We start from the raw sequence: 115343 nt of genomic DNA on the forward strand, positions 1-115343 counted from the left end.
CTCCTTGGGCGAGGTGGTAGCCGCGGCCGATCGCGGAGAAGGTGAGGTCGATGACGGGCTGCTCGAAGAGGAGGGCAACGTCTTCCCAGCTGACGACCTCCCGACCGCCCCGCCAAACCTCCTCAACCTCCCAAACCGCCTTCGCGAGCTCTGATCGCAAGCCGCCGGGGGCCATGGCGAGCGCGAAGTATCGGAACCTGTCGATGACGAAGCGTCCCTCTAGCGGGTCGTCCTCTTCATCGTCTTTCGCTGCTTCCGGGTTCGGGCCCGCGTGCTCGCAGGCGTCCTTCGCAAAGCGACTCAGGATCGGCGACACGAGGTCGACGATGCGCGCCAGGTCGGCGTGCCGCAGCGTCGCGACGATGTGCCGACAGTAGAGCGACGTCGGGACGGGCAGACCGCCGTAGGCGTCAGTCAGTGACTGCAGCGCCGCGGCGTCCCCGTCGGGGTGAGATTGTTCGTTCATGACTTGGACCTCCGCTCCTGGCGGTGGTCCCGAACCGGGTGTTCGTAACCCTGCATAGGCACAAGGCGCCGCCGCCTTTGGGCGGTGCCTTGGACATACGCGGCGGCCACCCGGTCACGAGTGGTGACCGGTGCCTATGACGGGAGGTTACGACGCCTCACGGTCGGGACGTACCGACTGCCCGTTCTGCGTACGTCGATCCGGTGGCGGGGACAACGCCGAATGGCGCCGCGCGCTTTCGCCGAACGAGGCATAGGGGGTTCTACCCAGTCGACGAGAGTGGCGGTTCGGAACAAACTCCGCCCCTAGGTGGACCGCATCGGCGTTAGCCGAGGAACGCGTAGGCCGTGCTGAGGACGAGGAGGAAGGCACCGACCTGCAGGATCGTCGCCTGAATCGCAGCCGTCATCTCGCTGAGCTCTTTTTGGAAGCTTCGCTCGAACTTCTCGAGCTCGTCGTTGACGAATGTCTTGGTTGCGTAATCTCGCACCTGCCTAAGATCGCACGATCCTCCCGGATATGCCATTGAGCGAGGCAGCCAACCAACCAACGGGACCGGTGCGTTGCGTTCTGTGAAGTCGGGAGCAACGGGGCTGTCCGGTCGCCGTTCATTCTCCAATCAGGACGGTAGGTGGACCCTGACGGGTGTCGCTATGGGGGACTGAGAGACCCTCTTTTGGCGGCGCTGCCGCGTCAATTCGCGACTTCTCGGGGGACCGCGCGGCGGCCCGTTCGAGTTGACGGCCGTGGCCTTTTAACCGCCAACAGCGCGAGGGCTGTCCACTGTCAGAAGGACGCCGTCGGCCCCCATGCGTGACGCGCAGCTGCCCTGCCGTGAGCCGCGCAGAGGCGCCGTGAAGCGCCCTGTAATTGGTAGTCTAGGGAAGCGAGAAAAGACGCCCTGGTCGCGCCGCCACCGTTTCTTCCTCCGCCTCTCGTAAGGCGCGAAAGGGGTCCTCGTGTCGAAGTTTCCCACTACCCCCGACCGTCCGAACCTGTCGGCTTTTGTGCGCTTCGAGACCGCCAATGGGTGACCGGTGAGCAGTTCACAAAGATGATATTTTGATCTGCCGATGTCGGCTGAGACGCGCCTACCAGAAGGTTCTAAAATGCGCCGGAGGGAAACTCGCGGGACCAAGTGAAGACGTTCGCTGAGTGAGCGTTCGGCCCGCCCTTAGGTGAAGACAGCTGTCCTGCCGGCGGGCGGAATGCAGCCCCCGGTGGTTCGAGAACGTCGTTGCATGCCCACCCCTGACAGGCGGCGCCGGCGGGGGTTCAGAAGGCAGTAAACCCGATCTCTTCGGACCCGGAAGAGCCTTTCATGTGCCAATAGAGGAACGGCCGTCGAGGTAGCTTCGGCCGTCCGTTCTGAGGCGCTTGTGGGGCCCCACCTTCCTTAAAAGGGCGTGTGATAGAGACGAAGGTTCGATGATCTCCGCGAACAGTCAGGTGTCGATCCTTCGCAAAAAGAGCGGACTGCAGCCGACACTCGCGGCCGAAAGTACGGCAGCTCGCTCGAGGCTCCTGCGATCGCCGATCAGGTGACAAGCGAGCGCATCGCCGACCTCGAAGACCGCTCAGAATTCGATCGAACGTCGCCCCTCAGCAACCAGCGAATGGGTCCGGACTGCGACGTCCCAGCAAGTTCAAACCGTCCTCAGCGAGCATGGAAACCGAGTCGGTTCGGTCCCTTTTCTGTCGAGGTCTTTCGTCGCGAATTGCGAATGGGCTCGGCTCTCTTCTGAACCCTTCTTGCGGTTTAGCTGCGCCCGCAAACCGATGGAGACGGACCGCTCGACCGAATTTCCGCCCTCCGTCGACGGGCCTCGGCGGGTCCATAATGTCTCTATGCCTAGCGACCCCAAAGTTCGGACCGATTAGCAGATTAAATTACGAAGGAGGAACGCACACTTGCACTGCCTGCGGCCGAGACTCAGGTTCAATGTAAACAGATACTTACTACTGCAGAAAATTCGCGAACCTGCTGATTCCCTGAAAAACGCAAAATTTGAGGCGGTCGGAATTTCCAGCAAGCTGTTGTTCTTTCTGTGTTAAACATTTTTGATAGGTTGTATAACATTTTCTCGTCTGAATGAGCGAACTCGCGCATACAAATTCTCGCTTAAGGCGACTGTATACACGTCCGCTCTATGGAAACTCAGAACAGAGTTCGCTGGTAGGAGAGCGGTATGGCCACGACGAAGATCCTGTCAGCGCGCATTCCAGCAAGCGACCGCGACGCGCTTGCGGCGCTCGCTAGGTCTGCGGGCATGACGCTGACGGCCTACCTTCTCGCTGTCATTCAGGAGGAGGTTCGACGATCCGACGCAGCCGCTCGGCGGCGCTATGAGGCCGACATTCTGACCCGCGAGGAACCTTCGGAAGCGATCGTCAAGCTCGCCGCTGCGCTCCTCGAGAAACTCTCGCCGCTAGAAATGAGGGCGGCACTTCATGACGTTCGGCGGACCAGTTCTCGCGTAACACCGACCGGGGCAGCCGCCCCTCCGAGCTAACCCGACGGTTCCGTCGTAAGGCGATCCACGGCTGTCATGTTGACCATTCTGCCGACTCATCCCGGCGATCGAGCGGGACGGCGTCCTTCCGATTTTCAGTACGAAATCGCCTTCGTGGAGACGGTTCGAACATTCAATATCGCTCTTATCGAGGCCCACCGTCTTGTCGAAGAAGAGTCAGTGCCATCCCTTCGATGGTGAGGGCGCCGCGACCGCCGTCGCGCATCAGTATGGGGGCTTCGTGTCCGCAAAGTTGGTCAGGTCGGCAACGCCGACGAGCGCTCTCGGCCTGCGTAGTTTCCGCCGAGCTAACGGTCTTGCACAGGTCGAACAATCGTCGCGTCGTTCTGCTACCAGTGCGTTTGTTTGTGACACGGTCCGCACGAGATCCGAGACCCGCTAGGGCGGCATCGGCCAGCCGATCCCGACGCGGAAACCGCGTGGATGGGGGCGAGCGTCAACCGCGTCTACGACGCCTTTCTCGCCCTCGTGCCGGACCAGCGTGGCCTTGACTGTATACCCTACGAGGACGGGGTCGAGGACCGCGTCAGGGGGGCGAAGAGCGCTATGGCGATCGGCTTCCTGTTGCTGAAGTCCAGCCGGAAGGCGGAGGCCGTTCTGCTGCCGGAGGCGCTGCAGGGCTCGAAGCTCTTTGCGTCGGAGCACGACATGGTGCGCAGGGACCCCACGTCTCCAGCCGCTTCGACGAGGTTCGGCTTCTCGGCGGCGAACTCACCATCATCGACACGAAGCGCCGGCAGGGACGCGGACGACGCGTCTACCCCTCAGACCAGATCCAGCTCGACAGCTACGCCTACCTCCTTCGCTCGCGCGCGAACGGCCAGGCGCATCGCGTCGCGAGCCATGCCTACATCCGCTTCGTCGGCAAAGAAGGCACGAGCTTCGAACGCGTGCTCCTCTAGCCTGACGAGAAGACCATCGCGCGGCACCATCAACTTCACGCAATCCGCTCGGGCAAGGTCGACGCGCCCGGCGCGCGCTCCCAAGCTGCCTGCCGGGGCAGTAGACACCGTGAGGTCTGCAACCTTCAACCGAGAATACGATCGAGGGGGAACATCATCATGATCATCGAAGCGAACCACGTCGCGATCGCCGGGGGGCTCCTCGCCGCGGTCGGCTTCGGGGGGCGCCATAGCGCTGAACCGCGCGCTCTGGCTCCGCAGGAACGGGGCGGGCGTCGTCGTCTGGCGGACGGCGGGGCATGCCTACGCTCACCAGGTGAAGCGCCTCCTCGCGCTCCTCGCCATCCTCGCTGGGGCGGGTGTCGGGATCGGCTTCGGCCTCGTGGTAGACGGAGACCTCTACGTGGAAGCGGACTGGGCCTGGCGCTGGCTCGGCACACCCCTCGTCGTCCTCTTCACGCTCTGGGTCGTGGTGCGGGTCCGCTGGTCCGTCACGAGCGGCAAGGGCTTAGGGGAGGGCCCGCTCCTGTGACATCCCCGCCCCGCATCCGCCGCGTTCTCCTCGTCTGCAACCAGGCCGAGAACCGCAGCCGCACGGCGGCGGACATCTTCGAGCGGGACTACGAGACGCGCTGCGCCGCGATCTGGCCCGGGCTGCCCAAGACGCCCACCCCGAGACATCCGATGGGCGGACCTCTTCATCTGCATGGAGGAGCGCTACGCCCGCGAGGCGGAGCGGCGCGGGGCAGAGGTGGACCAGATGATCCTTCTCGGGATCGAGGACGACTACCTCTACGGGGCGGACGCCCTGAAGGCGCTCCTGCGGGAACGCTTCGCCGCGGCGCTCGCCGATCCCGACGACTGGCGGGCGCAGAGCGTGTGATGCGAAGCCACCTGACGATCGGACCCCAAGCATGATGACGCTCCTCGACGTGACCGACCTCCCCGGCACCGGCGAGCGGACGTGCTCCGGCTACTGGAGGCGCGACGGCGAGCTCGTCGGCTTCGCGGCGCAGCTCACGACGGCAGGCGAGGGGCCGCGCGCCGTGCGGCTCTGGACCCACGGGAGTGGGGAAGACCGCTCGGCGCTCGAGGGAGAGTTCTGGTTCGTGCTGACGCGGGAGGTTCGGCGGGGGCTGTGGGCGCGGTATGCGGTCGAGGGGACCGCCGAAGACGTTAAAGAAGCAAGCTCGTGATCAAGGCTGCGCTCTTCCTCCTCGGCACGCTCGCGCTGGGCGTCGTGCTGCAGGTGGCCGGATCGATCGGCGTCACGACCGTCATGCCGGATACGGACGGCTCGCCCCGCGTCCTCGCTGCCGTCTCGGCCGAGCGGGACGGGCTTGAAGGGCTAGGCGCTCGCCTGCCGATCGCCGCGGAGACTCGCTACGAAGAACGACGCGTCGCGGCGGCAACCTACCTCGCGCTCAGCCCGCTCCTCAACGAACCATGGTCCAGGACCAAGGGCGCTGTGAGGCGCGCCGTATGGCTATCGGCCGCGGCGGGCATCGTCCTCGCGGCGCTCCGGTTGACGACGCTCGGGATCGCGCTTCCGACGCTCGTGGCTTGCGTCTTCGCCGGGTCGCTGATCGGCACGGTGATCGTAAGGGTGCGGGGCGGGTGGGGCGGCCCGTCACCGAGCCTCTGGCGGGTCTGGTTGCCGGCGTCCGGCCTGACGATCCTGTTCCTCGCTGCGCCGGTACCGGTCGATGCCGCGAGCGGCGTGCTTCTCATCGGCGCCGCCTCGTCGATCGCGGCCATGGTCACGGTCATTCGAAGGGCCGCCCTATGAACGAGATCGGGTTCGGAGGCGGCGAGGTCTTCCTCCTCTACGTCGTGACGATCGGCGTTATAGCGCTCGGCGTCTTCCTTCTGGACTGGTACGGCCGACCTGACGGGTCGGCGGCTTCGGTGAGAGCGGGGCGGCGCAGCGTGCCGACCTGGTCGGACGCCAAGGGCAGGGTGCTGATGACGGAGGTGGGACCGACGGTCTTCACCGCCGGGGACGAGGCGGCCGTGCGGCGCCGCTTCCGGCTCGTCTTCTCGAACGTCTCCGCGCGGCAGCGCGCCGCGATCGTCAGGCGGCACATGAAGGAGCTCGGTCTGTCCGAGGTCGAAGCGATGCGGTTCGCCTGCGAGCTGCTCCGGTACGAACGGCACTGAGGAGGAGGCGAATGGTCGGCATCGATGTTGGATCTGGGACGAACCGGGCCACCGCGCGGCAGTCGCCTTCCGGGCGAGGCTGGCTTCTGGCTGCAGTCGCGGTCGTGTCGATCCTGGCGTGGCAGACAGAGACCGGCCGCCTCGCCCTCTACCCCTTCACGATCCTCGCGACGTGGTTCCACGAGATGGGGCACGGCTTGGCAGGCATGCTCACCGGCAGAACCTTTGAACGCCTCGTCATCTTCCCCAACGGATCGGGCTACGCGCTGACCGTCCGCTTCGGCGGCGAGTGGCGGCTCGCGAGCGCCTTCGTGTCCGCCGCCGGTCCTCTCGGTCCGGCCGTCGCGGGCTCGCTCCTCATCCTCGCCTCGCGCCGGATCGGGGCGACGCGGGCTTGCCTCGCCTGGCTCGGGCTCGCGCTTCTGATCTCGACGCTGATCTGGGTCCGCTCGCCGATCGGATGGGTGGTCCTTCCTGCAATGGGCGTCGGGCTCGTCCTTCTTGCGACCTACGGCAGCGCGACGTGGCAGAGGCTCGGCGTCCAGGTCGTCGGGGTCCAGGCCGGGATCAGCGCGTGGCAGCAGTTCGGCTACCTCTTCAGCTCGTCGGCCGACATCGGGGGACGGCTCTCGCGGTCCGACACGGGCGCGATCGCCGAGGCCCTGTTCCTGCCCTACTGGGTCTGGGGCGCGGCCGTCAGCGCGCTGATCGTGACCCTCCTGACGCTCAGCGCTCGACACGCCCTCCGCCCCTGACGATGCGCGAGGACGAGTGATGCGGACAGCGACGAACGCAATGGTGGAGCCGAACGAAGAATGAAACCGAAGGGGATCCTCACGGCGAGCTTCCGCCGCAGACCGACGTGGGTGTCGGTCCTGACGCTCGGCTATGCGGGCATGTTCGAGCCTGAAGTCGACCTCGACAACCGCCCCGACTACGTGCCGACGCCTCTTCGTCGACCGGGGGAGACGGTGGAGCTTGCCTGCCTCGCACGGAGCGACGCCGCGATGTTCGGTCTGGCGATTGCTCTATTCCCGGCGGTGGGCGGCGTTCTGGCTTTGTGGCTGGCCGGCTACCAGGGGTATGGGACGCTCCACTTGTGGATTGCGCTGATCCTACTCACAAGCACCGGGGCGGCGATCTACCTCTGGAACCTGAGGCGGATCGGCGCTCTCGGGCGCGGGTACTGGGCCGAGCGCCGCGTGGGCGAGTACCTGAACCGCCTCGAGCGGGACGGCGCGCGTGTCCTTCACTACCTGCAGGGCGACGGCTTCAACGTCGATCACGTCGTCATCCACAGGGCCGGGGTCTTCGCGATCGAGACGAAAGCTGCGCGGCCGCGCCGCAAAGGACGCCCCGCCGCGATCCGCTACGAGAACGACACGCTGACGATGGGCGGCACGCCGATGAAGGGCGACGCTCTGCGGCAGGCCAAAGGATCGGCCGAGTTCGTCGGGCAGCTGCTCGTCGATGTCGGCGAGCGTCCTGAAGTCCAGCCGGTCCTTCTGTGCCCGGACCGCTTCATCGGCGGGACGCCGAGGAACCCGGGCGACGTTTGGGTGCTCAATCCAAAGGCCTTCCCAAAGTGGCTTCGGCGGAAGCCGGCGGCGATGACGGACGAAGACGTCAGCAGGACCTTCCGCCTCCTCATCGCAAGGCAATCCTAGTGTTGGGTTGCAGAAGTCGATGCGACTAACGGCCGAACGCCACGTAAACGTACTGCCTCACTCGCGGCGACTGCGTAAGAGGTTGAGGCGACCATCGGCTTCGGGATCCTGCTGATTAGAGAGATGGCGCTGAGGAAAGACCGTGCTCTTTGCGGCGTGGCAGCTCGACATAGAAGAAGGGGCTTTGCGAATGTCCAGACGCATGGTCTTGTGTTCAGTCACATCGACTTATGCAGTCCGACAATCGCTCACGGCACGATAACGAATAGCAGATTTATGGGGTCTTTTGATCGGTTCGGTGCAACCAAATCCGGACGCGGAATGACGACTGGTCATCGGACAAAGAGCGAAAGCCGAACACGACGAGCGACCCCTCCTCAACCCGGATCGAGTAAGACAGAAGGTCTAGTCGATATCAAGACCGTTTCCTCTTTACGCTCTCCAAGTTGCTGCGGACATTCCTTGTAGTCGGATGTTCGTCTCCGACGGTCCGCTGACAGATGTCGAGCGCGGTCCGAAGGAGCGGCTCGGCTTCCTCGTAGCGGCCTTGAGCGATCAGGTTGGTGGCGAGGTTGTCGAAGCTCGTCGCTGTGTTGGGATGCCCTTCGCCAAAGGCCCGCTCACAGATGTCAATCGTCGTCCGGTAGAGCGGTTCGGCTTCCTCGTAACGGCCTTGAGCGTCCAGGTTGGTGGCGAGGTTGTTGTAGGTGGCAGCGGTGACAGGATGTTCCTCGCTGAGAACCTGCTGGCGGATCTCGAGCGCCACTCGGTAGAGCGGTTCGGCCTCCTGGTAGCGGCCCTGAGCCTTCAGGTTCGTGGCAAGGTTGTCGTAGCTACTGGCCGTGTTGGGATGTTCCTTGCCGAGAACCCGCTGACAGATGGCAAGCGCCCTCTGGTGGAAGGGTTCGGCCTCCCGGTAGCGGCCCTGAGCGTTCAAGTTGTTGGCGAAGGTGTCGTAGCTACTGGCCGTAAGGGGATGTTCCTCGCCAAGGACTCGCTGATAGATACCGAGCGCCTTCTGGTGGAAGGGTTCGGCCTCTCGGTAGCGGCCCTGAGCGTCCAAGTTGACAGCGAGGTTATCGCAGCTCGTCGCCGTGTCTGGATGCCCGTCGCCGAGGACTCGCTGACAGATGCCCAGCGCCCTTTGATGGAGCGGTTCGGCCTCCCGGTAGCGGCCTTGAGCGTTCAAGTTGCCGGCGAGGTTGTCGTAGCTCGTCGCCGTTTTGAGATGCTCCTCGCCTAAGGCCCGCTGACGGATCTCGAGTGCGGTCCGGTAGAGCGGTTCGGCCTCCTGGTAGCGGCTTTGCGCCCTCAGGTTTGTGGCGAGGTTATCGTAGCCCGTCGCTGTGTTGGGATGCCCCTCGCCTAAGACCCGATGACATATATCGAGCGCCTTCCGGTGGAGCGGTTCGGCTTCCTGGTAGCGGCCTTGAGCGTTCAGATTGGAAGCGACGTTGTTGTAGCTGGCAGCGGTGATGGTATCTTCCTTGCCGTAAACCCGCTGACGGATCTCAAGCGCCGTCCGGAGGAGCGGTTCGGCCTCTTGGTAGCGGCCTTGAGCGGTCAGGTTGATGGCGAGGTTGTCGTAGCTTGTCGCCGTGTCCTTATGGTCCGATCCGAAGACATCGATGCAAAGTCCAAGCGCTCCTCGCCATAAAACTTCACCGACTTGCCGAAAAAGTGCATCCCGAGCTTCTTCTCCTACGACGGCATTCAGCCATTCGACGTAGCCGTCCGCTCCCCGGCGGATCCGGATCGCAGCTGCTTCCAAAACCAACTCGCTCTCGACAGGGTTGTACGCCCGTCTATTATCCTTGTCCCGTGCACCACCCCGTTCAAGCAGGTGGTCGATCAGTCGATCTTCTGCTGCGTTCCGGTCCATGCCGAGATTAGGCGCGGTGATCTCGTCGAAGACGGCCCGATGGACCTCGGCGATCTTGCCGTGGACGGACAGCGTACCGTCTGCTCCCTGATCAACGAAGGAGACGTTGGAAAAGAATACGTAGGGATCGCCAGCGAGACCAGTCTGGAAGGACCCTACGACGAACCGCACCGTCTCGACGTCGAAGCGGCCGAGCAGGCACAGCACGCCGAAGGTCAGCTTCACGGCCTGGTTGTCGCCGTGATCTCTCAAAACCCGTTCGACGACCTCCCGCAGCTTGCTCTCGATTCCCTCAGCGCGGACACAGACCATCTCCGGCGTGACCGGGTGCCCGCGACGCGCATACTGTCGGTGAAGCCCGATCAGCGTGTCGAGCAGCACCGGATAGACCCGCTCGCCTTCGGTTTCGAGTGCCGTCGCGCTGTCGATCATGGCGGCGCGTAGGGCTTCGTCTTCGATGCCGGCTTCGCGCAGCCAGTCCTCTGCGTAGTTCCGTTCAAGGCCCGTCACGTCGTAGTGGTCGGCTTTCGAGACGGCGAGGAAGCGGGAGTTGCTCCACGGCAGGGGACCCCGCATGAAGAAGACGGCGAGGCACCGCGTGGTCTCCTCCAGCAAGGATCGAAGCGCCCGGTCCACCGGCTGCTCCTGACCGCGCGCGCTGGAAATCCCGCCGGTGAAGATGCTCTCATACTCGTCGAGCAACAGCACGACGACGAGCCGCTCATCCTCTGCGCGAAGCCGCTTCAACTCGGCCGCGAAGACCAAGATCAACTCCTCAACGAGTTTGCTCTCGTCGGCGCCCGATGCACCCTTGAGAAAGGTAGCGACGTGTTCCTGCCTCTTGCAGATCCAAGCGAGCTTGGACTTGTCCACGGTCCACTTCGATAGTTTCGTCAGGACAATGCCCAGACCTGGTATCTTGCGGACTTCCTCCTGGATGGCTTCGCGCGCGAAATCGACCCCGTCCCGCACGCCCTCGGCGATCGTGTCGCTGCTGTTCGACAGCCATGCGCGCGATAGCTTCAACGGCTGCTCGATGCCCCGGAGTTCGTTCCACACGAACGCCAGGCAGAGGTCGAAACCGGGGAAGTCGAAGCCCTGATCGGCGAGTTCATTGCGGATTGCGGCTAGCAACCGCAACGGGTCGGTACGAACGGCACTCTCGACGTTTCGATCGAAGGCGAGGTAGGCGCAGGCGACACGCCGCCCCTGGCTGTCATAGGCCTTCGCCTTCGCCAGCGCGGCAAGTTCCCGACAGAGCGCCGATTTACCTGCACCGCCCTCGCCGTGGAACACGCGCAATGCCGTGCGATCATCCGGCACCGCGTTGATAGCGCTCCTAAAGAACTCTTTCGCCTCGGCGCGATTGACAAAGATCCGCTCTTGCATGGTGGCCCCCGAACCAAGCGTTGAACGACGTTAGCTGAAATCGCCGGTCCCGCGAACTACCGAGCGATCTTGTCAGGGCGCCACTTATGTCCGCCGCAGTTTGGTAGAAGCGCGAGGTAGGCGTGAGCCGAACTCACGATCCCTGACACAAACCGTCCGTTCGCGAGAACGGTACAAATCAACCGATCGGGCCCGTTCGCGACATCCAATGTTCGTTTCGATTAAGCGGCGACGTTAACAACGGGCACGAACTCATTCCGGGAAGGACGGCGCAAGCTCGCGCTCAGTGGATGGTCGCTAACTCCGCTTGATCGCGGAACGCCGAGGCTGTGGGGGCCGGATCGGGCTCAGCATACGCCATGACCTGGGCGAGGGTTGGAGCGGTTCGGTGACGAAGGACGATGGCGGGCTCAGCTTCCCCTCGCCGACACACCTCTACCCCGCCGGGGAGTAGCGGCAGAAAGGTCGGCGTTCGATCAGGAGTATCGAGCACCTGCAGGGTAAGAAGGTCGAGGACGGAGTTCTCGTGAGGATGAGACAACTTCAGGCGCAGGGAGCACACCGCGGACTCAAGGAGTTCAGGATGTATGACGGCCGGATCCATCCATAGGTGCTGCAGAACGACCGTCGTCCCCGCAGGAGCGGGAGCATGCCGCCCCGCCGGTTCAGCGTCGGTCAGGGCTAGGATGACGTGTTCCAGCGGCAGAGGCGACGCGTCGATCGTCCAAAGAAGATCTTCCAACGTCAAGTCGTTCGAAGCGAAGGCAGAAGCAAGACATGTCAGGACGATGCGCCCTTCGAGGCGAACACGAACGCGGCTCATCTTGTACCAGAACCAAGGACCGTCGTGGTTCCGGCCGCGGGGGTGGCCGCCGATGGATAGGTAGGTTCGGCGGGCGTGCTCGAGTTCGAGGACCGCGTCCTCGCAGGAGAACGGGTGCTTTCGCCAGGCGGCGGGAAGGGTTTCGGCATCGTACTCGTAGGGGGGGGATGCGAAGGGCAGCTCAGGCACTGGAAAGCTTCGATCGGTCATTTCGTCCTCCTCTGAAGCTCGATCAGGACACCAATGCACCGTCTTCGCAAGTGGACGGGGACTACTATATCAGGTCGGTGTTCGACGTTGAACGAGAATGTATGAATATGGACTGATGGTTTTTTGGGTCTGTTGCTCCGAATACGCGTTCACTTGCCGAGGTTCTGGCCACCACAGTCGACTCTCGCGATGGTTCAGTCCCGGTCCTGGTCGGCGAGGTCGAGAACGACGGGGCAGTGGTCCGATAGCGCTTCGTAGGCGGCCGGCGGAGACGCTTCGGGGAAGCGTTCTCCGTTCCGCGCCGCGCAGATTCCGCTGACCGAAGCGAGCCGCGCCTCGCGCTCCGCCATGTCGGACGCGACGACGATCTGATCGAGCGCCCCGCACTGGCCGCGGTAGTATTCCGTGCAGGGGATGTCGGTCGGCATCAGCACGAAGCCCGGGGCTTCGTTCGCGGCGACCTTGGCGAGCGCTTCGATCTCGCTTGGGCCTTCCATGATGCCATCAGCGCCCATGGTGTTGAAGTCGCCCATGACGATGAGGTCCCGGTCGCGCTCCGCAGCGAAGAGGCGGGAGAACAGCCCTTCGAGCCGATCGTAGGCTTCCTGCCGGGTCCGGAAGTCCTTCTCGTTCCTGCCGCTGTCGAGGTGGACGGAGACGAGAGAGAAGTCCGCGCCGCCTTCGGTCAAGGATCGCACGTAGGCCGCCCGGCCGGGGCGGAGGTTGCCGGCGCAAGGGTCGGTGGGGCCGAGCGAGGCGCCGTTCATCTCCCAAGCGTCGCTTGTCCGCTCGAGGCGGACGCGATCGGCGTTGTAGAGGAAGCCCGTATGCTGCTGACCTTCGCCGCCGCAGTCCTGAAGGTCGACCCGCCAGTCGCCGCCGGCGTAGTCCGCAAGCGCGTCGGTTACGACCGCCCAGGCGACGTCCGCCGCAGCGGTCGCCTTGATCTCCTGAAGCGCGACGACGTCGGCGTCGAGGTAAGCGAGCGTGCAGGCGAGCCAGTTCAGATCGGTGCCAGCGTCCTCCCTCGGCGTTCCGTCCGGGAACCAGCGGATGTTCCACGTCGCAACGCGCAGCTCGCCGTCGCGCGGGCCGCCTTCGAAGCGCGCGCCAGAGCGCACGGCATCGTCGCATGCGGCGGGCGACGCGAAGGCGACCGACGACTGGTCGTCGGCGTCATTCCCGCCGGCGGTTCCGGAATCCGCCGAGGGCAGGGCGCTCCGAGGCGCGTCGCTGCGTGCAGCGCCGTCTGGCGAAGGCTGCGTGCAGGCAGCGAGAGCCAGGCTCATGACCGAGAAGTAGAAGCGGAGGGGGAGGCGCTGGCGCATGGTCTTGGTTTGCCGTCGTTTGGGCGTGCCAGGCAACAAGTCCCGGCGGCGGTGAAGTTGCCAGCCTCCTCCGTACGATAGCAGCTTCGACAGGGCCCGCGGAACGAACCGCGCTCGAAGCTGGTCGCGACCGGTTGCGCGTTGCTGCTGAGCCGCGGCGCAGTAGGAGGAGAGGGGGCCCGTCGGGGCGTAGCCCGACAGGGAGAGGACGATGCCGATCTTGTTTCAGAAGCGGATCTACCGCGCGGACCTGCGCGCTAACCGTCACGTCTGGTACGTGTTCGGGGACAACGAGGCCCGGACCGGTAAGGGCGGTCAGGCCCGCGAGATGCGGGACGAGCCGAACGCGATCGGCATCGCGACGAAGCGGACACCGTCGAGCGCCGATGACGCCTACTGGTCGGACGAGGACTACAGCCGCAACGTGGCATGCCTCGAGCACGACTTCCGCCCAGTGGAGGCTGCGCTTCGCCGAGGCGAGCTCGTCGTCTGGCCCCTCGACGGCATCGGCACGGACCGCGCGGACCTTGCCAACCGCGCGCCGCGGACCTTCGAGAAGCTGCAGGCGCTCCAGCGGGGCCTCCGGTCGATCGACCCGTCTCGCTAAGCGATACGGACGGCGCGGCGTGATCCGTCCAGTCCGCTCAGCGTCTGTTCACTCGGATAGGCGAACAGGGCGGAATGTGGAAACATCGTCTCTCCATCCCTCTCATTGCGGCTGGCGGGTGGCTCTTCGCGCCGGTCGCGGCGGAGGAGGTCAATGGCAGCTCGCCGTGGTTGGTGAGTCACGAGGTACAAACGCTCCTTGGCCTAGAGCGCTTGTCAGATCCATCCATCGATCCCACCGACGGCTCATGTTGCCAGGGCGGACGTCTTCTACCGAACATCGATGCCCGCTTACGGCTCCACCGAACGACGCTACCGGATGTCGAAATCCCATCTGATGTCGCTAACGGGTCTCCGAGCCTCATCGGTCGCCGGGTAAAGATGACGGCTAGCTACGAATCTTGCCGAAGGCGGAGGTTCGTGTTCGCCGAACAAGCGGCAGGCATCGGCCGGGAAAGACCCGTTCGCCCTGTCCCGCCACTCACCCCCGGGCGGGCACGTCCAGCGTGAAGCAGGTCAGTGCCTCGTCCGAGGTGACGTCCAGACGACCGCCATGCGCCTCGGCTACCTGCGCGCAGATGTAGAGGCCGAGCCCGAGACCCTGCGGGCTGGTCCTCGCCTCGCCCTTGAAGAAGGGTTGGAACAGCGTCTCTCGCGCATGGTCCGAGATCGGCTCGCCGCGGTTGCAGACGGACAGGCTCAGCCGCCCGTCGGCGTCGCCGAGCGTCACCTCAATCGGGCTCCCGCGCGTCCCGTGCGTGACCGCGTTGCCCAAGAGGTTCGAGAAGACCTGCATCACCCGGTCGCCGTCGCAGACAGGCGCCCCGCCGAGGTCCATATCGAGTTCGATCCGCGCGTCCGGATAGGCCTGCTCGATCTCCTCGATCACGTGCCGGACGCGCGCATCGAGGTCGGCGCAAGGTTCCCTGTCCAGGCCGAGCCCGTCGCCTAAGCGGACGCGCGCGAAGTCCATCATGTTGCCGATCAGCTCCTCCATGCGGACCGTGCTGGCTCGCATCTGGCGCAGGACGTCGTGGGAACGTGGACCGTCCGCCTCCTTCGCGAGGAGCCGGATGCCCGCCACGACGGCGCCAAGGGGGTTGCGCAGGTCGTGGCCAAGCACGGCGAGGAGTTGCTCGCGCAGGTCCGCCTCCTCGCGCTGGTCGGTGATGGTCTGCTCGCGCACCTTGTCCTCGGTCACGTCGCGCGCCGATGCGTAGATGTGCTCGCCCTCGGGGACGGCGACCCAGGACAGCCAGCGGTGGCCGCCGTCCTTGGTCCGGTAGCGGTTCTCGAAGCGGCGCACCGGCTCACCGGACAGGGTCCGCGCGAAGGCGGCGTGCGTCGGCTCGACGTCGTCTGAGTGCAAGAAGGAGCTGAAGGGCTGACCGACGATCTCCTCTGGCGACCAGCCGAGCGTCGGCGTCCAGCTCGGGTTGACTGCAACGAAGCGGCGCTCCCGGTCGACGATGCACATGAGGTCCGGCGTCACCCGCCACGTGCGGGTCGCGACGTGCTCCTCGTCCAACACACGTGCCTCCCCTCGGCTCACCTTAGAGGCGACCACCGCCCTCGCGCCCCTGTGATGTTTAGCCTACCGCTTCCCCGGCGGCAAACGAACGCCCGGAGGACGGACAGCATCGGTCATCGGCTGCTCGGCTACGGGAAAGGAAGAAGCCCGTTCGGTAGAGCCGGCTGCGATGAGAGTTCCTCGCCGAAGTAGGATGTTACTTCGCGACGCCGCTTTGCACGGAATGGCCCATTAGCGACATTTGGTGTTCATTCGGATCGATCGGGGGGATCGACAGCCGGACCGGGATCTGCTGGCCGGCTGCGGTATCCGAGGAACGCGTTCATAGAGCTAGATAAAGAAGGAGAACCGGCATGGGGCCATTGTCATGGATCGCTGCTGGCGCGTTGTCGGCAGCATGTCTCTTCCAGTCCGCGGCGGCAGAGGCCGTCGACTGTCGCACGTTGAACGACGCCCCGGGCGGCCGGAACCAACTTCTCGAGCAGTACGGCCACTGTTCGCTAGCGGACGTGATGATCCTCGAAGTCGACGGTAACGAGGAGGACCGCGCCTTGGTGCTCCGCGCTCGAGAACTTGAGGTCGGGATGCGTTTGAGTCGCGCCGGCTATGGAATCTTACGGGAAGACGGATCTGTGCGCGACGAGGCGGTACGGGAGTGGCAAAAGGCGCACGGACGAGAAGCGACAGGCGAGCTCACGATCGCTGACATCGTGGCGATGGACGACCTCGACGATGCGTTTCCGCCTGAGGAGATCTACTTGCCGCTCAGCGGTGAGGGGCCCGACGTGTTCGCCGCGGATGGTTGGATTAGAGCGCAGGGCACATGGATCCTCGAGGGCGAGACGATTGCGTTCCCGCTCAATAGGCACATCTACGACTGCGACATCGCCAGCGGGTCCTGCACGCACGCCGAGACGGTCCTAGCAACGATCGGACAGGCCAACCATCTGCGGCTGTCGCTCGAGACGCTTCGCATCACGTCGTGGAATCCGCCGGTCCTGACCCTAGAACCCACCGGGCCGCAAGGGTGCCGGCGTCCCGTCATGACGATCAATACGGAAGCGAAGGAGGTCTTCGAGGTCACCACCCAGGCTGGCGACTGCGAAGGCGGCTTTGAGCGGCTCGAACGCCCGAGGGTCGCTCGTCTCGTCGGCTCACAAGAGGTGGGGTATGAGGTTATGGAGGAGAACCGACGTTCGACCTTCGAGCACATGCCAACGGCCGTTCGGTCGTTGCTAGAACGTGCCGGACAGGTTGTAGAGTAGGCAGTGATTCCGAATGGTCGATCGTGCTTACGCGGTCGATCGACGTCGTCCGCGCCCCCTGAGCTGACGGGTGCGCGCTGAGCGGTGTTGCCGTTCGGTCGTTGAGCTTCCGTCGCCAACGCCGGAACCGGTGGCCAGCTCAGTCCCGGTCCTCATCGGCGAGGTCGAGCACGACGGGGCAGTGGTCCGACAGCACTTCGTAGGCGGCCGGTGGTGACGCTTCGGGGAAGCGCTCTCCGTTTCGCGCCGCGCAGATCCCGCTGACCGAAACGAGCCGCGCCTCGCGCTCCGCTATGCCGGCCGCGACGACGATATGATCGAGCGCGCCGCACTGGCCGCGGTAGTATTCCGTGCAGGGGATGTCGGTCGGCATCAGCACGAAACCAGGCGCTTCGTTCGCGGCGATCTGGCTCAGCGCTTCGATCTCGCTTGGGCCTTCCATGATGCCGTCAGCGCCCATGGTGTTGAAGTCGCCCATGACGATGAGGTCCCGGTCGCGCTCAGAGGCGAAGAGGCGGGAGAACAGCCCGTCGAGCCGATCGTAGGCCTCTTGGCGGGTCCGGAAGTCCTTCTCGCCCCTGCCGCTGTCGAGGTGGACGGCAACGAGGGAGAAGTCCGCCCCGCCTTCGGTCAAGGATCGCACGTAGGCCGCCCGGCCGGGGCGGAGGTTGCCGGCGCAGGGATCGATGGGGCCGAGCGAGGCGCCGTTCATCTCCCACGCGTCGGACGCGCGCTCGAGTCGGACGCGGTCGGCGTCGTAGAGGAAGCCCGTATGCTGCTGTCCTTCGCCGCCGCAGTCCTGAAGGTCGACCTGCCACTCGCCGCCGGCGTAGTCCCGAAACGCGTCCGTCACGACCGCCCAGGCGACATCGCTGGCCGCGGTCGTCTTGATCTCTTGAAGCGCGATGACGTCCGCATCCAGGAAGGCAAGTGTGCAAGCGAGCCAGCCCAGGTCGGTGCCGGCGTCCTCCCTCGGCGTTCCGTCCGGGAACCAGCGGATGTTCCACGTCGCAAGGCGCAGCTCGCCGTCGTTCCGGCCGCCCTCGAAGCGCGCGCCAGAGCGCACGGCATCGTCGCAGGCGGCGGGCGAGGCGAAGGCGACCGACGACTGGTCGTCGGCGTCATCCCCGCCGGCGGTTCCTGGACCCGCTGAGGGCAGGGCGCTCCGAGGCGCGTCGCTGCGTGCAGCGCCGTCTGGCGCAGGCTGCGTGCAGCCCGCGAGAGCCAGGCTCATGACCGAGACGTAGAGGCGGAGGGGGAGGTGCTGGCGCATGGGCATGGTCTGCCGCCGTTGCGCGAGCCTAGCAAGAACTCCCCTCGATGAAGTCGAAGGCGTCGGTTTCCCCTAGAAGGGAAGCTGTTGAGTTGCAGAAGTCAATGCGACTGACGGCCGAACATCACGTGAACCAACTGCCTCACTCAAGGCGACTGCGTAAGAAGTCGAGGCGACCATTGGCCTTTAGATCTTGCCGATTAGAGAGACGGCGCTGGAGAAGGTCCGTGCTCTTTGCGGCGTAGCGGCTCGTGATAGAAGGAGGGGCCTTGCACATGTTCGGACGCATGGTCTTGTGTTCAGTCGCATCGACTTATGCAATCCGACAGCGGGCATGGCGGCGGAGAAGGAGCGGAGACCGACGACTACGGACGACTACGGCAGGGCGAACGGCGACGGTAGAGAGCCGCCGGAAGCACGCTTTCCGCAACGCTAATTTTGTGAGGCCGGAAGCGTTTGCCTCATGGCATCGATGACGCTCTTCTGGAACAAGCTCGCGTCGACACAGATGGAGAGGTTGTTCTGAAGGTCGGCAACGGCTTCATCCGGTGCCATCTCGAAGTTCGCGATGTACTGTGTGATACGGGTTTCGATCATACCCGTCGTCATAGGAGCAGGCGCGTCGTAGTGCAGGCTGCCGATGAAGAGCGAGACCATCTCCGCACCGTTCGCAAGGTTCCTTCGGAACTCCGCTGACGCCGGCTTATCAGGTTCGAACAACTCAGCTTCCACACGGTACGATGCCGCGCAGTTGGCAAACAGCTCGACGACGCCGTAAGCTTCTTCTGGTTTGTTGTATTTCTCGCTCAGTTCGACAAACATCGCCATCTGCGCGTCTGTCGGTTCCTCGACTTGTACAATCGCTGCGAACATCATTCCGCCCCCTAGAACGGCCAGGAGTGTGGGGGCGAGGTGATCAGCCTGTCAATTCGGCTCTCGAACTCGCACCGACAAGCTTCCCGGTCTGTTGCTCCCAGTTAGAACTGACAGCTTAACCGCAAAATAGAAGTGTCACCGCCATACGGGGAGGGCGAGGAAGCCCTCGATCGAATGGTAAACGAAAGCGTCGGACCGGCAAAGCACGAGGTTTCATTTTGGAAGCCGCTGACGCGGCTAGCAGACCGCGCGTCAGCGCGGCGCCTTCCTGGCACGAGTGCCGCGCAGCGGCCCTGACGATAGGACCCAAACCCTCAGCGTCGCGAAGCGACCCTGTTTGCCAGGCATTTTCACCAGGATAGGCTTCAGGTTCTGCAGAGAAATGAGGCAGTACGAGCCCCAGTCCGTTCGGTCGCCGCCTTGCGTCAGCCTAGCATAGAACTCACATCCGAGCCGTGCGTCGGGTAGGCGCTCTGCATGCGCCGAAGGTTCGCAGCTTTCAGTCCGGAACGCATGGCCAGCGCGAACAGGTTCGCGACCTCCGCTTGTCCGTAGCCGAACAGGTGAACGCCGAGCAGTTCGTCCGTCGTCTTGTCCACGATCACCTTCGTCGCGCCGACCTTCGCGCCGATCCTCTGGTTCGAGTACCAGGCGGACGTTTCGTTGAAGCGGACGTCCACGTCGCGGTCTGACTGGCGGGCGTCCTCCTCGGACATGCCGATCCGCACGATCTCGGGCAGGGTGAAGGCCACGCTCGGCACGCCCGCGTAGTCCGCCGTCCGGTGATCGCCCTTCAGGACGTTCGACGCGGCGACCGCACCCTCGTGCACGGCGACAGGGGTGAGCGGCAGCCCGTCCGTCGCGGCGCAGTCGCCTGCGGCGTAGACGTTCGGGTTCGTTGTCGAACGCAGGTGCTCGGTCACCGTGATGCGTCCATCCCCGTGCGCGACGTCAGCCGCTTCCAAGTTCAAGTGCCCGATCTCCGGCACGCGTCCCGCGCCGTTGACGACCAGGTCGGCCTCGATCTCGATGCTCCCTCGGTCCCGGTCCAAAGTCGCGACGAGACCGCCCCCACGCCGTTCGACCTTCGCGAGCGACGCGCCGAAGGCGAAGTCGATGCCTGCTTCCTTCGAGCTTTCGACGAGCCGGTCGACGAGGTCGGGATCGAATGCCTTCAATGGCCGCTTGCCCCGATCCGCGACGGTGACGGACGCCCCGGCCCGCGCGGCGATGTGCGCGAACTCCATCGAGACGTAGCCGCCGCCGACGAAGAGGATGCGGCGAGGCAGCTCTTCCAGCTCCAAGAACTCCGTCGAGTCCGTCAGGTGTTCGGCGCCGGGAACGTCGAGAGACCGAGGTCGCTGCCCGGTCGCGACCAGGACTTTCGCGGCTTCGACTTCTCGCTCGCCGATCTGCAACGCCGCCGGCCCCACGAACTGGACCGCTCCGTGCAGCGTGACGACGCCTGCCTCGTCCAGGCTGCCCTCCATCTTCTTGGGGACGGGATCGGTGAAGGAGCGCTTGTGCGCCATGAGATCGGCCCATTCGATGCGAGGGGTATCGCCGATGCCTTTCCCTGCCATCAGGCGCGCCGCCTCCACGACCTCCGCTCCCCGCCGCAACATCTTCTTCGGGTCGCACCCTCGCAACGCGCAGGTGCCGCCGTAGGGCCGCTCGTCGACGACGGCGACGGACAGGCCGGCGTTGACGCACTTCTTCGCGGCGTTCAGGCCCGCCATGCCGACGCCGATGACGACGAGGCCGAACTTGTCAGGCACAACAGCTTCCTTCCTGGATTGGGGGGCAGGGCGTGTCGCCGAACGAGCAGTAGACGCAGCAACCGCCCTTGTTCGGGCGCAGGACCACCCCGCAGCCCTTGCAGTCGTAGAAGAACTGGCAGGCGTCGATCGGCATCTCGTCCGTGCTCCGGTGCCCGCAGGACGGGCAGGTCAGCGTCGAGGTCAGTTTGATGTCGGTCATGGGGCCTCGGTCACAGGGTCTGGGCCCACCGCAGGAGGTCGCGCTCGAAGGCGGGGAGGATGAGGGCGGCGGCAAGGACGGCGGTGCCGAGCGTCAGAAGGACGATGACACGCATCCTGGGCCGCCCACCCCGGAATGCGCGGAACGCCGCCCAACCGAGAAGGCCGACCGCCGCGAGCAGGAACCAGGGGCGGAGCGGAGCGAGCACGGTCAGGCTTCCGGCGAGCGCCGCGCCGACGCCGAGCTGGATCAGCACCAGCGGCAGCACGCAGCACGACGCGCCGACAGCAGCCAGGACGCCAGCCACGATGCCGCTGGACGCTGCCGCGCCGCCGTCGCTTCGGCCGCTTCGTTCGGGATCTGTCGTTTCCATCCCATCGCCTGTACGACCTGTAGCCACTACAGGTTCAACCCCCATCTGACCGAGGCGGCGATGCAGGACGGCTTACCCATCGGACGCCTTGCCGAGCGGACAGGCGTGAAGGTGGAGACCATCCGCTACTACGAACGGATCGGGATCATGCCGATGCCCGACCGAACTCAGAGCGGGCATCGCCGCTACGGCTCGGCGCATATCGCTCGCTTGCGGTTCATCAAACGCGGGCGCGAGCTTGGCTTCCCCTTAGAGGACGTGCGTTCCCTTCTCGGGCTTGAGGATGGCCCGCCGTCATGCGCCGAGGTCCACGAGGTCGCTATCCGGCACCTAGACAGCGTTCGGCAGCGTATCGAGAACTTGCGGTCGCTGGAACGGACGCTTGCGAGCGCCGCCGACGCCTGCGCGCTTGGCGACGTACCGGACTGTCCTGTCATCGACGCGCTGAGTTCGAACCAGACCATAGGCACTTGGGACTAGCTGCGCGTCCAGGACGGTCAGGGTCAATTCGTGTCTGCGTTCGACCTCGCCGTTACAGCTTCAAGATTCGCCGCGCGCCGTTCGCGACGACGATGAAGATGAAGGCGCCCGCGAGCAGATCCGGCCAAGCCGCGCCCGTCGCCCAGACGATGAGCGCCGAGGCGATGACGAGGCCGTTCACCTTGATGTCATTGGAGGTGAAGATCCAGCTCGCCTCGACGTGCGCCTCGCCGCGACCGGCCTTCCTAAGCACGAGGAGAGTGACGACGTTGCCGATCAGCGCTAGGGTCGCGACGACGATCATCACGGTCACGCCCGGCAGCTCGTCCCCCGTGACGAAGCGGCGGACAACCTCGATCAGTCCGAACAGCGCCAGGCCGAGCTGCAGGTAGCCGCTGGACCGGGCGAGGCGCTTCTTGCGCAGCGCCGTGCCGCCGACGGCCGCGAGGCTGAGGGCGTAGACGAGCGCGTCGGCCAGCATGTCGAGCGAGTCCGCGACGAGGCCCATCGAGTCCGCGATCAGGCCCGCCGCCAGCTCGCCGACGAAGAAGGCGGCATTGATGGCGAGAGCGATGGCGAGGGGGCCGCGCTGGCGTGCGTCTTCAGCTTCTGGTAGCGGCGTGTCGGCCTCCGTCTCGCCCGCCTGCTTTGCACCCATGCCGAGCGTCCGCATCGCCTCGGCGACCGGCGCGACCTCGCCCTCGTGCCATACCTGTACCTGGCGCGCATCGAGATCGAAGCGAAGGTCCTGAACGCTTTGCACGTCCGCGAGCCGCATTCGGATCGCTTGCTCCTCGGACGGACAGTCCATGCCGGGAACGGTGAAGATGGTCCTGTTCGGCATGGTCATCTTAGCCCCAAAATGAGTGCGGCGACGAGGTAGACGAACAAGGCGCCTCCGAAGGCGTATAGCTGCCCCCGCCTGAACCCTGCCGTGCCAGTTGCGTCCTTCGTTCGCTTGATCGCGACCGCGTAGTAGGCCGGCATGAACGCAGCGAAGACGACGGAAAGGGCGGTCAGCGGTACGTCCTGCAAGCTGAGCCCGACGAGCGCCGGCGGGACGAGGGCGAGGGTCATCGTCACCGAGTTGTCGCCCAGCGTGCTGGTGATGCCTGCGTCCACCTCGCCGCGCCGCGTGACCTTCCACGTCGCGAACACCTCCGGCAGGGTCGCGACCGGCGCGGTGACGAGCAGCCCGCCGACGATGAGCGGGATGCCAAGCGCCTCGACGATGCGCTCGGTCGCCGTCACCGCGAGGTAGGTGCTGACCGCGATCGCGACGATGCCGGCGACGGCAAGCATGACCTCCTTGCGTTCCCAGGAGACGTCCTCGCGGTCGGGCCGGTTCCGGAACGCAGCGTTGGCGAGGTAGGCGAGGTAGGCCGGTCCGATGATGGCGGCGTCGATCGGCTGCAAGCCCTGCCAAGGCGGCGGCAGGACGAGGAGGCCGACCAGAAGCACGACGAGCGTGTTGGGTACGGCGTGAACGATGATCGCTTCTTCCGAGACGGCGATCATCTTCTGATCGCGGTGCCGGACGTGACCTTCGTGGCCGGGCAACTCCTTCTTCCGCGTCGCGACGTAACCGGTCGCGACCATCAGCGGGATAGCGATGACGTTGCTGCCGAAGGCCACACCGAGCCCGATGTCGCCGACACCTTGGATCGCGCTGACCAGGTTGATGCCGACCTCGGGGGATGCCGAGGCCAGGCCGACGAGCGCCCCGCCTGCGACGGCGGAGATGCGGAGCTGAGCGCGTGCCTTCTTCAGGACGGCTGCCGCCTGCTCCGCGCCCCAGTGCGCTGCCCAGAGTGAGACTCCGAGGAGGGCGAACCAGAGTACGATCATGGCTCGCCATTTCCGAGAGAGGTCAGGCCCTGTGCCTTCTCGCCGACGTAGCTGTAGGCAGCGCCCAAGAGGTGTTCACGGAACGAGCGCCTATCGAAATGCTGGTCGGCTGCGGTCCAAGGCCTGAAGTCCTCGTAGTCCCTGCTCACCCCGAACGGCTTCGTCGCGACAACGCCAGCCTCGACGAGCCAGTCCGGCCAGCCTTCCGGATGCTTCAGCCCGAGAAGGCCAACTCGACCGCCGACAGGTAGGCGCTCGGCCAACCCCTCGATCACCTCATCGTAGGCAGGCACCATCTCGAGACCGAAGGTGGAGAGCACCGCCGCAGCCTCGTCAGGGAGCTGATAGTCCCTCACGTCGGCCTGAACGAGTTGGACGTTGGCGAGACCGGCGGCGCGCACTCGCTCTCTCGCTTCAGAGAGCATCCCTTCGGAGAGGTCTACGCCGATGACGGCGCCTCGCGACCCGACGGCTGACGAGAGTTCCTCCAAGTTCACGCCTGTGCCGCAGCACAGGTCGACCACCGTCGCACCTTCGGACAGGCCCAGTTCCGCCACCAGCCGACTCTGATGGCGACCGAAGCCAAGCGCGCGGAACGCCAAGGTCAGGGCGTCGTAGTGACCCGCGCGACGATCGTAGAGGTGCTGGACCTGTCCAGCATCGAGGATTCCCATCAGGCCGGGCCGAGCCGGGCGCCGGCTCCCTGACCTTCCGTCACGTCGATCTCGGCGGTGACGTGATCGACGTCGAACCGCTCGTGCAGCAAGGCCTTCACCGCCTCGCGCATGGCGCGGTGCTCCGTGCCCGCCTCCGCGTCGATCTCAAGCGTCAGCATCGGCCGCTCTTCGGTGATGGACCAGGCGTGGATGTGCCGCACTTCCGTCACGCCGGGGACGCCCTCGAGGATCGCGGCCTTGATCTTCTCCGCCTCCAATCCTTCCGGAGCGCTCTCCAGAAGGATGCTCGCGCTCTCCTTCACCACTCGGTAGGCGGCTCTCAGGATCAACGCCGTGACGAAGACCGACAGGATCGGGTCGATCGGCATCCAGCCGGTCAGCATGATGACGATCGAGGCGACGATCGCGCCGACCGAGCCCAGGAGGTCGCCCAGCACGTGCAGCGCGGCGGCGCGGACGTTGAGGTTCGAGCCCTCGCCTCGGGTCAGCATCCAGAAGGCGACGATGTTCACCGCGAGCCCGGCGACGGCGACCCAGAACATGAGCCCGCCCAAGACCTCGACGGGCTCGCGGAACCGCTTGACCGCCTCGTAGAAGATCCACGCCGCGATCAGGAACAGTGACAGCCCGTTCACGAAGGCGGCGAGCACCGAGAAGCGGTCGTAGCCGTAGCTGCGCTTCCAGGTCGCCGGTCGCCGCGAGAGACGGATCGCCCCCCAGGCGAGCAGGAGGGAGGCGAAGTCGGTCAGCATGTGACCGGCATCAGCGATGAGGGCGAGCGAGCCGGATACTATGCCGCCGAAGACCTCGGCCAACATGAAGCTGCCGGTCAGCACGGCGGCGATGGCGATCTTCCTCTCGTTGCTCGCCGTGGCGCTGACGCCGTGATCGTGTCCTTGTCCCATGTCTGCCTCCTCAGGCGTTCGCCGTCCGCAGAGGCGCCGGGCCGAGCCGGGTTCGACTATTGTCCTCCGTCGGCTTCGGCGCGAACCATCGATGCAGTGCCGGCAGGACGAGCAGCGTCAGCACGGTGGAGGTGACGAGGCCGCCGACCACGACCGTCGCAAGCGGTCGCTGCACCTCCGCGCCGACCCCGCTCGCGAAGAGGAGGGGGCCAAGGCCGAGCGCGGTCGTCAGAGCTGTCATCAAGACGGGACGTGCCCGCAGCACCGCGCCGTCCACCGCGAGCGCGTCGAGCGGGCGGCCCTCTCTCGCGAAGCGGTCGAGATAGCTCACCAGCACCATGCCGTTGCCAAGGGCAATGCCGAACAGGGCGATGAAGCCGACCGTGGCAGGCACGGATACGGGCAAGCCGACGATCCACAGCGCGATCGCGCCGCCGACCAAGGCGAGCGGGATGTTCAGGAGGATCAGGAGTGCCGACTTCAGCCGCCCGAAGGTCACGAGCAGGATGAGGAGGACGATGCCGAGCGTGATCGGGATGACCACGGCGAAGCGCTTGTTGGCCTGTTGTTGCAACTCGAACTGCCCGCCCCAGACGACGCGGTAGCCGGGCGGTAGTTCCAGTCCATCCGCCGTCAGGCCTTGCGCCTCCTCGACGAAGGACCCGATGTCGCGTCCTCGCACGTTAGCCTGAACCGTGATGAAGCGCTGCCCGTCCTCGCGAGTGATCTGACGCGGACCGACGACCTGACGCACGTCCGCCACGGCCTCGAGCGGGACGAGCGCGCCCCCCGGTGCCTTGATTACCAGGCGCCCGACCGCCTCGGGCGTGTCGCGCGACGCCGCCTCGTAGCGGACCACGACGGGGAACTGCCGCACTCCCTCGAAGAGCGTGCCCGCCTCCTCGCCGCCGATCGCCGCGCGGACGGTCGACAGAGCCTGCTCGACCGTGATGCCGAAGCGGGAAAGCGCCTGGCGATCGAGATCGACCTGAAGCTGTGGGGCGCCCGTCACCTGGTCCATCTGGACGTCCGCCGCCCCCGGCACGTCCTGCAGGATGCCCTGCAGCGTGCCCGCCGCCGCGATCAGCTCGTCCGTGTCAGGGCCGAAGATCTTGACGGCGAGTTCCGCCTTCGTGCCGGTCAATAGCTCGTCGACCGACATGGCGATGGGCTGGCTGACGTTGACGAGGATACCGGGGAAGTCCGACAGCTCTTCGGACAGCGCCGCCCGGAGATCGTCCGGCGAGAAGCCGGGTCGCCATTCGTCCCTCGGCTTCAAGGCGAGGAAGCTCTCGCCGCTGTTGGTCGGGTCGGCATGCGCGCCGACTTCGCCCCTGCCGATCCTGGTGACGACGCGGTCGACTTCGGGGAAGGCATCCAGGATGCGCTTCTCGACCCGCGTCATCGTCGCCTCCGCCTCGGTCAGGGAGATCGACGGAGCCATGGTCGTTCGCAGGAGGATGTCTCCTTCCTCGAGCGTCGGCGTGAACTCCGACCCCAAGCGGGGAAAGACCAACGCGCCCGCGACGAGGATGATCCCTGCGAGGCCGAGCGCCGCCATGCGCCGCCGCACGAAGAAGGCAGCGTAAGGACGGATAGAGCGACCGATTCGTCCCTCGTCGTCCGTCGTGCCTCCGGTCTTCGGCTGCATGACCCAGCCCGCGATGGCGGGCGCGATCAGGCCGGCGTAGATCAGCGAGCCGGTCATTGCGAGCGCGGCCGAAGCGGCGAGGGGCCTGAACGTCTTCCCCTCGACGCCCTGCAGGGCGAAGAGCGGCAGGAAGACGACGATCACGACGGCCACGGCCGCGAGGAGCGGGCCGATCACTTCCGTTACGGCTTCGGCGACGGCCGTGCGACGGTCCTCGCCCTGGCTTTCCCGCAACACGCGGTCGACGTTCTCCGCGATGACAATCGCGCCGTCGACCATCATCCCGATGGCGATGGCGACGCCGCCGAGCGACATGAGGTTGGCCGAGACGCCGAGCAGCTTCATGCCGAGGAAGGCGAAGCCGACCGAGAACGGAATCGACAGGACGACGACGAGGCTCGGCCGCCAGCCGCCCAAGAACGCGAAGATGAGGACGGCGACGAGCAGGGCACCCTGCCACAAGGCCGTCGTCACCGTGGACGACGCCGCGTTCACGAGCGTCGCTTGGTCGTAGTAGGCGACCGCGCGTACGCCGTCGGGCAGCGTCTCGTTGATCTCGGCGAAGCGCTCGCTGGCTCGCGCGATCACGTCGGAGGTGTTCGTTCCGTAGAGCTTGAGGACGATGCCCGCGACGACCTCGCCCTCTCCGTCCGCCGTGGCGAGACCCTGGCGCACGCCGCCGCCGATCGCGATCTCGGCCACGTCGGAGACGCGAACAGGTGTGCCGTCCACGGTCTTCAGGATGGCGGCCCCGAGGTCGGGAATGTCCTCGGCCAGGCCGATGCCGCGCACGACGTACTGCTCCGAATCGACTTCCAAGTACTGGGCGCCAGCGGTGCGGTTGCCCGCCTCTAACGCCGTCACCACGTCGGAGACGGTGAGATCGTAGCGGAGAAGAGCGTCCGGCCGAATACGGACCTGGTACTGCTTCTCGTAGCCGCCGAGCGACAGGACCTCGGTCACGCCGGGCACGGACTGCAGCTGGTACTTGATCAGCCAGTCCTGGATCTCGCGCATCTCGATCAGGCTGCGGTCACCGGTTTCGTCGACCAGCTGGTAGTAGAGGATGATGCCGAGGCCCGTGCTGATCGGGCCCATCTGCGGCTCGCCAAACCCTTCGGGGATCGCGTTCCTCGCCTCGGCCAAGCGCTCGCCGACGACCTGCCGAGCGAAGTAGACGTCCGTTCCGTCCTCGAAGTAAATGTTGAGGACGGAGAGGCCGAAGTTCGAGACCGAGCGGATCTCCTCGACCTTCGGCAGTCCGGACATGGACGTTTCCAGCGGGTAGGTGACGTAGCGTTCGACCTCCTCCGGCGCGAGGCCTTCAGTCTCCGTGAAGACCTGAACGAGGGAGGGTGTGACGTCGGGAAAGGCGTCGACCGGCAGGGAGCGGAATGCCCAGATGCCGGCGATGGTGATCGCGACGGCGGCGAGCCCGGCAAGGAGCCGCCCGCCCGCGACGCGGTACATGAAGTTCTGCATGATCGTGTCCTGATGCGTTGAGAGAGCGGGGCTGCTGGCCTAGTGGCCGTGCCCGTCGCCGAAGCCGGCCTTCTCGAGTTCAGCCTTGAGGGTGAACGCCCCCTCGGCGACGAAGGCCTGGCCGCGTTCGAGCCCGGAGACGATCTCCACCTCGTCCCCGACCTGCCGCCCCGTCTCAACGCCGACGGCACCGAACCCGTGATCGGTCGGCACGAAGACGACCTCACCGCCTTCGAACGCCACGACCGCGCCCTTAGGCACGGTCAGCGCCTGCTCTGAACTGCCGGTCTCGAGGCTCGCTGTGACGAACTGACCGGGTCGCAACGCTCGTTGCTCATTCTCTAGGATGACGCGAGCCGTGGCGGTGCGAGAGCCCTCCGAGAGCTGCGGCATGACGAAAGCCACTTCGCCGATGGCGATCTGACGGCCATTCTCGCCGTTCAAGACGACGCCGGCACCCGGTTCGATCCGGCCGAGGTCGGCGGCATAGACCTGAACGTCCGCCCAGACGACGCTGTCGTCGGCGACGACGAAAGCGGGCGCGCCGCCCTCGGTGCCTCCCTGGACGGACTGGCCTAGGCTGAGCGTCCGTTCGATCACGCGGCCGGCAATCGGCGAAGTGATCCGGTAACGCCCTGCCGCCCCGTCGGAGCCGCTAACCAAGCTTTCGATCTGATCGTGATCGATGCCTGCCGCGTGAAGAGCCGTCTCGGCCGCCTCCCGGCGCGCGGTGGCCATGGCGGCCTCCTGCTCGGCCTCGGCGAACTCCGCCTGCGAGGTGATCGCTTGATCGAGCAGCTCGCGCTCACGGGCCAGCGTCGAGTCGGCGAAGCGCTCGGCAGCGCGGGCCCCGTGGTAGTCGGCCATGAGGGCCGCGAGGCGCCCGCTGTCGAGCACGGCGAGAACCTCGCCAGCCTCGACGAGGTCGCCCTCCGTCGCTTCGAGAGAGCGGACCACGCCGTCGACGCGCGGTGCGATGTAGGCGACCCGGTCGGCGGCGAACTTGATCTCGGCCGGCAGCTCGGTCCGCTGGCCGAGCGCGGAGAGGCTTGCTCGTTGGATCTCTATGCCAAGCGCCGCGGCGTCTGCCTGGTCGATCTCGACCTCGTCGCCGCCCTCTTCGTGCTCCTCGTCCGTGCCTTGGCCGATCGCTGTCTCGGCGTCAGCTTCCGGTTCCTGGGAATTGCTGTCGCCGCAGGCGGCCAGGGCGACGAGGAGGGCGATCATGGATGCGGTTCTGAGCACGGTCATCGATCCGTCTCCTGACAGAATGTAGGTGAGAATGGCGGTAGTCCGGCCAGGGCGCTGACGTCCGCTTCAGCGTCCCTGGCAGCGAAGCCAGCAGCGATGACGGCGCGCTGAACGCCGATGAAGGTCGCCTGCGCGTCGAGGGCCGTCGTCAGGTCGAACTTGCCGGCGCGGTAGCCGGTCCGGGCCGCGTCGGCTGCGGCCCGGGCGGCAGGCAATGCCTCATCGGCCAGCGCCGCGCGCCTCCTGTCCGTCGTGCGAGCGGTGACAAGCGCCCTCTGGGCCTGACCCATCAGCCGGGCAGCCGTAGTGCCCGCACGATAGTCCGCGCCGCGGGCGCGAGCCGCTGCGGCGCGCCGGTTGCCCTGGTTCCGGTCGAAGAGCGGCAGAGGAACACTCACTCCAGCGACAAGCGCTTCCGTCCCGTCACCTTCGAAGCGCCTGACGCCAAGGGTCGCCGTCAGGTCGGGATAAGCGTTCGCCCTCGCGGCCCGCCTCTCGGTGAAGCGAGCCTCACGGTCGGCCTCAGCGAAACGCAGCTCTGGATGGTCTCGCACCCGCTCGGCTACGAGACTGGGCGAGGGCAGAGTGATCGGCGCCAGGAGGTCGGCGGTCTGGATGGCGGCGGGCTCGCTGCCGCCCCAGAAGCTCGACAGCGCAAAGGCGAGCGCCTCGGCCTGAGCCCGTGCGGCCGCTGCAGCAGCGTCTGCGTCTGCCCGAGCGGCGACAGCGCGGTCGAGCGCGGTGCCAGGGCTTTTTCCGGCCTCGACACGAGCGCCGACCGCGTCGGCAAGTTGCCCAGACAAGACAGCGGCTTCTTCGGCGAGTGCGGCTGCCTGCTCGGCAGCGGCGAGCTCGTAGAAGACGGACGCCGCCTCGCGCTCCAGAGCCCGCAACGTCGCGTCGCGGTCAGCCTCGGCAAGGGCGGCGCGAGCGAGCGCGGCACGCCGCTCTGCACGCCGCTTCCCGCCCAGACGGAAAGTCTGGCCGATCGACACCGTCGTCTCGGCGAAGTCGTAGCCCGGTAGAGGACTTGCGCCGCCGAAAGCGTCACCGGCAAAGTTCTCAGCTTCGACGGAGAGGACAGGGTTGGTCCACAGACCGGCCTGCTGAGCCTCATGGCCCTGCGCGACAGCTTCCAGGGCTGCGCTTTGCACCTCCGGTGATGCGGCGCGGACGGCTTCCAAAACCGCTGGCAGGGAATATGGCTCGTTCGCCGGCAAGAGGTTGCCGATCTGTTCCGTCGCACCGGAGCAAACCTCCTGTGCGACCGCTGGCACGGCCGTCAGGTTGGCGAGAACCGCGATCGCGGCTCCGCCAAGATAGGGGGATGGCATAGAAGTTCCTTCGCGTGAATGACCATTGGACGCGCCAGATGGCGCAGCGTCAGGTCAGACGCGAGGGGGCCGGAAGAGGCCGTCGGGGCGAGACGGGAGCGGTCCGGCCCGATGCACGAGCACAAAGCCGGAGACGACCGGTGCGCCGATCCGATCGAGATCAGAGGAGATGCCGAGCGCATGTCCGTGACAAGGCCCACAAGGTGCGTGAGCTGGATGGTCTTGCTCACCCTTCTCGACCTGACCTTCCGACGAGTCGTCGTTAGGCTCGACATCGAGGAGGCTGTGCACCCCGGCGGGATCCTCGCCCGCATGCGCGAACGCCTCGGACGTCTCGTGCGCAGCGACGGCCGCGCTGCAGAGCTGCCACATGATGGCAGTCAGCAACGCGACGATCCTGAAGAGGCGTCCGTGAGGGCTCATAGAGGCTACCTAGGCACGAATCCGCTGAAGAGGAAGTTCACGCACCGCGATCAACCAAGTCACGAAAGGAAGAGCAGCTTGATCGGCATCCAAAGCCCCATCGCGATCATCACCAGGTTCTCGGTCAGACTGACAAACCCCAGCGGGACGTTGGACCCCCCGCCCACGCAGGCGCACTTCAGCTCCCGCTTCTTCACGTAGACGGCCTTGAACACGGAGTAGGCCCCGACGGTACCGATGAAGAGCGCGATGGGCGAGCCGATGAGGCCGAGGATCCCGCCCGCGATCATCAGAACGGCGGCGATCCCTTCCGCGAACGGGTAGACGTACCCGTAGGTGGGGCTGCGCTGTGCCAGCACGTCGTAGTTCAAGAACATCGTCGAGAATCTCTCGACGTCGCGGAGCTTTTGCACCGCTAGCATCGCCATCGAGAACGCAGCGAACCACTCGACGCCGCGCACGGAGAAGATCGTCCCAAAGGCGTAAAAGGAGGTCGCCAGGGCCATCAGCGCGGCGACGCCGAAAATAACCAGGACGGGGGTGTAGGTCGTCTCCTTGTCGGCCTGGGTCGTGATGCCGAACCGCTCGCGCAGGGCGTCGTAGCCGCCGATGCGCTCGCCGCCGATGAAGGTCTGGGGCGTGGTGTCCACGTCGTGCTCCGCCTTGAAGGCGTCGGTCTCCTCCCGCGTCGTCAGCCAGTGGTCCTCGACCTCGTAGCCGCGGCGCTCCAGCAGCCACTTGGACTTCCGCCCGTAGGGGCAGACGTGCTTCTCCATCACCATGCGGTGCAGGACGGCCTTCTTGGCGGCCTGGTCGTCCGTCTGGACGGAGGGCGCGCTTTGGTCGCTGGGCGTCGCAATCGCTGACATGATCTATCTCCACATTCTGATACCGTTAGGGGGTATATGTAATGGACGGTGCTTCGTGCGAGGAGAGGCGAGGTGCTACCCGTGACGACGCTGCGAACGTTCCCCCGTCATCCAGCGCCGATCCATCCGACCATGAGCCCGCCGGCAAGCCACAGGTATGCGAACATCGCGAGGTAGAAGAGGACGGTCTCGGCGATGCCGTCGCCGGTCGTCAGCTCGATGCCCTTCGTCGCGATCTTCCACGCGAAGAACCCGGCCGTCAGCGTAAGGAACGCCGCGTTCAGCCAGAACGTATAGTCGATCTTGAAGAACTCACGGTCCGTGACCGAGCGCACGTCTTCAGCGGACGGCAGGAGACCGAGCAGGTCGAAGCCGTAGTGCAGAATCAGCGCCGTTGCGACAAGCACAACGAGAAAGACGCTGAGGATATAGAGCGCCATCTTCCAGCCGTAGTATTTCGCGTTCACACGCAAAACCGGGATTACAACGAGGTCGGAGAAGATGAACGCCATGATGCCCGCGAAGGCGACGCCGTTGCCATAGAGGACGGCAGCGAGCGGGATGTTTCCCATCGAGCCGATGAAGGTAAAGAAAGCCGCTACCGGGCCGACGAGAGACTGCGCGACGAGTGCCCAAAAGCCGGGATCCTCTCCGCCAACGAACAGCCACTCGAAAAAGCTTCTCGGCACGAAGGCCGCGACGATGCCCGCCACGGTGAAGCCGATGGTCACGTCTTTCCAGACCATCGCCCACTCCATGTGGTAGCGGTTTGCGATCTGCCGCCAGCCAGCCTTGGAGCGAATCTTCTTCTTCCAGTTCGGGGTCTCGCCTTCCTCTCCGTCATCGCCTTGCTGCTCCTTGGCGTGCTCGCGCGCTTCCTCGATCGGCGCGAGCTTCCGGGTGACACTGACGACGAGCCACATGCCGAGGATCAGGAGAGCGCCGCCGATATACTCGCCGACCACGAACTGCCATCCGAGGAAGATACCGATGATGATGCCGAGCTCGACGACGAGGTTGGTGGATGCGAGCAGGAAAGCGAGCGAGGGTACGAGCCCGGCGCCCTTGGCGAAGAGCGCCCTCGTGCCTGATAGCGCCGCGAAGCTGCAAGACGAGGAGACGAAACCGAAGAAGGTGCCCAACGCAACCGACTTCGGCCCGTCTTCACCCATCGTCTTCTGCATGCGCTCGCGTGTAACGAGCACCTGGATCATGGACGAAATAAGATAGCCTAGGCCGAACGCCCAGAATGCCGTCCAGAATAGGCCAAGCGCCGTGATGGCGCTCTCGTTCCAGATCTGGAGAAAACCGTCGTCCATTGCATCGCCTCGATTCGTTAGTAGCGTGAGAGAGGGGCGGCAGGTCTGTTCTCCCGTCCTTGATCAGGTAGTGCCTCGTCTGGAACGATCGTTATCGCAGCGATTTTCTCGAGCTTGGCGATGCACCGGGAGACATTCTCCGTATGCATCCGGCACCAGTCGTACTTTCCCTCCCGGCGAAGACCTTCATCTCTACTCCAGGGTTCGTCGGCTCCTTCACGAGCTCGCGCGACGATCTAGTGAGGACAACCCCAGGGGGGTATAGGTTCCGAGCGCTTTCTTCCCGATGTGATACCGTTGAAGCACGAAGGCGCGAGGAAGCAGGGTGGCGAAAGAAACGATCGACAGGCTGCGACGGATCGAAGGCCAGGTGCGCGGCATCGCGGGCATGATCGAGGACGGGCGCTACTGCATCGACGTGCTGCACCAGCTCTCCGCCGTAAAAGCCGCCCTGCGCCGCGTCGAGAGCGAGGTGCTCAAGAACCACGCTGCGACCTGCGTCGAGGACGCGGTGCGCTCGGGCGACCCGGAGGCGCAGCGCGAGAAGGTCGCAGAACTGATCGACCTCTTCGAGAAGCAGCGGCGCTAGGCGCGCCTCCCGCGCCGCAGGCGTAGACGCCGTCGTAGCCGACGCGCAGCGGCGTGCCCGTGTCCAACTCGAAGACGAGGCTCGCCGCCTCGCCGTCCAAGCGATCGATCGCGAGCCGCGCACCGGACGCCTCGAGCGTGGCGCCGTCAGTGATCGAGGCGTCTCCGGCCGTCAGCGGCACGAGGTTGCCCATCGGCTTCATAACGCCCTGGCTGTTCCTGCGGCGAGCAACGAAGACGTCTGCCCCGCACCCGGCTGTCACTCGGCCGGCACGAGGTGCAGCAGCTGCCCGCCCTTGCCGTGCTTCTCGTCCTCGAGGATCCAGACGGTGCCGTCCGGGCCCTGCTCGATCTCGCGCAGGCGGTTGCTGAACACCCAGCGCTCGGACTCGCAGACCTTCCGGCCATCCCAGTGGCAGTCCATGGTCACGCGAACGAGTGCCCTGGAGTTGAGGCCGGTGACGAGCGGGCTGCCCTCCCAGCCAGGAAAAGCGCCGCCGGTGTACCAGATCATGGCCGAGGGGGTGATGACGGGGTTCCAGAACTCGTCGGGTCGCCTGAACTTTTCCCTCGTGTCGTGCTCGGGGATGTCCGACCCGTCGTAGTTGTCGCCGTTCGAGACGACCGGCCAGCCGTAGTTCTCGCCCCGCTCGATCAGCTGGAACTCGTCGCCGCCCTTGGGGCCCGTCTCGGTCTCATAGAGCTCCCCGTCCGGTGCGAAGGCAAGGCCAAGCAGATTCCTATGGCCGTAGGACCAGATTTGGTCGGTCGGGCTGCCCCGGTCCGCGAAGGGGTTCCCAGGCGCCGCCTCGCCGCCCGGGGTCAGACGCAAAACCGCGCCAAGGTTCGAAGAGAGATCCTGCGCGGGCTCTTTCTTCGCGCGCTCGCCCGAAGTCAGGTAGAGGTAGCTGCCGTCCGGACTGAACGCCATCTTGTAGCTGTACTGCTTGCAGCCCGTGACGAACTAGGACTGCCGCCAGATCGTCTCGAAACCGTCCAATCGCATCGTGTCCAGGTCCAAACGTCCCCGTCCCATTGCCCCGCCGCGCGTGTCGCCATCGCCTGCCTCCGCGTAGGTCAGGTAGACGATGCCGTTCCGATCGAAGTCCGGATGCAGCGCCACGTCGCCGAGCCCGCCCTGGCCGCAATCCTCGACCGCTGGCAGGCCCTCAATGGGAGCTGAGACCGCTCCGTCTTGCGTGACGAGATGCAACTCGCCCGGCTTCTCCGTCACAAGCATCCGACCGTCGGGCAGGAAGGTCATCGCCCAAGGCTGGTTCAACTGCGCCAGCGCGCGGACTTCGAAGGGGCGGGAGATGGGTTCGTCACGCGTTAGCTGCGTCGTACTTGCCGTCGCGGCGGCAGAGCTTCCTGCAGGAGTGACCGTGTCGTCTGCCGCCTCCGTCGCGGCGCAGGCCGTCAGCACCAATGCGGCGGTCGTCAGGGTGGCAGTCGTACGGATCATCATGGTCTTCCTCCTTGAAAGGTGGGATTTCGGCTGGACGTAGGCAGCCAAGCAGACGGCAGGTTAGCCCCTTTCAGGCCGCGCAGACGTAGACGCCGTCGTAGCCGACGCGGAGCGGCGTGCCCGCGTCCAGCTCGAAGACGAGGCTCGCAGCGTCACCGTCCAAGCGATCGATCGCGAGCCGCGCGCCGGGCGCCTCGAGCGTGGCGCCGTCAGTGATCGAGGCGTCCCGGGCCGTCAGCGGCACGAGGTTGCCCATCAGCTTCATTACGCCCTGACCGTCCGAGCCGATCGCGACGAGGGCCTGCTGGCCTTCGGAGAAGCGGAACTCGCAGGCGGGGCTCGGCACGACGCGTGCGACCTCCTCCGGCGTCATGCCGCCTACGTCGAGCGACGAGACGCCGGGCTGCGACAAGGCTGCCCGAACGGACCGAACCACCGGCGTCGACCCCTCCGCCTCGCCCAGCGGGTAGCCGTCAGTCGCTTCCCCGTCCTCGCGGATGGACCGGATCAGGTACTCCATCTCGGCGATCTCCTTCTCCTGCGCGGCGATGATCTCATCGGCGAGCTTGCGCGCTCGGGGGTCGGTGATGTCCGCGCGCTCGGACACCATGATCGCGATGGAGTGGTGCGGTATCATCGACTTCATCCAGCTCTGGTCCTCGACCGTGACCTGGCTGCGCATGAAGTACAGACCCACCAGCCACAGGACGCCCGACGCGACGAACAGCGCGATGTTGACGCGGCGGTCCTTGTACATGTGCAGCATGAAGGCGAGCATGATCGCCAGCATGGTCCCGAACATCAGCGTGGACATGAAGAAGCGCGTCTCGGAGAGGTGGAAGTCCCCCCAGCGGTAGATGTTCAGGTACATGAAGAAGTACATGAACACCGTCGAGGTCAGCACCATCGTGAGCAGACGGCCGTAGCTCTTCCAATCGATGCTCTTCTCGTCCGAGCCGTGATCGCCGTGGTCCATGGTTCCCTCGTTCTCTTCGTGCGAGCGCGTGACGTTGCCGCCCTTACCCCTACCAGGTAGGAGTGCCTTGTTGCGGGAACGGCTCCTAGCCCCTCCTGGTTCCCCCCTCCGCGAGGTTCGCGCACAGGGCGATGTCAGCCTACGAAGACCGGTGCGAAACCGCCGCCTTCGGTCAGCATGTTGGTCGCCTGCCCCTGGTAGATGCGCGCCGCCGCGAGAAGGACGGTGCCGGCATGCGTGTAGAGACGGACGTCGACCTTTCGTCTCACGGTCTCGCCATCTAGCTCGACGGAGCGTTCCGGCGCGGGGACGAAGGACTGGGCGACGTAATCGGCGTCGACGATGTCCCTGAAGACCGAGCGGGTCAGCTTCGCGCCGCGATAGACGCCCTTGCTGGCATGGCTGGCTACGGGTTTGAAGAACAGAGACTTCCGCGCTGTCCACAGACTTTCCGCGTCGCTCGCTGTGACGGCGACCGTCCGCGGGATGAGCCGTAGAGCGGAGAGGTCGGCATCGCTCGCCCCCAGGCCGCGCATACGATCGGGGTCCGAGAGAAGGGTCAGGTTCCGCTTGTGCGCGAGGAGGGCATGGTGCCGAGGCGAAGGCGAGACCAGAGCGGTTGCCTCATCATAAGCCCATCGCAGCGAAGCATGCCCTGGGTCGGACAGGCCGAAGTCGGTCGATCTGTTGTAGACGAGGTCGACTGCACCCTTCCCACCGACCAGTCGATCGCCAGCCGCCGAGAGGCGCGACGGATCAGCGACCTCGACAGCGATGCCGTGCCGTTCGAGCATGGCCTTCGCGAGCTCGAACTCCGGATGGAGGAACTGTGCCGAAGGCGCATCGTCGACGATCGCGACGCTTTTGAGGCTGCTTGTACGCCCGGCGAGCCACCATTCCCGACGGAAGGCTTGGGTCACGCCTTCCTCGAAGCGTTCAGCGGGCTCCTGGTCGTTCCAGCAATGGCAAGCGGCTTCCGCGGCCGCTGCGCACAAGAAAGCGCCGCCGGCGTTGGTGTTGATCTCGATGAGGCGTGGCCCTTCATCGGTCAGATGGAAGTCGTACCCCATGAAGAGACCTTCGCCGTGCGACTGGCTGTCGAGCGCAGAAGGTGCCCACTGGGAGACCGCTTCGCGGTAGGCCGGCAGGCGCGAGAGGGCTTCGACGACGCTGACGAGGTCGGTCATCGCCTCGAAGTCGGTTCGAGGGACGCGGACCGAGAAGCCCGCGAAGAGATGCGGTTTGTCGGCGAGATGGCGCCCGAAGAAGCCTTCCTCGCCCGCCAGGCGGTCGACCGCGTCGACCAGTTTCGGGCGTTCGATGCTCTCACAGCTGCAGACGCTGCGGAGGTCCGAGCGACAGTCCGGTGCCGCGAAGCGTTTCATGTCGGCGACGCGGCACAGAGCATTCGCCTGCTCAGCGGGATCAGGGCCAGCGGCACGAGGAGCCACTGAAGGACGGGGGACACACCGATCCCAAGGCCAGGCAGGATCGGCATCAGCTCGCCGTAGGACCAGCGATCCCAGACCTCCGTCGCCAGGTACTCCGCGATGAGGGTGATCCCCACGCCGACGATCAGGAACGTCGCTATCGTCTTCGTCGCCGGGGAAGCGATCCAGTGGCGACTTCGGCCCGCGACTGCAGCGCACCAGAACGCGACGAGCACGATCCCGACGTCGCCGAAGGTTGCGATCGTGCACGTCTTGACCGCCTCCCAATGCGGCGCATCAGGTATGTCGCCGTAGAGCGGCACCTGCCAGAACTCCCAAACGAAGTTCAGAAGGAACCCGAACAGCGCGACGGGCACTTCGGGGGTGTCGAAGACCGACCGCTTCGCCATCACGTCAGCGTCCTTCGATCGTCCGGTAGCCGCCGGCCTTCCACGCTTTCATCGACCCGAGATAGACGTCGACGTCGGTCCAACCTGTCTGCAGCAGGATCGAGGCGGCGATCGAGGCGCGTGCGCCGCTCCCGCACATGACCGTGACGGGGGCGTTCTTCGCGAGGCTCTCCGCCGCGCTCGGCAACTCGCCGACATAGGCATGCTGAGCGCCTTCCACATGGCCCGCTTCGAACTCGTCGACCGATCGGACGTCGAGGAGCGTCCACCGATCGGCGCGCTGATCGACGCGCTCGTTGACGGCCTGCGTATCTACGAGGGGGACCGACGCGAACGCCCTGTCCTTCGTCGCCACCGGCACGATGCCCGCGTGGTAGCCCACGACGCGGTCGTAGCCGATGCGCGCCAGCGTGCGGGTCGACCCCGCCGCTTGATCGGCGTCACGCGCGACCAGGACGATGTCGCGATCCGCGTCCAGGAACCAGCCCGCGAAGGCCGCGATCATGTCCGACGGGATGCAGTAGGCGCCGGGCACGTGCGCGCCGGCGAAGTCCGCGACGCCGCGCACGTCGACGAGTTGGGCGCCGCCGAGGTCGTAGAGCGCCTCGGGCCCCACGGGCGGCGGCAGCAAGTCGCGCGGGCTGCGCCCGCCGCCCTCGGCGTTGAGCTGCTCCATCAGCCGGAAGTAGGGGGGCTGGTAGTGATGCTCGGCGACCTTCGCGTCGATGAAGGCTTCCCGGTCCTCGATCCGAAGGCGGGGATTGTTCGCCCGCTCGTGCCCCAGCGTCGAGAACTCCCGGTCCGCCATGCCAGACCCGCAGACGGAGCCCGCCCCGTGGGCGGGATAGAGGATGGCCTGATCGCCGAGGCTCAGGATCTTCCGCAAACTGTCGAAGAGAAGTCCTGCCACCTCGCGCTTCCGGTCGGGGTAGAAGTCGGTCCGTCCGACGTCGCCGACGAACAGGGCGTCGCCGGTGAAGACGCCGACCGCGCCGTCGTCATAGGACGAATCGTGGAGGGCGTAGGACAAGCTGTCGTCCGTGTGGCCGGGCGTCTCCAGCACCTCGATCCGTGCGTCGCCGAATGCGAAGCCGTCACCCTGGCGGGCGGTGTCCGCATAAACGATCGGCTCCGCAGGGTTCGGGCCGTGCCAGATTTTGGCGCCCGTCACGCTTGCCAGAGCGGGCGCGCCGGAGACGAGGTCTTCGTTCCGGTGCGTCTCGAAGATGTGGACGATCCGCATGCCGTTGCGGCGGGCAAGGTCCAGATAGGCTTCGATGTCGCGCCGCGGGTCGATGACGGCCGCCTCGCTGCCCGAGCCGAGGAAGTAGGACAGATGGGCGAGGCCGTCGGACTTGATTTTCTCGAGGATCATAAGGGTTTCCTTTCCGGACTAGAGTTCGATGCCGACCATTGCGGCGACCTCGCGGGATAAGGCAGCCGGGCTTTCGTCGAAGGCGTTCTCCGTTCTGCCGAGAGACGGCTTTGCGCGTACCCAGTCATCGGTGACGACCGCATCGAGGAGGAAGTGAGCGAGGTCTGCGTTCCGTGTACGAAATACATCTGCAGGCAGGCGGCGATCCTGGACTTCGTAGCTTCCGCTGCGTGGCTTCTCGAGCAGCCAACCGGGCCGGACCGCTGTCCAGTCGAGGCGAGAGTTCTCTAGCTGGTCCTCCATCTCCCGCATCTCTTCCAAGATCGCCGACAGGGCAGGAATCACGCTGGCGCGAAACCACGCAGGCAAGCGCTCGTCCTTCTCGACGAAGGCGGCCGAGATCACGCAGAGCCGTGACGCACCCGTCTCGGTCATTGCGGCGACGATGTTCGCGGTTCCTTTCGAGTAGAGCGGCGGGGGATCGGTCATCGCCGCAGGCGAGAAGCCGAGACCGAGCGCAGACACGACCCGGGGGTGGCCCTTCAGATGCTCGGTCAGATCGTCTTCCAGGACGTCGACCTGGCGGTGAACGGCCCCATCATCCTCCGCCCGATCCGGGACTGTGTGATCGAGCCCAAGCACCGTCAGTCCCCGGTCGACCGCTTGGTTGAGGACGTGCGTGCCGGTCTCGCCGCTTGCGCCGAAGACAACGAGGTCGAAGTTTTGGCTGCTCATGGGCGCGTTCTCCAGCCGATACGACCACTTGCGTCGGATTTAAGTGTCAGGAAGGCGCCGACGGCGAGCGTCAAGTCCGCCCCGATACAGAGGCCGGCCCACCAACTAGGTGCCGGGGTTCCGAGCTGTGCGACCCCGACGTCAAAGCCAGCGTGGACGGCAAGAGCGACAGGCAGCACTAAGGGACGCCGGACGTAGCCGTAGAACGCCGCGCCGATGAAGAGCGCTGCGATACTCGTATTCACGGCCAGCGTCGCTGAGTCGGTGCCGATGGCGAAAACTGGGTAGAAGAAGGCGATCGCCATCAGGAGCGTTGCGTAAAAAGCTCTCTCCTTTCCGAGGCCTGTCCACCATGATACCGCGAGGAACGGGACGGCAAGACTGATTCCGATCAGGATGGGCTCCATGGTCAGACCTCCTTCTGGACCCATTGGAAGAACGCCGAGGCCGACATCGAGATGGAGAGGAAGCCCGTGAACGATTCCAGGCCTGCCAGAGAAGCAAGGTGGCCGGTGGGCATGACCTTGCCGAGTCCCAGCGTCGTGAAGGTCGCCATTGAGAAGTAGTAGATGTCCATGAAATCCGCCTCTGCAGGCTCCTTGAAGTCACCGAGTCCTAGGGCCCGGCCGAGTTCGTACGCTCCAGCGAAGGCACCCACTTCAGCTAAGTGTAGAGCGAGTAAGACCAGGCACAGGCCCGCAAAACCAGTCGGACCACGGTTCCTGAGTTTTGGAACCGAGGCGGCGAGCACCGCGTAGTGCGTCGTCAGGATACCGACGAAGAGGACGGACGCGATCAGCAGTGCGGCGATCACAGGGACTTCGTCCGCATGCGTAGCGCGTTTCCGATGACGGACACGGAGGACAGGCTCATGGCCGCTGCGGCGATCATCGGGTTGAGGAGGATGCCGGTGAACGGATACAGGACACCCGCCGCGACCGGTACGCCGAGGCCATTGTAAACGAAGGCGAAGAACAGGTTCTGCCGGATGTTCCGCATGGTCATTCGGCTCAGGCGCTGCGCGGCGGCGACGCCCCGCAGGTCACCACGGACAAGTGTGACACCTGCGCTCTCCATCGCCACGTCGGTCCCCGTACCCATGGCGATCCCGACATCGGCTCTGGCGAGGGCGGGCGCGTCGTTGATGCCGTCGCCCGCCATCGCGACCTTGCTGCCCGCTGCTTGAAGCTCGCCGACGATCCGGTGCTTGTCTTCGGGTGACACGTCGGCATGGACCGCGTCGATGCCGACCTCCGCCGCGACGGCCTCCGCCGTGCCCCTGGCATCACCGGTCAACATGACCACTTTGACGCCCGCCTCGTGGAGGAGGCGGATCGCTTCGGGTGTCGACGCCTTGATCGGATCGGCCACTGAAATGAGGCCCGCCGGTTGTCCGTCGACCGCGACGAACATGGCCGTCTCGCCGTTGCGCCTGCGCTCTTTCGCGCGCTTCTCGATATCCCGCGGGAGGCCGCCTTCACGCGCCATCATCTTAGCGTTGCCGATCGCGACGCGACGGCCGTCGACCCGGGCGTGGACGCCTTCACCGGTAACCGATTGAAAGTCCGAAGCTTCGCGCCTGGGGACGCCCCGTTCCTCCGCGCCACGAACGATCGCCTCGGCGAGGGGATGTTCGGATGCGCGTTCGACTGCCGTGGTGAGCGAGAGAAGCTCTGTATCGTCGAAGGCCTCGGTCGGCTCGACGCCGACCAAGGCCGGGCGTCCCTCAGTCAAGGTCCCGGTCTTGTCGACGACCACCGTGTCGACCTTCTCGAAGGCTTCGAGCGCTTCGGCGTTCTTGATGAGGACGCCGTTCTGGGCGCCTTTGCCGGTGCCGACCATGATCGACATCGGTGTGGCCAGACCGAGCGCGCACGGACAGGCGATGATCAAGACCGCCACGGCGTTGACGAGGGCGAAGCTCAGTGCGGGTTCCGGTCCGAAGATCGCCCAGACGATGAAGGAGAGGATGGCGACGACGATGACGGCCGGTACGAAGATGCCGGCAACCCTGTCCACCGAGCGTTGGATCGGCGCGCGGCTCCGTTGGGCTTCGGCGACCATGCGCACGATCTGGGAAAGCGTCGTGTCCTCGCCGACCCGGTCTGCCGTCATGACGAAGGCACCGGTGGCGTTGACGGTGCCGCCGGTGACCGTGTCGCCTTCGGCCTTTCGGATCGGGAGGGGCTCGCCCGTGATCATGCTCTCGTCGACGGACGAGCTGCCTTCCAGCACCTTGCCGTCGACTGGCACCTTCTCGCCCGGTCGTACGCGAAGGCGATCGCCCTCGCGCAGCGCGTCGAGCGGCACTTCGGTCTCCACACCGCCCGGGTCGATGCGCGTCGCGGTCGGCGGCGTAAGCTCGAGAAGCGCTCGGATCGCGCCGGAGGTGGCGCTGCGAGCACGCAGCTCGAGTACCTGCCCGAGCAAAACAAGCGTGACGATGACCGCGGCTGCCTCGTAGTAGACGCCGACATTTCCGTCCGGGTTCCTGAAGGCGGGCGGGAAGACCCCTGGGGTTCCAGTCGCGACGATCGAGAAGAGGTAGGCCACGCCGACGCCAAGCGCGATCAGCGAGAACATGTTGAGGTTCCAAGTGCGGAAGGACTGCCAACCCCGTACGAAGAACGGCCAGGCTCCCCAGAGAACGACCGGGGTGGCGAGCGCCAACTGGATCCACTGCGCCAAGTCGTCCGCGATGAACCGCTCGAACGGGCGATCCGGGATCATGTCGCCCATCGCGTAGATGAAGAGCGGGACGGTCAATACGGCCGACACCCAGAAACGGCGCGTCATGTCGCGAAGCTCGGTCCGGTCCTCTTTACCGACAGTGACGTCCTCGGGCTCCAGGGCCATGCCGCAGAGCGGGCAGGGACCTGGCTTGGGCGCTCGGACCTCCGGGTGCATCGGGCAGGTGTAGACCGACCCGTCGTAGCCCGGTGGGAGGGTGTCGTAGGCGCCAGCCGGCGCGGCCGGCGCAGCGGCGTCGCCGTGACAGCAGTCGTGCGTGACGTCGCCGACCTCATCGCCCTCGCGGACGAGATCCATGCCGCACTTACCACACACGGCAGGGTCGGTGCTTCGCACGTCCGGATGCATGGGACACGCGTAGACGTCGCCAGCGTAACCCTCGGTGACCTGGTCACCTCGGACGACGGGACGGTCGTCGCTCGCTTCGAGCCCTGACCCGGCGTACGAAGCGTTCACGATGCATCCCCTTCGCGAGCCGCTTGGCGGGTACCTTGGGTGCCCCGCCAATCGCCGAGCGCCTGGGTAGCCGGCTCGTACCCGTCGAGCGCGCTCCGTCGCAGGGTGAACCGCGCGAGGATCACGCCGTAGACGAGCTTCGAGAAGATGTCGGCGGTCGTGAACAAGAACTGCCGCATCACGATAACGACCTCCCCCTCTCCGAAGGCAGGCAGCAAGTAGGCGATCGGGTAGAGGCCCCAGAAGAACAGGAAGTAGAAGAACAGGTTCTTCAGCCAGGGATGGAGCGTATCGGGGGTGTGCTGGCGCCCCTCACGCAGGACGCGCCAGACCCCCCAGACCAGGACGAGGAAAGGCAAGGTGCTCACGAAGCCCCAGACGAGCATCGTGCCCACGCTCGCGTGCTCGTAGAACTGCCCGATCAGGCCGGTCCAGATCATGCCGATCGCTGCGACCGTGAGGATCCCGAACCAACGGTGAAGTCGTTGCCTGGGCAGGTTCAATGCGAGCAGCAGCTGCGCGATCAGCAGCGGGATGGTGATGGTCCAGTTCGCGTAGCGATAGGCGTTCGAGAACACCTCGTCCTGGCGCGGCATCCAGCCGCCGAGAGTGTACAGGTATGCGGACTGCCAATCGGCGTACTCACGGTACAGGCTGAGGCCCGCCGCGATCATCACCACCGCGCCGAGCCAGCTTCCCAGCCGGTACTTCGGCGCCAACTGCGTCGAAGACGCCAGGAAGAACACCGAGAAGGCGAGGTGCGCGCCGAAGCCCACCATCAGCAGGACGGCGACGAGCTGCCAGGCAGGATGCGGAAGCACCGCGAAGTTCTCGACGTTCAGATGAACGCTGCTCGAGTCGATCATGTCGTTCTCCGTTTAGTCGCCGGCCGGTCCCGTCTGCCAAAAAACACCCTACCCCCGTACCCATTCCATGGAATCCGACGTATGGGAGTCGTTGAGGTTCACCCGTGCTCCTCGGCATGGCTCTTGGCCTCCTCGTGCGGCTCAGATCGAGCTAGGAACCACCGTTCCAGCGCAAACGTCGCCGCGACGCCGCCGTAAGCGACGGCGACGACGACCCAGTCCGACTGCAGCTTCACCGTGGTGAACGCCGCCAGGACTAGGCCGTCCAGGACGAGTGCGCTCGTCACGATCCAGGCCTTCGCATCGACCTCCTCTCGCAGGTGGCGAAGCACCCCCCAATGGATCGCCATGTCCATGATGAGGTAGAAGATCGCGCCGAGCGAGGCGATCCGGGTCAGATCGAAGAACACGGCGAGCAGGCCCGCCGCGACGACGGTGTAGATCAGGAGGTGATGCTGAAGGTCGCCGGGCAGGTGGAAGTGCCGGTGGGGTATCAGCTTCATCTCCGTCAGCATGGTGAGCATGCGCGAGACCGCGAAGACGCTCGCGAGCAGTCCGGACGCCGTAGCGATGAGCGCGACAGCGACGGTGAACCACTCGCCCCACTGGCCGACCGCGGGGCGGGAGGCCTCTGCCAGCGCGTAGTTCTTCGCTTCGACGATCTCAGGGACCGTCAGCGACGCCGCCACGCCGAATGCCACGATCAGGTAAACCGCGAGGCAGGTCGCGAGCGACCAGACGATGGCCCGGCCGACGTTCTTAGTGGGGTCCTTCACCTCGCCGCCTGAGTTGGTGATGGTCGTGAAGCCCTTGTAGGCGAGGATGGCGAGCGCCGTGCCCGCGACGAAACCAAAGGCGTCCGTATCGTTCGCGATGCCATCGTCGTAGGGCACGAACTCGAAGCCGGCCGCCCACATCGCGACGAGGCCGAAGACGACGATGCCGCCGATCTTGATGATCGCCGCCACCTGGCTGACGCCGCCGATCCACTTGTTGCCGGCCGCGTTCACGACGTAGGCGAAACCGATCAGGCCGACGGCTAAGAGAGCGACGAACAGGCCGTTTTCCTCGGCGCCGAAGGGACGGAGCGCGTAAGTGCCGAAGGTCCGGGCGACCAGGCTCTCGTTGATGATCATCGAGAACGCCATGAGGAGCGCGCAGGCACCGGTCATCGTGCCCTCGCCATACGCCTTCTTGAGATAGGCGGCGATGCCGCCTGCCGACGGGAAGGCGTTCGACATCTTCACGTAGGAGTATGCCGAGAAGCCGCTGATCACTGCGGCAAGCAGGAAAGCGAGAGGGAAGAGGTCGCCCGCGAGCTCGGCAACCTGCCCCGTAAGGACGAATATGCCGGCTCCGATCATCACGCCGGTACCCATGGCGATTGTGCCCCAGAGGCTCAGGCTGCCTTCCTCGTAGTCGGTCTTCATGGTGTCCCCTCTGACCCGTGGATCGCGAAGACGGAACGGTTGCCCGCACCGTCGAACAGGATGGTGCGGTATGTGGGCCGAGGGCCGTCCGGCACCTCCATACCCGGGCTGTTCGGCACCATGCCGGGCAGGGCGAGCCCGATGCCGTCGGGCCGTTCGCTCAGCAGGCGTTCAATGTCCGGCGCGGGGACGTGGCCTTCGATCACGTAGCCGCCGACCTCGGCGGTGTGACAGCTGGCGAGGTCGTCCGGCACGCAGAGGCGGCGGCGCACGGGGGCCAGGTCGGCATGCTCTACCACGCGGACGTCGAACCCAGCCTCATCCGCGTAAGCTGCCCACTCGCCACAACACCCGCACCATGGCGTCTTGTGTACCAACATCGTCCTGTCGTGGGCGCCAACCTTCTCCGTGTCAGTTCCCCTGCGATCGCGTTCAACGAGGAAGACGACTGCCAGTACGACGAGGACCGAGAACGCTGTGAGGATGGTCAAAGGACCACGACTCGTCGCCGCACCGACCAAACCCTGATGTTCGGAGCGCGGCATCAGTGCGCGTGTCCCGGTTCGCCGTGTGGCGCTGGCTCGTCCGCCATTGATCCGGCTTCTTTGGATGAGGAGGGTGCGGGCGTTCCAAAGCTCCAGTGCAGATGCGTGACGAGCCAGCCGTCCGGCGTCTCTTCCATGATGGCCGTCTCAACCAGCGGTCGCGCTTCGTCTCGGGCGACGGTGGTCACCTCGAAGGTGGTCAGCACCAAAGCGGCCGCTTCACCGAGCGAGCGGACGGAACGGCCGGTTCGCTGCATCTTCCGCGCGGTCGAGGCGGCGAGGTCCGATCCCATGTGGTGAGACGCGTAGGCGGCCAGACCATCCTCGACGCCGCCGCCCTCCGCGACGAGGAGTCCTTCAGAAAGCACCGACCGCAACGCGACCTCGTCGCCGGCAGCGTAAGCTGCGGCGAGGCTCTCAGCGACCGCTTCGGGTGATGACTGGTCGACGTCGACCGTGGCCGGCTGCGTCGCCTCCGCGGTTCCCAACCCTTCGTCATCGTGCGAATGGCCGTCCACGCCGGACCCGGCTGCCCCCTCGTCGTCATGGTGACCTGGGTCGGCATCCTCACCGTGCGGGTGGCCGTCGCTCTCGACGGCGGAAGTGGTTCCCTCGCCATGGTCGTGGTCGTGGCCGTCGCCGCTCCCAGCTTCGGGAAGGCTCTCCACCCCGAGGCCGTAGGAGTAGACTAGTTGACCGCCCCACCAGGCCGTGACGCTGAGAAGCGCCGCCGATACGATCACGCCGGAAGAGAGGGCCGTCGACGGCCTCCGAGCCCGCCGCCACCACCGCCAAGCGGCGAGCAGGACGACGAGCGTCCCGGTCGGCACCGCCCAGTTCCGGTGGGTGGTCATCGCCTCGTGGCTGGGGCCGTCATGGGCGACGGAGTAATAGGCTTGGAACCCGGCTGCGATCGTGAGGACGACGGAGACCCCTGCGAGGAAGAGGCTCCAGTCCGCAGCGGCCGATAGACCCGGCCTTTGCCGGAACCGCGGCAGGAGAGCGAGGCCGTAGAGGCCTGCGGCGACGACCGTCAGCGCGTAGGCGAAGTGGACGAGGACTGGGTGGATGTTGGGTTCGATCAGGTCGAGCGTCATGCTGGCTCTCCTTCAGTACCAAGAGCGGATACCGAGGACGAGACGGGCGTCGTTCGGATCGCCGCCTGAGTCCTGGGCGATCTGGCTGGTCTCTCCGAGCGCGGACGACCAGGCGACACCGACATAGGGCGCGAACTCACGCCTGATCTCGTAGCGCAGGCGCGTCCCGACGCTGATACCCGTGAACCCGGCACCCAGGTCTTGATAGCCGACATCCTGGGCCGCTGCCTCGACTTCCAGCCGGGGCTGCAGGATCAGACGCTGCGTCAGCAGCACCTCGTACTCTGCCTCGAACCGGGCAGTCAGGTCGCCGTTCTCGGACAGGAACAACGCCCCATCCACCTCGAACCAGTAGGGCGCGAGGCCCTGGAGTCCGACCACTGCGTAGGTCTCGCCGGACGGCTCGAAGTCCTGCCGGATGCCCGCTTGCAAATCGAAGTACGCCGTGATCGCGCGAGAGTAGAGGAGTTGGACTTCGGCCTCCTCGAACGCGTTCTCGCCGAAGTCGTACTCGCCCTCGGACTTCACCCAGGCCTTGTTGATGTCGCCACCATAGTAGCCTTGCACGTCCCAAAGCCCGACGCCGTCCTCTCCAGTGTCCTGCCACTCCAACCGGTCGGTCATCAGGAGGCCGTAAGGCGTCTCTCCGTTCTCCTCTAGAACGCGGTCACGGGCTCGAGCCATGACTGCTGGACCGTACACGTCGTCGGCCGCGTTCCACGGCGGGTTCTCGGGTGCCTCCTGGGCATGGGCTGGCATGACGGCTGAGCCGAACGAGATGAGCGCTGTGGTGAAAGCAAGGGGGCGCTTCATCGGCCACCCCCCATGCCGGGCATGTCTGTCATCGTGCCTGCCGGTTCCGACGCCTTCGGTCGCCCTTCCATGCCCCCATGATCCATGCCGTTCACCGGATCGACCAACGTCTCATCTGGGTTCGTCGCGACCGGTGGTCCCATGCCGACCATCTCGAGCGGCGGCCTCTCCTCGATCGGCAACACGCTGACGACCTGCATCATGCCGGCATGCATGTGGTAGAGGAGGTGGCAGTGGAACGCCCAGTCGCCGAGCTCGGGCGGGGTGATGTCCACCGAGAGCTTCTCGCCGGGCTTGGTCAGGATCGTGTGCAGGCCGGGAAGGTAGCGCTCGCCGTCCGGATCCCGGTCGTAGCCGGGAATGACGAGGTCGAAGAACATCCCGTGCAGGTGGATCGGGTGGGGCATCATCGTGTCGTTGACGAGGGTCAGCCGCACGCGCTCGCCCTGGTAGAACTTGATGCTCTCCTTCACGTCCGAGAACTTCACCCCGTCGAACGCCCACATGTAGCGCTCCATGTTCGAGGTAAGGTGGATCTCGACCTCCCGCTCCGGAGGTCGGACGTCGGCGTTCGGACGCAGGCTGCGGAGTTGCGCGTAGGTGAGGGTCCGGTGCGGAACGTGCTCTAGCCCGATGCCAGGCTCGTCGAGCCGGTTGATGGGGTTCATCGCCGTCGTCGCCACGCCTGGGCCGTCGGGGTGACGGTGCGCCTCCATCTTCATCTCTCCGCCGCCCATGTTCATGCCAGCCATAGCGCCGCCCATCGCCGTGCCGTTCGAAGGCGGCTCCGGCTTCATCCCTTTCGTGGTCTCGGTCTCCGGGTAGGTCAGCGCATGTCCCTGACCTTCCATGCCAGGCTCGCTCGGGGTCGCGCCGGCCATCTCCATTCCGGCCATGCCGCCCATTCCAGACATGCCCATGTCCTTCATCGTCAGGAGGGGGCGGGGGCGCAGAGCAGGGGCCTCGGCGATCTGGCCGAGGCGGGGCGTCAACGTGGCGAGCGCCTGGTCCGACCCGTCGATCGACGCGGCGACGAAACGGTAGGCGCGATCCTTCGGCTCGACAATCACGTCGTACGTTTCGGCGGTGCCGATCTGGAACTCGTCCGTCTCGACGGGGCGCACGTCGAGGCCGTGGACGTTCACGACCGTCATCGGAAGGTCAGGAATGCGGACGTTGAAGATCGACATGGCCGAGGCGTTGATGATGCGCAGGCGCACGCGCTCGCCTGGCGCGAAGAGGCCCGTCCAGTCGTCAGTCGGGCCGTGGCCGTTGACGAGGTAGGTGTACTGGGCACCGGTCACGTCCGCGATGTCGGTCGGCGTCATGCGCATGCCGCCCCACATGGCGCGGTTCTCGATCGCGGCGCGGAAGCCGTCCTCCCGGGCGTCCGCGACGAGGTCGCCGACGGTCCGCTTTTGAAAGTTGAGCGTGTCGCCCATCTTCTTGAGTTCGGCGAAGAGGCGGTGCGGGTCTTCGAAGGTCCAGTCGGACAGGACCATGACGTACTCGCGGTCGTAGGGTGCGGCTTCCTCACCGGCGGCGTCGATGACCATCGGGCCGTACAGGCCAAGCTGCTCTTGGAAGGCGCTGTGCGAGTGGTACCAGTAGGTTCCCGACTGGATCAGCGGGAAGCGGTACTCGAAGGTCGAACGCGGCGCGATGCCAGGGAAGCTGACGCCTGGGACGCCGTCCATATCGAAGGGGACGAGCAGACCGTGCCAGTGAACGGACGACCACTCGTCGAGTGTGTTGTGGACCCTCAGGGTGACCGTCTCGCCTTCCTTCAAACGAACGAGCGGCGCGGGCAGACTGCTATCGATCGCTACGCCCATCGCAGCGCGTCCATCGATCCGGACGGGAGAGCGCGCGATGCGGAAGTCGTAGGTCGTCTGGGTGGTCGGGTTCAGTCCTGTGTTTCCGCCGCGTGCGTCGCGCGCCCAAGCGGGCAGAAGAGCGGAAGCAGCGAGACCGCTGGCAGCGGTCCCCATGAAAGTGCGTCGTGTTTGCATGATGTCCTCGAGGCTTGATATTCGTCCGGCGGAAGGCATGCGGCAAACGGCCGCCAGACGAGCGTCAAGCGATCAGGACATCGAACCTGCTGATGGGGGTCGGTGCAGCCGGCGGTGGACCCCGCGGAGCGTGAAGCACCCACCCCTCGCGGACAGCGACTATGGCTATAGAAAAAGCGGGAAGGATGGCATCGGAAGCTGCCGGACTATCGGACGCGCTGGCAGCCTCTGCGATGACCAGCGCCTTGGCAACCGTGCAGTGCTCACAATCATCGGGTGGACAATCCTCCGGGGGGCAGTCGCCAGTCGCCAACTGATTGTTCTTTAGGTGGTGACCGACCTGGTCGGCCTGATGGCCATCGCCGACATGTCGAGCCTTCTCAACGGTCGCTGACGCCCGCAACGCGATAGGCTCACCTTGCGCTGACAAACAGCCGCACAGTGCCTGCCCTAGCACCAGCAAAGCTGCTAGAGCTGGAAGCAACGGTCTGTCACTGCGGGGAAATCCCACGTCGGCAACCCTCCTCACAATAGAAGCAACATATACCGTGCCCGGGTAGCGTCAATGAACCAAGACACAATCAAGCGGCTTCGTCGCATCGAAGGCCAAGTCAGAGGTATCTCGGGCATGATCGAGGATGATCGCTATTGCATCGATATTCTCCACCAGATCACGGCCGTGAAAGCAGCTCTCCGTAAGGTCGAGAGCCAGATCTTGAAGGATCACGCAGCGACTTGTGTCGAGAGCGCGCTGTCTACGAAGGACTCCAAAGCGGGCCGCGAGAAGTTCGATGAGCTGATTGAGCTATTCGAGCGGCAGTCCCGTTAGGAAACCCTACCTGGGTATATGCGCTGGGTCGAGAAGGCCAAGGGAGCTTCGGCAGGTGCCGTATTTGCTGGCAGAGCGGATTGCCGCCGACCGCGAGCCCCGCATCGAGAGCATGGCAGATCATGGCCAACGCGGGCGGCTCGGCTGTCGCGTGGCGGCTCGATTGAGCGGAAGGTAGGTCCGAGGTGCCACACAGGCGTTTTCTGAATGACACCCCTTCGCGGATATCTTTCATGACAGGCACCAAGAGCGAGGTGTTGATACGTTACGAGTCCTAATACTCAAAGAGGCATAATGGATCCCGAAAGTCTGATGAAAGGATCAGTTTTCGGATCTTGTGCCCAGCGCAGAGTGCCTGGAAAGCATTTGTCAAACTCAGCAACACAAACTTAAGTTCGCGGCAAGGAGCGGGTCGACGGAAGATATCAACGCGGCGATGGGCTTTAAGATGTCCGGTGCTTGTAGCTCGTCTCGCCGTAACTTCTTTTGCTGACGCGTTCGGCCTTACCACATACCGGCCGAGACCTTCACGCCTCCAACCCGTAGAAGCGTCCCAACAATGTGGCGCCGTCGTCCAGCGCCAAACCGGGGACGACCGCAGAAGGATCGTACCCGTCGGTCTCGACGTCGTTTATGAAGGCGGTCAAGTCACTTCTGATTTGGTCGGCGACGTCGATCTTTCCGGTCGCGGGAAGTAGCTGGGTGAGCCGGAAAACATCGGCACGATGCTTCCTGATATCCTTTGAGGCGACCCGTTCACCCGCTGCGTGGCGTCGGGAGAGATCAAGGAAAGCCCGGGCCTTGAACGGGATGAGGGTCGCCGCGTCGATTAAGCTGAGCCCGTTCTTTGCGACGCGTCGTTCGAGCAGCAGGTTGTAGTAGTCGTCGTCGACGAGAATTGCAGACAGGCTTAGCGCTTCATCTTCGATTGGAATTGGCGATAGGGTCGCATCCTCCGGCAAGAGAGGAACGTCTGGCCTCCGGGCGAACAACTCGATCATCGCAGGGTAGTCCGCCCGCTCAGGCTTGTGAAAACGGTAGAACTCCTTGCGCCCACTAGATCGTTCTCTCGCGCTATAGCCCCCAGCGTCCAGGAACTCCTGAAACCGGGCTGCGAAGGCGCTGTCGACGACCTCGATGCAGAGGACCACGTCGAGATCTTTCGTTGCGCGGAAATCGATACCGGCTTCGCCGAACAGCACGTCGCACGCGGCGCCGCCAATCAGCGCATAGCTATCACCGAAGTCGGCGAAGTGCTCCGTGAAGCGAGCAAGCCCTTTCACCATTCTAAATTCTCCAGCATATCGTAGGCCGCGCCCGACACGCGTTCATCGGGGTCGTTCCAGAACTGCGCGTAAAGGGAGAGGGGGTCCACGATCCTGTCCCGGGAGAGCAATCGCGGATCGTAGCGCCAAACTTCAAGCCTGGCTTCAGCCTCAACATAGACATCAACTTCTTCGCATGTGCGATCGCCCTTCAGCCGCTTCGCTTCGTGTTGACTCACCGCGTAGCATCGCAATTCGTTAGCATCGATCATGGAGAGTTCTCCGAGTGCGGACAGCCCTCCAAGTTGTAGCGGTTCCGGATCACGCCGCCACCGCACGCGGTGCTCGCGAAGAACAGGGGTGGTGAGCAGCGTCTTCGCACTGTCGATCAGCGTTTTCGGATCGGACCGAAACCGCAGAAGCTTTACACGGCCAGATCGTTGGATCCGGCCCAAAGAGAAGCCGGCCAACTCGTCGAACGCGCGTCCGACAGTCATGGCTGAGTAGCCCAGGTGGCCCGCCAGTTCGCTGACGGGCATCGGCCAGTCCTCAGGGTTCAGAAGGTAATGGAAGAAGACGGCTTGCGTTGCGGGCGCCATCTGGTCGCGCTTCGGCGGTGCCGGCGATATGAAGTGCTCTCGAAGATCGATCGCTAATTCGGGAAAGTAGAGCTGGTTGCCAGGCACGATGAACGGCACGCCGGCCTCGATGAGGCGGTCACGGAAAGTCGAGGACATCGACGAAGAGGCGAACGCGACAGGCCCCTCGTAGACGTTTCGGACCTGTCGAACATGCTTCTCGATGTTCGACGGACGAGGTTCTGCGTCGCCGTGGAAGCTCATCACCAGGCAGGCTATGCGCTCGATAACGAGCTCAGCGAAGTCGTAGCCTCTCGCCAAGAAGACCGGTAGCCCGTCTGCGCCGCCCCATGCCCGAACTTTCACCCGGGTGTGAAGCACCTTCTCCAGGTAAGCCCGGAGAGGTGTCGCCAACCGGTCGTGTTCGATATGTCGTTCGCTATCTAACATTGGAACCGGACACTAACACGCTATATGTTATCATTCAACGGCGGTGTTAGTGTCCTGAGCCAACGTCAACTTCTGCATTGTCGGTAAAGGGGGGGAAGCCGGAACGTCCGGCGTTCAGCGATCATGCCCCATCCCGTTACGCATGCCCTCGGGCATCATCTCGTGCATCGACGCCATGCAACGCTCGTGTTCTTGGCCTTCGATGTCGCAGATCGCGCTGATCCGGTAGGTACTGTCTCGGCCCTTCTCGAGCATGAAGTGAACCTCGTCCCCGGCTTCTAGCGCGGCCAGATCTACACCGCGCTTCGCTTCGAAGAACATGGTCATTGCGGCCATGCCGACGCCCTCAATCGCGTCATGGTCGATACGGACGCGGTTACCATCCTCGTCGATCTCGACGACGCGGCCCTTGCCCATGCCCATCGACATATCACCACGCATCATGGCGTCATGATCCATGCGGTCCATGTTCTGCATGTCGGCTGCCTGCATCGGCATGGCAGCCGCTCTGTCGGTGGGTGCGGTCGTCGCCGGTTCGTCGACGCTCGCATCTTCAACGCCGCAGGCGGCGAGAAGCAGGGTCGCCGCGCTCATCGTCAAGATCGTTCTCATATCGTTTCTCCTATGGGTAGGGCAGGATCGCGCGGAAGATCGCGGTCCCGTCCGGCGCGCGCGGACAAAGACCGGCCGACCCAGAGACCGACGATCACGGGGATGACGATCAGAGTCAGGAGGGTGGTCGTCACCATGCCGCCCAGCATGGGCAGGGCGATCCGGCGCATGACGTCCGCGCCGAGGCCGTCGGTGACGAAGATCGGGGCGAGGCCGACGATGATCGTCGTCACCGTCATCAGCTTGGGCCGGACGCGGGCGACAGCGCCCGCCGTGACCGCTCGGGTGAGGCCGGCCTCGTCCGAAGGCTTCGCCTCGCGAAGCTGCTGGTCGATGTAGAGAAGCATGACGACGGCCGTCTCGACCGCGATGCCGCCGAGCGCGATGAAGCCGACGGCGACCGCGACCGACATCTCGTAGCCCGCGAGGTAGACGGCCCAGAGCCCACCGATCAGGCCGAAAGGCAGCGACAGGAGGACGATCAGCGTGCGGTCCAGCCTGCCGAAGTGCAAGAGGAGCAAGAGGAAGACGAGGAGCGCCGCCGCCGGGACCGCGATGGACAACCGCGCTCGCGCCTCCTGGAGCTGCTCGTACTGCCCGGACCACTGCAGCGCGTAGCCCGGCGGCAGGTCCACGGCCTCGGCAACGACGGCGCGGGCCTCCTCGACGTAGCCCCCGAGGTCGCGATCCGCGATGTCCACGAAGACCCAGCCGGTGAGCCGCGCGTTCTCCGAGCGGATCATGGGCGGCCCGTCCGCGTAGGACACGCTCGCCACTTCGCCCAAAGGGTAGTGCGCCCCCTCCGGTCCCGGCACCAAGACGCGCGCGATGTCCTCGGGCGTCTCGCGATAGGGGCGATCGTAGCGCAAGGTGACGCCGTAACGCTCGCGCCCCTCGACGGCTTCGGTCAGGACCGTCCCGCCGAGCGCAGTCTGCACGACCATCTGGAACGTGCCCATGTCGATGCCCCGGCGCGCGAGCTCCGAGCGGTCCGGCTCGACCTCGATGTAGCGCCCGCCGAGCACGCGGTCGGCGAAGGCGGAGCGGGTGCCAGGCACGTCCGCCACTACACGCTCGACTGCTTGGGCGACCTCCGCGATCACGGAGAGGTCGTCGCCGGTCACCTTGATCCCCACCGGCGTGCGCACGCCGGTCGAGACCATGTCCATGCGGATCTTGATGGGGTAGCCGAAGGAGTTGACGAGGCCCGGCATCTGGGTGGCGCGGTTCAGCTCGCCGATGATGTCCTCCACGTCCACGCCGTCGCGCCATTCGGACTTCGGGCGAAGCTCGATCCACGTCTCGATCATCGTCAGCGGCGCGGGGTCGGTCGCCGTGTCCGCCCGCCCAGCCTTGCCGAAGACGTTCTCGACCTCCGGCACGGTCAGCATGGCGCGGTTAGTCTGCTGCAGGATCTGACGGATCTTAGTCTGGCTGACCGAGGGCAGGGTGGTCGGCATGTAGAGCAGCTCGCCTTCGTAAAGCGGCGGCATGAACTCCGAGCCGATGCGCGTCGCGGGCCACAGCGCGCTGAGCATGAGGAGCCCGGTGACGACGAGCGTCGCCCAGCGCTTGCGCAGCGCGAGCGCCAGCGCGGGCCGGTAGGCCCGCACGAAGAGCCGATTGACCGGGTTCTCGTCCTCCCGCCTGATCCGGTCGCGCAGGAACAGGACCATCAGCACGGGGACGAGCGTGACCGACAGCGCCGCGGCGAACGCCATCGCGTAGGTCTTAGTGTAGGCCAGCGGGCTGAACAGGCGGAAGCTCTCGCCCGTCAGCGCGAAGACCGGCAGGAAGCTGACGACGATGACGAGCAGCGAGAAGAAGATGCCGGGCCCGACCTCGCGGGCCGCGTCCACGACGATCCGCTGGCGCTCACGCTCGCCGACCCGCCCCTCCTCGCTCCCTGATTGGGCCTCGGACAGCTTCCGCGCCGCGTTCTCGACCATGACGATGGAGGCGTCGACCATCGCACCGATGGCGATGGCGATGCCGCCGAGCGACATGATGTTCGCGGTCACGCCCTGCGCGTTCATCACGAGGAAGGCGGCGAGGACGCCCAAGGGCAGGGTGATGACGGCGACCAGCGCGGCGCGGGCGTGCAACAGGAAGATCAGCGTCACCAGCGCGACGGCGATGCCCTCCTCGATCAGCTTGTGCTCCAGGTAGCTGACGGCCCCTTCGATCAGCGGCCCCCGGTCGTAGACCGAGACGACCTCGACGCCCGCGGGCAGGCCGGGCGCGAGCTCGGCCAGGCGGGCGCGGACATCTCGCGTCACGGCCAGCGCGTTCTCGCCGTCGCGCATGACGACGATGCCCGCGACGACGTCGCCCTGGCCGTTGAGGTCCACGGCGCCCCGGCGCAGCGCCGGCCCCTCGACGATCCGTCCGAGGTCGGACAGCGTGACCGGCGTGCCGTCGCGCGCGCTGACGACGACCTGTTCGAGGTCCGCCACCTCGTTCACGTAGCCGGATGCGCGGACGACGTACTCGGTCTCGGCCTGCTCGATCGTCCGCCCGCCGACCTCGCCAGAGGCCGAGCGCACCGCCTCGGCGACGCGCGTGATCGGCACGTCGAAGGCGCGCAGGCGCAGGGGGTCGATCAGCACCTGGTACTCGCGCTCGTAGCCGCCGACCGAGGCGACCTCCGCGACCCCGTCCAGCGCGACGAGTTCCAGCTTCAGGTAGTAGTCCTGGATCGTGCGCAGGTCCGCGAGGCTCCGCTCGCCCGTCCGGTCCAAAAGCGCGTACTGGTAGACCCAGCCGACCCCCGTGGCGTCCGGCCCCATCTGCACGTCGGCCGCGTCCGGCAGGTCCGTACGGACCCGCGCCAGCGCGTTCGCCACCCGGTCGCGCGCCCAGTAGAGGTCCGTGCCGTCCTCGAAGACGATCGTCACGAAGCTCGTCCCGAACATGGACGCGGCGCGCACGTCCTCCGTGCGCGGCAGGCCGAGCAGCGCGGAGGAGAGGGGGTAGGTGACGAGGTCCTCGACCACCTGCGGGGACTGCCCGGGGAAGTCCGTGCGGACGATGACCTGCGTGTCGGTCAGGTCGGGGATCGCGTCGAGCGGCGTGCGGAGGACCGCGAGGGTGCCCGCGACCGCCAAGGCGAAGCTGAGCGCGAGCACGATCAGCCGGTTTCGCACGGACCAGCCGATGATGCGCGCCACCCAGGAGCGCGAAGGATCCTGCCCTGCGAGGTCGGCCATCAGTGCGCGTGCCTCAGGGGGGCTTCGGCGTCAGCGTCGCGCTCCAAGGGCGCGGCGCGGGGAGCTACGGGGTCGCGCGGCTCGGGGCTCGCCATCGGGTCGGGCCAGGGGACGACCGTGAAGGCCTCCTCGCCGTAAGGGTTCACGGGTGTACCGCCCTCCTGCAGCCACAGCCGCCCTTCCCCGGTACGGTAGAGCGTCAGCCCGGCCTCGTCGTAGCGGGCGGGCGCCCCCTGCAAGAGCCAAGGGCGCTGGGCGTCCGTCAGCGCGGCCAGCGCGGCCTGCACCCCGGCCGCGTCCGTCGCCGCTTGGGCCCGCCGCACGGCGGCCTGAGACGCGGCGATGATCGGCTCGAGCCGCGTGCCCGCGTAGCGGGCCCGCAGCGTGTCCCCGACCTCGACGGTCGCGGCCAGGAAGCTCGGCTGGACGTCGTAGCCGTCCACCAGCGCCTCGTGCAGGTAGAGCGCCGCGTCAGGGAAGTGCGTGACCGCCGCCAGCGCCTCTGCGTCGAGGGGCAGCTCCGAGAGCGGCGTGTCCGGCCCCGCCACCACGGCGGCGGGCGAGGCGTAGTCGGCGAGGCCCTCCGTCAGGCTCGCCTCGCTGTCGAGCAGGAACTGGCCGGACACGACGACCTGCTCGCCGGGGCTCAGGCCGGCCGTCACCTCGGTCAGGCCGAGCGCGCTGAGGCCGGTGACCACGCCGCGCGGCGCGAAGCGGCCCTCGCCGAGCGCCAGCACCACGTGCGCGCCGCGCCCGTCGCGCAGGACCGCCTCGGACGGCACGGCCAGACGCTGTGCGGCGTCCACCGCGAACGCGACGTCCGCGTAGGCGCCTGGCATCAGCCGCCCCGCCGCGTTGTCCAAGACCAGCCGCGCCTCGCCCGTGCGCGTCTCGGGGTCCACGGTCGGGTGCACGTAGTCCACCACGGTCTCGATCGGCCCGGCGAAGCCCTGGACGGTGACGACGGCGGGCGTGCCGACCTCGATCTCGGGCAGGTCGCCGGGCTCGATCGCCGCCGTCACCCAGACGGTCGCGTAGTCCTGGATCACCATGATCGGGTCGCCGGGACGCAGGTAGCTGCCCTCGCGGACGCTGAGTTCTGCGACGATGCCACCGGCCTCGGCGAAGACCGGCACGCCGTCGCCAGCGCCCGCGCCTGCCAACGTGCTGATGGCGCGCGATTGTACGCCCAGGGAGCGCAACCGCGCCTCGGCCGATGTACGACGCGCGCCCCGCGCCGCGCGGTAGTCGGCGAGCGCCGCAGTGATGTCGGGGCTGTAGAGCCGATAGAGGAGCTGGCCTGCCTCCACCGCGTCGCCCTCGGCGGCGACGGCGAGATCCTCGATCCAGCCCTCCACGCGGCTCGCGACCACCGTCTCGGTCCGCTCGTTCGCCGTCACCGTGCCGTAGGCGCGCACGATGCGCCCGAAGTCGCGGACGGCCGCGGGGGCGGTGACGACGCCCATGGTCTGGATCACCTCGGGGCTGACGCTGACGTAGCCCTCGCCGGTCCCGTCGGGTTCGACGTCAACCGGCACGAGGTCCATGCCGCAGATCGGGCAGGTCCCGAACTCGTCCGACACGTAGTGGGGGTGCATCGGGCAGGTCCACCGCTCCGTCTCCTGCGCGGCGGCAGCGCTCACCGAGAGGAAGGCGGCGAGGACGATCAGGAGCGTTCTCATCGGACGGTCTCCTCATCGATCGCGAGCAAGGCGTTCGCCCGGGCCGCCGCCGCCGTTCGCCGCGCGCGCTCGGTCGCGACCTCCGCTTCGAGCCCAAGCCGCGCGATCTCGCCGTCGAGCACGGCGGAGTAGTCGCCGTAGCCCGCCTCGTAGGCGCGCCGCTGCGCCGCGATGCGGTCTGCCAAAGCCTCGGCCTGCTGTTCTAGGGCGGTCACGCTCTCTTCTGCCGCACGCGCCTCTGCGATGAGCCCCTCGTACCGGGCGCGCGTCATCCTTGCCGCCGCTTGCAGCCGCGCCTCGGCGGCGGCCTTCTCCGAGCGCGCGGCGCGCAGGCGCGGGGCCTGAGACCGGCTCGCATAGAGCGGGACGGTCAGCGTCACCTGCGCGGACACCCAGTCGTCGCCAGGGAAGGGAACGGTCGCGCCGTCGGCGGACGCCTCGCGCTGCTGGTAGGTCAGCCCGACGCTCCAGTCCGGCCGGTAGGCCCCGCGCGCGAGATCGACGCCCGCCTCGGCCCGGTCGATGCCGCGCGCGGCGAGCGCCACGTCGTAGAAGGCCTGAGCCGCGCCGGACCAGGCGAGGATCGGCACGTCCGGCGCCTGCGTCCCTTGGGGAACCAAGCCGACGAGTTCGGCTAGCTGCGCTTCCACGCGCGCAGACTGGCCCGTTAATAACGCGCGTCGCTGCGCGACGCCTGCCCGCTCGGCGTCCACCGCGCCGAGCCGGAAGGCTACGGCCTGCCCCCCGGCAAGCTCTGCTTCGATCGCCTCGGCCAGCTCGGCATAGGTCGCGTCCTGCCGCGCTAGGACGTCGCCGCGTTCGACGAGCGCCGTCCGCTCCGCAAGCAAAGCGATCAACTCCGCGCGGAGCCGCGTCCGCTCGGCCGCCAGGCGGACCTCTGTCGCGGATGCCTCGGCGAGGCCCTGTGCGGTGCGGGCGCGGCGGGTGAGGGCGTCAGGGATCTGCTGGCTCGCGCCGAGCGCCTTGTTGGTGGGCAGGAACCGATCGAAGCCCGGATCGACGAGCGGCAGGTTGTTGACGCCCGCGCTGAGGACAGGGTCGGGCAGGGCGCCTGCGGCCCGTGCCCGGTCGCGCTGTGCCGACGCTTCCAACCGGATGGCGGAGAGCGTCGGGTAGTCGTCGAGCCGGGCCGCGACCTCAGCGAAGGGCTGCGCCAACGCGGGCGATGCGATCGCGACCAAGATCGCGATGAGGGGCAGGGCGAGCCTGCGAGCGTGTGAGAACATGGAACGGTCCAGCTGAACGAGCGAAGGCCCACACGCAGGGAGCGCGCGGGCGGGCTAAGCTCGGTCCGCTAGACCGTGATCTTGACGTGAAGCTCGACCGGGCTCGCGCGCGGCGGTGCCGTCGATAGGAGTCGAACGAAGCGACGGGGTGCCCGCGAGGTTGCACTGGAAGTGTAGGTCAGCTCGTCGCTGATGATCGCGACGAGGCTTCCATCCACGGTCTTCTGCGGTTGCAGGACGTCGCGTCCGCCCGGCGCGCAATCCTCGCATCCGTCGCAATCGGCGTGCTCGGTCGGCTCTGGCTCCGGCACCGGGCCGTGACCGCAATCATGGCTGGCGGATGTCGCGTCGAGCGGCGAGGACGCCGCCTCGGCCCCGCAGCACGCCAGGAGCGGCGCGAGTACGAACGCGATCAGAGCGATCGCGAGGAGGGCGGGACGGTTCTGCACGGTGACATACCTAGCGAGGGTATCTCAATAAACAACTACTGGCACGTTGCGGTGCGACCCTGACCGGGAGTGAGACGTTCGCACTCTTCGATTGAAAGACAGCTTCGGCCCGGGCCGGTGTATCTGGTCGAAGCCATGGTTGCTCACCCGGAGCAGGCTATTCAGAACACAGTCCGACTGGTTGATCGTCCAGCAGGCCTACCGCCACCCAACGATCTGAGACTTGTGATTAGACCATCGAGGAATTGCTGCGAAAGGGTGGAAGATGGTAGTCGCCCAACCGATTGAAGCGCCGGAAGCACCTCAGGCCCGGCAGGCTGTCGCTTCGCTCGGTGGCTATGCCTATCAGCTCTACGCATCGGCTCTGGCTTGGCTCAGGCTACCAACCGATGCGGTACTCTTCCTCGAGATCGCCGAAGACTACGCGACCGTTGCCGCGGACGCGATGACCGGAACTCAGGTCAAGCAAGAACAAGGCACAATCACGCTCAACAGCCCTGGCGTAATCCAGGCCATCGATGATTTCGTTCAACTGGTTCGCGATAACCCGGATCGGCTCGTTCAGTTCGAGTTTCTGACGACGGCAGAGCCTACCACAGAGCGGGCGTTGGGTGACCGGGTCGATGGGTTAGGGGGCATCGCGGCTTGGCGCTCGGTCGCTGAGGGAGGTCCCATAGGTCCGCTTCGTTCCCGGCTAGAAGCGATGGAACTTAAACCGGGGACAAAGGCTTACCTCGCAGGTTTGGACGATGGCGGCTTTCGAAGCGACCTAGTTCAGCGCATCACTTGGGCAACGGGTGCCCCGTCCAGTGAGGCCTTGTTCAAGCGGTTCCAGGACGGGCTTTTGGATCTGGGCAGACCACGCGGCATCCCCGCGAAGGTCGCTGATGGCGCCGCCTACCAAATCTGCGGATGGCTCCTGCGGTTCATCACGGAGGACGAGGAGCGGCGGCTCTCGGCCGCCGACCTTCTCCGCCTCTTCGACGAGGTCACGCGCGAGACCGTGCCGTCCGGTACGGTCTCTCGGGTAGCAACCGCGTTGGGACAAAGCCTTCCCGCTCAAGCGACAGGGTTACAGGTTGCGGGATCCGTGCTGGAACCGCTACCTGATCAGGGGAGCAGCGGCCTCGTCATTGCCCGCCCGACGTTGGAAGCGGACTGCAAGCGAGCGGTCAGAGGGTCCGCTGGCCTATGGCTCCATGGCGGTGTCGGATACGGCAAGACTACGACTGCTACTCGCGTTGCAGCTCCCTTGGAACGACCATGGTTCGTACTGCGCCTCCGGTCGCAGCCGCCTGAGATCGCGAGGGCATGGCTCGACCAAGCGCGCATCGAGACCTCTGTCGCGGTGCCAGGTGGCGTCCTGATCGACGATTTGCCGCCAGAACTCTTCGTGGTGGGAGACGCCCTTACAAGACTCGCAGATGGTCTTCGTACCGACGACGTGCCATTCATCGTCACATCAGGTCTGCCGCCGGAATTAGCGAACCGCGACCGACTTGGCCTGCCAGCAGATGCCGTCCATCGCGTTCCGGAATTGACGGAAGCCGAGGTCGCAAGCCTGGTCGAACTCGCCGGTGGCGACCCCGTCCTTTGGGCGAAGTACGTGTACCTCTCCAGCGGCGGAGGGCATCCGCAGCTCGCGCAGGCACTCACGATCGACCTGCGAGACAGAGGGTGGCCATTGGAAGAGGTGCAAAGCCTCGACGCGTTGCTCGGCGTCAACGCCGGGCTCGAAGCCACCAGAGAGGTTGCCCGTCGGCGGTTGATGACGTCGCTCTGCGACGAGCATCGGGCGATGCTGTACCGGTCCAGCATCGTCATCGGGACGGTCACAAACGACATCAGGTCGGCCATCGCCGGGGTCAGCCCCGCGGTGCGCTTTCCGGGCGATGCAGCGACCGCCCTATCAGGCTCCTGGTTAGAGCCAGCGTCGAACGGCTACCGGGTCTCTCCGCTCGTCAGCCGGGCCGGTCATCAAGGGCTCGGGCAGGGGGAGGTCGTCGCCACCCATGCGGCAGTTGCTAGAAGCCTCGTGGAGGGGCCACAGATCGAAGGTGGCGACATTCCGAGGATCATCGTTCACGGGTTGGCGGGGGACGCGGAAGACGTCCTGTCATTCATCAGCATGGGGCTGCTCACGCTCTATCACGACGAAGCTAAGCGGTTGGCCGTTATCGCGCCGATGGCGACTCTTCGTACCGATCAGCCGCTGCACCGCCGGTCGCCTTACGTAGCAGCGATGCTGCGGGCCGCACAGCTTTTCCTGGCCGCAGCCGACGAAGATCAGTCAGTGACAGGATTCCGCGAGATCGAAGCGGCCTTCAACGACGAAGTAGAGGCGATTGAGGCATCAGACCTCCGAGATATGCTACGCGCGCTCATCGGGTCAAAAGTTCTTCTGTGTGCTGGCTACGCCGCTAAGTCAGAGAACTTTGTCGACACTCTTGAGCGGATGGCGGAAACACCTAGCGAGTTGCCCAAAACTATAGAAGGACCCGACGGTGAGGCGCTCGAAATCACGCCCTTCCTGGCCTCGTTCCAAGTATCTGGAAGCCCATCGGTTGAAGCCGCAACGCAAGCTATCCATTCGCTCCTTGAAAGCGATAGCGAAACGGCTTCGGACGTTCTCACGCTCCTCCGCGAGCCGGTCTACGACTTCTACGTAAGCCTCCTGACCCCATGGAGCAGGGCGGTGAAATCGGGGGATCCGTTGAACGACGCCGCTACTGACGCTTACGTCGGTCTAGCAGAGGCATTGCAGGATGCAGGACATAAAAAACTAGCCACGCTGGGCTTTTGCGCAGCCGCAACCGCAGCTGACGAAACCAATGGCGATCAGGACCGCGCTCTGACCATCCTCGACAAGGCGAATGTCTACGCCGCCGACGACCCTGAAATCCTTCGCGTTCGATCCAGAGTTCTCCTTCACGCCGACCGGATCGACGAGCAGCTCGCCCTCGTCGAAGACGATCTTGACAAGCTCGCCAGCAACAATCCGATCGCGGCAGCGTTCTTCTTAAGGGAGGTCGCGATCGGACAGAGCCGAAACGACCGTCCCGCCGATGCTGCAGCGACGCTACTAAAGGCTGTTGAGAAGGGCGGAGGAAAGATCGGCTTACCACTGAAGGCGTGCCTTCTAGTCGATGCTGGTGTCGAGTTCTGGCGGGCTGGACAGGTAGCGAGTGCGATCGCTCCTCTCGGACGAGGCTACGAGGTGACATGTGAGATGTCGGCTGACGTGGGACCGCAGGAAGCCGCAGCGATCCGGCTATGCGGCGCGCAGATCTGTTTAATTTGGAGTCAAGCGAAGGGTGGTTCACGGCCTATCGATTCACAGGACGTTCCCGGTCCAGCATTCGCGAGTGCGAACTACGACAACGCGAAGATGGCAGACTTTCGGCCTGTCGCCGGGGCGGCGCCGGTTTACATGCTCGCTGACCTGGAGCGACGAGCTGGACAGGAAGCCGAGTACGCTCAACGCAGAGATACGCTGCCGATAGACGAGCGGCTGCCGCTCTATGACGTCTTATGCGCGACAGAAGAGATAATCGAGTCAGTCCGCGAGTTGGATGTCGAACGGTTTAAGCAATTCGTTCCGACTGCATCCCTTCTATCCTTACTGCCGAGAACCCCGGCAGACCAGGAGCTCGGTGACCCAGGTGAGTTCATGACCGGTGGAGGTCTCTTGTCGCGGGACCTTACCGATGTGGAGCAACACATCAGACAGGAAGCCGCAGCGACGTTCGCGATGCAGATCGCTCTGCGACTTCTCGCTCACAGATCCGGCGTCGGGATAGCCTCTCTTCTGACCGATCTGCGTGCGGCGACACCGCCGCTCGTATCCGATGTCCTTGATGTCGCGTTCCAAGGAAAGGTCGCAACGATCGACGACACGCTCGTCACGGCATCAGTTACTCAGGCAGCCTCCCTCGGAGTCCTGACAATGGCAGTGTCCGGGCACAAAATCCGAGTCGAGTTCATTGCCGAGGCGTTCCTGAGGCTCTTTGAAACGATGAGATCGTCGCCGAACGCCGACCTTCTGCTGAGCGATGTGTTCGAAGTGGCAAGAACAGTGCTACCTGGAGCGTTAGAGGAGCAGAGTTTCTTGCTGCGGAACCCAGTCCGAGCAATACCCGCAATCAACGAAGTGCTGAAACAGCAGGGCACGGACAAACTGCGGATAAGTGATTTGCTGTTGCTCCTTATCGACGCAACTGGGCTTAGAATTGCTGCTGAGTTTCGTGAGATGATCAGATCATATGCATGAACGGCACGGCATGGACGGTCAGATAGTATCCACCTGCTGGTCGACGTGAGATGATAAACGACTGGCCATCTCATCAACGCCATACGGGTAGGGCACGGACATGGATCCCATCGATAGCAAACCCAAACGCGACCATAACACTTCTAGACCGTTAGCATTCCCCGCCTCGTTGACGCTCAAAGTCGATGCCGATGGTCGCCTGCCGTTGCCGAAGGGCGTTCTCATGCTGACCAGTCTCCAGCCCGGCGGCGAGGTCGCGATCAGTAGCGGCCCAGCCGGCACGCTTTTCGTCCGGCCGCTCCCAACGGACCATCCGGCGGGTAGTGGGTCGCACTCGATCGCGCACAACCTGAGCGAAGCCAGCGCAGATCGGCTCCATGCCGTCCTTGCTGAATGCGGAGGCGTCGGCTCTCTGCGGACGCAGCAGGCCGCCGACATCCTTGGGACCCATCCGGAAGAGCTCGCGCAGACTGCCGGCCTGTTGGCGATCGAGAGCACCTCGACAGAGACAGGCGAGCAGAACCGCCTCGCCAGGCTTCTGCGGATCATCGTAGCAGTTGCGACGTGGTACGGCGACGAGACGTTGTTGCCTGCGTACGCGTGGTATCGGACCGAGCGGCTCGAGGGGTTTCGAAACAAAACTGCGGCTGAGTTGGTCCGCACGGGCTACGGCCATGCGGTCATCGACTATCTGGACGGCGTCGCGGACGGCGGACGCGGATGATGCGAGCAAACCGCTCGCAGCAGTAGCTTCGTCGCAAGTCAGATGCTCCGTAAGCGAACTGTTTGCGACAAGCTGCATTGTGCGACCGAGCTCAACGTCCTGGCCTACCGAAGCTTTTGTGCTTCGCTCGGCGCTCCGCCGACCGAGCCAGTCTAGCCTCTCGCGGCCGCTGTTTCGCCGTAGGCGGAGCTGGCTCGAGCGGTTCCAACAGCACGTTCTCGGACGCAGCGGCGTCTGGGGTCGTCTGAGCTGGCTTGCTGCGGGCGTTTAGGATTTGCCGAGCCTGCTCGACCGCCGAAAGCGAAGGCTCAGACGGCGCTGCTGTTGCCGCTGCCTCGGCTTCACGCTGCCGCTTCGCCTGTTTCAACTTGAGGATCGAGGTCCCGTTGGCGTGACCCTGCCTCCGACCGTTGCTCACGTAACCATTCTTCGCCGACGGGCGATAGGTCGCCGGTGCTGGCATGTTGTCCCGCTGCGCCTTGATCCGTTCGACGGCGGCGGTGAGATGCTTGTTCTCGGTGATGGACGTATGAAGCGTCCGCCCCTGGCGTTTATCGAACTGCTTGAAGGGCAACGACGCGCCCTTCCATCGGACCTCGATCCGCCCGTCTGCGTAGTCGTGGACGTCGACCCACTTACCAGGCAGACCATCGCTGACCTCGTTGCGCTCTAGGATCACCAGTGTGTTGTCGTGGCGGAGGGTAATGTCCTTGGTCACCCGCCGTTGGGACTTTACGCAGAGAACCTCGCGGAGCCGGTACGGGGGTTGGGCGAGCGGCCGATGCAGGTCGTCGGACTTCGCAGGCGGCTTCGCAAAGCGGTCGTTGTAGGCTGTGACGAACGTCTTCGCGTAAGCGTTGCCTGCCTGCATGTCGTCGATGCCTTCCAGGCGAAGCAGCTTGACGAGCCGGTCCTGCAAAGTCCGGTTCGCGCGTTCGACACGCCCCTTCGCCTGCGGGGTGTCCGCACAGATGATCTCGATCGACAGCTCCGACATGGCCCGCCCGAACTGCGTCATCCCATGACCCGACTTCTGGCTCTTCCGGCCCAGACGGAAGACCGTATGCTTGTCCGAGTAGAACGCGAGCGGGCGACCGTGCGTCGTCAGATACGCCTCGGTCGCGTCGAAGTAGGACGCCGTGCTCTCGGACTCGCAGAAGTGCAGGTGCAGCAGGCGGCTGGTCGCGTCGTCGACGAAGACGATCAGGCTGCAGGACGGTCCCCGATCCTCGAACCACCGATGGGGCGAACCGTCGATCTGGACGAGCTCGCCCACGCGCTCACGGCGCAAGCGGGGCTGGTGGATGCGACGCCGAGCCTTGCGCGTCGTCCACATGCCTTCTGCGATCATCCACTTGCGCAGCGTCTCCTTGCTGACCGTGACGCCGTCGCGATCGGCCAGCATCTCGGCCGCGAGCGTCGGACCGAAGTCATCGTACTGCCGGCGAACCAGGCCGAGGATGTACTCGCGCTTGTCATCGTCGAGCTTCCGGTTGGACGGCCGACCGCGAAGGCCGTGTCCGAAGCTGGCGGCGCCGTGTGTCTTCAGCTTCGCCGCTATGCGGAAGACCGTCCGCTCCGATACGCCGAGGATTGAAGCCGCGTCCGCTGGCTTCAATCGGCCGGCCTGCATCTGCCCGATGGTCTCTATGCGTTTCAGTTCTCGTTCGCTCATGATAACCAGGCCCATGTCGCTCTCCCGTGACTGGACAGGGGAGGCTGACATTTCTAAGTTGATACCTGATGACAATTCTACGTTGCTGCTACACCATCTCAGTCGTACAATGATAATTGTCGAAAACGCATTTTAGTAGGCCGATGGTCCGCCAAATCGCGGGGCGTGTATCCAGATTTCAAGTCCGCAGTGAAAAAACAACAGTGCCGTCAATCATAGGTAGTTGACGAGGCTCTCGAAATCGTAGCCTACTTCCCTGTAACGCAGGGAAGGGGAACGCCATGCGATTGCAATTTGTCGCCACTAGCGCTGTTGTGCTCTTTACGGCTTTGTCCGTTCTCGGACCAAACCAATCCACAGCACAGCCCGGGCAATGGGGTACTGAGACCAAGGAGGCGCCCGACTGGACCGAGCGGCACAAGCCCAACCTGGGGCTGACGCCGCACGACGAGACTCTTCTTGGCGATGCGATCGACCTTCAGTCGGGACGCCTCAGCTTCGAGCACGTTGATGTCTCTATCGCTGGCAACTCCGACCTGCCGGTCGAGATCCGACGTCGCCTCAACCCGAGCCAGATGCAGAGTGGCGACTTCGCCGACTGGCGGCTCGCGATCCCAACGATCTCAACGAAGATCCTCGCCGATGAGTGGATAGCGAACACCCGCTGGGGAAAGCAACGTTGCTCCGCTAGCCTCGCGTCTCAGCTTCCTGAGGCCAATTGGCCCAAGCGCGGGACCAACAGTGCACCGCCTGCGATCCTACCATCGCATTACAGCGATGGCGTGCTTCTCGATGTCCCGGGCCGAGCTTCAGGTCAGCTTCTCGATAAGTGGACACCTGGTCCCAACCCCACGGCCACGAAAGGGTGGCCAGCTGCTGCGAAGAAGGTAACGGCGGATGGTTGGTACTTCACCTGCCTGACGAACATTGATGGCGCCGGAACGGAAGGCTTCATCGGACACGCCCCGAACGGCGACACCTATCGCTTCGATGTCGTTGTGAAGAGCAACTCCCGTGCCTCTGAGTTCGATACTTGGACCGTTCAGTGGGAAGGCGGGTCACCTCAGGAAGTGATCTACCGAGAGGTTGGCGTCTACTACGATACACTCGCCGTGTCGCGGGTTGAGGACGTCAACGGCAACTGGGTCGAATACAAGTATGACAACAACGGCTGGTTGACACGCATTGAGTCGAACGACGGACGGATAATATCGATCAACCGTACAAGTCACTTCATAGACAGCGTGACTTCTAATCCAGGCAATGCCGGCGCGGCTCGCACCTGGTCTTATGACTACATGTCCAAGAGCGTGGCGATGTACGATACCTACGCCGCGACACCGGGATGGGGTACTCGGTATGAAACTTGGTCGACCCTAGGCGCGGTCACCCTTCCCGACGGTCGTAAGTGGTCGCTCGACCTTGCCAACCTACAAGCTCGCGCCGTTCCGGGCGGTAACAACTGCAAGCAGAAGACGAAGACCGTCAGCGTTACGCATCCGGATGGTGTCAAAGGCACGTTCACTATCGCGGAGGTCGCGCTTCACCTCGGAATGGGTGCTACGGGACAGACGGGCCCTTACTGCCCTAACTCCACCGGTGGTCAGTACCCTACTGCGCAGCTGACTGACGTCATGGCGGCGACGAAGAAGACGCTATCGGCGGCAGGCGTTCCGACGGCGACTTGGACGTACAGCTACGTTACAGACAACGATGAGACCGAAACGACTATCATCGCGCCTGACAACTCGAAGCGCGTCCTCTACTATCCGACGCCCTACTCCTTCTCGGTCGCGCGCAACCACGACAACCTGCGCCGCGAGGAGCTGTTCTCCTCGGCTAGCGCGGCGAGTCCGCTCGAGACGAAGGATTATACGTACATACTAGAGCCGGAGGCTGCGGGATCGACCTTCGTCTCCAACCCGGTGAAAGACGTCTTTCAATCCGTACGCAAGCGAGACACGGCCATTACGCGGGGCGCAGATTGGTACAAGACGCGAAACACATACGCGATGGACCGCAGTCTCGCGACCTACAGCTGGGGCTTCCCGACCAAGGTCGAGCAGTGGTCGAACACTGCGGGAGATACGGCGGGCAAGCGCTACACGGACACGACCTACATTCACAAGAAGGACAAGTGGGTTCTTGGGCTGTCGGACACGGTCGAGCGCAACGGAAAGCTCTTCGACGACTACGATTACGACAGCCTGGGTCGGGTCACAAAGCACAAGCGGTTCGGGGCCACGGACGCGTACACAGTTGCGACCTACGGCTACCATACTGGGGACTATCAGCTCGGTGCGCTCTACACGGTCACGGACGCGCTCGGCCGGACCACGAAGCTGCACAACTATTACCGTGGCACGCCGAAGGTCGTGGAGCGGGCGGACGGCACGACGCTGAGCCGTGTCATGGACGACAACGGCTGGCTGACGTCGTTCACGGACGCGATGAACGTGACGACTGGCTACGCCTACGATTCCATGGGCCGGCTGAAGAAGATCACTCGGCCGGGAAGCTGGGAGCCGACGGTGATCAGCTACTCAGGGCTCGGCTCCGGCATCGTGCAGACGGTGACGCGTGGCGCGCTCGAGACGCAGACGACTTACGACGCCATGCTGCGCCCAATCTTGGTACGGACTCGCTCGATCGACGGGGGTCGTGGGGGTGCTACCCTTTACACCAAGACCGCCTACGACGCGCTTGGGCGGGCGGCGTTCACGTCGCTGCCTTCAAATTCAGCCTCACCGACCAAAGGCGTCTACACGGACTACGACGCGCTCGGCCGGCCGACCTACGTCCGCGAGCGGGCGAGCGCGTCAGGCACGATCTACGCTCAGACGCACCATAGCTACCTCGACGGTAATCTGGCCATCGTGCAGGACCCCGAGGGCCACCTCACGTACACCTACAAGAAGGGGTGGGGCGGGCCGGATGATGGGGTGGTCAAGCTGATCGACGACGTGGAAGTTGAGGGCGGCGTCCATACGATCCTCCGTCGCACTTCAATGTCTTACGATCCGTGGGGCAACCTAAGGACCGCGAAGCAATCGGGCCCCGATGGTGGCGGCGGTCAGGTCGCACAGACGCAGAAGTACCGCTACGACGATAAGCTGCAGCTCTGCCGACACTGGACGAACGAGACCGGCTCGCGCCTCTACCGCTACTACCCCGATAGCAGCTTGCAGTATGAGGCACCTCTGCCGGGCGTCTGGGAAGACACTTGCGGCACGCTACCGGCCGATCGGATCACGCGCACCTACACCCTACTCGCCGAGCTGAAGAAGGTCGACTACTCCGACACCACGCCCGACACGAACTACACCTATTGGCCGGACGGCAGCCTGCGCTACGTCCTACGGGGCGGCATCGACTGGCACTACGACTACTGGTGGATCGGCGACGAGGCGCTTCTCAAGACCGAACTTCTCAACGTAGACGGGCGCACCTACACGACGCAGCGTGGCTTCGCGACGGACGGCGCAACGACGTCGACGGTCTTTCCGACGGGCTTGAAGGTTGGTTACGCCCCTGACGCTTACGGTCGCCCGAAGACTGCGCAGAAGTGGGCCAGTGACTACTACGCGCGCAACCTCTCCTACCGCGAGAACGGCCTGCTCGCGCACCTCGAGTACGCCAACGGCTACGTCCTCGACCAGCACCTGAACGAGCGGCAGCAGCTGTGGCGCAAGCACATCAAGAACGCGACGACTTACGCTCTGTCGATGGGCTGGGAGGGCTATGACAAGAACGGCCGCGTCACGAACATCGACGACTACACGAACCGGAGCAATGACCGAGACTTCGGTTACGACGGGCTTGGACGTCTGACCGACGCGCACGGCCCCTGGGGGCAGGGCTTCTACACCTACGACGCGCTCGGCAACCTTCGGCAGAAGAAGCTCGGGGCCAAGACGGTCGATCTTGAGTACACCGGGACGAACCGTCTGTGGCGCTACAAGGGCGCCTACCAGGGCAGCTCGACGAACGGGGCGTGGCGAGGCTTCGGCTATGACGGCCGCGGCAACGTTAAGAGCGACGGTCTCAACGCCTTCGAGTACGACCTGTCGGACCAGCCGTTCAAGTTCACAGGTCAAGGGAGGGGCTCGGTCTACCGCTACGACGGTCACAAGCGTCGAGTTAAGCAAACGCGCGACAATGGCGAGGTGATCTACTCAGTCTACACGATGGACGGCACGCTCGTGCATCGCGATCAGATCAAGCCGAACGGGACGCGCAATCGGACCGACTACGTCCGAGCGGGGGGCGAGCTGGTCACGAAGGTAACGAACGGCACCCCGACCTACATGCACAACGACCACCTCGGTACGCCGGTCGCTGCAACGGACGCGGCGGGCACAGTCCTATGGACGGAACTCTCTACGCCCTACGGCGAGGAGTGGTCGCGGTCCGGCGGCTGGAACGACGATGCGGGCTTTACGGGCCACGTCGACGACGAGGACACGGACCTCACCTACATGCAGGCCCGATACTACAACCCTATCGTCGGGCGGTTCTACGCGAACGACCCGCTACGCTTCTCGGTGTTGCGACCAGAAACCTTCACCCGATACGCCTACGTCGGGGGAGACCCGATCAATGTCACCGACCCCGATGGCGAATGTCCCTGGTGTGTGGTTGGCGCTTTCGTAGGCGGTGGCTTACAACTCATCGATGAGGTTAGGAGCGGCAAATTGGACCTAAGCGACGGTATTCAGCGATCAGACCTTCAAGCAGGCGCAAGAGTTGCGCTCGCATCTGGCGCTGGCGCTTTAGGCGTTGGCACGGGCGCGAAGATTCTCGGAAGCGCTACCACAGTTGCAGGCCGAGCCGTTACTGGGGCAATTGGAGGAGGTCTTGGTGGTGGTATTGCTGAAAGTGGAAATCAGATCGGCGACGTAAGTGCAGGACGTTCAACGGTCGGTGAGGCAGTTAATAGTGTGGCAAAAGCCGCTACGATCGGCACGGTAACTGGCGGTGTCGGTGGAAAGGTTTCGAGTTTAGGAAGTACCCAAGTTGACGAGATGGTCACGGGTATAAGTACGTATTCTGGCACTGTCGAAAGTATTTCAAGTTCAGCAGCAGACGCTAAAGAAGTGCCGGTCGATCCGGACAAGAACTAGTTATTTCAGCCTTCTTACCAGAGGATCTAGCCAAAGAGATGAAAGATTTTCTATTTGTTGCACTTTGGAACCTTCCGGTGCTGTTTGTTGTTCTATTCGTGTCATATTTCTGGTCGGGTGCTGGAATAGTAGAAGCCTTCTCGGCTGGTACACTAACATATTGCTTAGTCCTGATTCCGTTTGGCTATCTGCGGTGGAGGCACGCTTCAAGAAAATTGTAATTCTCGCTGGGTATGATTCGTTCTGTTCCTCTGCTATTCAATGAAACAATGATTAGCGTAATGTTGATGCTAAGTTGAATTGTTGGGTAGGCAAACAAGAGCAGCGTTAGCTTCCGGTTTCTACTCTGTAGTTCGGTTCTAGCGATGTTCTCCTAGTGCTGCGAAGCTAACGTGCCCAACCCGGTCATGGCAACGGTGCTGCAGCTACTTTGTACTTTCGGGAACGGTTTATGATCGGGGTTCTCAGAGTCTTCGTATAGCCGCGACAGGTTCCTGCGGCGGCAAACCTGATTTCTGCGCAGCTCGCTGTTACGGCAAATTTCTCGGATTTCGGCGTTCACAACACCTTCTGGCCCAGTCTGCAGAAGGGCCTTGTGCTCGTCTTCTCGTTCAGCTCACTGCTCCGCTTCCGCACGGTAGGACGGCTCGTTTGCCGCGCGAACGACTGCCGCGCCTCGCCTCCCTAAGAGATCGCCGCACGCGTCGAGTCTAGCGATCGGCGTCCTGGGAACAGATACCCTCTCGTGCGACCTGGTGCGACGACAAGGAATCTACTGGGCGTCTCAACGTCAAACGGGGTGTCGACGTGACGGTGGCGGTTCCTACACCCCACGTTTCGTTCGTAACCGGAGTCCAGGGTTGTTGCTACCGCTCGTCGGCCCAAGGAGCGCGCCTGCTTCTGCTAATGATCGGGGTAATGAGGACCGTGCTAACAGGGTACGTCGCCAGCAGCGCGAACGGCGTCCAACTTCGGCCGACTTCTTCGCGACGCCCTTCGCTTCGGGGTCCGAACTGCTAGCATGACGACTATCTTGCAACCACATCCGAATCCTCGACCTCCGCGAGGAGGTCGAGAGGTTAGAAGCGGAAGGCGACGCGTTCGACTGAACGCGAACGGACCGGATCAGGCCCCAACCGAGGGCGAGGTCGCTTGGCTACGGACCGAAGGCCTTGCAATCCTGGCGCTGGTCGAAGGGCCGATCGGTTCGACGTTCGACGCTCGTTTGACGGCGTTTGGTCGAGGGGCCCTCGCCTTGGTTCGCGGGAGAGGGTGCAGCGTGACCCCGCTTCCAAGGAGGACGAACGCTCGTTTGAGGTTGATTCGCAATTAGGCCGCGAACGGTGCTGCGGGTTCGCCACTTAGTGGCCGAGGCGCTCAAGTCGGACTCAGGGCCGTCGCTCGGTCCGTGATCGACGTCGAGAACGGCGCCTAGGCCTTCGCCTAACCCTCGAGTTAGGAGTTGGTTCTAGCTTCTGATCCGACCCGATGTCTGCCGCCGCTACCACCCTTCCCGACCTCCGCTGTCGGCGCTTGCACGAAGCAACAGGTCCGGCGAGCGCCTTGCTCAGCTTCCTCTTCGCCAGCCGCTGGAAGGGAAACGTGGTCCTGACCGGCGAGCGTAGAGACGTTGCCAGTTTCGATCCGAACGGCACCGCTGGTCTCATCGATCCGTCCCGCCTCCTGGTTGCCACCTCGGGCGACCGGAAGGACGCACTCTGGTCGATCGAGACCAGCCTTCGCTCCGGGGCGGCGAACGTTGTGATGGGGGTGCTCGATCGCGGGCCGGACCTCACGGAGAGCCGCCGACTGATGCTGGCGGCGGAAGCCGGCGGCACGACCTGCCTCCTTACCGTGCGTGAGCCCGTGAGCAATTGCGCCGCGGAGACACGCTGGCGCGCGCGCTTCGCCCCTGTGGAAAGCTTTGAGTCGTCCCGCCTCGTTTGCGAGCTCTATAAGAACAAACGTGGAACGAGTGGGATGGTCTTCGATGTCAGGGTCGAGCGGCAGACGGGTGATGGCGGTCTACCTGCCGCGCCTGCCCCTCGACCGTCTGAGGCGGGCGGGCCAACCGGGCGCTGACGGCCTCTTCGCGGTCACCCGCGAGGAGCGATCGGCCGTCCGACTCGCCGTCCTGTCTGACGAAGCGCTCGCCCTCGGCCTAACCCCCGGCATGACCTTCGCCGACGCGCGCGCCCTCGCCGCCGACCTCCTCACCGTCCCTGAGGATCAGGGGCGCGATGCGCAGCTCCTCGCCTCTATGCAGCGGTACTGCGGGCGGTACACGCCCGCCGCGGCGCGGGACGGGGCGGACGGCCTCGTCCTCGACGTCACCGGGTGCGCCCACCTCTTCGGCGGCGAGGCGGTGATGATCGTCCAGGTGGCGGAGGACCTCGCAGAGCTCGGCGTCAGCGCCCGGCTCGCCCTCGCCGACACGCGCGGGGCGGCGCGCGCGGTCGCGCGGTGGGGGATCAGCGCAGAGGCGCCGTCGCGCAGTGACGCAGATGCGCACCCGAGCGGTCGCGCAACCGCGCAAACGCGCATCGTACCGGTCGGCGGCGTCCGCGAGGCGGTCGGCAGCCTGCCCGTCGACGCGGTCGCGGTGCCGAAGGATGCCGTGACGATGCGGCGCCTCGGCCTGACCGTCATCGCCGACCTCTACCGGATCCCGTCCGCGCAGCTCGCCAAGCGCTTCGGGCTCGCCTTCGTCGAGCAGCTGGACGCGGTCCTCGGCCGGACGCCGGATCCGGTGACGCCGGAGAAGGCGCTGTCCTCCTTCTCCGCAAGGCTGTCCCTGCCCGATCCCATCGGCCTCGAGGCGGACGTCGCGGAGGGCGTCCGCCGCCTGACGGCGCAGGTCTGCAAGCGCCTCGAGGAGGCCTCGCACGGTGCGAGGGCTCTCCGGCTCGAGGTCAGCCGCGCGGACCACACCTCGGAAGCGCTGACGATCGGCCTCGCCTGGCCGTCGCGGGATCCCGATCTGATAGGTGGCCAGTTTCGGCCACGCCTCGCGAAGCTCGACGCGCGGACCGGGATCGACGTCCTCCGCCTCATCGCCACCGTCACCGAGCCCTACACCGGCAAGCAGCACGGCTTCGCTGCCGAGGCGCAGACCAAGGGCGACATGGCGAGCCTGGTCGCGTCCTTGGGCAACCGGATCGGCTTCGACCGGGTCCAGAGCTTCGTGCGCGGCGACAGCCACCTCCCCGAGCGAAGCTTCGCGATGGTCGCGCCGCACGAAGCGGAGGCTGCAACCTCAGCGAACGCCTTCGCCTTCGATCGCCCGCGGCCCCTGCAGGCGGTCCCCCTCGAACGCGCGGAGGTGACTGAGCCCGGCCGCCCTCCCCGCGCCTTCCGCTGGCGGGGCCGCAGCTTCCGCGCGCAGCGTGCCGAGGGGCCCGAGCGGATCGCGCCCGAGTGGTGGCGCGACGATCCCAACTGGGCGTCCGGCACGCGGGACTACTGGCGTGTGCAGACCGAGGAGGGCGAGCGGCTCTGGCTCGCGACGCTCGCGGCCTCGAAGACGCCGGACTGGTACGTCGCCGGCGTCTTCGCCTGAGGCGCCGTGGCCTACGCGGAGCTCGGCGCGACGAGCTGCTTCACCTTCCTGACGGGCGCGTCCCGGACCGAGGAGCTCGTGCTGCAGGCGGCCGAGCTCGGGCTGCCCGCGATCTCGATCCCCGACCGCAACACCTTCGCCGGCATCGTCCGCGGCTGGGACCAGGCGCGGCAGGTCGGCGTCGCTTACGTGGTCGGCGTCCGGCTCGTCTTCACGGACGGACCGGACGTCCTCGCCTGGCCGAAGGACCGCGCCGCCTACGGACGACTCTGCCGGCTCCTGACGATCGGCAAACGAAGGGCCATCAAGGGCGAGTGCGAGCTTCGCTTCTTGGACCTCTTGGGTTGGTGCGAAGGCTCGGTCCTCGGCGCGGTGACGGAGGACGAACAGATCCTGCGCTTGCTCCGGAAGGCGGTCGGCCGCGACGCCTTTGCCTTGCTCGCGCCGCGCTACGACGGCCTCGACGCGCAGCGTTGGGAACGGATCGCCCGGGCGGCCGAGGCCGCCCGGGTCCCCCTCCTCGCGATCGGCGATCCCCTCCTCCACCGGGGCGGGCGGAAGCCGCTCGCGGACGTCATGACCTGCATCCGCGAAGGGGTCAGGATCGATCAGCTCGGCACGCGCGCTCTTCTCAACGCCGAGCGGCGCCTGAAGAGCCCCTTCGCCATGCGCCGCCTCTACCGCGACTACCCCGAGGCCTGCGCGACAACGCTCGAGGTGGTCCGCCGCTGCACCTTCTGCCTCTCCGAGCTCCGCTACGAGTACCCCGACGAGGTGACGGACGGGCAGGACCCGCTCGAACGGTTGAGGGACCGCGTCGAGACCGGCGTCCGCGACCGCTACCCGGGCGGGGCGCCCCTCAAGGTCCAGCAGCTGATCGCGAAGGAGCTGACCCTCATCGAGGAGATGGGCTATGCGCGCTACTTCCTGACGGTCGACGAGGTCGTCCAGTACGCGCGGTCGCGGGGCATCCTCTGCCAGGGCCGGGGATCGGCCGCCAACTCCGTCGTCTGCTACGTCCTCGGCATCACCTCGGTCCCGCCGGACCTCATCGGCATGCTCTTCGAGCGCTTCGTCTCGAAGGAGCGGAACGAGCCGCCGGACATCGACGTCGACTTCGAGCACGAGCGGCGGGAAGAGGTGATACAGCACCTCTACGAGCGCTTCGGCCGTCACCGGGCGGGGCTCTGCTGCACCGTCATCCACTTCCGGGGGAAGGCTGCGATCCGGGAGGTCGGCAAGGCGATGGGGCTGTCCGACGACGTCATCACCCGCCTCATGTCGCAGAGCTGGGGCTGGATGGCCGAGCCGCCGACCGACGAACGGGTCACCGCCCTCGGCATCGACCTTCGCGACCGTCGGATCCGCCTGACGCTCGAGCTCGCCCGCGAGCTCGTCGGCTTCCCCCGGCACCTCTCTCAGCACCCTGGCGGCTTCGTCCTGACGCGCGGCCGGCTCGACGAGATCGTGCCGATCGAGAACGCGGCGATGGAGGACCGGACCGTCATCGAGTGGGACAAGGACGACATCGACGTCATCGGCATGCTGAAGATCGACGTCCTCGGCCTCGGCATGCTGTCGGTGATCCGAAAGGCCATGGACCTCGTCGCGCGCTGGAAGGGCACACGGTACGACCTTGCGACGCTCCCGAAGGAGTGCCCCCTCGTCTACGAGCAGATCTCCAAGGGCGACACGGTCGGCCTCTTCCAGGTCGAGAGCCGGGCGCAGATGGCCTTCCTGCCGAAGATGCGGCCGCGAACCTTCTACGACCTCGTCGTCGAGGTGGCGGTGATCCGGCCGGGCCCGATCCAGGGCGGGATGATCCACCCCTACCTCCGGCGCCGCCGCGGCGAGGAGCCCGTCACCTACGCCTCCCCGGACCTCGAGCCCGTCCTCTCGCGCACCCTCGGCGTGCCCCTCTTCCAGGAGCAGGCGATGCAGCTCGCGATGACCGTCGCCGGCTTCGACCCCGGCGAGGCCGACGCGCTGCGCCGCGCGCTGTCGTCCTTCCGGGGCGACGGCTCGATCACGGCCTTCAAAGACCGGTTCCTCGCCGGCTCGGAGGCGAAGGGCTACACCCGCGACTTCGCAGAGCAGACCTTCGCGCAGATCGAAGGCTTCTCCGGCTACGGCTTCCCCGAGAGCCACGCCGCCTCCTTCGCCATGCTTGCCTACGCGTCGGGCTGGCTTCGGCGGCACCACCCGGCGTGCTACCTCGCCGCGATCCTCAACTCGCAGCCCATGGGCTTCTACGCGCCTGCGCAGCTCGTCCGCGACGCGGAGAGCCACGGCGTCACCGTCCTGCCGATCGACCTCAACGCGAGCTTCTGGGACTCGTCCCTCGAGCCCGGGCCGCGCGGCGACCTCGCCGTGCGGCTCGGCTTCCGCCTGATCAAGGGCCTCTCGGAAGAAGATGGCCGCCTCCTTGTCGACGCGCGCGGCAATGGCTACGGCGACGTCGTCTCGGTCTGGCGCCGAGCGGGTCTCGGCAAGCGGGCGCTCGGCAAGCTCGCCGACGCGGACGCCTTCGCCTCGCTCGGCCTCACGCGGCGGCAAGCGCTTTGGGACGCGACGGCCGTCCAGGACCTGAAGCCCCTCCCCCTACTCGGTGACCTCGAAGCCGACGAAGGCCCCCTCCCCGCCCTGCCGGACCTGACCCACGGCGAGACCGTCGCCCTCGACTACGTCACGAACCGCGTCAGCCTCCGCGACCATCCGGTGCGCCTCGTCCGGCCCGAACTGCCGAAGCGCTGCGTCAAGGCGAGCGCGCTCGCAGACCTCCCCCACGGACGGCTCGTCACCCTCGCCGGCGGCGTCATCTGCCGACAGCGCCCCGGCACCGCGTCGGGCGTCGTCTTCCTCACGCTCGAGGATGAGGACGCCGTCGCCAACGTCGTCGTGTGGCCGAAGGTGATGGAGCGGCACCGCGCCGAGGTGATCCGGGGACGCCTCCTCGTCGTCAGCGGCGAGGTGCAGCGCGACGGTCCGGTCGTCCACCTCGTCGCGCACCAGATCCTCGACCGCTCTGACCTCTTCGACGCCCTTGCGGACTTCGGTCCTGACGGCCGGCTCGACCCTACGTGGTCCTCGGCCGACCATGCCCGGACCGGGGTGCCGGGATCGCGGCGTGACGCAGGGCGGCCGAAGGAGGCGCCCACCGTCGGCCACCCCCGCGATCAGGGGCAGCGGCTCCTCGTCGCGCGGGACTTCCGCTGAGACGGCTGTAACCGCCTAGCTTGCGATCGACAGGTGCTCTTCCGGGAACGGGCGCTGCAGCGCCTTCGCCTCGGTCCAGTCGTAGCTTGTGTACTTAGCCCAAAGATTCGCTCCGCCTCACCTAGGAATTTGAAAATGGAAGGGAGGTTGGATTCTAAATCTAAACCATCTCCCTCCATGTAGGCTGAAAGCTTGGAGGGCGTGGTTATGTCTGCGATCGAAAAGGACAACCACGCTCGTTCGTTAAGCGACGTGAAAAGCTACGCCGTCTGTATGCTCGACCCCGTCGGCATCATTCAGACGTGGAACACCGGCGCCGCGCGCATCAAAGGCTACAGTGCCGACCAGATCGTAGGTCAGCACTTCTCCTGCTTCTACCCACACGAAGGACAAGTCGCTCGCGAGCCGCAGAAAGCGCTCGAAGAAGCGATCAAGACCGGTGAGTACGAAGCGCAAGGTTGGCGTATCCGCCGCGACGGACAGCTATTCTGGGCCTCGGTCGTAATAAGCCCGAACTACGACGATAATGGCGAACTCATCGGCTTCATCAAGATCACCCGCGACTGCTCTGCAGAGCGGGATGCGCATGAGGCCCTATCCCGCTCCGAGCGTAGCTTTCGTCTGCTCGTTCAGGGTGTGACCGACTACGCGATCTACATGCTTGATCGCGACGGGCGGGTCGCGAGCTGGAACGCGGGCGCGGAGCGCGCCAAAGGCTATGAGGCCGACGAGATCATCGGACGCCACTTCTCTTGCTTCTATCCGCCGGACAGTCAGGCCACGGGTGATCCTGCACAGGCTCTGGAGACCTCGCTTCGCACTGGCACGTTCGAGGCCGAGGGCTGGCGCGTGCGCAAGGATGGCACGCGCTTCTGGGCCATGGTCGTCATCGATCCCGTCTACGACGAAGACGGCACGCTCATGGGCTTCGCCAAGATCACCAAGGACTGCACCGAACGAAATGAGGCCGAAAAGACAGCGCTTGAGACGGCCGAAGGGTTCAGGCGGCTCGTCGAGGGGGTGACCGACTACGCGATCTACATGCTCGACCCCGGAGGTCACGTGCAGAACTGGAACGAGGGCGCTCAGCGGGCGAAGGGTTACGAGGCGTCCGAGATCGTCGGCCGGCACTTCTCGGCCTTCTACGCCGAGGAGGACCGTGAGGCGGGCCTGCCCCAGAAGGCGCTCGCCGAAGCCCGAGAGAAGGGCAAGTTCGAGGCGCAGGGTTGGCGCTACCGCAAGGACGGCACGCGCTTTTGGGCGAGCGTCGTGATCGACCCGATCTACCACGAGGGCGAGCTGCTCGGCTTCGCCAAGATCACGCGTGACTTCACTGATCAGAAGCAGAGCCAGGAGAAGGTCGAGAGGCTCCTCGAAGAGCAGCGCGAGACGTCGCGAGAACTCGAGGTCGCCCTCGAAGTCGCTCGTGCAGCCAGCGTCGCTAAGTCCGCCTTCCTCGCCAACATGAGCCACGAGATCCGCACGCCGATGAACGGCGTCTTAGGCATGGCCGAGCTGCTCGTGCAGGCCGAACTTGGCGCGCGCGAACGCATGTTCGCCGAGACGATCTACAAGTCGGGCAACGCGCTCCTAACCGTCATCAACGACGTGCTCGACTTCTCGAAGATCGAGGCGGGCAAGATCGAACTCGACCCCGTCCCCTTCGACCTACGCGGCGCCGTCGAGGACGTCGCAACGCTGCTCGCGGCGACTGCGCACGAGAAGGGGATCGAGATCGCCGTAAGGTGCGATCCGGCCCTGCCAGCCATGGTCGAGGGCGATGCCGGCCGGTTCCGTCAGATCATCACCAATCTAGCTGGCAATGCGGTGAAGTTCACGCCTGAGGGGCACGTCCTCATCTGTGTTGTCCCAGGTGCGGACAGGAACTGGCGCGTCGAGGTCACGGACACGGGCATCGGCATACCGGCGGACAAACTGGACAGCATCTTCGACGAGTTCGCGCAGGTCGAAGAGACGACGACGCGCGACTTCGGCGGTACGGGGCTCGGCCTCGCAATCACGCGTCGCCTGGTTCAACTGATGGGTGGAGAGGTCGGGGTGAACTCTAAGCTTTCCAAGGGGTCGACCTTCTGGATCGAACTGCCATTGAGCGCTGCAAACGATGCCGAGGCCGTACCACGGGGCGAGGCCAAGCTGTACGGCCGCAAAGTGCTGCTGGTCGACGACGTCTCGATCAACTTGGACATTTTGGAGGAACATTGCGTCGCGTGGGGCCTGACCTGCGTTCGGGCCGAGAGCGGTGCGGAGGCGATCGCCCTGCTCGAACAAGCGGCGGATACGACCGAGCCGTTTGAGGCAGTGCTGCTTGACTACCATATGCCCGAGATGGACGGCTTGGCCGTGGCGGAGCACATCGCCAATACCGAAGCGTTGGACCCGACGAAAATCATCGTCTTGTCGTCGGTAGACAACGATATTGCGATCAGCGCCTTCCGCGCACACGGGGCCTCGGACTATCTCATCAAGCCGGTGCGGTCCGGCCAACTTTACACCGTGCTTACCTCCGCCTTTGGGCTGAAGGGGCCGGTTGCCGCGAAGACGAAGCGACGGACAGGCAAGGCCCCCGCCGAGATGGTTGCGGCGGAGGTGCCTCGCCGCCGCGTGCTGGTCGCCGAAGACAACGAGGTCAACCAGCTGGTCCTGCAAAATCTGCTTGGTGAGGACCACTACGAGTTCACGTTCGCGGACGACGGCGCGGCCGCCTACGATGCCTTCTGCGCCGGTCAGTTCGATGTCGTGCTGATGGACCTCTCTATGCCGAAGATGGACGGCATGGAGTCGACTAAGCACATTCGGGCCTACGAGACGAAGAAGGGCACCGAGCCGACGCCGATTATCTGCCTTTCGGCCCACGCGCTCGCCAGTCACCGTGAGCGGTGCCTCGCTGCCGGCATGAACGACTACCTCAGTAAGCCGATCAAAGCTGATGAGCTGCGTGAGATGATTGATCGGTGGGCACCAGGACAGACGGGGCAAAGTCGACGCAATAGACCGCGACGAGCCCGCAGCAGCTAGGGTCCCTTAGTCCGTTACCTCATAGCCTGCTGGACTTGCCTTCACATAGAAGGCTCGCGGTTTTCCTTATCACGCGCGAAAGCTTCATTAGGTCGAACCCCGAGAAAAAAAGTGGGCTCAACTCTGCCTACCGATCAAGTGATGGTAGACCGACTTTCGCACGACCTATTCATTTGCCTCTGGCCCTGATCAGACCATCGATTGCATATCGGTTCGAAGTGACTGGGTTCAGTCCGTGATGATAAGGGCAACGTGCAGCGCATCTTCGGCGGCCTCGCCTGCGCGAGCCTCCATGGCGAGTTCAGGTCATTTACCCTGTCTGACAGCCGGAAGCTGAGGCGGCGGGGTTCCGTACTCATCGTCCCGAGCCTCGCCCCTCCGATCCCGAGCTCTGCTGTGTGTACGTCATTTCTGAAGATCGGAATTTCTTCCCGGCAGCGATCGGCCTTCCCAGTGCGCGCACCCATCCTGTCGACCCCCTCCTAGCTGGAGAGCAGAATTGGAACGTTAGAGATGACCGGGCACGTCCCCCGACTGGACTCCTCATTGAGCTTCGGTCGGACGCGCTGCCGGTAGAGTCACGCGGTAACCGTCTGTCTTCGTGAATCTTCAATGGTCAGCTTGCAAGACGCCGTGGTAACGAGTTGGGACTCGGGGGGGAATGGCCATGAAGATAAGTGCGGTGTGTGCGGTGCTCGCGCTCGGCGGCCCTGTCGCCGTGTCGGCCCAGGACCTAACCATCGCGCCCGTGCCGTCGTGGGTTCTGCCCATCGAGGCTGCGTCGGACGCGCCTGCTAGCGGCGAAGCGCTGACCATCCTTGCCTACGACATGCAGACGCACTTCGGAAAAGACGTCACCGAAACCTTCCAAGCCTCACGCCTTCGGATCGAGACGCCCGAGGGTCTGCAGATCGGGAACGTCGCCCTCGGATGGAGCCCAGCCACCTCGACCCTTACCGTGCATGAGCTCGCGATCGAACGCGACGGCACGATCATCGACGTCCTGGGCGACGGTGACACCTTCCGAGTGGTCGATGCTGAACCGCAGCTCGGCCAGGCGATGATGTACGGCATCAAGACTGCGACCTCGCAGGTCCAGGGCCTGCGGGTCGGCGATACGCTGCACCTCGCCTACTCGATCGCCGAGGCCGACCCCCTCATCGGCGCGATCGCAAGCGACTTCCTCCCGCGGCCGGAGCTGCCGGTAGGACGCGCTCGTTTTAGATACGTCTGGGACAAGGACGTCGAAGCACGCTGGCGGACCGTCGGCGACCTTGGAGCCGCCGCCCCGTCGAAGCGGGACAGTCGGGACCTCGTCCTTGAGGTGGGCAAAGCGGACTACGAGGAGATGCCTGCCGCCGCCCCGCCGCGCGCCGTGCTGACCCCCCGCTTCGAGCTCAGCGCGTTCGAAGACTGGGAAGCGGTCACCCGCCTGTTCGACGGAGTCTACGAAGGCGCAGCTCAGATCGAGCCCGGCTCCGACCTCGCAGCAGAGAGCGAGCGCATCAAAAAGGTCAGCATGGACCCGCGCGTCCGCGCGGACTTGGCACTCGACCTCGTGCAGGACCAGGTCCGCTACCTGTTCAGCGCGCTCGAAGTCGGCGGCTACGCCCCGGCCTCGGCGCAGACGGTTTGGGAGAAGCGGTTCGGTGACTGCAAGGGGAAGACAGCCCTCCTCCTCGCGCTTCTTCGCGACCTCGGCATCGACGCGGTGCCAGCGTTCGTGAGCAGCAGCGCAGGCGACGCTCTTCCGGACCTTTTCCCAACGCCACGCGCCTTCGATCACGTCATCGTCCGCGCTCATATCGGCGGTAAGACCTACTGGCTCGACGGGACGGAACAGGGCGGAGCGGTCGCGGACGCCGACCTCTCCGGCTACCGCTTCGCGCTGCCGGTGACCTTAGGAAGAGACGAGCTCGTTCCGATCGAAGGTCTGCCGACGACCAAACCCATCCGTGAGGTTGAAATAGACGTCGACGCACGCGAAGGGCTCGGCGGCCCCCTCCCCGTCACGATCGAGGAGAGGTTGAACGGCCCCTTCGCGCAGGCGGTCCGGCTCTCCGTGCCGCTCGGACAGGAACAACGCGAACGCCAACTCTGGTTCCTGTTCAGCGACCTCGACGCCAGTTTCGATTGGGACGAGATCGAGATTGACGCGCCGCCTACCGGGGCTGCCCTTGTCGTCGCGAAGGGAAGCGTCACGCTCGCCAAACGGGGGGACTCCCTCGCCCGCAGCTACGTCGTACCGGGGGGCGAACTCGGTTGGTCACCTAAAGGCATGCAGGAAGAGGACGAGAAGCGGACTCTTCCTTGGTTTCACGGGCAGAGGGGCACCAGTACGTTCAGGACGACGATTCACCTTCCTGTCGACGACGTCTTCTACCTTGATGGTCTCAACACCGAGACGGAAGCCGCGGGCCTTTCGCTCTCACGGCAGACAACGATCTCTGACAGTAAGCTCGTCATGGACGCTCGCTGGACGGCGGTGACGCGTGAGATCCCTGCCGCCGAGATCGGTGATGCGGTCAGCCTTCTGCAGAAAGCCTACTGGAACGAGCCAACCTTCACTGCGAACCCAGACGCAACGGCCCAGAAGCAGTCGCCTGCGGAGCAATCCTCGCTCGCGACCCGGCAGCCGACCGACTTCGACGGCTTCTACCAGCGGGGCGGTGTCTACCTCGAATCGAACCGCTATCAGGAAGCTGTCGACGATTACGACGCGGCGCTCGCTCTTAATCCGTCGTCCGTCTCGGCGAAGTCCGACCGTGCCATGGCACTGATCTGGCTCGATCGTACGGAGGAGGCCGAGCGGGATTTGAACGCTGCCCTCGCGCAAGATCCTGAGAACTGGGTTGCCCTGCATGGGCTCGGCGTCATCCACACGCAGCGCGGAGAGTTCGAGGCCGCGGTGGCACGTCTGACCGAAGCGCTCGACGTGAAGCCAAGCGACGACTTCGCCCGGCGGTGGCGTGTGCATGCTTATCAGCGGGCGGATCGCATCGACGACGCGTTGGCGGACGTCGATTATCTGCGGCGCAAGTGGCCTGCCGACGTCTCGCTGATCGGCATGAAGGTGGGCCTGCTGTTGGACGCTCAGAGGGCGGACGACGCCCTTGCCATGATCGATGATGCCCTCACTGAGAAACCGTCAGCCTGGCTTCACGCCTCGCGTGCAGAGGTCCTCGGAAAGCTCGAACGCGTCGACGACGCGCTTGCCGCCTTCGACGACGCGGTCGCGCTCGACGGGGGAAGCCCAGGGCTGTGGAACCAACGGTGCTGGTTCAAGGGCACGCACAACTTGGCGCTGACCTCGGCACTCGAAGATTGTGAAAGGGCCCTTAGCTTGGCGCCGGACAATCCTGCCTTTCTCGACAGCCGGGGCTTGGTACATCTGCGCCTCGGCCAACTCGAGAAGGCGCTCGCCGACTACGACGCGGCACTAGCGAAGGCGCCCGAGCTGCCAGCGTCCCTCTACGGGAGGGGCCTTGTTAAGGCGGCGATGGGCAACGAGGACGGCGCGCGAAGCGACGTTCGCGCGGCGCGGGATGCCTCGCCTGCGGTCGAGGATGAGTTCAAGGGTTACGGACTCGCAGCGCGCTTTTGAGACTGATCCCCGTTCGTGGCGGGGATCGCAACGCGCATCAGCGTCGGTCAGAAGGAGGCGAGGCGAGCCGGATGAGATCATGCTGGGGACGCCAACGGCGAGGCTGGCCACCACTGCAGAGGCGGGCGTTTCACTCACGCTAAGGTCAATACGGGCATGGGTATTGCGGGTGCCGAATGGTGGGCGTCGGGACCGGCGCGTCGGGCTCGCCCGTCGTATTGAGCGCGAGCGAGCCGTCCTTCTCTCGCTTGAGGTGAGGGCGCCCCAGTCGAGCAGAACGATCTCGCGGTCGCCGTCTTTGTTGGGGCGGACGATCGGGGCGGCGCGTCGCGGGTAGCGGGCCGCCTCGCCGAGGTTGCCGGTCAGGTCGAGCTCCTGTCCGACCGAGCACGCCTCGAGCAGCTCGTTGGCGGCCGCCCGAAGACGGTGGTGATTGCAGATCGGCCGACGATGCCATCCGTGATCGCCCTCTGTCGCGAGACGCCGGGTCGAAGGTACGCTTCGATCCAGCCCCTGCGACGCCCGCTCTCCGCTGGACGCCCGGGCCCCGTGCGCTCTCTCTTCTTAGCCTTCGCGCCGTGGCCGCGACAGACAGGAGCTCGACCGACCTGCGTCGGACCTTGCGCCTCGAGCGTCGAAACGGCGTGCCAGCGCGAAGACCTCCCTGCGCTTACGATCCGGGACCCGGTGCGAAGGGAAGCACCCTTCTCCCGATTCATCCCCGCGGGTGCGGGGAGCACACTGACGGGTACGAAGAGGCTGTCAACGCCGCCGGTTCATCCCCGCGGGTGCGGAGAACGTGTTCCACGCACCCGCGGGGATGAACCGCGAAAGCCCCGCCTGTGCCCGCCGCCAGAAGCGCCTCGTTGCGCGTCGCGCGCGGCGCCCCGACCTCAATCGCTTAAGTCGCCTAGGCGGCGTCGTCGGCCGTGAGGCCGTAGCGTTCCGCGATCGGCAGGGCTGGCCCACCCTGGCTCGGGGCCGCGTCGTGATCGGGAGGCGACGGATTGCCTCCCATGCGCAAGCGCTCGCTCGTGCGCACCAACCAGGACTGCCGCCGCCGCGCGCTCCCTGTTCTCGTTGGGGAGCGGGGGAAGTGCCGCACAAGGGGCAGCGAGGACGAAGCTCGTCGTCGCGCCCCGCCCTCGTCTCGCTACGCCCGGATCTTGGCCTGGGGGATGGGAATTCCGGGCTTATGTAACAGAAGCACCAACGCAAAGCCCTACAACGTCAGCGCTTTAGTGCGAGGTCGCCGATATGGAACGACCGAACACCGTAGCGGGCTTGCTAGCGAAGCGTGACGAGCTGAGGTGGGATCTCGCCGAAGCCGAGAAGGTGGCGAAGGCCCTTCGCATCAACATCGATCATATCGACGCGACGCTGCGGCTGTTCGATGGAAACGGAACGCCGCCGCGTTTGCGGGGGGCGGCGGTTGCTCACCGTGCCAAGCGCGGCGAGCTGCAGCGCTTCGTCCTCCGTCAGCTACGAGAAGCGGAAGGCCCTCTAACCTCCTAGGCCATTACAAAGGCTTGGGTTAGAGAACGGGGCCTCTCCACAGATCACGAGACGTTCGTGCTTCTCAGGAAGCGCACCGGAGCCTGCCTGACGAAGCTACGACAGACTGGGACCGTCGAGCGCGTTGATGGCAAGGGAGAGTACGCAGGATGGCAGCTTCGCCGCCCTAGTTCATTACCCTCGCTAAGCTTTAATCGCTGGCGGCTTTGACTGCCTTCATCATGTCAATGAACATGACAGGGTGATCGCGTTCTTCGTTTTCTGGAGTGTCGATCATAACAAAACCCGCCTTCTTATAGAAGCCGACCGACTGCCTCTTGGAGTCAACCACAATGAACCTACACCCTACTGTAGGGCAGACATTGGCTTCTGTGACGCCAAGGGCGAGATCCACCAAGGCGCTTCCCAATCCAGAGCCTTGATGGTCTTTTGCCACTGCAAGCCTGGCTATCTTAACGGCAGGATAGTGATCGTATCGGTACTGTACGTCGTTACCGTCCGGAAGAGAGGGCTCGCCATTCTCCGATATATCTACTTGCCCACAGACAAGAGTAATGTAGCCAACAACTTTTGACCGCAAGAAGGCAGCGTAGGTTCTAGCAAGGCTCGCATCTTGATACTTCTTCGCTTCTTTCTGCAAGAATGTTTTCAGAGGGGTGAATGCAGCGTCACCAAGAGAAAGGCCGGTGAGCTTATCACCGGCCTTAATAGCCCTGATGACGACTTCGTCGTCGGTGTCTGGCAAACCGTACTACTTGGCTTTTGCAGTCTTCAGCTTGAAAGAAGCGGAGCCAGTATCGCGAAGTTGGCTTGCGAGGGCACGCCCCTCGCGCACGGACTCAATCGCAGCGGCGTTCGGTCGGCCGTACTGAGCCTGACGACGGAACTTCGCGCCGTCTTCTTCGGTGAGCACCACCCTACCGAATGAGTGCGAATGTATGGCCATAACATCTCCCTCCGAACGTACCTTGCTCCGCGCCCTCTAGCACCAAGTTAGAAAGCGCAAACGGTTAAATCGACGTGTCGATGTTCCCGCTTTACGGCGTGGCCGATCAACCACGCAACGAATGTGCCCCCTATGTGCGAGTTTGCATAGGGGGCGCGGTGTCACGTTCCTGAACCCTTTCCCCTTACGCTGCACTTTCCCAGTATCCACACCAGGTCTGGCTGACCGGCGCGCCTAGCGCGAGGCCAAGCGCCCGCCCGGCGAGCTTCCTGTTGTCCTCACGGCGGTGATCTTCGAGCCGGGCGGCGTGCCCAGCGTACTGGTGAAGTACTTCGCGCTAACGGGGTGATGCTGGCCCTGCACCATGCGGCGGAAGGCGGGAGAAGAATGACTCCGCTTGGTTAGTGCAGGCACCCGGGATCGAAAACGCTTTCTGATGGGTCACGCGGCGTGCGTCATAGAAGCCGTGCAGCTGATCCCAGTGCGAGGCTTTGTCAGCGTGAAGGATCGAACCGGCTTCGACGCGCTCGGCAGCAAAGCGGACGCCTTGGGCTTCGGCCATCGCTACGGTCGTGAGGGTCCGGCCGCCACGCTGACGAGCGGCGCCGACGACGCGGCGCTTGCCGTTCTGGTGACGCGCTAGGCGGCGGTCGCGGCAGTTCTCTTTCCGGTTCGCCTGACGTAGCTTGCCGCCGAAATAGGCGCCGGCGATCTCGACTTCGCCGCGCAGGATTATGGAGCGCGTCTAGGCGCTCATGGCCTCGCGGACCAATGCGCCAGCACGAAGGCCGTTTTGAACTGCAGGTCAAGATTACGGCTCAGGTGCACCGCACTCAGGCCCTTGGCCCCGTTCACGACGAGAAGGATCCCCGCCAGAAGGTCGGTGAAGGCCAGTTTGCGGCTATGGAACATCGTGCCGCTCGTGACCGAGAACTGCTGATGGCACGCCTTGCACTTGAACTTGCGGCGGGTCGCGATCGAGTAGGCTTCGTCGTGCTCGCAACGAGGGCAAACCGGCGCACCATCCGTCGCGGGCCAGCGGACCTTGCAGAACGTCTCATACGCCTTGCCCCGCCAGCCTTGCAGATGGCTTCGAGGCGCAGGAGAAAAGGAAGTGCGGTGCTATATCGTTGATGCCAACGATATATGGCTAGATGGCCTCTATGTCAACGCTTAGCGTTGGCCTTGATGCAGAAAGTTGGCCACGCTACTTCCGTACTATGCTCTCTCCTCCTCTGTGCCGCGCGGCGCGCGGTTGGCTCGGTTGGTCACAGTCTCAGCTCGCCGAGAAGGCGGGCGTGAGCCAATCGACGGTGCGCGACTTCGAGGCCGGGCGGCGGGTGCCGATCGGTAATAACATGAAGTCACTACAGCACGCGTTCGAAGATGCAGAGATCGTCTTCATGGTAGACGAAGAGGGTCGGGCGGTCGGACTCAACGGACCGCTCTAGTCTTCGTCCGGCGAAGGCAGCTCGGAAGGCGTTAGCTCAGTCGGGTCGTCAACGTCGAACACGGCGTGCACCTCGACGAGGTGGTAGACGAGCAACCGTTCCCCATAATGCTCATAGATCAGGGGTACAAGGAAGCCCTTACGGTAGATGTTGTCTTCTGCCTCAGCGATCTCGTGCTTGATCCGCTCTTCGGCGTAGTCGGACTGGTAGACGATCGGACGAGGTTGGTCGGTCAGGGCTGGTATGACGACCTTATGGCCTGATCGCCTACCGCGCTTCCCGTCGCCAACGTTCGTTTGCCAGAACCGCATGATGACCTGCTCATGGGTCTCGTGGGTCACGTCCGGCTTCCGCTGCAGTTGGGCACGCATCACGCGGCCTACAATCAACAGCCGCGTCACCGGTCTGAATGCTAATGTGCACCTCTCGCTTCTAGCCGTCCGGCTTCTCAGTCGACCCGCGGTAGGCGATCTGCAGCTTGCCGTCTGTGTCTTGGGCAATCGGCCTGAGAATGTCGGCGACCTGCGATAGCTCCCGCTTCGTCATATCCGCGGCCGCCGATTAGCCGTCAGGACCGCGCAGAGATGTCAGGCGACGCGTTAGCCGCTTGGTGAAGTCGCGCGTAATGAGGACCTGATCCATCACGCCAATGGCGGTCGCGACGAACTCTATGATGATTGAGCTTTGGCGGATCGACTTAATGTAGAAGCGCGAGGTGCTCTCAGCGTCCGGCGCGTTCTCGTGGATGAAGTCGTCGTATTGGTTCGCCAACGAACCCAATAGGTCACCTAGCTCACGAACCTCGATCGGTTCAGCGAGATCGATGTCCACCTCTAATTAGGCCCCAGCCTCGTCCATATGCCTACGGTAGCGAAGTTCGCTCACGTTACCAGCCCTCCATTCGGGTGGCCGGTCCGCTAGGTGCGTTTGCTACATAAGGCGGGGGGATCCTCATCCCTCGCCGCGCTTCCCGCCGGGCGCTCACGCCTGCGACGACCTCGATGCCGCGCGCAATGACGACTCCGCTCCGACCTCCATCGGCGCCAGACGCTCGGAGAGCCGCGTCACGGCCCCCCGCAACGTTGACCTCGATCGTCAGGGCCACCTCTTCTCCTCCAAAGTTCAGGGGCATCGTCGAACCCGGGTCGAACGCAGTCATCTCATCGTCGATAAGGAAGCATTATCGACGGTCAGAACTCTGCGTCGAGACGCCCTGCACAAATCAAGCTGACGGCGCTAAGCTTGACACTTCCCCCTCCCCTGGAGCCCTCTTGTCCGACGCCCCCTTCGCCCTCCCCCCGATGACGGTGCCGCAGTGGCAGAGCGCGGCGTCGTCGATCGCGGCGATCGGCGCCCTGTCGGCCCGCCTCGGCGAGGCCCACGCCGCCTCTCCCCTGGCGCCGCTCCTTAAGCACCGGTTCGCCTACCAATCCGCCCTTCGCCTCGCCTCCCGCGCACGGACCCCCGACCATGCGGGCGCCTACGCCCGTCTCTACGGCGTGCCCCGGGGGGCGAACGCGCCCTCCCCCGCCGACCTTGGCGCTGCACGCGACGCCGAGGTGTTGATGGCCGAGTTCCTCGCGACGGCCGCGACCGACGCCTCACCCGCCGGGACGCCCCGACCGGCGGGTCCGGGCGTCTCAGCGTTGCTGCCGGAGGGCCTCGAGGAGCAGTCGGCTCGCCGCGGCGCCCCGCCCCTCCTCGCCGTCGCCGAGAGCCTGCGACGCGTCCTCGGCGGAACGCCGGTCCCGCAGGCGGGCCTCGCCGCGCTCACGGTCCTGAGCCGCGAAGGCTACCTTCCGACCCCGCCGCCGCCGATCGGCTGGCGAGTGCCCCGCCCCCGTCCCGAGGGGGCGTGGAACGTGACGGCCCTTCGCCGGCTCGCGGGCGCGCTCGGCGAGGCGAACGCGCTCCTGACGGCGGTCCACGCCTTCCACCGCGACGCCGTCGCGGCGACGCGCGACCTTCGGTCGGACAGTGCCGCCCGCCCTCTCCTCCCGGCGCTCGCCGCCCTCCCCGTCGTCACGCAGCGAATCGGGACCGCGACCTTCGGCCTCTCGGCCCAGACCTTCCAGACCGCGATCGGCCGCCTCGTCGAGCGCGGCGTGGCGCGCGAACTCACCGGGCGTCGGAAGTGGCGCGTCTGGGCGGCGAACGATCTTCGCCTCGCGCCGGTCCTCGACGCAGCCGAGGGTGTCGCTATGGCGCCGACCTCGACCACGGCCCCCCTCCGCGCGCTCGGTCCCCTCCCCCCGATCGACTGGTCGCGTCACGACGAGGCCCTCGCAGCGGCCATCGCCGCCGCCGACGCGCTCCTGGCGCGCGCCCGCCCCGAGGACGCCGCGCCCAAATCCTGAACGATTATTAATCTAAGGGGCGACCGCGCGCGCGTTCGGACGGCGGGCCGATCGGCTCGGTCGCCGTCCTCGCCCGCCGCGGCAGGATCGGACCCGCTAGTCCATCTTCGGGAGCCGCTTCTTGATCTCCTTCAGCGTCTCGGCGGTCGACGCGGTCGGCGCGAGGGGGACGCGGAAGGTCATGTACTTCCGCCCCCGCTCGACCTCGACGAGGAGTTGTCCATCGGGCGCGGTGACCCGCTCCGGCGCCGCGCGCTTCGCCTTCTGCCGCTGGGGCGCCGCCCCCGCCGCGAGGAGCTCTGTTTGAACTGTCCGCGCGTCGTAGCGCGCCCCTCCCCCTTCGCGTCGGGCTTGCCGCTGGGCCTCCGCGATCTCGCTCGCGCGCGTGACGATGCGCGTCCGCGCGGCGTCCTCGTTCAGGAGCGGCGCGAGGGCGGTCGCCGCCCGAAGCGTGATCTCGGTCGACACCGGGAAGGCCGCGACGACCTCGTCCGGCAGCCCCGCGAGGTTCAGGTAGTGCCGAAGCTTACCGCGGGACATGCCGACCTTTTCGGCCATACGCAGCACCGTTCCCCCGTAGAACTCTTCGAGTGCCGAGGCGTAGTCCCGCGCGCGCTCGTACTCGCTGATGTCCTGCCGACCCCGGTTCTCGGCGTCGGAGGCGAGGAACGCCTCCTCGTCCTCCATCCGCCGGACCTCGACGAGGTAGAGGATGTCCGTCCGCTTCTCCTGCGTCCGGAGGTAGGTCACCGCGAAGTGGCGCCGGGCCCCTGCGATGACCTCGAACTCGTAGCCCGCCGGATCGTTCTTGAGCGGCCGCGCGATCGCCGGCGTCGTCTGCTGACCCTTGGCGCGGATGTCGTCGATAAGCTCGGCGCAGTTCTCCGGCGTCAGGAGGTCGTAGAACCGGTTGTGCCGGCGCCACATCCGGCACTGCTCCGGCAGCACCGTCCGGAGCGACGCGGACCGCATCCGGCCCGTCGCGACCTGGTTCGCGACGTTCTGGCGGTCCTCGAAGACGCTCACGCCCCGGCGCCTCGGCTTCTCCCGTTCGGTGCCCCCCTCCCCTGCGCCGACGTCAAGTCCTTCGAGGGCGTCGTTGAGCGCCCCAAGCCGCTTGTTCATCCCTTCGTTCCTCGCTTCTCAGCAGCGAAAGCTTGCGTCCGGATCAACGGGCCTGCAAGCCAGGAGCGCGCCGGCACCGCGCGTTCCTGACCGCCTACCCCTGCCCTTCGCTTACTTCGCCAATTCCGTCATTCTTGAGTGATTTCCGTCGCTTACATGGAGTGGCCACGCGTGGCCACTCGCCTCAAGCCGCGCCCTGTGCCCTCAACTGGCCCTGGTGGCTGCGCCACGTTCCTCGCACCAAGCCCTCAAGCTCTCCCATCACCTTGTCGAGGTTCGCCCGGCACCTCTTATACGTCTGGTTGCTCGGCCCGGTGTACTCGTAGACCGTCCGCAGCTCCGCCGAGGCGGTGTTGTACTCTGAGGAGTCGATCAGCGCCGTCGGCAGGATGTCAGTACCGAACACCTTTTTCATTCCCTCCCGGATGACCTTCTGCGCACGCTTGTTCTCGTCAACCCGGGACGCCAGCACCTGCACGAACTGGAAGTCGGTCTCGAACCCTCTCTTCTCGAGGGTCTCGAGGACGTCGACGAGCATGGTGAGGAACGTCACCGTGGAGCCGTAGTCGACGACCGCCGGCGGCGTCGGGATGACGAGGGCCGAGGCGGCCCGAAGCGCGTTGAGCGAGATCATGCCGAGCGCCGGGGGCGGGTCGAGGATGACGACGTCGTAGTCGTACTTGATGTCGTCGATGCCCGCCTTCAGGGACTCGAAGCGGTTCGCCGGGTCCTCGCCGCCGGCCGCGATCGCGTACTCAGCGTTGTAGAGTCCGAGGCTCGCCGGGATCAGGTGGAGACCCTCCCAGTAGGTCTCGCGGACGGCGTAGCGCAGGTCCGGGGCCTCGTGGAGAAGGAAGGGGAGGGCGGTGTCGTCCTCGTCGAGGTCGTGCGCGGGGTTGAGGCCGAAGAGGAGGGTCGCGCTGGCCTGGGGGTCGATGTCCGCCAGCAGCACGCGGTAGCCGCGGAGAGCGAAGTACTGCGCCGCGTGGACGCTGTTGGTCGACTTCCCGACGCCGCCCTTGAAGTTCTGGAACGCGATCACGACCGGCTCTTCGTGGTCCTGCCGGTAGGGACGCGTGCCGAAGAGGTCCCGCATCCGGTTGACGTCGGAGAGCGTGTAGCCGGCGCGGTTCCCACTCTGCCGCTTCTCAGGTGTGGGCAGGTCGCCCTCGCTCTCCGCCCGGCGGATGGTGTTCTCCGACCGGCCGACGAGCTTCGCTGCCTCGCGGACGCTGAAGCGAAGGTCGAGCGTCTTCCCTGCGTCCTCGAGAGCGAGTTGCTCGCCGACGAGGTCCATCAAACGGCTCGCCCGCGCCTGAATGGTGCGAATCTGATCGAGCTCTACGCTCTCACTCATGCTGTCCTCGTCTCGGCTCGCAGCGTCTCTTGACAGAAAGTTAAGACTTAAGGCTCTCTTAACGATCATGGTCGACTTTTTGGCTCGTTCGGCCTAAAAGTCGACCGCTAACCGCTGGATCCCCGAAATGTTGCATCGGTTCGAGAATCGGAGCGGTTGTAACGAGGCCTACCAGAAGCCCGGTGCGAGAGGCGAGGAGCGACGATGACAGAAGGGGCGACCACCACCGCTGACTCCTGTGCTCGCCACGCCTCCCCGTGCCGCCGCCCCGACCCCGCGCGTGCTCCTCTTTGTATCAGCAGCGCGGCCGCCGCGCAGCCGGTTCGAGCCGCCTCGCCGCCTCGAAGTCTCGTGCAGCCGCGCGTGTCCCCCGCCTCTCGTTCCGGCGTCGGCGAGGGGAGGGGGGCCGCTTCGTCGGATCGCCACTCCGCCCCAACGCCCTGCCGCGCCGCCCCCTCGTCGTGCGGCCGACCCGCCAGCAACCGGCGCTCGCCGCCGATCGCGCTTCTCCTGACGGGAGGCCTCGTCATGACCGGGTAGAAAAAAGGCCCCGCCGAGGCGGGGCCGGAAAGGTGATGCGACCAAGAAAGGGCCGTCCTCAAACTCACCCTCACCGTACGCCTTTCCCTCGACACCCGCAAGTAACGCGCGCGTCCGGCGCCGAAGAGCCGCCGTGACGCCGCGACTAAGGTCGCGCGCGGCATCGTCCCGCGCGAACGGGCCGTCACGCCGGCGGTACGCGAAGAAGGAAGGGACAGGAAAGCACGCACGAAAAACCCCGCCGGAGGCGGGGCTTCCCAGAGTCTGGTTGGGGTACGTCCCCGATTTGGCGATCACAGGCCTACACCAACCGATTCGCGCTGGCAACGAAAATCGCACTACCGGTGCCACGGGAATCGTGCATCCTGACGACATACATGTCAGTACACGGAAAGACAGGAACTCGTCGCTACGACGAGACGATGGCGCGCGCGCGCCTCTACGCCGAGGCCTTCGAAGGCACGGGCCTCAAACCCGGGAAGATCCTCGCGAACTGCAAGCGCGTCCGCTCGGCGCTCGGCTACAGCCTTTCGGCGGAGAAGGTGCTCGACACGCTCTTCCGGTTCACGCGGCCGATCGACTGGGAGGAGGGGAGCCCAATCGGTCCCGTCGTCTGGCCCTCGAACGACGAGCTCATCGAGCAGACGCACCTTCAGAAGCGAACGGTGCAGGCCTGTCTGCGGCAGCTCATCCGCGTCGGGCTCATCTGCCCGGTCGATAGCGCGAACGGGAAACGGTACGGAACGAGGGATCGGACGAGCGGGCACATCCTGCGGGCCTACGGCTTCTCCCTCGCTCCCTGCGGCACGCGCTACGTCGAGTTCGCCGAGCTCATCGAGGAGATGGACGCCCGGAAGGCCGAGCGCCGCGCTCTCCGCTCGGCCTTCGGCAGCCTCTGCCGGGACGTCCGCATGATCTGCACGGCCGAAGTCGAGGTCGGCGCCGCGCAGTTCCGCGACTGGCTGGAAGAGACCGAGCGCCTCGCCGAGCGGGCTCGGCGCACGCGCACGCTCGACGCCCTGAAGGACCTCGTCGCTCGGGTCACGACGATCGTCGCTCAGGCCCGGGCCGCGTTCGATCAACAGGCCGATCTGGATTGCCGGCCGAAAACTGCCGAACGAAACGAAGAAACGACACCCTTGGGTGAATCGAATGGCACCCACATTACAACTACAACGCAGACTCAACCCTACGGGGTTACTGTAGGTCTCTTCGGAAGAGGGAGTGGTCGGACCGATCGCACCCTCCTCCGGCATCGGGACATGCTGGAAGGCGAGATCGACGATCATAAGATCACCGCTGCCATGGCTTTCGAGCTCCTGGTCGAACCCTCCCTTTGGGCGCGAGAGCGTCCCGATCACTGGGCGGTCATCGAAGGGGAGGTCGAGGCGATCGTCGCCAAACGCTCACTGCCCCACAGCCTCTGGTCCGACCTCCGCGAGGTGGCGGGGCGGCGCGGCGCGGTCCTGTCGATCCTGATCGCCGAACGCCGGGCCCTCCGCGGGGACGTCCAGAACTTCGGCGGCTACGTTCGGTCCATGATGCGCCGCGCCGCCGAGGGGCAGCTCCGGCTCGGGGGAAGCGTCTACGGCGAACTCGACCGGGCGAAGTCGGACCGAGTACCCGTTCATGCGTAAGGACCACTGCTTGTCGTTTGGGGCGAGCCGTACAGCGCAAGACCAAACCTGCTGTTGGATCACTACCGCACGGCTCGCTGACTTCGGCCGAGAACCTTCGCAGGAACTCGTCGAGGCGAACGCCGAACAGCTGGGCCACGACCGGCGCATCGATCAGAGGCTGATCAGGCAGTTGCGCGGTGCGATCGGGCGCCGCTGGGCCGCAGTCGCGGCGATCACCGGAGCGCCCATGACTGACCGCTGGCAGGTCCGAAACGAGGGCAGCGACCTCAGGCGGATGCTCGAGGTTGCGCGGACGGGCGAGCTGCGTATGGACCGCACCGTCTCGGGCCTCGTCCGCGCTGCAGAAGCCGGGGAGGGAGACATAGCGTGACGGCCAGGCCCTCGCAGCTTGACTTGCCATTTGGCGGGATAAATCGTATGTTTTGCCAATATGAATCTGCGAGGTTTCTGGTGCCCGCTCTCGAACTCGTTCACACGCGGCCGGACGCGCCTGCACGCCCGCCCGTCGGCGGCATGAGCGACGATGACGCCGCGGCGGCCGCGCGGGCCGTCTTGGGCCTCTTCGCCCAATGGGGGGTAACCGACGCTGACGCTTGCGTGCTGCTCGGCGGCATCGGGTCGCGCAGCTGGGCCCGGTGGAAGAAGGGCGAGCCACCCCGGCTCGGCCGGGATCTGCGTGCCCGGATGTCGAACCTCCTCGGCATTCACAAGGCGCTGCGGATCGTCTTCCGCGAGCCCGAGCGCGGCTACGCCTGGATCGGGCGCCCAAACGAGGCGTTCGGGGGCCGGTCCGCTCTGGACGTGATGAAGGGGGGCGAGTTGACCGACCTCATGCGCGTGCGCGCCTACCTCGACGCCGAACGGGGAGGATGGTGAAGGACACGCCGTCGGTCGCGCGTGTCGGCTGGACGACGGCGCACCGGATCGTCCGTTCCTTGTACCCCCCAATCGCTCTCTTCGAGGACATCGCGGACCCAGCGGATTGGGAAGCGCTCGCGCGCGCGGAGGCCGCGACCAACCCTCGCGTGAACGAGACGATCGGAAGGCTCGATGCCGTCCCGCCCGAACGGCGGGTGTCGGGGGAGGGGGCAAGCTTCGTCATGGCGCCCTTCACGCACGTCTCGACCGATCGGCCGAGCCGGTTCACCAACGGCACCTACGGCGTCTACTACGCTGGCGACCGCATCGAGGTCGCCCTGTTCGAGACCATCCACCACCACGAGCAGTTCATGCGGCGGACCGAAGAGGCCCCCGGCTGGACCTCGCAGTTCAGGGAACTGGTCGGCTCGTTGGAAGCGAACCTGCATGACCTTCGCGGAAGCGGGTTCAAGGACTGTCTCGAACCGGACGATTACGGCGTAGCTCAAGGCCTCGCGAGGCGCCTTCGAGCGGAAGGGTCGGATGGGCTCGTCTATCCTAGCGTCCGCTATCCGGACGGCGAGGCGGTCGCGGCCTTCTGGCCAGACGTCGTCGGCCTGCCGGTCCAGGCTCGCCACTACGCCTATCATTGGGACGGGGGGCGGGTCGACCTCGTCCGTGACGAAGGGAGCGGCGAGACGTTTGCGGTCAGTGAGTGATAGGGACAAGCGCACTGCGCGATACGTTGGCTCAGGCCAGAACTGCCCTCGCGGTCGAGAGCGAAGTCGTGCTCGTCTTCGCCACGCAGTGGACGACGGAGTTGGCCGAATAACCAGGACGGGCTGGTCGCCGCCGTCGTCAAGGCGAACGAGGGCACGATCTTGATTCTTAGCGCCGGGGTCTCGCCTTCACGCCCTAGGTAGCGACGTCGCCGGCATCCCCTAGGCTTCGTTTCTTGGCGGGTTCGACCTGTTGGGTCACCAGCAAGAGACCTACCCGGCTAGCCAGGACCAATTGCTGCAAACCCAGTCACCCATGACGCGCGAGCGCGCCTTCTTTGCCTAGGGGTTTCAGGTCTAAGCGCAAGCTTCGCCGACCGATGAGGCCGGTTGCCCTTCAAATTGTAGCAGGCAGGACCTTAGCGAACAGCAGTAAGGCGCCTGCACCAGCCGTTCAGTGGCGAACATCGGATGACCGAACGTATCCAGAAGCGGACAGTCGCAGCGGGACGGTCGGATCGCAGGCTTGATGTGCCGTATCGTACCGGTCGGACGACAGGTTCGTGAGAAGGACGGATGGCGTTGTAGCGGGACAGCGAGATTTGATCACCGCCGGACGAGCGGGCGAGGGAACCTCCCCGCCTTCATCGGAGCGAGGTCACGGTTGCCTACCTCATCGAGGCCTCACCCTACGTCGCGATCGGCTTCGCCGCGCAGCTAATCGACGGCGCTCTCGGCATGGCGTTCGGCGTCATCTCGTCCACCTTGCTCATCGGGCTCGCCGGCGTCTCACCGGCACAGGCCTCGGCCAGCGTCCACCTCGCCGAAGTCTTCACGACCGGCGCGCCGGGTGCCAGTCACGCCATCCTGCGCAACATCGATTGGCGGCTCTTCGTCCGCCTCGCCATCCCCGGCGTCGTCGGCGGCGTCCTCGGCGCCCACGTCCTGTCCTCGATCGACGCCAGCGCGACGCGGCCCGTCGTCATGCTGTACCTCGCGGCAATCGGCCTAGTCATGCTCTACCGGGCCTGGCGCTTCCCGCCCAAGAAGTTCGAGGACCCGCGCCTGGTCGCGCCGATCGCCACGGCGGGTGGCTTTCTAGACGCTGCGGGTGGCCGGGGGGTGGGGTCCGTCGTCACGTCCAACCTGCTCATCCAAGGCAGCGAGCCGCGGAAGACCATCGGCACGGTCAACGCGTCCGAGTTCGTCCTTACCTTGTCCGTCTCCGTCACCTTCATCGCGACCATCGGTTTCGACGCGTTCACGCGAGCGACCGTCGGCCTCTTGCTGGGCGGCGTGGTAGCCGCGCCGTTCGAGCCACTGATGGCTAGCGCGATCAGCCCGCGTTGGCTCCTCCTGCTCGTCGGCGCCGTCATCCTGATCACGAGCACCTACGCCATCGCGCAGGTTCTGTCGGTCTAGCAGCTCAGAGCTCGTCCGCCCGGGGGTCAGCGACTGCTAGAGGCGGAGGAGGGACGGGGGCCTGGTCGGCTCGGAAGCCCAGTCCCTCGGTCAGAAGAGCCACATGCCCTCGAGGCGCGTACGACGCGGTCCGAGGAATCCACGTCTTCCATGCGTCGTAGCCCGAAGTCCTGACCGCCGCCGTGAACCGGGGCAGGGGGGCAGCGGGTGGGAGGTTCATGCGGACCACGGCGCTCTTCCGATTACGCCGTTACGGGGCGGCGGGCGGACCCGTTCAGCTCACGACGCCGCTCGTGACACTGCTGCTTCAGGCGGAGCTTCTGCCGCTTCAGCGTCTGAAGCAGGAGGGTGTCGGGCAACGGACGGCGCGCTTCCTCGTGTATAGCTTCGTCGAGCTCGCGATGCCGACGCTCACTGGCGGCGAGATAGCGGTCGTGGATTGCGGTCGTCACTGAAACCTCCTCTCGTTGGGACGAGGGAAAGGTGGGGAAGGGCCGCGACCGCGGCACTAGGGCGAAGGCCGCTTTGGTAATAGTCTTACGCTATCGGCCATCGTACTATCGCCTGGCACTTGCTAATGAACGGCATGCCCTCCGACCCGACGATCCGGCAGCTGCGATACCTGACTGCGCTTGCCTCCTGCCTTAGCTTTCGCAAAGCCGCTGAGCGGTGCGGAATCAGTCAGCCTTCCCTGTCCGCTCAGCTGAAAGCGCTTGAGACGTCTCTGGGTGTCAGGTTGGCGGAGAGGGGCTCAGGTTCTGTCGTCCTGACGCCGGTCGGTCGTGAGGTCGCCGCGACCGCGATCGATGTTCTCGACCGGGTCGACGCCTTGGTCGGGCTCGCCTCGCGTGGACCGCTCACGGGAGTGCTTCGTCTCGGCGTCAAGCCCACGCTTGGCCCCTACCTCATGCCACACGTGGTGAGGCGACTGCACGCGACCCATCCCGACCTTCGCCTCTTCGTCCGCGAAGCGCCGCCGATCGATTTGGAGCGCGAGTTGATCGAGGGAGTGCACGACGTCGTTCTCGCCCAGTTGCCGCTCGCCTCGGCGGAGGTCGAGAGCGTCCGGCTCTTTCGAGAACCGCTCCTCCTCGCGGTCGCGAGCGACCATCCGCTCGCGCGGCAGGAGCGTTTCGACCCAGGCGACCTGAAGGGCTTGGACGTCTTGACGCTTAGCCCCCGCTATCACCTACACGAGCAGGTGCTGCGCCTCTGCGAGGAGAACGAGGCCACCCTTCGACGCGACTACGAGGGCACCAGCCTCGACGCCCTCCGGCAGATGGTCGGGATGGGGTTGGGCGTGACCTTCCTGCCAGCGCTCTACGTCGCCTCGGAAGTCCGAGGGGAGGGGGACGTTGCCGTGCTCAAGCCCGCCAGGGCCGGCCTTCACCGGTCGATCGGTCTGGGATGGCGCCGTGCGTCGGGCAACCACGAGGCCTACGAGGCATTGGGGGATGCCGTCACAGCGGTCGCGGCGGAGCTTCCGCACCTGTCGCTGGAGCGCTGATTCCGAAGCTGTCGGTCGGTATCCTGGTGACGCGCGACCGACAGCTTCGGACAGTGTTGCCGAGGGGTCAGCCGTCGTTCGACGGATCCTCTTGTGCTGCGAACTCTACAGATTCGGCATCAACGGGTTGTTGTGCACGAGCGTAGCGATGCGGGTGATGCTGCGGGCCTCGCGGCGCGGCGCGTTCGACGGAGCGGGTCCGTTCGGTAACTTCAGCCTTCGTCGGCTGTGGCGACGACATGACGTGCCGCGGCGAAGAACGGGCGCCGGTGTCGGTCTGCGCCAAGGCAGGCGATAGGGTCAGCGGAAGCGCGACGGAAGTAGCGGCGAGTAGCGTCGCTAGCGGGCGACGCGCATCTGGTGAGTTGGATAGCAATGTCATGAAGACCTCGTTTCCCATTGCTCGAAGACGATGGTCAGGACATGGTCGTAAACTCAGAGACGACTAGACCGATAGGAACTTCCTATAACCCGTTGAGGTGCTTCGGCAGCGCAGGCTCGTTTGGCGGAATCTCGCCGGTGAATCGCGATTGCGGAACGACCGCTCTAGGAGGGTCGATAGCGGCGATGCCAGCAGTCGATAGGAATAGGCTATCAGGGTTGGCAAGCAGCCCGAACCACCTAGGTGGCAGCCGACGAAGCGTGTCGACTCCATCAACAACTACTCCAGCGAGCGGGCAGGTTCCGGTCCGCAGCGAGAGGCTCGACTATGACCCAAATTCCCGCCGGTCCGCTCGCTCCGGCGCCGGCTGCTCGCCCCGCGATAGCCTAGCATGGTGCAGCACGAGATCCCGAGTGCCCGTCGCGTTCTAGAGCTCGTCTGGCAAACGCTGAGCCCGGAGCGCCGTTACCTTTGGCTGGCGGTGATCTACGGCGTCGGCATCAGCTTGCTCTCGCTGGCAACGCCAATCGCGGTGCAGGTCCTCATTAACACCGTGGCCTACACGGGCCTGACCACACCGCTCGCCGTGCTGACGATCGCGCTCTTCGGCCTGCTTCTGACCTGGGCACTGCTGAACGCTCTTCGCGTTCACCTCGTCGAGATCTTCGCGCGCCGGTTCTACGCACGCTGCGTGGCTGCGATCGCCTTGCGCACCGTCTACGCGAAGAACCCGTTCTTCGCCGACGAGGGCCAGACCGCACTCTTCAACCGCTACTTCGACATCCTCGGCGTACAGAAAGCCGTTCCGGTTCTCGTCATCGGCGGCTTCACCGTGCTGCTTCAAGCGTCGGTCGGGTTCGTGCTCGTCTCGTTCTACCACCCCTACTTCTTCGTGTTCGTGGCCGTGATCGTCGCGGCGATCTGGTTGATCTGGCTAGTCTGGGGCGCCTCTGCGATCAGGACGGCGGTCGCGTTGAGCGTCTCGAAGCATCGCACGGCGGCGTGGATCGAGGGGCTTGGCGGGTCGAACGGCTACTTCAAGTCCGACCGGCACGTGACCTTCGCCCTGCATCGTACCGAGGAGGTCACGGCTGCCTACGTTGACGCTCACAAGCGCCACTTTCGGCGTCACTTCGCTCAGACCGTAAGCTTCCTCGTGCTGTACGCCGCGGCGAATGCGACGTTGCTTGGCCTAGGTGGTTGGCTGGTCATCCAGGGACAGCTGACGCTGGGGCAACTCGTCGCCGCCGAGCTCGTCCTGTCGGCGGCCTTCTACGGCGTCGCGCAGCTTGGGACTTACCTGAACTACTTCTACGACCTCTGCGCCGCCTGCGAGGAGTTGTCCTTGTTCGAGGCCGTCGATGAGGAGGACTTCGTCAGTACGCTGCCTCCCTCCCGGACGAGCGCCGAGCTGGTCTTCGACAGCGTGCGCGGCGATGCACGGGGCCTGCCGGCCTTACTCGACTTCGTCATTCCCTCCGGAACGACCGTGCAGGCCGCGGCCAGCCTCCACGGAACTCAGCGCCTCTTCACCAACCTCCTCAAGCGTTTCGAGGAGCCGCGCGGCGGAACGCTGACACTGGGCGGAGACGACATTACAGCGACGGAGGTGCACGTTCTTCGTCGGGAGATCGTCGTCCTGGACCGGCCGAGCATGGTCGAGATGACCATTCGCCAGTACCTCGCGCTCTCGCGCGACGGCGTTTCCTCATCGGACATGCTGAACGCGATCCGCGACGTCGGCCTCGCAGGCGTGATCGAGAGCCTCGAGCGCGGCCTCGACACGTCCCTCAGCTCGACGGGGTGGCCGCTGGCGGTCAGCGAGATCATGCGACTGAAGCTAGCCGCCGCCATCCTCTCCAAGCCGCTGATCCTCATCTTGAACCAGCTCTACGACACCGTTCCCGATCACATGCTGCGTCGCGCCATCGAGGCTTTAAAGCAGGCGTGCGGCGGCACCGTTGTCGTCTTCACCAACCGAGCGCACGATCTCGGAGCGGACAGCTACCTCTACCTCGAGCCCGAGCGGCAACGCCTCTACACCGACTACGCCGCCTTCGAGGAAGCGCAGCTCGGTCAGGAAGCCTTGACTGGGTCCCAACGAACCGGCGCCAACTCCTTCGAAACGGTCTGATCCATGCCATTCCGTGACCAACATATCGGCCACTTCCAGACGCTCGCCTCCATACGGCCTCCGCGCCTCATCGTCGCCGTTGCGCTGATGCTGACGCTCGCCGTCGCGATGTTAGTGCTGCTCCTCACCTTCACCCCCTGGGTGCAGACGACCAGCGGTCCAGGTGTCGTGTCGACGCGAGACCCGAACGACCGCGTGCAGGAGATCAACGCCCTTGTCTCCGGTCGTATCGACCGCTGGTACGTTCGTGATGGCGACCGGGTGGCGGCGGGTGATCCGATCGTGCGGATCGCGGACAACGATCCGCAACTGATCGAGCGGCTCTCGCGCGAACGCGAGCAGCTGACGGCCGGCCGCGATGCCGCCCGGGCGGCGCTGCGCACCGCGCAGATCGATCTCGAACGTACGCGGGGGCTCTTCGAGGATGGCCTCGCCGCACGGCGGGACTTCGAAGCGGCGGCGATCCGGGTCGAGGACATGCGTGCGAGCCTCGCTGCTGCTGAGGCATCGATCGAGAGGCAGGAGACGGAGCTGTCGCGGCAGTCCGTTCAGACTGTGAGGGCGCCTCGGGAGGGCACCATCCTCCGGATAAACGGTGGCGCCTCGGCAACCTACGTCTCCGCCGGCGATCCCGTTGCCATGTTCCAACCCGAAGGCGCCGAACGCGTGGTCGAGCTCTACGTCGACGGACGCGACGTGGCGCTGGTGGCACCGGGACGTCGGGTCATGCTGGAGTTCGAAGGATGGCCCGCGGTCCAGTTCTCCGGTTGGCCATCAGTTGCCGTGGGGACCTTCCCAGGACGCGTGCTGAGCATCGACCCAACAGCGCAGCCTGACGGACGCTTCCGTGTCCTCGTAGCTGAAGGCGACGAGACGCCTTGGCCGGGACCAGAGTTCGTGCGCTTCGGTGCCTCCGCACGCGGATGGGTGCTGCTAGACGAGGTAAGGCTCGGCTACGAGCTGTGGCGTCAGCTGAACAACTTCCCCCCGCAATACTCGACAGGCACCACGTCATGAAGGGGATCGTAGCGGCCCTTCTGGTCCTCGCCCTCGCCGTGTCACGTGCCTACGCACAGGCCGAGGCCCCCCTCTACCCCGAAGACGTAGCCATCTCAGCTGCGCGGCACTACCCAGCCGTCCTGGCCGCCATCGCCGAGCGTAGGGGCGCGGCGGGCGAGCTCTTATCTGCAAGGGGAGCGTTCGACGTAGTCGTCACGGCGGAAGGACGGGCGCGCACGGCTGGCTACTACAGCGGCGACTTCGGCCAGGTGAAGGTGGAGCGGCCGCTCGGTGGCTTCGGCGCGAAGGCCTACGCGAGCTACCGGCTCTCCGACGGCACGTTCCCGATCTACGAGGACGAGGCTTACACGAACAAGAGCGGCGAGGCGAAGATCGGTGTGCTCTTCTCGCTGTTGCGCGACCGCACGATAGACGATCGGCGGGCCGGCATCGCAGAGGCACGGCTAGGCCTCCAGCAAGCGGAACTCGAGGTGCGCCTTACCAGGCTCGCGGTTCAGCGGGAGGCGCTGCTGGCGTACCACAGATGGGTCGCGCGTGGGCGGGAACTCAGTGTCTACGAGGACCTTTTGGAGCTAGCCGAAGAGCGGATCGAAGGTCTGGAAGAGGAGGTGCGCCGGGGGGCTCGCGCCGCGATATTCCTGACCGAGAACGCGCAGAACCTCACGCGTCGACGGGAACTGGCCGCGACGGCGCGACGCGACCTCGCCCTCGCGGCGAACGACCTTGCTCTGTACCTGCGGACGGAAGAGGGGCGCATGCTGACGCCCGACAGGTCGCAGATTCCCAAGAGGCTGCCGGAGGTCGCCCCGGCTGCCACACCGGACGTCGCGGCGATTACGGGCGAACGGCCCGAGTTGGCGCTACTGAACCTCGCCGCCGAGCGTGCTAGCCTCGCGCTTGCCCTCGCGGAGAACGAACTCCGTCCGCGTCTCGACACCGTGTTCGAGGTAGCACAGGACTTCGGACCCGTTGCGGAGGGCGGCTTGAGCCGCGACGAGGGCGAGATCATCGCCGGTCTGCGCTTCGAGCTTCCTCTCGGTCGGCGAGGCGCACGCGGAAGAGTGGCTGCGGCGGACGCGCAGCGCGATCGAACTAACCAAGAGCTCCGCCTGGCGCGTGATCGAATCCTCGCCGAACTGACCGAGGTCGTGCTCGACCTCGAAACGTCAGGAGAGCTGCTAGAGCTTGCGATGCAGGAAGTAAGGCAGGCTGAAACGATGCGAGCCGCGGAACAACGACGCTTCGCGGCCGGCGCGTCCGACTTCTTCTTACTGAACTTGCGAGAAGAAGCGCTCGCGGACGCTCGCGTACGCCTCGCGCGCGCGAAGCTGGCTCGGTCGGCTTCGCGCGTCACATACGACGCGGCCGTCCTCGATGAGGAAGCCCTTGGCCTGACGGCAGCGCAGTAGCAGCATGCCCGGTCCGCTCGGTCGTGCCGCTCCTGCGCTGCCGACACGGCGGCCCAGCTGCCACCGAGAACCATCCGTCCGCGTCTGTTCGGGTATGGGGCGTAGGATCGGCCGCTTAGCCTTCTAACCTTCAGCACGAACACGATCCCGGACGGCTGCGTCGGCGGCAGGGAAAGGATCGAGAACGACGAGAGGCCCAAGGACTTCCTAAGCACCAACAACCCGCAACATCGCCGACGACGCGCGAACCAGCGTGCTCTTCGGTCGCGACAAGCTCGCGACCGAAGAGCAGTGTGTGGACCTGATCGGTGAGTGCGAGCTTCTTCTTCATCCAACGATCGCAGGCCATGGGCAGACCGTCGGCAAGGAAGGATCGTCCAATGTGCAGAAGCGTCGGCTGATCTCCCCCCCGGGTAGGTCGGCCGGGAGGCACGACCGGCGCGAAGGTTGTCTCGGCACGGCCCTATACGCGGTCGGGAACCAGACCTTCTCGGACGGGGCAGGATTGCCTAGGCTCTAGCCCCCGTTGTAACGGCCGTTTTTGCGCCTACAGCGCGACTTCTACCCAACCACAGAGCTCTTGTTCCAGAGCGTTCACTGATCGGCGCTGGCGTGTTCTTTGTACCTGCGCGCTTAAAAGTTGCATGCCGCTTAGGACTCGAACCTCGCCGTGCTTGCGGCGCTTTCCGCCAGTCTAACGCTGTGGCGCTTACTATCGTGACCTCAGGCCGGATCGGTAAGTCGCTGCTTCATGCCGTAGAACAGGCTAAGAGATAGGGTTGCGGGGTGGAGCAAGCACTCGAACCCGTTTCGACCTCTTCTTCGTCGGTATAGTGTCGGCTACTGCGCCCACGCAGCTACAGCTCAAGCCCTTCTGACATCGCGAGCGCGTCCTCCACTTCGACGCCGAGGTAGCGGACCGTGCTGTCGATCTTTGCGTGACCAAGAAGTAGCTGGATGGCTCGCAGGTTGCCGGTCTTGCGGTAGAGGAGGGTGACCTTCGTTCGGAGCAGCGAGTAGGTGGCATAGGCGGAGGAAGGCAGGCCGATCGCTTCGGTCCAGTCCTGGACGAGCCGGGCATACTGCCGGGTAGGCAGGTGCTCACCCTTCCTCTTGCGGCTCGGGAACAGCCAGTCATGTGCCCTCAGGCCCTTCCGCTCGACCCATGCTGCGATCACCTTCCGCGTCGGCTCGGTCAGCTCGAACTGGACGGGAGACGACGTCTTCGACTGCACCACCTTAGCGCGGGCGAGGGGCTCGGTGCCACGGCAGACGTCCGAGGCTCGCAAGCACACGAGGTCGCAGCCGCGTAGCTTGCTGTCGAGGGCTAGGTTGAAGAGCGCGCGGTCGCGTACCTTGCTCGCCATGTTCAGACGGACCCGGATCTCTCAAACTGCCTGCGCCTTCAGCGGCGACTTCTGGCCGACCAGCTTGCCCTAATTCCAGGGCGTTCGCTGACCGGCGACCCTCGGTCTTGCCTGATCCATCGATCTCTCCCGCGACATGCGGTGCAAGATCGGGGCCCGACGAAGCGATCGACGTGATAACTTATAAATGGATATCGGTCAGACGACGCCTTTCCCGACCTGTACCATCTGACTCTGCGCGTGCGCACCGAACTCAACGTCGACGTCGAGGAACGTCCCGATCGTCCTGACGTTCGTGTGGAAGTGGGAGGATAGCACGGTGGCGGTGAAGCGTCCTCCAGCGAGCAGTGCCAGCGGCAGAAGCAGCTGGTCGGCGAGATGCTCTGACACGGTACCATCTCCGGAAAGATAGGCGCGCGCCTCGTCCGCCGCGCGGCGGGCGACGGTCTCTGCCTTCACGCCGTAGCGGCCGAGCTCGCTGAAGACCTCCGTATGCGCCTCATGCTCGGCGTATACCTGAACGACATTGCCCGGGCCCGGGCCGTCGCAGGTGACGTGCCGCACGGCGTCTTCGCTTAGCGCCAGCGCGTCGCGAAGGACGGCGATCTCTCGCTCGCAAATGTCGCTGCGCAGGTTCGCCCGCAGCGCCTCCGCGGTCACACTCACGATGGCGCCCCGCTCGCACAGATCGAGTGGGGCGGGTGCATCGAGCGGCGCGATGGTCGCCGTCCACTCGCCGCCGGCGGCGGGGTAGAAGCCGCGGCGGACGAGGGAGGTGTCGACTCTTGCTCCTACCGCGCGAAGCGGCGGCAGGAAGGCGTGCGTGACGAAGTCTAGCGTCGGCGCGCTCATGGTGTGCGTGCCGCCGCACAGGCGGAGCGTGCTCGGCTCGTCGGCGGCGAGCAGGATGGGCAGCAAGGTTTGAAAGACGAGCGTCGTCGCGCCGGCGGTGCCGACGTCGAAGGCGAACTCGCCGCCGCGCGGCTCACCCGGCGTGAAGGCGAGTTCCGTCGAGCCAAGCTGCCCGCCGACGGCCTTGCCGCCGCAAACGGCAGCGGCCGCATGGACGCAGGTCAGGTGCTGCCGCATCAGTCCCGGCTTCTTTCGTCCGGAACGGATATTCTTGATGCGGAACGCCTGCCCCGTGCAGGCGGACAGGCTCAGCGCGCTGCGTAGAACCTGTCCGCCGCCTTCGCCCTCGCTACCGTCGATGGTGATCATCTTCGCCCCCTTGCGGCCGTCGTAGGAACGCAGCCCGATAAAGAGGGCTGCGTCAGTATTAACCCTTCACGCAAACGACTTGCCGAAGGGTGTGGACGATCTCGACGAGGTCGGACTGCGCCGCCATCACCGCGTCGATGTCCTTGTAGGCGCGCGGGGTCTCGTCCAGCACGCCCTCGTCCTTGCGGCACTCGACCGACGCGAGCGCCGCCTCGTGCTCGGTCATGGAGACTTCGCGCTTGGCCTGGGTCCGCGACATCACCCGGCCTGCCCCGTGAGAGCAGGAGCAGAAGCTGTCCTCGTTGCCGAGGCCACGGACGATGAAGGACTTCGCCCCCATCGAGCCGGGGATGATGCCCATCCGCCCCTTCGATGCGTTCACCGCGCCCTTGCGGGTGACCAGCACATCGTCGCCGAAGTGCCGCTCCCGCTCGACGTAGTTGTGGTGGCAGTTGACCGCTTCCAGCTCTGCCTCGAAAGGACGGCCGAGCGCCTTGCGGGCGGCCTCGACCGTGCGCTTCATCATCACCACGCGGTTCGCCATGGCGAAGTCCTGCGCCCAGCCGACCGCCTCGACGTAGTCATCGAAGTGCTCCGAGCCCTCGACCAGGTAGGCAAGGTCGCGGTGCGGCAGCTGAATGAAGTGCCGCTCCATCTCCCGCTGGGCGAGCGCGATGAAGTGCATGCCGATCGCGTTGCCGACGCCGCGGCTGCCCGAGTGCAGCATGAACCAGACGCGGTCGTCCTGATCGAGGCAGACCTCCACGAAGTGGTTGCCGGTGCCGAGGGTGCCGAGGTGCTTGCGGTTGTTGGTGCTCCGCAGGCGCCCGTGCTTCTCAACGATCCGTTCGAAGCGATCGTGCAGCTTGCCCCAGGCCGCATCGGCCTCGGCGGGCGGATCCGACCACGAGCCCTTGTCGCGCTTCCCCCGGCCGACGGTCCGCCCGTGCGGCACCGCCTTCTCGATGGCCGATCGGAGGGCCGACAGGTTGTCCGGCAGGTCCGACGCATCGAGGTCCGTCCGTACGGCCATCATCCCGCAGCCGAGATCGACGCCGACTGCTGCCGGAATGATCGCGCCCTTAGTCGGGATGACCGAGCCGATGGTCGATCCCTTGCCGACGTGGACGTCGGGCATGACTGCGACGTGGCCCGCGATGAATGGCATGGAGGCGGTCAGCCGCAGCTGCTCGCGCGCCTTCTCGTCGACCGGCACGCCGTCCGTCCACATCTTCACCGGACGCCCGCCCGGCACGTTCATGACTTCCGCGATCATCCTGGTCTCCTTCGGGTGGGATGGGACCGAGGCGACATCACCGACGCCCCGATCCCGTCGGTGGCGCGGGGCCGGATCGCCCCGCCTTGTCCCGTAACCGCCGACTAATGAAGGATGACCGACCGCTCGGGGCGACGAAACCGGAAAGTGCAATTCTAGCTAATATACTGTTATCATGTTGATAACGAGCAATCGACCGAGTCCATTCCGAACGCTATGCTATCTTTGAAGATCGTCTCTTATCTTATATTATAACCAGCGCCCCAACCCATGAAGCGACACGTCCTCATCTCCGCCATCGGCACGACGCTCGACGTCGGGAAGGGCCCCGATCGCTGGTCGCGCTGGCGTCCGACCGTGTCGTTGCATCAGCACGAGGACCTGCTGATCGAGCGGACGATCCTTCTCTACGGCCGACGCGCCACGACGCTCTCGAAGCTCCTCGCCGACGACATCGCCCTCGTCTCGCCGGAGACCGAGGTCGAGCGCGTGCTCTTCGACCCGCGCGACCCCTGGGACTTCGAGGAGGTGTACGAGGCGCTCTCCGCTTTCGCACGGGAGAGGGACTTCGACCCGGCCGCCGACGACACGCTGATCCACCTCACCACGGGCACGCACGTTTTCCAGATCTGTGCCTTCCTGCTGGCGGAGAGCCGGCACATCCCTGGCAAGCTGATCCAGTCCAGCCCGCCCGCGAAGAAGGAGGCCCTGCCGGGGAACTACTCGATCATCGACCTCGACCTCTCCCGGTACGACCGGCTCGCCCAGCGCTTCGAGTCGGAGCGGGAGGAGGGGACGAGCTTCCTCCGTGGCGGAATCGAGACGCGGAACGCGGCCTACGGCGCGATGATCGACCGGATGGAGAAGGTCGCCGTTCGCTCGACCGCGCCGCTTCTGCTGACCGGACCCACGGGCGCGGGGAAGTCCGTGCTGGCGCGCCGCCTGTACGAGCTGAAGCGGGCGCGGCACGTCGTCGAAGGCGAGTTCGTGCGGCTGAACTGCGCGACGCTTCGCGGCGAGGAGACGGTCCCGCAACTCTTCGGGCAGAAGCGCGGCTGGCACGGCGCCGCCTCCGAGCGCCGCGGGCTGTTGCGCGCCGCGGACAAAGGCGTCCTATTCCTCGACGAGATCGAGCAGCTCGGCCCGGACGACCAGGCGTTGCTGCTCGACGCGGTGGAGACGGGACGCTTTTACCCGCTGGGGGCGGACCGACCGAGCGAGAGCCGCTTCCAGCTGATCGCGGGTACCTCCGAGAATTTGGCTCGCCTCGTGGCGGACGGCAGTTTTCGCGCCGACCTCTACGCACGTCTCAACCTCTGGACCTTCCGCCTGCCCGGCCTCGCCGAGCGGCGGGAAGACATCGAGGCTAACTTGGAGCTGGAGCTGACCAAGGCGACCAGAGAGGCGGGCGGGAAGATCGCGCTCGCCGCCGACGCCCGCGCGGCCTACTTGCGCTTTGCGACCGACCCTGCCGCGCCGTGGAGCGGCAACTTTCGCGACCTCGCCGCCTCCGCCAGCCGCATGGCGACGCTGGCCGAGCGCGGCCGCGTCACCAAAGGCCTGGTCGAGGAGGAGTGCGCCCTCCTCAGGCGGCAATGGGCGGGGACGGCCCGCGACGAGGACGCAGACGTCATTGCAGCCGCGATAGGCGATCCGGAGGCGGCATCGCGGCTCGATCGGTTCGACCTGGTCCAACTCGCTGACGTGATCCGCGTCTGCCAGACGTCACGCACGCTCTCCGAAGCAGGACGAGTCTTGTTCGCGGCCTCTCGCAAGAAGAAGGCAAGCGCGAACGACGCGGACCGGTTGAAGAAGTACCTCGCTCGGTTCGGTCTGGAGTTCGGCGAACTCTCGGTCTGATGACGGCGTCGGTCCGGCCGGACGATCAGCCAGGAAGCAGGGCTTGGAGCGAAAGATCGCTATGTCCGCTTCTGCGCCTTTGCGGCCGCGAGTAGGAGACCTTAGTCTGCAAGGTCCTTGTGCTACCGCCTACTCTTCTTGAGTGGTCCGACCGCCATGTTTGTGACGCAGCGATTGAGGCGCTTGGGGCTAACCGGTGAGGTCGGCTCACGATCCAAGGCAGACCGATTGGGATAGCTCAAGACCATCTGATAACGTGGCCCTGACTGTTATCACTGGTGAGCCGCAGCTTATGCACTTGGTCTAGGCACTTGGTCCAGCCGTTTCTAGATGGTATGGTTATTCATCGATCGAACCTGGACCGTCCGATGCCGACGACTGCCGAACCTCTACCCCCCACCGAAGAACGAGCCTCGAGCGGGCCCGACCTCATCGTCCGAGTCGCCGATGCGAAGGCCCGGCTGTCGGAGCTGATTCAGCGGGCCGAGCGCGGTGACCGAGTCGTTATCGCTCGCGGCGACACGCCGGTAATCGAGCTAGTACCTCTACCGAGAGCGAAGCGCGCGTTCGGCACGCTCTTAGCGCGCGTGCCGGGCCTCGATCTCGTTGCCGTTCACGCTGTAGCGGAGGACGACTGGACGGAGGGCGAGCTCGAAGCGTTCGAGGGCGACCTTGAGAACGAGCTGCGTTGAGCGGGTTGAGTCGTGACAACCCTCGTCATCGACACGAACGCGCTGATCTTTGCCGCAACCAACTCACCGAAGCTGACGGCGCGTGCTCGAGCGACGATGGAGGAAGGAGGCAACCTCCTGCTCGCCTCAACGGCCTCCGTCTACGAGGTTGGCAACAAGCACTGCTTAGGGAAGATGCCGTTCAGCGCGACCGCTTTCCACGGCTCGTGTCTCGACCTCGGTGTGCTCTTCCGAGCACCAAGCGTCGCCGTCATGCAGCTCGCAGCGGAACTTGAATGGGAGGAGCGCGACCCATGGGACCGGATCATCGCCGCGACCGCCATCGACCTTGCCGGCGGACAGGTGGTCACGCGCGATGAAGCGTTCGACCATCTCGCGGGGATCGAGCGGGTCTGGTAGCTGATGCCAAGTGACCGCAAGCAGTTCGCTGAGTGGTTCAGCGGGTTCACCAACTGGCTCTGTCCCACCTGCGGCAGGGGCATACTTGCTGCCCCTGAACTCGAAACTAGTCCGGTCCCGCTTCAGATCGTCGAAGGCGTACGGAGCGAGTCGGCCTTCGTCATCCAGCCCCGCCGATGGATCGTTGAGCGAACCTTCGTCTGGCTCGGGCGGAAGCGCAGGTTCCGGAAGGACGCAAACAGCATCACCGCCGCCGGGTTCCCTCTACGCTGCCGCCGCCACGCCTCTTCCCCGGCGCAACGCTCGGCCCTCATGACTTCTCGCGTGGACCTTACGCTTGGCCTTCGTCGTCGCGACTTGCCTACTTCACGGCGCAAGCGTGGCGACGGGCCGGTGCTGCTTTGACAAGGTGGTGAAGCGGTCGTTTCCACATAGGTATCGAAGAATGGCCATTCGATCACTCGCCACGCGCTTTGGCGCGGTCGTCATCGTTCTAGGCAACGCAGCTATGTCCGAGCCCGCCGTGAGGGCCACGCCCGACGCTTTCTGGATCGATCACTTCGATGACGCGCCCGATGGATGGACCACCCAGACAGGTTCGGGCGAGGCAGTCGCCGCCTTCGCAGCTAAGGACGGCGTCGGCGTGCTAGAGATCGACGCGACTGCGGATGAGCGGAACGTCTGGTGGGCGATCATGCGCCACCGTATCGCGCCGCCGCTGCACGTGACCGCGATGCGCGACCGGGCGGTCCGGATTACTGCACGCGTCCGGACGGACTCCGCTCCACGCCGTATCAACATGCACGTCAATCACACGAGCACGACGGACTTCCATTCGCACCTCAAGGAGTACGATCTCGCCGAGGCTGGCACCTGGTACGAGGTCTCGATGACCACGGACGGCTTCTCTCCCGGCGAGGAGGACGAGGTCTTCGTTCAGATCGCCGCGATGGACTGGGGCACGCGGACCTACCGCTTGGAGGTGGACTGGATCACGGCCGAGCTGATCGATCCGCGCGACGCGCCTCCGGACCTCGGCATGCCGCTCGCCTACCGGCCTCACCTGCCCCCGCCGGCGGTCTGGCCCCGATCGGTCGCAGCGGACCTGAAGGCTGGCTCACGCGCCCCGCAGCTCGCAGTTGGAAAGGGTGTCGTCACGCGACTCGACTTTCCGTCAGAGGCGTTTGCGGGGGTGCGGGGCTGGGGTCTGCTGACACTGACGACACGCTCTCTGTCGCCGCCACCGGACGGCGACGACCCCGATAACGGCCTCGTTCGGATCCGCGAGGTGCTGGCAGAAGGTGACCGCGTCGTCGAGCAAACGGTGATCGACTTCCGCCCCGCCGCCCCAGGCGGGGTCTCAGCGGTACCGATCAACCCAGCCGTAATGGCGCGTCTCGCCTCGGGCCGAACCAGCGGATTGATGCTTTCCCCCCTGGGGGACATCGAGGCGGCCTTCGATGCCGAAACGTCCGCGCAGCTCCACATGAGCGACGCTGTGGCCGAACCGGGGCCGGGTCGGTAAGCCGTCCGCAACAACAAGTTCGGGAGGATCGATTGGTGACCTTGACCCTGCGCACAGGGGCTGCCGTCCTTGCCCTGCTCGGCGCCGCAAACGCTCAGCAAGAAGCTGATCGTAGCGGGCAGAGCTTCATGCCGACTGAAGTCTTCACGGCGGACGAGGACCGAGCGATCCTGGACGCGTTCGAGGGACTGCGCGTCGCCGACGTCTCGGACGGGATGGACTTCGTCGGCCTGCCGGACACGGGGCTGATGGATCCCGAGATCGCGCCGCTGTGGAAGGATACCGACGATTACGCGCACCGGTTCATCGGCATCGCGGTCACTGCCCGCTACGTGCCGACGCAGAACCCTATTGAGGGTGGCGATCTATCTTACGACGACTACCGCGCCTGGGAGGGTAGTTGGTACAACGAGAGGTCGCCGGAGCCCTTCGTGCCGCTGATCCGTGAAGGCTCGGCGCTCGTCCTCGATGAGGCACCGCGGGCCGACGTCGGCTCTATCGGCTCGTACAACATCCTGGCATGGCAACTGGCGGGCGCGGTCGGAATCGTCACGAACGGCACGGCGCGCGACACGGACGAGATCATCACCCAGGAGGTCCCGCTCTACTATCGCGGCCCGGGGCGGGGGATCAGGCC

Annotated in this window: 90 protein-coding genes and 3 pseudogenes (1 of these 93 running past the window's edge); 38 read left to right on the forward strand and 55 right to left on the reverse strand. The window is 65.4% G+C overall.

The window, feature by feature from the left end:
- On the reverse strand, nucleotides 1-466 hold a 466-nt coding region (locus GGQ59_RS13555), incomplete at its 3' end, for a hypothetical protein (protein WP_183819563.1).
- Nucleotides 467-791: 325 nt separating this feature from the next.
- On the reverse strand, nucleotides 792-956 hold the full coding sequence (locus GGQ59_RS13560) for a hypothetical protein (protein ID WP_183819565.1): 165 nt from the start codon (nucleotides 954-956) through the stop codon (nucleotides 792-794).
- 1699 nt (nucleotides 957-2655) lie between these two features.
- Between GGQ59_RS13560 and GGQ59_RS13565 the strand changes: the two genes are divergently transcribed.
- Nucleotides 2656-2979, forward strand: a complete 324-nt coding sequence (locus tag GGQ59_RS13565; RefSeq protein WP_183819567.1) for a hypothetical protein — start codon at nucleotides 2656-2658, stop codon at nucleotides 2977-2979.
- Between the two features lie 785 nt (nucleotides 2980-3764).
- Here the strand turns inward: GGQ59_RS13565 and GGQ59_RS13570 are convergent.
- Entirely contained in the window at nucleotides 3765-3941 is a 177-nt protein-coding gene (locus tag GGQ59_RS13570) for a hypothetical protein (protein WP_183819569.1), read from the reverse strand.
- A 277-nt stretch (nucleotides 3942-4218) separates the two neighbouring features.
- Between GGQ59_RS13570 and GGQ59_RS13575 the strand changes: the two genes are divergently transcribed.
- The 7 genes from GGQ59_RS13575 to GGQ59_RS13605 all read left to right on the forward strand — a co-directional run bounded on the left by GGQ59_RS13575 (nucleotide 4219) and on the right by GGQ59_RS13605 (nucleotide 7729).
- The gene (locus GGQ59_RS13575) at nucleotides 4219-4434 is read left to right on the forward strand and encodes a hypothetical protein (protein ID WP_183819571.1); all 216 of its coding nucleotides are present in this window, start codon (nucleotides 4219-4221) and stop codon (nucleotides 4432-4434) included.
- Between the two features lie 174 nt (nucleotides 4435-4608).
- Nucleotides 4609-4785: a hypothetical protein gene (locus GGQ59_RS13580; protein ID WP_183819573.1), complete on the forward strand. Its 177-nt coding sequence runs from the start codon at nucleotides 4609-4611 to the stop codon at nucleotides 4783-4785.
- Nucleotides 4786-4816: 31 nt separating this feature from the next.
- Nucleotides 4817-5098: a hypothetical protein gene (locus tag GGQ59_RS13585; RefSeq protein WP_183819575.1), complete on the forward strand. Its 282-nt coding sequence runs from the start codon at nucleotides 4817-4819 to the stop codon at nucleotides 5096-5098.
- On the forward strand, nucleotides 5095-5691 hold the full coding sequence (locus tag GGQ59_RS13590; RefSeq protein WP_183819577.1) for a hypothetical protein: 597 nt from the start codon (nucleotides 5095-5097) through the stop codon (nucleotides 5689-5691). Before GGQ59_RS13585 ends, GGQ59_RS13590 begins: the two co-directional genes overlap by 4 nt.
- Nucleotides 5688-6062, forward strand: a complete 375-nt coding sequence (locus GGQ59_RS13595; RefSeq protein WP_183819579.1) for a hypothetical protein — start codon at nucleotides 5688-5690, stop codon at nucleotides 6060-6062. The genes GGQ59_RS13590 and GGQ59_RS13595 overlap by 4 nt, the downstream gene beginning before the upstream one ends.
- A gap of 11 nt (nucleotides 6063-6073) precedes the next feature.
- Nucleotides 6074-6817, forward strand: coding sequence for a M50 family metallopeptidase (locus GGQ59_RS13600; RefSeq protein WP_183819581.1), 744 nt, complete (start codon nucleotides 6074-6076; stop codon nucleotides 6815-6817).
- Nucleotides 6818-6877: 60 nt separating this feature from the next.
- Nucleotides 6878-7729, forward strand: a complete 852-nt coding sequence (locus GGQ59_RS13605) for a nuclease-related domain-containing protein (protein WP_183819583.1) — start codon at nucleotides 6878-6880, stop codon at nucleotides 7727-7729.
- A gap of 415 nt (nucleotides 7730-8144) precedes the next feature.
- On the opposite strand, the gene GGQ59_RS13610 is transcribed toward GGQ59_RS13605, so the two are convergent.
- From GGQ59_RS13610 to GGQ59_RS13620, 3 genes are all read right to left on the reverse strand, one after another.
- Entirely contained in the window at nucleotides 8145-11000 is a 2856-nt protein-coding gene (locus GGQ59_RS13610; protein WP_183819585.1) for a tetratricopeptide repeat protein, read from the reverse strand.
- A gap of 283 nt (nucleotides 11001-11283) precedes the next feature.
- Nucleotides 11284-12033, reverse strand: a complete 750-nt coding sequence (locus tag GGQ59_RS13615; RefSeq protein ID WP_183819587.1) for a hypothetical protein — start codon at nucleotides 12031-12033, stop codon at nucleotides 11284-11286.
- A 194-nt stretch (nucleotides 12034-12227) separates the two neighbouring features.
- On the reverse strand, nucleotides 12228-13361 hold the full coding sequence (locus GGQ59_RS13620; protein ID WP_183819589.1) for an endonuclease/exonuclease/phosphatase family protein: 1134 nt from the start codon (nucleotides 13359-13361) through the stop codon (nucleotides 12228-12230).
- A 211-nt stretch (nucleotides 13362-13572) separates the two neighbouring features.
- Here GGQ59_RS13620 and GGQ59_RS13625 point away from each other — a divergent pair, with 211 nt between their 5' ends.
- Nucleotides 13573-13968, forward strand: coding sequence for a DUF7831 domain-containing protein (locus tag GGQ59_RS13625; RefSeq protein WP_183819591.1), 396 nt, complete (start codon nucleotides 13573-13575; stop codon nucleotides 13966-13968).
- Between the two features lie 480 nt (nucleotides 13969-14448).
- On the opposite strand, the gene GGQ59_RS13630 is transcribed toward GGQ59_RS13625, so the two are convergent.
- Nucleotides 14449-15498 carry an ATP-binding protein gene (locus GGQ59_RS13630; RefSeq protein WP_183819593.1) on the reverse strand — a complete coding sequence of 350 codons (1050 nt, stop codon included), beginning with the start codon at nucleotides 15496-15498 and terminating at the stop codon, nucleotides 14449-14451.
- A 512-nt stretch (nucleotides 15499-16010) separates the two neighbouring features.
- Between GGQ59_RS13630 and GGQ59_RS13635 the strand changes: the two genes are divergently transcribed.
- Complete coding sequence (locus GGQ59_RS13635) at nucleotides 16011-16763, forward strand: peptidoglycan-binding domain-containing protein (RefSeq protein WP_183819595.1); 753 nt, start codon at nucleotides 16011-16013, stop codon at nucleotides 16761-16763.
- 139 nt (nucleotides 16764-16902) lie between these two features.
- On the opposite strand, the gene GGQ59_RS13640 is transcribed toward GGQ59_RS13635, so the two are convergent.
- From GGQ59_RS13640 to GGQ59_RS13660, 5 genes are all read right to left on the reverse strand, one after another.
- Entirely contained in the window at nucleotides 16903-18036 is a 1134-nt protein-coding gene (locus GGQ59_RS13640) for an endonuclease/exonuclease/phosphatase family protein (RefSeq protein ID WP_183819596.1), read from the reverse strand.
- 432 nt (nucleotides 18037-18468) lie between these two features.
- Nucleotides 18469-18912 carry a hypothetical protein gene (locus tag GGQ59_RS13645; protein ID WP_183819598.1) on the reverse strand — a complete coding sequence of 148 codons (444 nt, stop codon included), beginning with the start codon at nucleotides 18910-18912 and terminating at the stop codon, nucleotides 18469-18471.
- A gap of 425 nt (nucleotides 18913-19337) precedes the next feature.
- On the reverse strand, nucleotides 19338-20690 hold the full coding sequence (locus GGQ59_RS13650) for an FAD-dependent oxidoreductase (protein WP_183819600.1): 1353 nt from the start codon (nucleotides 20688-20690) through the stop codon (nucleotides 19338-19340).
- Entirely contained in the window at nucleotides 20683-20892 is a 210-nt protein-coding gene (locus GGQ59_RS13655) for a GDCCVxC domain-containing (seleno)protein (protein WP_031556225.1), read from the reverse strand. The genes GGQ59_RS13650 and GGQ59_RS13655 overlap by 8 nt, the downstream gene beginning before the upstream one ends.
- Before the next feature lie 10 nt (nucleotides 20893-20902).
- A complete protein-coding gene (locus GGQ59_RS13660; RefSeq protein ID WP_051882360.1) occupies nucleotides 20903-21265 on the reverse strand; it encodes a mercuric transporter MerT family protein in 363 nt (120 codons plus the stop codon).
- 60 nt (nucleotides 21266-21325) lie between these two features.
- Between GGQ59_RS13660 and GGQ59_RS13665 the strand changes: the two genes are divergently transcribed.
- On the forward strand, nucleotides 21326-21745 hold the full coding sequence (locus tag GGQ59_RS13665; protein ID WP_031556220.1) for a MerR family transcriptional regulator: 420 nt from the start codon (nucleotides 21326-21328) through the stop codon (nucleotides 21743-21745).
- Between the two features lie 52 nt (nucleotides 21746-21797).
- Here GGQ59_RS13665 and GGQ59_RS13670 read toward each other — a convergent pair whose 3' ends face one another.
- The 10 genes from GGQ59_RS13670 to GGQ59_RS13715 all read right to left on the reverse strand — a co-directional run bounded on the left by GGQ59_RS13670 (nucleotide 21798) and on the right by GGQ59_RS13715 (nucleotide 33504).
- Nucleotides 21798-22589 (reverse strand): cation efflux transmembrane domain-containing protein, encoded by a 792-nt coding sequence (locus GGQ59_RS13670; protein ID WP_031556218.1) that lies wholly within the window; start codon nucleotides 22587-22589, stop codon nucleotides 21798-21800.
- A 2-nt stretch (nucleotides 22590-22591) separates the two neighbouring features.
- Nucleotides 22592-23593: a hypothetical protein gene (locus tag GGQ59_RS13675; protein ID WP_031556216.1), complete on the reverse strand. Its 1002-nt coding sequence runs from the start codon at nucleotides 23591-23593 to the stop codon at nucleotides 22592-22594.
- Nucleotides 23590-24267, reverse strand: a complete 678-nt coding sequence (locus tag GGQ59_RS13680) for a class I SAM-dependent methyltransferase (protein WP_051882359.1) — start codon at nucleotides 24265-24267, stop codon at nucleotides 23590-23592. Before GGQ59_RS13680 ends, GGQ59_RS13675 begins: the two co-directional genes overlap by 4 nt.
- Nucleotides 24267-25175, reverse strand: coding sequence for a cation diffusion facilitator family transporter (locus tag GGQ59_RS13685; RefSeq protein WP_051882358.1), 909 nt, complete (start codon nucleotides 25173-25175; stop codon nucleotides 24267-24269). Before GGQ59_RS13685 ends, GGQ59_RS13680 begins: the two co-directional genes overlap by 1 nt.
- 10 nt (nucleotides 25176-25185) lie before the next feature.
- Nucleotides 25186-28308, reverse strand: a complete 3123-nt coding sequence (locus tag GGQ59_RS13690) for an efflux RND transporter permease subunit (RefSeq protein ID WP_183819602.1) — start codon at nucleotides 28306-28308, stop codon at nucleotides 25186-25188.
- Between the two features lie 39 nt (nucleotides 28309-28347).
- Nucleotides 28348-29559, reverse strand: a complete 1212-nt coding sequence (locus GGQ59_RS13695) for an efflux RND transporter periplasmic adaptor subunit (protein ID WP_183819605.1) — start codon at nucleotides 29557-29559, stop codon at nucleotides 28348-28350.
- Nucleotides 29556-30893 carry a TolC family protein gene (locus GGQ59_RS13700; protein ID WP_051881907.1) on the reverse strand — a complete coding sequence of 446 codons (1338 nt, stop codon included), beginning with the start codon at nucleotides 30891-30893 and terminating at the stop codon, nucleotides 29556-29558. The genes GGQ59_RS13695 and GGQ59_RS13700 overlap by 4 nt, the downstream gene beginning before the upstream one ends.
- Before the next feature lie 54 nt (nucleotides 30894-30947).
- Nucleotides 30948-31316, reverse strand: a complete 369-nt coding sequence (locus GGQ59_RS13705) for a hypothetical protein (protein ID WP_183819607.1) — start codon at nucleotides 31314-31316, stop codon at nucleotides 30948-30950.
- 59 nt (nucleotides 31317-31375) lie between these two features.
- Nucleotides 31376-32098, reverse strand: a complete 723-nt coding sequence (locus tag GGQ59_RS13710) for a MauE/DoxX family redox-associated membrane protein (protein WP_051882389.1) — start codon at nucleotides 32096-32098, stop codon at nucleotides 31376-31378.
- Between the two features lie 194 nt (nucleotides 32099-32292).
- A complete protein-coding gene (locus GGQ59_RS13715) occupies nucleotides 32293-33504 on the reverse strand; it encodes a permease (protein ID WP_031556390.1) in 1212 nt (403 codons plus the stop codon).
- A 325-nt stretch (nucleotides 33505-33829) separates the two neighbouring features.
- Here GGQ59_RS13715 and GGQ59_RS13720 point away from each other — a divergent pair, with 325 nt between their 5' ends.
- Nucleotides 33830-34093 (forward strand): metal-sensitive transcriptional regulator, encoded by a 264-nt coding sequence (locus GGQ59_RS13720; RefSeq protein WP_031556391.1) that lies wholly within the window; start codon nucleotides 33830-33832, stop codon nucleotides 34091-34093.
- Nucleotides 34094-34351: 258 nt separating this feature from the next.
- On the opposite strand, the pseudogene GGQ59_RS14795 reads toward GGQ59_RS13720, so the two are convergent.
- From GGQ59_RS14795 to GGQ59_RS13795, 15 genes and pseudogenes are all read right to left on the reverse strand, one after another.
- Nucleotides 34352-35560 (reverse strand): annotated as a pseudogene (locus GGQ59_RS14795) (PQQ-dependent sugar dehydrogenase).
- Between the two features lie 70 nt (nucleotides 35561-35630).
- Complete coding sequence (locus tag GGQ59_RS13730; RefSeq protein ID WP_051882384.1) at nucleotides 35631-36536, reverse strand: DUF305 domain-containing protein; 906 nt, start codon at nucleotides 36534-36536, stop codon at nucleotides 35631-35633.
- Nucleotides 36537-36670: 134 nt separating this feature from the next.
- Nucleotides 36671-37921, reverse strand: coding sequence for an ATP-grasp domain-containing protein (locus GGQ59_RS13735; protein ID WP_031556393.1), 1251 nt, complete (start codon nucleotides 37919-37921; stop codon nucleotides 36671-36673).
- The gene (locus GGQ59_RS13740) at nucleotides 37918-38376 is read right to left on the reverse strand and encodes a hypothetical protein (RefSeq protein ID WP_031556395.1); all 459 of its coding nucleotides are present in this window, start codon (nucleotides 38374-38376) and stop codon (nucleotides 37918-37920) included. Before GGQ59_RS13740 ends, GGQ59_RS13735 begins: the two co-directional genes overlap by 4 nt.
- A 4-nt stretch (nucleotides 38377-38380) precedes the next feature.
- On the reverse strand, nucleotides 38381-39751 hold the full coding sequence (locus GGQ59_RS13745; protein ID WP_183819609.1) for an MBL fold metallo-hydrolase: 1371 nt from the start codon (nucleotides 39749-39751) through the stop codon (nucleotides 38381-38383).
- Nucleotides 39752-39769: 18 nt separating this feature from the next.
- Nucleotides 39770-40486 carry an NAD(P)-dependent oxidoreductase gene (locus tag GGQ59_RS13750; RefSeq protein ID WP_031556398.1) on the reverse strand — a complete coding sequence of 239 codons (717 nt, stop codon included), beginning with the start codon at nucleotides 40484-40486 and terminating at the stop codon, nucleotides 39770-39772.
- On the reverse strand, nucleotides 40483-40893 hold the full coding sequence (locus tag GGQ59_RS13755; RefSeq protein ID WP_031556400.1) for a hypothetical protein: 411 nt from the start codon (nucleotides 40891-40893) through the stop codon (nucleotides 40483-40485). Before GGQ59_RS13755 ends, GGQ59_RS13750 begins: the two co-directional genes overlap by 4 nt.
- Before the next feature lie 2 nt (nucleotides 40894-40895).
- Nucleotides 40896-41300, reverse strand: coding sequence for an ion channel (locus GGQ59_RS15275; RefSeq protein ID WP_031556402.1), 405 nt, complete (start codon nucleotides 41298-41300; stop codon nucleotides 40896-40898).
- Nucleotides 41297-43693 (reverse strand): copper-transporting P-type ATPase, encoded by a 2397-nt coding sequence (locus GGQ59_RS13765; RefSeq protein ID WP_221401065.1) that lies wholly within the window; start codon nucleotides 43691-43693, stop codon nucleotides 41297-41299. The genes GGQ59_RS15275 and GGQ59_RS13765 overlap by 4 nt, the downstream gene beginning before the upstream one ends.
- Nucleotides 43690-44559 (reverse strand): bacteriorhodopsin, encoded by an 870-nt coding sequence (locus GGQ59_RS13770; protein WP_051882385.1) that lies wholly within the window; start codon nucleotides 44557-44559, stop codon nucleotides 43690-43692. The genes GGQ59_RS13765 and GGQ59_RS13770 overlap by 4 nt, the downstream gene beginning before the upstream one ends.
- 98 nt (nucleotides 44560-44657) lie before the next feature.
- Nucleotides 44658-45989, reverse strand: a complete 1332-nt coding sequence (locus GGQ59_RS13775) for an APC family permease (RefSeq protein WP_031556408.1) — start codon at nucleotides 45987-45989, stop codon at nucleotides 44658-44660.
- Nucleotides 45986-46480: a DUF411 domain-containing protein gene (locus GGQ59_RS13780; RefSeq protein WP_246408900.1), complete on the reverse strand. Its 495-nt coding sequence runs from the start codon at nucleotides 46478-46480 to the stop codon at nucleotides 45986-45988. The genes GGQ59_RS13775 and GGQ59_RS13780 overlap by 4 nt, the downstream gene beginning before the upstream one ends.
- 53 nt (nucleotides 46481-46533) lie before the next feature.
- Nucleotides 46534-47631 (reverse strand): DUF2231 domain-containing protein, encoded by a 1098-nt coding sequence (locus GGQ59_RS13785; RefSeq protein ID WP_183819611.1) that lies wholly within the window; start codon nucleotides 47629-47631, stop codon nucleotides 46534-46536.
- Nucleotides 47632-47643: 12 nt separating this feature from the next.
- Complete coding sequence (locus GGQ59_RS13790) at nucleotides 47644-48444, reverse strand: copper resistance protein B (RefSeq protein ID WP_183819613.1); 801 nt, start codon at nucleotides 48442-48444, stop codon at nucleotides 47644-47646.
- Nucleotides 48441-50435: a copper resistance system multicopper oxidase gene (locus GGQ59_RS13795; protein ID WP_246408902.1), complete on the reverse strand. Its 1995-nt coding sequence runs from the start codon at nucleotides 50433-50435 to the stop codon at nucleotides 48441-48443. Before GGQ59_RS13795 ends, GGQ59_RS13790 begins: the two co-directional genes overlap by 4 nt.
- Before the next feature lie 586 nt (nucleotides 50436-51021).
- On the opposite strand from GGQ59_RS13795, the gene GGQ59_RS13800 reads away from it, so the two are divergent.
- Nucleotides 51022-51285, forward strand: a complete 264-nt coding sequence (locus GGQ59_RS13800; RefSeq protein ID WP_183819617.1) for a metal-sensitive transcriptional regulator — start codon at nucleotides 51022-51024, stop codon at nucleotides 51283-51285.
- Nucleotides 51286-51812: 527 nt separating this feature from the next.
- Here the strand turns inward: GGQ59_RS13800 and GGQ59_RS13805 are convergent.
- From GGQ59_RS13805 to GGQ59_RS13835, 7 genes are all read right to left on the reverse strand, one after another.
- Complete coding sequence (locus GGQ59_RS13805; protein ID WP_183819619.1) at nucleotides 51813-52571, reverse strand: hypothetical protein; 759 nt, start codon at nucleotides 52569-52571, stop codon at nucleotides 51813-51815.
- Nucleotides 52565-53542 (reverse strand): hypothetical protein, encoded by a 978-nt coding sequence (locus GGQ59_RS13810; RefSeq protein WP_183819621.1) that lies wholly within the window; start codon nucleotides 53540-53542, stop codon nucleotides 52565-52567. Before GGQ59_RS13810 ends, GGQ59_RS13805 begins: the two co-directional genes overlap by 7 nt.
- Nucleotides 53543-53692: 150 nt before the next feature.
- Nucleotides 53693-54190 carry a copper-binding protein gene (locus tag GGQ59_RS13815; protein ID WP_183819623.1) on the reverse strand — a complete coding sequence of 166 codons (498 nt, stop codon included), beginning with the start codon at nucleotides 54188-54190 and terminating at the stop codon, nucleotides 53693-53695.
- Entirely contained in the window at nucleotides 54187-57399 is a 3213-nt protein-coding gene (locus GGQ59_RS13820; protein WP_183819625.1) for an efflux RND transporter permease subunit, read from the reverse strand. The genes GGQ59_RS13815 and GGQ59_RS13820 overlap by 4 nt, the downstream gene beginning before the upstream one ends.
- The gene (locus GGQ59_RS13825; protein ID WP_183819627.1) at nucleotides 57399-59081 is read right to left on the reverse strand and encodes a heavy metal-binding domain-containing protein; all 1683 of its coding nucleotides are present in this window, start codon (nucleotides 59079-59081) and stop codon (nucleotides 57399-57401) included. Before GGQ59_RS13825 ends, GGQ59_RS13820 begins: the two co-directional genes overlap by 1 nt.
- Complete coding sequence (locus GGQ59_RS13830) at nucleotides 59078-60328, reverse strand: TolC family protein (protein ID WP_183819629.1); 1251 nt, start codon at nucleotides 60326-60328, stop codon at nucleotides 59078-59080. Before GGQ59_RS13830 ends, GGQ59_RS13825 begins: the two co-directional genes overlap by 4 nt.
- Before the next feature lie 68 nt (nucleotides 60329-60396).
- Nucleotides 60397-60777, reverse strand: a complete 381-nt coding sequence (locus GGQ59_RS13835) for a hypothetical protein (RefSeq protein ID WP_183819631.1) — start codon at nucleotides 60775-60777, stop codon at nucleotides 60397-60399.
- A gap of 265 nt (nucleotides 60778-61042) precedes the next feature.
- Here GGQ59_RS13835 and GGQ59_RS13840 point away from each other — a divergent pair, with 265 nt between their 5' ends.
- Together GGQ59_RS13840 and GGQ59_RS13845 are read left to right on the forward strand one after the other, a co-directional pair.
- Nucleotides 61043-65047 (forward strand): hypothetical protein, encoded by a 4005-nt coding sequence (locus tag GGQ59_RS13840; RefSeq protein ID WP_183819633.1) that lies wholly within the window; start codon nucleotides 61043-61045, stop codon nucleotides 65045-65047.
- A gap of 100 nt (nucleotides 65048-65147) precedes the next feature.
- Nucleotides 65148-65771, forward strand: a complete 624-nt coding sequence (locus GGQ59_RS13845) for a hypothetical protein (RefSeq protein WP_183819635.1) — start codon at nucleotides 65148-65150, stop codon at nucleotides 65769-65771.
- Between the two features lie 334 nt (nucleotides 65772-66105).
- On the opposite strand, the pseudogene GGQ59_RS13850 reads toward GGQ59_RS13845, so the two are convergent.
- A pseudogene (locus tag GGQ59_RS13850) lies at nucleotides 66106-67461 on the reverse strand (ISNCY family transposase); the annotation flags it as partial.
- 272 nt (nucleotides 67462-67733) lie between these two features.
- On the opposite strand from GGQ59_RS13850, the gene GGQ59_RS13855 reads away from it, so the two are divergent.
- From GGQ59_RS13855 to GGQ59_RS13885, 7 genes are all read left to right on the forward strand, one after another.
- Complete coding sequence (locus GGQ59_RS13855) at nucleotides 67734-72569, forward strand: RHS repeat domain-containing protein (RefSeq protein ID WP_183819637.1); 4836 nt, start codon at nucleotides 67734-67736, stop codon at nucleotides 72567-72569.
- Nucleotides 72570-74171: 1602 nt separating this feature from the next.
- A complete protein-coding gene (locus tag GGQ59_RS13860) occupies nucleotides 74172-74651 on the forward strand; it encodes an ImuA family protein (RefSeq protein ID WP_183819639.1) in 480 nt (159 codons plus the stop codon).
- Nucleotides 74587-76128: a DUF6504 family protein gene (locus GGQ59_RS13865; RefSeq protein WP_183819641.1), complete on the forward strand. Its 1542-nt coding sequence runs from the start codon at nucleotides 74587-74589 to the stop codon at nucleotides 76126-76128. Before GGQ59_RS13860 ends, GGQ59_RS13865 begins: the two co-directional genes overlap by 65 nt.
- A 6-nt stretch (nucleotides 76129-76134) precedes the next feature.
- A complete protein-coding gene (locus GGQ59_RS13870; RefSeq protein WP_183819643.1) occupies nucleotides 76135-79344 on the forward strand; it encodes an error-prone DNA polymerase in 3210 nt (1069 codons plus the stop codon).
- Between the two features lie 207 nt (nucleotides 79345-79551).
- Nucleotides 79552-82380 carry a PAS domain-containing hybrid sensor histidine kinase/response regulator gene (locus tag GGQ59_RS13875; protein ID WP_183819645.1) on the forward strand — a complete coding sequence of 943 codons (2829 nt, stop codon included), beginning with the start codon at nucleotides 79552-79554 and terminating at the stop codon, nucleotides 82378-82380.
- Between the two features lie 667 nt (nucleotides 82381-83047).
- Entirely contained in the window at nucleotides 83048-85984 is a 2937-nt protein-coding gene (locus GGQ59_RS13880) for a tetratricopeptide repeat protein (protein ID WP_183819647.1), read from the forward strand.
- 1257 nt (nucleotides 85985-87241) lie between these two features.
- Nucleotides 87242-87499, forward strand: a complete 258-nt coding sequence (locus GGQ59_RS13885; RefSeq protein WP_183819649.1) for a hypothetical protein — start codon at nucleotides 87242-87244, stop codon at nucleotides 87497-87499.
- Between the two features lie 190 nt (nucleotides 87500-87689).
- Here the strand turns inward: GGQ59_RS13885 and GGQ59_RS13890 are convergent, their stop codons facing one another.
- Both GGQ59_RS13890 and GGQ59_RS13895 read right to left on the reverse strand, forming a co-directional pair.
- Nucleotides 87690-88244 carry a GNAT family N-acetyltransferase gene (locus GGQ59_RS13890; RefSeq protein WP_183819651.1) on the reverse strand — a complete coding sequence of 185 codons (555 nt, stop codon included), beginning with the start codon at nucleotides 88242-88244 and terminating at the stop codon, nucleotides 87690-87692.
- A 385-nt stretch (nucleotides 88245-88629) separates the two neighbouring features.
- Nucleotides 88630-89571 (reverse strand): annotated as a pseudogene (locus tag GGQ59_RS13895) (IS1595 family transposase).
- A gap of 94 nt (nucleotides 89572-89665) precedes the next feature.
- Here GGQ59_RS13895 and GGQ59_RS13900 point away from each other — a divergent pair.
- The gene (locus GGQ59_RS13900; RefSeq protein WP_183819653.1) at nucleotides 89666-89896 is read left to right on the forward strand and encodes a helix-turn-helix domain-containing protein; all 231 of its coding nucleotides are present in this window, start codon (nucleotides 89666-89668) and stop codon (nucleotides 89894-89896) included.
- On the opposite strand, the gene GGQ59_RS13905 is transcribed toward GGQ59_RS13900, so the two are convergent.
- Both GGQ59_RS13905 and GGQ59_RS13910 read right to left on the reverse strand, forming a co-directional pair.
- Nucleotides 89893-90267 (reverse strand): hypothetical protein, encoded by a 375-nt coding sequence (locus GGQ59_RS13905; RefSeq protein ID WP_183819655.1) that lies wholly within the window; start codon nucleotides 90265-90267, stop codon nucleotides 89893-89895. The genes GGQ59_RS13900 and GGQ59_RS13905 overlap by 4 nt on opposite strands.
- A gap of 190 nt (nucleotides 90268-90457) precedes the next feature.
- Nucleotides 90458-90727 (reverse strand): hypothetical protein, encoded by a 270-nt coding sequence (locus tag GGQ59_RS13910; protein ID WP_183819657.1) that lies wholly within the window; start codon nucleotides 90725-90727, stop codon nucleotides 90458-90460.
- 440 nt (nucleotides 90728-91167) lie between these two features.
- On the opposite strand from GGQ59_RS13910, the gene GGQ59_RS13915 reads away from it, so the two are divergent.
- Entirely contained in the window at nucleotides 91168-92253 is a 1086-nt protein-coding gene (locus GGQ59_RS13915) for a hypothetical protein (protein ID WP_183819659.1), read from the forward strand.
- Between the two features lie 96 nt (nucleotides 92254-92349).
- Here the strand turns inward: GGQ59_RS13915 and GGQ59_RS13920 are convergent, their stop codons facing one another.
- Both GGQ59_RS13920 and GGQ59_RS13925 read right to left on the reverse strand, forming a co-directional pair.
- A complete protein-coding gene (locus GGQ59_RS13920; RefSeq protein ID WP_183819661.1) occupies nucleotides 92350-93378 on the reverse strand; it encodes a ParB/RepB/Spo0J family partition protein in 1029 nt (342 codons plus the stop codon).
- Nucleotides 93379-93562: 184 nt separating this feature from the next.
- Entirely contained in the window at nucleotides 93563-94735 is a 1173-nt protein-coding gene (locus GGQ59_RS13925) for an AAA family ATPase (RefSeq protein ID WP_183819663.1), read from the reverse strand.
- Nucleotides 94736-95652: 917 nt separating this feature from the next.
- Here GGQ59_RS13925 and repC point away from each other — a divergent pair.
- The 5 genes from repC to GGQ59_RS13950 all read left to right on the forward strand — a co-directional run bounded on the left by repC (nucleotide 95653) and on the right by GGQ59_RS13950 (nucleotide 99914).
- Nucleotides 95653-96912: a plasmid replication protein RepC gene (repC, locus tag GGQ59_RS13930; protein ID WP_183819665.1), complete on the forward strand. Its 1260-nt coding sequence runs from the start codon at nucleotides 95653-95655 to the stop codon at nucleotides 96910-96912.
- Nucleotides 96913-97141: 229 nt separating this feature from the next.
- Entirely contained in the window at nucleotides 97142-97285 is a 144-nt protein-coding gene (locus GGQ59_RS13935; RefSeq protein ID WP_183819667.1) for a hypothetical protein, read from the forward strand.
- Between the two features lie 80 nt (nucleotides 97286-97365).
- Entirely contained in the window at nucleotides 97366-97791 is a 426-nt protein-coding gene (locus GGQ59_RS13940; protein WP_425511359.1) for an MbcA/ParS/Xre antitoxin family protein, read from the forward strand.
- Nucleotides 97785-98492, forward strand: coding sequence for an RES family NAD+ phosphorylase (locus tag GGQ59_RS13945; RefSeq protein ID WP_183819669.1), 708 nt, complete (start codon nucleotides 97785-97787; stop codon nucleotides 98490-98492). The genes GGQ59_RS13940 and GGQ59_RS13945 overlap by 7 nt, the downstream gene beginning before the upstream one ends.
- Before the next feature lie 675 nt (nucleotides 98493-99167).
- Nucleotides 99168-99914 carry a sulfite exporter TauE/SafE family protein gene (locus tag GGQ59_RS13950; RefSeq protein ID WP_343074340.1) on the forward strand — a complete coding sequence of 249 codons (747 nt, stop codon included), beginning with the start codon at nucleotides 99168-99170 and terminating at the stop codon, nucleotides 99912-99914.
- A gap of 242 nt (nucleotides 99915-100156) precedes the next feature.
- Here GGQ59_RS13950 and GGQ59_RS15495 read toward each other — a convergent pair whose 3' ends face one another.
- Nucleotides 100157-100423: a YdcH family protein gene (locus tag GGQ59_RS15495; RefSeq protein ID WP_343074339.1), complete on the reverse strand. Its 267-nt coding sequence runs from the start codon at nucleotides 100421-100423 to the stop codon at nucleotides 100157-100159.
- 77 nt (nucleotides 100424-100500) lie between these two features.
- Between GGQ59_RS15495 and GGQ59_RS13960 the strand changes: the two genes are divergently transcribed.
- From GGQ59_RS13960 to GGQ59_RS13975, 4 genes are all read left to right on the forward strand, one after another.
- Nucleotides 100501-101421, forward strand: coding sequence for a hydrogen peroxide-inducible genes activator (locus GGQ59_RS13960; RefSeq protein WP_183819710.1), 921 nt, complete (start codon nucleotides 100501-100503; stop codon nucleotides 101419-101421).
- A 773-nt stretch (nucleotides 101422-102194) separates the two neighbouring features.
- Nucleotides 102195-103937, forward strand: coding sequence for an ATP-binding cassette domain-containing protein (locus GGQ59_RS13965; protein WP_183819673.1), 1743 nt, complete (start codon nucleotides 102195-102197; stop codon nucleotides 103935-103937).
- Between the two features lie 3 nt (nucleotides 103938-103940).
- Nucleotides 103941-104954: an efflux RND transporter periplasmic adaptor subunit gene (locus GGQ59_RS13970; protein WP_183819675.1), complete on the forward strand. Its 1014-nt coding sequence runs from the start codon at nucleotides 103941-103943 to the stop codon at nucleotides 104952-104954.
- On the forward strand, nucleotides 104951-106366 hold the full coding sequence (locus GGQ59_RS13975; RefSeq protein WP_183819677.1) for a TolC family protein: 1416 nt from the start codon (nucleotides 104951-104953) through the stop codon (nucleotides 106364-106366). The genes GGQ59_RS13970 and GGQ59_RS13975 overlap by 4 nt, the downstream gene beginning before the upstream one ends.
- An 857-nt stretch (nucleotides 106367-107223) precedes the next feature.
- Here GGQ59_RS13975 and GGQ59_RS13980 read toward each other — a convergent pair.
- The 3 genes from GGQ59_RS13980 to GGQ59_RS13990 all read right to left on the reverse strand — a co-directional run bounded on the left by GGQ59_RS13980 (nucleotide 107224) and on the right by GGQ59_RS13990 (nucleotide 110230).
- Nucleotides 107224-107733 (reverse strand): tyrosine-type recombinase/integrase, encoded by a 510-nt coding sequence (locus tag GGQ59_RS13980; RefSeq protein ID WP_221401069.1) that lies wholly within the window; start codon nucleotides 107731-107733, stop codon nucleotides 107224-107226.
- 198 nt (nucleotides 107734-107931) lie between these two features.
- The gene (gene rtcA, locus GGQ59_RS13985; protein WP_183819679.1) at nucleotides 107932-108954 is read right to left on the reverse strand and encodes an RNA 3'-terminal phosphate cyclase; all 1023 of its coding nucleotides are present in this window, start codon (nucleotides 108952-108954) and stop codon (nucleotides 107932-107934) included.
- A gap of 58 nt (nucleotides 108955-109012) precedes the next feature.
- Complete coding sequence (locus tag GGQ59_RS13990) at nucleotides 109013-110230, reverse strand: RtcB family protein (RefSeq protein WP_183819681.1); 1218 nt, start codon at nucleotides 110228-110230, stop codon at nucleotides 109013-109015.
- 270 nt (nucleotides 110231-110500) lie between these two features.
- Between GGQ59_RS13990 and rtcR the strand changes: the two genes are divergently transcribed.
- The 5 genes from rtcR to GGQ59_RS14015 all read left to right on the forward strand — a co-directional run.
- On the forward strand, nucleotides 110501-112090 hold the full coding sequence (rtcR, locus tag GGQ59_RS13995) for an RNA repair transcriptional activator RtcR (RefSeq protein ID WP_183819683.1): 1590 nt from the start codon (nucleotides 110501-110503) through the stop codon (nucleotides 112088-112090).
- Between the two features lie 368 nt (nucleotides 112091-112458).
- Complete coding sequence (locus GGQ59_RS14000) at nucleotides 112459-112782, forward strand: type II toxin-antitoxin system Phd/YefM family antitoxin (protein WP_183819685.1); 324 nt, start codon at nucleotides 112459-112461, stop codon at nucleotides 112780-112782.
- A gap of 12 nt (nucleotides 112783-112794) precedes the next feature.
- Entirely contained in the window at nucleotides 112795-113181 is a 387-nt protein-coding gene (locus tag GGQ59_RS14005) for a PIN domain-containing protein (RefSeq protein WP_183819687.1), read from the forward strand.
- A 445-nt stretch (nucleotides 113182-113626) separates the two neighbouring features.
- The gene (locus GGQ59_RS14010; protein ID WP_183819688.1) at nucleotides 113627-114706 is read left to right on the forward strand and encodes a hypothetical protein; all 1080 of its coding nucleotides are present in this window, start codon (nucleotides 113627-113629) and stop codon (nucleotides 114704-114706) included.
- 128 nt (nucleotides 114707-114834) lie between these two features.
- Nucleotides 114835-115343, forward strand: partial view of an RraA family protein gene (locus GGQ59_RS14015; protein ID WP_183819690.1) — the 5' portion only. Its footprint extends 226 nt past the window's final position; the window shows 509 of its 735 coding nt (coding positions 1-509); its start codon is at nucleotides 114835-114837; the stop codon falls past the right edge of the window.

It is taken from the genome of Parvularcula dongshanensis (assembly GCF_014199615.1).
Taxonomy (GTDB): domain Bacteria; phylum Pseudomonadota; class Alphaproteobacteria; order Caulobacterales; family Parvularculaceae; genus Parvularcula; species Parvularcula dongshanensis.

Bases quoted from the DNA above. Each gene is read 5' to 3' on its own strand.
- GGQ59_RS13820 (WP_183819625.1), bottom strand. From the start codon at position 57,399: ATGGCCGACCTCGCAGGGCAGGATCCTTCGCGCTCCTGGGTGGCGCGC.
- GGQ59_RS13670 (WP_031556218.1), bottom strand. From the start codon at position 22,589: ATGCCGAACAGGACCATCTTCACCGTTCCCGGCATGGACTGTCCGTCC.
- GGQ59_RS13755 (WP_031556400.1), bottom strand. From the start codon at position 40,893: ATGGAGCCCATCCTGATCGGAATCAGTCTTGCCGTCCCGTTCCTCGCG.
- GGQ59_RS13845 (WP_183819635.1), top strand. From the start codon at position 65,148: ATGGATCCCATCGATAGCAAACCCAAACGCGACCATAACACTTCTAGA.
- GGQ59_RS14010 (WP_183819688.1), top strand. From the start codon at position 113,627: ATGGCCATTCGATCACTCGCCACGCGCTTTGGCGCGGTCGTCATCGTT.
- GGQ59_RS13990 (WP_183819681.1), bottom strand. From the start codon at position 110,230: ATGATCGCGGAAGTCATGAACGTGCCGGGCGGGCGTCCGGTGAAGATG.
- GGQ59_RS13925 (WP_183819663.1), bottom strand. From the start codon at position 94,735: ATGAGTGAGAGCGTAGAGCTCGATCAGATTCGCACCATTCAGGCGCGG.
- GGQ59_RS13775 (WP_031556408.1), bottom strand. From the start codon at position 45,989: ATGAAGACCGACTACGAGGAAGGCAGCCTGAGCCTCTGGGGCACAATC.
- GGQ59_RS13700 (WP_051881907.1), bottom strand. From the start codon at position 30,893: ATGCCATCCCCCTATCTTGGCGGAGCCGCGATCGCGGTTCTCGCCAAC.
- GGQ59_RS13610 (WP_183819585.1), bottom strand. From the start codon at position 11,000: ATGCAAGAGCGGATCTTTGTCAATCGCGCCGAGGCGAAAGAGTTCTTT.
- GGQ59_RS13905 (WP_183819655.1), bottom strand. From the start codon at position 90,267: ATGCGTGCCCAACTGCAGCGGAAGCCGGACGTGACCCACGAGACCCAT.
- GGQ59_RS13625 (WP_183819591.1), top strand. From the start codon at position 13,573: ATGCCGATCTTGTTTCAGAAGCGGATCTACCGCGCGGACCTGCGCGCT.
- GGQ59_RS14000 (WP_183819685.1), top strand. From the start codon at position 112,459: ATGCCGACGACTGCCGAACCTCTACCCCCCACCGAAGAACGAGCCTCG.
- GGQ59_RS13620 (WP_183819589.1), bottom strand. From the start codon at position 13,361: ATGCGCCAGCGCCTCCCCCTCCGCTTCTACTTCTCGGTCATGAGCCTG.
- GGQ59_RS13830 (WP_183819629.1), bottom strand. From the start codon at position 60,328: ATGTTCTCACACGCTCGCAGGCTCGCCCTGCCCCTCATCGCGATCTTG.
- GGQ59_RS13600 (WP_183819581.1), top strand. From the start codon at position 6,074: ATGGTCGGCATCGATGTTGGATCTGGGACGAACCGGGCCACCGCGCGG.
- GGQ59_RS13970 (WP_183819675.1), top strand. From the start codon at position 103,941: ATGCCATTCCGTGACCAACATATCGGCCACTTCCAGACGCTCGCCTCC.
- GGQ59_RS13595 (WP_183819579.1), top strand. From the start codon at position 5,688: ATGAACGAGATCGGGTTCGGAGGCGGCGAGGTCTTCCTCCTCTACGTC.
- GGQ59_RS13730 (WP_051882384.1), bottom strand. From the start codon at position 36,536: ATGGACCACGGCGATCACGGCTCGGACGAGAAGAGCATCGATTGGAAG.
- GGQ59_RS13605 (WP_183819583.1), top strand. From the start codon at position 6,878: ATGAAACCGAAGGGGATCCTCACGGCGAGCTTCCGCCGCAGACCGACG.
- GGQ59_RS13680 (WP_051882359.1), bottom strand. From the start codon at position 24,267: ATGGGAATCCTCGATGCTGGACAGGTCCAGCACCTCTACGATCGTCGC.
- GGQ59_RS13695 (WP_183819605.1), bottom strand. From the start codon at position 29,559: ATGACCGTGCTCAGAACCGCATCCATGATCGCCCTCCTCGTCGCCCTG.
- GGQ59_RS13660 (WP_051882360.1), bottom strand. From the start codon at position 21,265: ATGGAAACGACAGATCCCGAACGAAGCGGCCGAAGCGACGGCGGCGCG.
- GGQ59_RS13975 (WP_183819677.1), top strand. From the start codon at position 104,951: ATGAAGGGGATCGTAGCGGCCCTTCTGGTCCTCGCCCTCGCCGTGTCA.
- GGQ59_RS13675 (WP_031556216.1), bottom strand. From the start codon at position 23,593: ATGATCGTACTCTGGTTCGCCCTCCTCGGAGTCTCACTCTGGGCAGCG.
- GGQ59_RS13960 (WP_183819710.1), top strand. From the start codon at position 100,501: ATGCCCTCCGACCCGACGATCCGGCAGCTGCGATACCTGACTGCGCTT.
- GGQ59_RS13790 (WP_183819613.1), bottom strand. From the start codon at position 48,444: ATGAAGCGCCCCCTTGCTTTCACCACAGCGCTCATCTCGTTCGGCTCA.
- GGQ59_RS13710 (WP_051882389.1), bottom strand. From the start codon at position 32,098: ATGGTGATGGAGAAGCACGTCTGCCCCTACGGGCGGAAGTCCAAGTGG.
- GGQ59_RS13945 (WP_183819669.1), top strand. From the start codon at position 97,785: ATGGTGAAGGACACGCCGTCGGTCGCGCGTGTCGGCTGGACGACGGCG.
- GGQ59_RS13705 (WP_183819607.1), bottom strand. From the start codon at position 31,316: ATGAGCCCTCACGGACGCCTCTTCAGGATCGTCGCGTTGCTGACTGCC.
- GGQ59_RS13885 (WP_183819649.1), top strand. From the start codon at position 87,242: ATGGAACGACCGAACACCGTAGCGGGCTTGCTAGCGAAGCGTGACGAG.
- GGQ59_RS13825 (WP_183819627.1), bottom strand. From the start codon at position 59,081: ATGAGAACGCTCCTGATCGTCCTCGCCGCCTTCCTCTCGGTGAGCGCT.
- GGQ59_RS13805 (WP_183819619.1), bottom strand. From the start codon at position 52,571: ATGGTGAAAGGGCTTGCTCGCTTCACGGAGCACTTCGCCGACTTCGGT.
- GGQ59_RS13795 (WP_246408902.1), bottom strand. From the start codon at position 50,435: ATGGGGACCGCTGCCAGCGGTCTCGCTGCTTCCGCTCTTCTGCCCGCT.
- GGQ59_RS13935 (WP_183819667.1), top strand. From the start codon at position 97,142: ATGACTGACCGCTGGCAGGTCCGAAACGAGGGCAGCGACCTCAGGCGG.
- GGQ59_RS13750 (WP_031556398.1), bottom strand. From the start codon at position 40,486: ATGAGCAGCCAAAACTTCGACCTCGTTGTCTTCGGCGCAAGCGGCGAG.
- GGQ59_RS13785 (WP_183819611.1), bottom strand. From the start codon at position 47,631: ATGACGCTCGACCTGATCGAACCCAACATCCACCCAGTCCTCGTCCAC.
- GGQ59_RS13580 (WP_183819573.1), top strand. From the start codon at position 4,609: ATGGAGGAGCGCTACGCCCGCGAGGCGGAGCGGCGCGGGGCAGAGGTG.
- rtcR (WP_183819683.1), top strand. From the start codon at position 110,501: ATGAAGCGACACGTCCTCATCTCCGCCATCGGCACGACGCTCGACGTC.
- GGQ59_RS13685 (WP_051882358.1), bottom strand. From the start codon at position 25,175: ATGGGACAAGGACACGATCACGGCGTCAGCGCCACGGCGAGCAACGAG.
- GGQ59_RS13745 (WP_183819609.1), bottom strand. From the start codon at position 39,751: ATGATCCTCGAGAAAATCAAGTCCGACGGCCTCGCCCATCTGTCCTAC.
- GGQ59_RS13920 (WP_183819661.1), bottom strand. From the start codon at position 93,378: ATGAACAAGCGGCTTGGGGCGCTCAACGACGCCCTCGAAGGACTTGAC.
- GGQ59_RS13645 (WP_183819598.1), bottom strand. From the start codon at position 18,912: ATGATGTTCGCAGCGATTGTACAAGTCGAGGAACCGACAGACGCGCAG.
- GGQ59_RS13880 (WP_183819647.1), top strand. From the start codon at position 83,048: ATGAAGATAAGTGCGGTGTGTGCGGTGCTCGCGCTCGGCGGCCCTGTC.
- GGQ59_RS13815 (WP_183819623.1), bottom strand. From the start codon at position 54,190: ATGAGAACGATCTTGACGATGAGCGCGGCGACCCTGCTTCTCGCCGCC.
- GGQ59_RS13875 (WP_183819645.1), top strand. From the start codon at position 79,552: ATGTCTGCGATCGAAAAGGACAACCACGCTCGTTCGTTAAGCGACGTG.
- GGQ59_RS13840 (WP_183819633.1), top strand. From the start codon at position 61,043: ATGGTAGTCGCCCAACCGATTGAAGCGCCGGAAGCACCTCAGGCCCGG.
- GGQ59_RS13800 (WP_183819617.1), top strand. From the start codon at position 51,022: ATGAACCAAGACACAATCAAGCGGCTTCGTCGCATCGAAGGCCAAGTC.
- GGQ59_RS13770 (WP_051882385.1), bottom strand. From the start codon at position 44,559: ATGATCGACTCGAGCAGCGTTCATCTGAACGTCGAGAACTTCGCGGTG.
- GGQ59_RS13965 (WP_183819673.1), top strand. From the start codon at position 102,195: ATGGTGCAGCACGAGATCCCGAGTGCCCGTCGCGTTCTAGAGCTCGTC.
- rtcA (WP_183819679.1), bottom strand. From the start codon at position 108,954: ATGATCACCATCGACGGTAGCGAGGGCGAAGGCGGCGGACAGGTTCTA.
- GGQ59_RS13900 (WP_183819653.1), top strand. From the start codon at position 89,666: ATGCTCTCTCCTCCTCTGTGCCGCGCGGCGCGCGGTTGGCTCGGTTGG.
- GGQ59_RS13640 (WP_183819596.1), bottom strand. From the start codon at position 18,036: ATGCGCCAGCACCTCCCCCTCCGCCTCTACGTCTCGGTCATGAGCCTG.
- GGQ59_RS13565 (WP_183819567.1), top strand. From the start codon at position 2,656: ATGGCCACGACGAAGATCCTGTCAGCGCGCATTCCAGCAAGCGACCGC.
- GGQ59_RS13635 (WP_183819595.1), top strand. From the start codon at position 16,011: ATGATCCTCGAAGTCGACGGTAACGAGGAGGACCGCGCCTTGGTGCTC.
- repC (WP_183819665.1), top strand. From the start codon at position 95,653: ATGTCAGTACACGGAAAGACAGGAACTCGTCGCTACGACGAGACGATG.
- GGQ59_RS13865 (WP_183819641.1), top strand. From the start codon at position 74,587: ATGGCGGTCTACCTGCCGCGCCTGCCCCTCGACCGTCTGAGGCGGGCG.
- GGQ59_RS13615 (WP_183819587.1), bottom strand. From the start codon at position 12,033: ATGACCGATCGAAGCTTTCCAGTGCCTGAGCTGCCCTTCGCATCCCCC.
- GGQ59_RS13980 (WP_221401069.1), bottom strand. From the start codon at position 107,733: ATGGCGAGCAAGGTACGCGACCGCGCGCTCTTCAACCTAGCCCTCGAC.
- GGQ59_RS13585 (WP_183819575.1), top strand. From the start codon at position 4,817: ATGATGACGCTCCTCGACGTGACCGACCTCCCCGGCACCGGCGAGCGG.
- GGQ59_RS13715 (WP_031556390.1), bottom strand. From the start codon at position 33,504: ATGGACGACGGTTTTCTCCAGATCTGGAACGAGAGCGCCATCACGGCG.
- GGQ59_RS13740 (WP_031556395.1), bottom strand. From the start codon at position 38,376: ATGGCGAAGCGGTCGGTCTTCGACACCCCCGAAGTGCCCGTCGCGCTG.
- GGQ59_RS13735 (WP_031556393.1), bottom strand. From the start codon at position 37,921: ATGAAACGCTTCGCGGCACCGGACTGTCGCTCGGACCTCCGCAGCGTC.
- GGQ59_RS13690 (WP_183819602.1), bottom strand. From the start codon at position 28,308: ATGCAGAACTTCATGTACCGCGTCGCGGGCGGGCGGCTCCTTGCCGGG.
- GGQ59_RS13655 (WP_031556225.1), bottom strand. From the start codon at position 20,892: ATGACCGACATCAAACTGACCTCGACGCTGACCTGCCCGTCCTGCGGG.
- GGQ59_RS13665 (WP_031556220.1), top strand. From the start codon at position 21,326: ATGCAGGACGGCTTACCCATCGGACGCCTTGCCGAGCGGACAGGCGTG.